At 45.1% G+C, this 115343-nt stretch carries 113 protein-coding genes and 2 pseudogenes (2 of these 115 running past the window's edge); 83 read left to right on the top strand and 32 right to left on the bottom strand.

Features of this window, described 5'->3' with window-relative positions:
- Together U9J37_RS05380 and U9J37_RS05375 are read right to left on the bottom strand one after the other, a co-directional pair.
- Positions 1-301, bottom strand: partial view of an HD-GYP domain-containing protein gene (locus U9J37_RS05380; RefSeq protein ID WP_039479646.1) — the beginning only. The gene continues 1190 nt to the left of window position 1, outside the view; only the first 301 of its 1491 coding nucleotides appear in the window; it begins with the start codon at positions 299-301; the stop codon falls past the left edge of the window.
- Positions 302-788: 487 nt separating this feature from the next.
- Positions 789-1088, bottom strand: coding sequence for a hypothetical protein (locus tag U9J37_RS05375; protein WP_038134328.1), 300 nt, complete (start codon positions 1086-1088; stop codon positions 789-791).
- 187 nt (positions 1089-1275) lie between these two features.
- Between U9J37_RS05375 and U9J37_RS05370 the strand changes: the two genes are divergently transcribed.
- On the top strand, positions 1276-2658 hold the full coding sequence (locus U9J37_RS05370) for an aminotransferase-like domain-containing protein (protein ID WP_005471976.1): 1383 nt from the start codon (positions 1276-1278) through the stop codon (positions 2656-2658).
- A 103-nt stretch (positions 2659-2761) separates the two neighbouring features.
- On the top strand, positions 2762-2971 hold the full coding sequence (locus U9J37_RS05365; protein ID WP_005471907.1) for a hypothetical protein: 210 nt from the start codon (positions 2762-2764) through the stop codon (positions 2969-2971).
- A 36-nt stretch (positions 2972-3007) separates the two neighbouring features.
- Here the strand turns inward: U9J37_RS05365 and U9J37_RS05360 are convergent, their stop codons facing one another.
- The 3 genes from U9J37_RS05360 to U9J37_RS05350 all read right to left on the bottom strand — a co-directional run bounded on the left by U9J37_RS05360 (position 3008) and on the right by U9J37_RS05350 (position 6619).
- Positions 3008-3247: a hypothetical protein gene (locus U9J37_RS05360; RefSeq protein ID WP_005472123.1), complete on the bottom strand. Its 240-nt coding sequence runs from the start codon at positions 3245-3247 to the stop codon at positions 3008-3010.
- A gap of 177 nt (positions 3248-3424) precedes the next feature.
- Entirely contained in the window at positions 3425-4825 is a 1401-nt protein-coding gene (gene asnS, locus U9J37_RS05355) for an asparagine--tRNA ligase (protein ID WP_005472038.1), read from the bottom strand.
- 180 nt (positions 4826-5005) lie between these two features.
- Positions 5006-6619 (bottom strand): methyl-accepting chemotaxis protein, encoded by a 1614-nt coding sequence (locus U9J37_RS05350; RefSeq protein ID WP_038134721.1) that lies wholly within the window; start codon positions 6617-6619, stop codon positions 5006-5008.
- Between the two features lie 591 nt (positions 6620-7210).
- On the opposite strand from U9J37_RS05350, the gene U9J37_RS05345 reads away from it, so the two are divergent.
- On the top strand, positions 7211-8365 hold the full coding sequence (locus U9J37_RS05345) for an amino acid permease (RefSeq protein WP_043886883.1): 1155 nt from the start codon (positions 7211-7213) through the stop codon (positions 8363-8365).
- A gap of 70 nt (positions 8366-8435) precedes the next feature.
- Here U9J37_RS05345 and U9J37_RS05340 read toward each other — a convergent pair whose 3' ends face one another.
- From U9J37_RS05340 to U9J37_RS05320, 5 genes are all read right to left on the bottom strand, one after another.
- Positions 8436-9428, bottom strand: coding sequence for a 2-hydroxyacid dehydrogenase (locus U9J37_RS05340; RefSeq protein ID WP_005471993.1), 993 nt, complete (start codon positions 9426-9428; stop codon positions 8436-8438).
- A 144-nt stretch (positions 9429-9572) separates the two neighbouring features.
- Entirely contained in the window at positions 9573-11180 is a 1608-nt protein-coding gene (locus tag U9J37_RS05335; RefSeq protein ID WP_005471986.1) for an endonuclease, read from the bottom strand.
- Between the two features lie 220 nt (positions 11181-11400).
- A complete protein-coding gene (locus U9J37_RS05330) occupies positions 11401-12762 on the bottom strand; it encodes an L-serine ammonia-lyase (RefSeq protein ID WP_005472109.1) in 1362 nt (453 codons plus the stop codon).
- A gap of 94 nt (positions 12763-12856) precedes the next feature.
- A complete protein-coding gene (locus U9J37_RS05325) occupies positions 12857-14110 on the bottom strand; it encodes an aromatic amino acid transport family protein (protein WP_005471902.1) in 1254 nt (417 codons plus the stop codon).
- A 290-nt stretch (positions 14111-14400) separates the two neighbouring features.
- Positions 14401-15009 carry a CoA pyrophosphatase gene (locus tag U9J37_RS05320; protein ID WP_322413930.1) on the bottom strand — a complete coding sequence of 203 codons (609 nt, stop codon included), beginning with the start codon at positions 15007-15009 and terminating at the stop codon, positions 14401-14403.
- Positions 15010-15093: 84 nt separating this feature from the next.
- On the opposite strand from U9J37_RS05320, the gene U9J37_RS05315 reads away from it, so the two are divergent.
- Both U9J37_RS05315 and U9J37_RS05310 read left to right on the top strand, forming a co-directional pair.
- The gene (locus U9J37_RS05315) at positions 15094-15636 is read left to right on the top strand and encodes a heme NO-binding domain-containing protein (RefSeq protein WP_005471937.1); all 543 of its coding nucleotides are present in this window, start codon (positions 15094-15096) and stop codon (positions 15634-15636) included.
- 7 nt (positions 15637-15643) lie between these two features.
- Positions 15644-17344: an ATP-binding protein gene (locus U9J37_RS05310; protein WP_005472134.1), complete on the top strand. Its 1701-nt coding sequence runs from the start codon at positions 15644-15646 to the stop codon at positions 17342-17344.
- A 13-nt stretch (positions 17345-17357) separates the two neighbouring features.
- Here the strand turns inward: U9J37_RS05310 and pabB are convergent, their stop codons facing one another.
- On the bottom strand, positions 17358-18761 hold the full coding sequence (gene pabB / locus U9J37_RS05305) for an aminodeoxychorismate synthase component 1 (protein WP_005472029.1): 1404 nt from the start codon (positions 18759-18761) through the stop codon (positions 17358-17360).
- A 157-nt stretch (positions 18762-18918) separates the two neighbouring features.
- Between pabB and U9J37_RS05300 the strand changes: the two genes are divergently transcribed.
- The 8 genes from U9J37_RS05300 to U9J37_RS05265 all read left to right on the top strand — a co-directional run bounded on the left by U9J37_RS05300 (position 18919) and on the right by U9J37_RS05265 (position 26590).
- Positions 18919-20436, top strand: a complete 1518-nt coding sequence (locus U9J37_RS05300) for a fumarate hydratase (RefSeq protein WP_005472113.1) — start codon at positions 18919-18921, stop codon at positions 20434-20436.
- Between the two features lie 119 nt (positions 20437-20555).
- Entirely contained in the window at positions 20556-20741 is a 186-nt protein-coding gene (locus tag U9J37_RS05295) for a hypothetical protein (protein WP_005471904.1), read from the top strand.
- Positions 20742-20858: 117 nt separating this feature from the next.
- A complete protein-coding gene (locus tag U9J37_RS05290) occupies positions 20859-22235 on the top strand; it encodes a YcjX family GTP-binding protein (protein WP_005472147.1) in 1377 nt (458 codons plus the stop codon).
- Entirely contained in the window at positions 22232-23281 is a 1050-nt protein-coding gene (locus U9J37_RS05285; RefSeq protein ID WP_005471952.1) for a YcjF family protein, read from the top strand. Before U9J37_RS05290 ends, U9J37_RS05285 begins: the two co-directional genes overlap by 4 nt.
- 100 nt (positions 23282-23381) lie before the next feature.
- Complete coding sequence (gene tyrR / locus U9J37_RS05280; protein WP_005471984.1) at positions 23382-24926, top strand: transcriptional regulator TyrR; 1545 nt, start codon at positions 23382-23384, stop codon at positions 24924-24926.
- Positions 24926-25507: a ribosomal protein S5-alanine N-acetyltransferase gene (rimJ, locus tag U9J37_RS05275; protein WP_005472118.1), complete on the top strand. Its 582-nt coding sequence runs from the start codon at positions 24926-24928 to the stop codon at positions 25505-25507. The genes tyrR and rimJ overlap by 1 nt, the downstream gene beginning before the upstream one ends.
- Complete coding sequence (locus U9J37_RS05270; RefSeq protein ID WP_005472034.1) at positions 25504-26091, top strand: HD domain-containing protein; 588 nt, start codon at positions 25504-25506, stop codon at positions 26089-26091. Before rimJ ends, U9J37_RS05270 begins: the two co-directional genes overlap by 4 nt.
- Positions 26092-26116: 25 nt before the next feature.
- Positions 26117-26590: a DUF2947 domain-containing protein gene (locus tag U9J37_RS05265; protein ID WP_043886882.1), complete on the top strand. Its 474-nt coding sequence runs from the start codon at positions 26117-26119 to the stop codon at positions 26588-26590.
- Positions 26591-26734: 144 nt separating this feature from the next.
- Here U9J37_RS05265 and U9J37_RS05260 read toward each other — a convergent pair whose 3' ends face one another.
- Positions 26735-26980 (bottom strand): BLUF domain-containing protein, encoded by a 246-nt coding sequence (locus U9J37_RS05260; protein WP_232280820.1) that lies wholly within the window; start codon positions 26978-26980, stop codon positions 26735-26737.
- A gap of 162 nt (positions 26981-27142) precedes the next feature.
- On the opposite strand from U9J37_RS05260, the gene U9J37_RS05255 reads away from it, so the two are divergent.
- The 10 genes from U9J37_RS05255 to U9J37_RS05210 all read left to right on the top strand — a co-directional run bounded on the left by U9J37_RS05255 (position 27143) and on the right by U9J37_RS05210 (position 37484).
- Positions 27143-28114 (top strand): GGDEF domain-containing protein, encoded by a 972-nt coding sequence (locus U9J37_RS05255; protein ID WP_043886881.1) that lies wholly within the window; start codon positions 27143-27145, stop codon positions 28112-28114.
- Between the two features lie 174 nt (positions 28115-28288).
- Entirely contained in the window at positions 28289-28471 is a 183-nt protein-coding gene (locus U9J37_RS05250) for a hypothetical protein (protein WP_072016669.1), read from the top strand.
- Positions 28472-28627: 156 nt separating this feature from the next.
- Entirely contained in the window at positions 28628-29266 is a 639-nt protein-coding gene (locus U9J37_RS05245; RefSeq protein WP_005471942.1) for a GTP cyclohydrolase II, read from the top strand.
- 167 nt (positions 29267-29433) lie between these two features.
- Positions 29434-30696 carry an imelysin family protein gene (locus U9J37_RS05240; protein ID WP_005471950.1) on the top strand — a complete coding sequence of 421 codons (1263 nt, stop codon included), beginning with the start codon at positions 29434-29436 and terminating at the stop codon, positions 30694-30696.
- A gap of 127 nt (positions 30697-30823) precedes the next feature.
- Entirely contained in the window at positions 30824-32209 is a 1386-nt protein-coding gene (locus U9J37_RS05235) for a di-heme oxidoreductase family protein (protein ID WP_005471954.1), read from the top strand.
- 9 nt (positions 32210-32218) lie between these two features.
- Positions 32219-33250, top strand: coding sequence for an imelysin family protein (locus U9J37_RS05230; protein ID WP_005471918.1), 1032 nt, complete (start codon positions 32219-32221; stop codon positions 33248-33250).
- Positions 33240-34319, top strand: coding sequence for a DUF1513 domain-containing protein (locus U9J37_RS05225; protein WP_005472098.1), 1080 nt, complete (start codon positions 33240-33242; stop codon positions 34317-34319). The genes U9J37_RS05230 and U9J37_RS05225 overlap by 11 nt, the downstream gene beginning before the upstream one ends.
- Positions 34320-34456: 137 nt before the next feature.
- A complete protein-coding gene (locus U9J37_RS05220) occupies positions 34457-36010 on the top strand; it encodes a L,D-transpeptidase family protein (RefSeq protein WP_005472116.1) in 1554 nt (517 codons plus the stop codon).
- Positions 36011-36195: 185 nt separating this feature from the next.
- Positions 36196-36738, top strand: a complete 543-nt coding sequence (locus tag U9J37_RS05215; RefSeq protein WP_005471928.1) for a peptidoglycan L,D-endopeptidase MepK — start codon at positions 36196-36198, stop codon at positions 36736-36738.
- Between the two features lie 89 nt (positions 36739-36827).
- Positions 36828-37484 carry an MBL fold metallo-hydrolase gene (locus tag U9J37_RS05210; protein WP_005472085.1) on the top strand — a complete coding sequence of 219 codons (657 nt, stop codon included), beginning with the start codon at positions 36828-36830 and terminating at the stop codon, positions 37482-37484.
- Positions 37485-37548: 64 nt separating this feature from the next.
- Here the strand turns inward: U9J37_RS05210 and U9J37_RS05205 are convergent, their stop codons facing one another.
- On the bottom strand, positions 37549-38214 hold the full coding sequence (locus tag U9J37_RS05205) for a DUF2982 domain-containing protein (protein WP_005472068.1): 666 nt from the start codon (positions 38212-38214) through the stop codon (positions 37549-37551).
- A 218-nt stretch (positions 38215-38432) separates the two neighbouring features.
- On the opposite strand from U9J37_RS05205, the gene U9J37_RS05200 reads away from it, so the two are divergent.
- From U9J37_RS05200 to U9J37_RS05165, 8 genes are all read left to right on the top strand, one after another.
- Positions 38433-38804 (top strand): hypothetical protein, encoded by a 372-nt coding sequence (locus U9J37_RS05200; RefSeq protein ID WP_038134371.1) that lies wholly within the window; start codon positions 38433-38435, stop codon positions 38802-38804.
- A 386-nt stretch (positions 38805-39190) separates the two neighbouring features.
- Entirely contained in the window at positions 39191-40279 is a 1089-nt protein-coding gene (locus U9J37_RS05195) for a TRAP transporter substrate-binding protein (protein WP_038191892.1), read from the top strand.
- A 126-nt stretch (positions 40280-40405) separates the two neighbouring features.
- Complete coding sequence (locus U9J37_RS05190) at positions 40406-40954, top strand: TRAP transporter small permease subunit (protein WP_005472145.1); 549 nt, start codon at positions 40406-40408, stop codon at positions 40952-40954.
- Between the two features lie 2 nt (positions 40955-40956).
- Positions 40957-42240 (top strand): TRAP transporter large permease, encoded by a 1284-nt coding sequence (locus tag U9J37_RS05185; protein ID WP_005472108.1) that lies wholly within the window; start codon positions 40957-40959, stop codon positions 42238-42240.
- Between the two features lie 88 nt (positions 42241-42328).
- The gene (locus tag U9J37_RS05180) at positions 42329-43690 is read left to right on the top strand and encodes a cache domain-containing protein (protein WP_005472162.1); all 1362 of its coding nucleotides are present in this window, start codon (positions 42329-42331) and stop codon (positions 43688-43690) included.
- Positions 43683-44321 carry a response regulator gene (locus U9J37_RS05175; RefSeq protein ID WP_005472015.1) on the top strand — a complete coding sequence of 213 codons (639 nt, stop codon included), beginning with the start codon at positions 43683-43685 and terminating at the stop codon, positions 44319-44321. The genes U9J37_RS05180 and U9J37_RS05175 overlap by 8 nt, the downstream gene beginning before the upstream one ends.
- Positions 44322-44372: 51 nt before the next feature.
- Positions 44373-44717: a DOPA 4,5-dioxygenase family protein gene (locus U9J37_RS05170; RefSeq protein ID WP_005471898.1), complete on the top strand. Its 345-nt coding sequence runs from the start codon at positions 44373-44375 to the stop codon at positions 44715-44717.
- 102 nt (positions 44718-44819) lie between these two features.
- Positions 44820-45422, top strand: coding sequence for a 2OG-Fe(II) oxygenase (locus tag U9J37_RS05165; protein ID WP_043886903.1), 603 nt, complete (start codon positions 44820-44822; stop codon positions 45420-45422).
- Positions 45423-45469: 47 nt separating this feature from the next.
- Here U9J37_RS05165 and U9J37_RS05160 read toward each other — a convergent pair whose 3' ends face one another.
- Complete coding sequence (locus U9J37_RS05160) at positions 45470-46336, bottom strand: patatin-like phospholipase family protein (protein ID WP_005471959.1); 867 nt, start codon at positions 46334-46336, stop codon at positions 45470-45472.
- 204 nt (positions 46337-46540) lie between these two features.
- Here U9J37_RS05160 and U9J37_RS05155 point away from each other — a divergent pair, with 204 nt between their 5' ends.
- Together U9J37_RS05155 and U9J37_RS05150 are read left to right on the top strand one after the other, a co-directional pair.
- A complete protein-coding gene (locus U9J37_RS05155) occupies positions 46541-46762 on the top strand; it encodes a hypothetical protein (RefSeq protein WP_038134384.1) in 222 nt (73 codons plus the stop codon).
- A gap of 518 nt (positions 46763-47280) precedes the next feature.
- Positions 47281-48699 carry a basic amino acid/polyamine antiporter gene (locus tag U9J37_RS05150; protein WP_039482179.1) on the top strand — a complete coding sequence of 473 codons (1419 nt, stop codon included), beginning with the start codon at positions 47281-47283 and terminating at the stop codon, positions 48697-48699.
- 25 nt (positions 48700-48724) lie between these two features.
- Here the strand turns inward: U9J37_RS05150 and rarD are convergent, their stop codons facing one another.
- The gene (rarD, locus tag U9J37_RS05145) at positions 48725-49615 is read right to left on the bottom strand and encodes an EamA family transporter RarD (RefSeq protein WP_005472150.1); all 891 of its coding nucleotides are present in this window, start codon (positions 49613-49615) and stop codon (positions 48725-48727) included.
- A 277-nt stretch (positions 49616-49892) separates the two neighbouring features.
- Between rarD and U9J37_RS05140 the strand changes: the two genes are divergently transcribed.
- Both U9J37_RS05140 and U9J37_RS05135 read left to right on the top strand, forming a co-directional pair.
- Complete coding sequence (locus U9J37_RS05140) at positions 49893-50249, top strand: PilZ domain-containing protein (RefSeq protein WP_038134388.1); 357 nt, start codon at positions 49893-49895, stop codon at positions 50247-50249.
- Positions 50250-50423: 174 nt separating this feature from the next.
- Positions 50424-51125, top strand: coding sequence for a substrate-binding periplasmic protein (locus U9J37_RS05135; RefSeq protein WP_043886877.1), 702 nt, complete (start codon positions 50424-50426; stop codon positions 51123-51125).
- A gap of 98 nt (positions 51126-51223) precedes the next feature.
- On the opposite strand, the gene U9J37_RS05130 is transcribed toward U9J37_RS05135, so the two are convergent.
- On the bottom strand, positions 51224-52858 hold the full coding sequence (locus tag U9J37_RS05130; protein ID WP_043886876.1) for a methyl-accepting chemotaxis protein: 1635 nt from the start codon (positions 52856-52858) through the stop codon (positions 51224-51226).
- A 348-nt stretch (positions 52859-53206) separates the two neighbouring features.
- Between U9J37_RS05130 and U9J37_RS05125 the strand changes: the two genes are divergently transcribed.
- The 5 genes from U9J37_RS05125 (at position 53207) to U9J37_RS05105 (ending at position 55926) form a co-directional block, all read left to right on the top strand.
- The gene (locus U9J37_RS05125) at positions 53207-53602 is read left to right on the top strand and encodes a nuclear transport factor 2 family protein (protein ID WP_043886875.1); all 396 of its coding nucleotides are present in this window, start codon (positions 53207-53209) and stop codon (positions 53600-53602) included.
- A gap of 50 nt (positions 53603-53652) precedes the next feature.
- The gene (locus U9J37_RS05120) at positions 53653-54057 is read left to right on the top strand and encodes a hypothetical protein (protein ID WP_043886874.1); all 405 of its coding nucleotides are present in this window, start codon (positions 53653-53655) and stop codon (positions 54055-54057) included.
- A gap of 135 nt (positions 54058-54192) precedes the next feature.
- A complete protein-coding gene (locus U9J37_RS05115; RefSeq protein ID WP_005472011.1) occupies positions 54193-55014 on the top strand; it encodes a hypothetical protein in 822 nt (273 codons plus the stop codon).
- Positions 55014-55553, top strand: a complete 540-nt coding sequence (locus tag U9J37_RS05110) for a GNAT family N-acetyltransferase (RefSeq protein ID WP_043886873.1) — start codon at positions 55014-55016, stop codon at positions 55551-55553. The genes U9J37_RS05115 and U9J37_RS05110 overlap by 1 nt, the downstream gene beginning before the upstream one ends.
- A 25-nt stretch (positions 55554-55578) precedes the next feature.
- Positions 55579-55926: a DUF2834 domain-containing protein gene (locus U9J37_RS05105; protein WP_043886872.1), complete on the top strand. Its 348-nt coding sequence runs from the start codon at positions 55579-55581 to the stop codon at positions 55924-55926.
- A 60-nt stretch (positions 55927-55986) separates the two neighbouring features.
- Here the strand turns inward: U9J37_RS05105 and U9J37_RS05100 are convergent, their stop codons facing one another.
- Positions 55987-56607 (bottom strand): LysE family translocator, encoded by a 621-nt coding sequence (locus U9J37_RS05100; protein WP_005472127.1) that lies wholly within the window; start codon positions 56605-56607, stop codon positions 55987-55989.
- Between the two features lie 227 nt (positions 56608-56834).
- Between U9J37_RS05100 and U9J37_RS05095 the strand changes: the two genes are divergently transcribed.
- From U9J37_RS05095 to U9J37_RS05080, 4 genes are all read left to right on the top strand, one after another.
- Entirely contained in the window at positions 56835-57356 is a 522-nt protein-coding gene (locus tag U9J37_RS05095; RefSeq protein WP_322413928.1) for a GNAT family N-acetyltransferase, read from the top strand.
- 21 nt (positions 57357-57377) lie between these two features.
- Positions 57378-57644 (top strand): Rho-binding antiterminator, encoded by a 267-nt coding sequence (locus U9J37_RS05090; protein ID WP_043886871.1) that lies wholly within the window; start codon positions 57378-57380, stop codon positions 57642-57644.
- 120 nt (positions 57645-57764) lie between these two features.
- Positions 57765-58406, top strand: a complete 642-nt coding sequence (locus U9J37_RS05085) for a glutathione S-transferase family protein (RefSeq protein WP_005471941.1) — start codon at positions 57765-57767, stop codon at positions 58404-58406.
- Between the two features lie 105 nt (positions 58407-58511).
- Positions 58512-58844 carry a zinc ribbon domain-containing protein YjdM gene (locus tag U9J37_RS05080; protein WP_005472149.1) on the top strand — a complete coding sequence of 111 codons (333 nt, stop codon included), beginning with the start codon at positions 58512-58514 and terminating at the stop codon, positions 58842-58844.
- A gap of 61 nt (positions 58845-58905) precedes the next feature.
- On the opposite strand, the gene U9J37_RS05075 is transcribed toward U9J37_RS05080, so the two are convergent.
- Positions 58906-59445: a histidine phosphatase family protein gene (locus U9J37_RS05075; protein ID WP_043886870.1), complete on the bottom strand. Its 540-nt coding sequence runs from the start codon at positions 59443-59445 to the stop codon at positions 58906-58908.
- 188 nt (positions 59446-59633) lie between these two features.
- On the bottom strand, positions 59634-60746 hold the full coding sequence (locus U9J37_RS05070) for a hypothetical protein (RefSeq protein ID WP_005472061.1): 1113 nt from the start codon (positions 60744-60746) through the stop codon (positions 59634-59636).
- A 211-nt stretch (positions 60747-60957) separates the two neighbouring features.
- Here U9J37_RS05070 and U9J37_RS05065 point away from each other — a divergent pair, with 211 nt between their 5' ends.
- The 8 genes and pseudogenes from U9J37_RS05065 (at position 60958) to U9J37_RS05030 (ending at position 66535) form a co-directional block, all read left to right on the top strand.
- Complete coding sequence (locus U9J37_RS05065; protein ID WP_043886901.1) at positions 60958-61668, top strand: response regulator; 711 nt, start codon at positions 60958-60960, stop codon at positions 61666-61668.
- A 23-nt stretch (positions 61669-61691) separates the two neighbouring features.
- A pseudogene (locus U9J37_RS05060) lies at positions 61692-63066 on the top strand (sensor histidine kinase).
- A 48-nt stretch (positions 63067-63114) separates the two neighbouring features.
- Positions 63115-63402, top strand: a complete 288-nt coding sequence (locus tag U9J37_RS05055; RefSeq protein WP_005472082.1) for a Bor family protein — start codon at positions 63115-63117, stop codon at positions 63400-63402.
- A 219-nt stretch (positions 63403-63621) separates the two neighbouring features.
- A complete protein-coding gene (locus U9J37_RS05050) occupies positions 63622-64329 on the top strand; it encodes a DUF1826 domain-containing protein (RefSeq protein ID WP_005472112.1) in 708 nt (235 codons plus the stop codon).
- A 172-nt stretch (positions 64330-64501) separates the two neighbouring features.
- The gene (locus tag U9J37_RS05045; RefSeq protein WP_043886900.1) at positions 64502-64969 is read left to right on the top strand and encodes a GNAT family N-acetyltransferase; all 468 of its coding nucleotides are present in this window, start codon (positions 64502-64504) and stop codon (positions 64967-64969) included.
- Between the two features lie 243 nt (positions 64970-65212).
- Complete coding sequence (locus tag U9J37_RS05040; RefSeq protein WP_005472166.1) at positions 65213-65686, top strand: hypothetical protein; 474 nt, start codon at positions 65213-65215, stop codon at positions 65684-65686.
- Positions 65687-65690: 4 nt separating this feature from the next.
- Positions 65691-66203 (top strand): RDD family protein, encoded by a 513-nt coding sequence (locus U9J37_RS05035; protein ID WP_043886868.1) that lies wholly within the window; start codon positions 65691-65693, stop codon positions 66201-66203.
- Between the two features lie 110 nt (positions 66204-66313).
- The gene (locus U9J37_RS05030) at positions 66314-66535 is read left to right on the top strand and encodes a VF530 family protein (RefSeq protein WP_005472135.1); all 222 of its coding nucleotides are present in this window, start codon (positions 66314-66316) and stop codon (positions 66533-66535) included.
- Positions 66536-66579: 44 nt separating this feature from the next.
- On the opposite strand, the gene U9J37_RS05025 is transcribed toward U9J37_RS05030, so the two are convergent.
- The gene (locus U9J37_RS05025; RefSeq protein ID WP_005472027.1) at positions 66580-67914 is read right to left on the bottom strand and encodes an MFS transporter; all 1335 of its coding nucleotides are present in this window, start codon (positions 67912-67914) and stop codon (positions 66580-66582) included.
- Between the two features lie 149 nt (positions 67915-68063).
- On the opposite strand from U9J37_RS05025, the gene U9J37_RS05020 reads away from it, so the two are divergent.
- The 6 genes from U9J37_RS05020 (at position 68064) to U9J37_RS04995 (ending at position 73121) form a co-directional block, all read left to right on the top strand.
- Positions 68064-68588 carry a hypothetical protein gene (locus tag U9J37_RS05020; protein ID WP_005472139.1) on the top strand — a complete coding sequence of 175 codons (525 nt, stop codon included), beginning with the start codon at positions 68064-68066 and terminating at the stop codon, positions 68586-68588.
- A 339-nt stretch (positions 68589-68927) separates the two neighbouring features.
- Positions 68928-69929 (top strand): metal-dependent hydrolase, encoded by a 1002-nt coding sequence (locus tag U9J37_RS05015; RefSeq protein WP_005472007.1) that lies wholly within the window; start codon positions 68928-68930, stop codon positions 69927-69929.
- A 9-nt stretch (positions 69930-69938) separates the two neighbouring features.
- Positions 69939-70478: an isochorismatase family protein gene (locus U9J37_RS05010; RefSeq protein ID WP_322413926.1), complete on the top strand. Its 540-nt coding sequence runs from the start codon at positions 69939-69941 to the stop codon at positions 70476-70478.
- Positions 70479-70811: 333 nt separating this feature from the next.
- On the top strand, positions 70812-71627 hold the full coding sequence (locus tag U9J37_RS05005) for an alpha/beta fold hydrolase (RefSeq protein WP_322413925.1): 816 nt from the start codon (positions 70812-70814) through the stop codon (positions 71625-71627).
- Between the two features lie 89 nt (positions 71628-71716).
- Positions 71717-72187: an RDD family protein gene (locus U9J37_RS05000; RefSeq protein ID WP_038134421.1), complete on the top strand. Its 471-nt coding sequence runs from the start codon at positions 71717-71719 to the stop codon at positions 72185-72187.
- Positions 72188-72317: 130 nt separating this feature from the next.
- Entirely contained in the window at positions 72318-73121 is an 804-nt protein-coding gene (locus tag U9J37_RS04995; RefSeq protein ID WP_005471958.1) for a phosphotransferase, read from the top strand.
- 313 nt (positions 73122-73434) lie between these two features.
- On the opposite strand, the gene U9J37_RS04990 is transcribed toward U9J37_RS04995, so the two are convergent.
- Positions 73435-73911, bottom strand: coding sequence for a peroxiredoxin (locus U9J37_RS04990; RefSeq protein ID WP_043886898.1), 477 nt, complete (start codon positions 73909-73911; stop codon positions 73435-73437).
- A gap of 419 nt (positions 73912-74330) precedes the next feature.
- Here U9J37_RS04990 and U9J37_RS04985 point away from each other — a divergent pair, with 419 nt between their 5' ends.
- The 6 genes from U9J37_RS04985 (at position 74331) to U9J37_RS04960 (ending at position 79286) form a co-directional block, all read left to right on the top strand.
- Positions 74331-74537: a hypothetical protein gene (locus U9J37_RS04985; protein ID WP_043886867.1), complete on the top strand. Its 207-nt coding sequence runs from the start codon at positions 74331-74333 to the stop codon at positions 74535-74537.
- Complete coding sequence (locus tag U9J37_RS04980; protein ID WP_005472025.1) at positions 74534-75520, top strand: Imm49 family immunity protein; 987 nt, start codon at positions 74534-74536, stop codon at positions 75518-75520. Before U9J37_RS04985 ends, U9J37_RS04980 begins: the two co-directional genes overlap by 4 nt.
- A 402-nt stretch (positions 75521-75922) precedes the next feature.
- Positions 75923-76129, top strand: a complete 207-nt coding sequence (locus U9J37_RS04975) for a hypothetical protein (RefSeq protein WP_043886866.1) — start codon at positions 75923-75925, stop codon at positions 76127-76129.
- A complete protein-coding gene (locus tag U9J37_RS04970) occupies positions 76126-77115 on the top strand; it encodes an Imm49 family immunity protein (RefSeq protein ID WP_005472058.1) in 990 nt (329 codons plus the stop codon). Before U9J37_RS04975 ends, U9J37_RS04970 begins: the two co-directional genes overlap by 4 nt.
- A gap of 713 nt (positions 77116-77828) precedes the next feature.
- Entirely contained in the window at positions 77829-78038 is a 210-nt protein-coding gene (locus U9J37_RS04965; RefSeq protein ID WP_043886865.1) for a MerR family transcriptional regulator, read from the top strand.
- A complete protein-coding gene (locus tag U9J37_RS04960) occupies positions 78039-79286 on the top strand; it encodes a site-specific integrase (protein WP_043886864.1) in 1248 nt (415 codons plus the stop codon).
- Between the two features lie 96 nt (positions 79287-79382).
- Here the strand turns inward: U9J37_RS04960 and U9J37_RS04955 are convergent, their stop codons facing one another.
- Positions 79383-80237 carry a hypothetical protein gene (locus tag U9J37_RS04955; protein WP_005472078.1) on the bottom strand — a complete coding sequence of 285 codons (855 nt, stop codon included), beginning with the start codon at positions 80235-80237 and terminating at the stop codon, positions 79383-79385.
- A gap of 718 nt (positions 80238-80955) precedes the next feature.
- On the opposite strand from U9J37_RS04955, the gene U9J37_RS04950 reads away from it, so the two are divergent.
- Both U9J37_RS04950 and U9J37_RS04945 read left to right on the top strand, forming a co-directional pair.
- Complete coding sequence (locus tag U9J37_RS04950; protein ID WP_005472122.1) at positions 80956-81819, top strand: phage integrase N-terminal domain-containing protein; 864 nt, start codon at positions 80956-80958, stop codon at positions 81817-81819.
- A 425-nt stretch (positions 81820-82244) separates the two neighbouring features.
- Positions 82245-84728, top strand: coding sequence for a P-loop NTPase (locus U9J37_RS04945; RefSeq protein ID WP_005472105.1), 2484 nt, complete (start codon positions 82245-82247; stop codon positions 84726-84728).
- A 51-nt stretch (positions 84729-84779) separates the two neighbouring features.
- On the opposite strand, the pseudogene U9J37_RS04940 reads toward U9J37_RS04945, so the two are convergent.
- The 3 genes and pseudogenes from U9J37_RS04940 to rplY all read right to left on the bottom strand — a co-directional run bounded on the left by U9J37_RS04940 (position 84780) and on the right by rplY (position 86212).
- Positions 84780-85098 (bottom strand): annotated as a pseudogene (locus tag U9J37_RS04940) (regulator).
- A 274-nt stretch (positions 85099-85372) separates the two neighbouring features.
- Positions 85373-85507 carry a hypothetical protein gene (locus tag U9J37_RS04935; protein ID WP_005471920.1) on the bottom strand — a complete coding sequence of 45 codons (135 nt, stop codon included), beginning with the start codon at positions 85505-85507 and terminating at the stop codon, positions 85373-85375.
- A 426-nt stretch (positions 85508-85933) separates the two neighbouring features.
- Positions 85934-86212: a 50S ribosomal protein L25 gene (rplY, locus tag U9J37_RS04930; protein ID WP_005471955.1), complete on the bottom strand. Its 279-nt coding sequence runs from the start codon at positions 86210-86212 to the stop codon at positions 85934-85936.
- A gap of 382 nt (positions 86213-86594) precedes the next feature.
- On the opposite strand from rplY, the gene U9J37_RS04925 reads away from it, so the two are divergent.
- The 8 genes from U9J37_RS04925 (at position 86595) to U9J37_RS04890 (ending at position 95389) form a co-directional block, all read left to right on the top strand.
- Positions 86595-87323: a glycosyltransferase family 2 protein gene (locus U9J37_RS04925; RefSeq protein ID WP_005472154.1), complete on the top strand. Its 729-nt coding sequence runs from the start codon at positions 86595-86597 to the stop codon at positions 87321-87323.
- A gap of 17 nt (positions 87324-87340) precedes the next feature.
- Positions 87341-88633 carry an LssY C-terminal domain-containing protein gene (locus U9J37_RS04920; RefSeq protein WP_005472035.1) on the top strand — a complete coding sequence of 431 codons (1293 nt, stop codon included), beginning with the start codon at positions 87341-87343 and terminating at the stop codon, positions 88631-88633.
- Positions 88634-88720: 87 nt separating this feature from the next.
- Complete coding sequence (locus tag U9J37_RS04915; RefSeq protein ID WP_043886863.1) at positions 88721-89386, top strand: winged helix-turn-helix domain-containing protein; 666 nt, start codon at positions 88721-88723, stop codon at positions 89384-89386.
- Positions 89379-89828 (top strand): hypothetical protein, encoded by a 450-nt coding sequence (locus U9J37_RS04910; protein WP_005472152.1) that lies wholly within the window; start codon positions 89379-89381, stop codon positions 89826-89828. The genes U9J37_RS04915 and U9J37_RS04910 overlap by 8 nt, the downstream gene beginning before the upstream one ends.
- A 183-nt stretch (positions 89829-90011) precedes the next feature.
- Positions 90012-91199, top strand: a complete 1188-nt coding sequence (locus U9J37_RS04905; RefSeq protein ID WP_005471980.1) for an efflux RND transporter periplasmic adaptor subunit — start codon at positions 90012-90014, stop codon at positions 91197-91199.
- The gene (locus U9J37_RS04900) at positions 91186-94254 is read left to right on the top strand and encodes an efflux RND transporter permease subunit (protein ID WP_005471927.1); all 3069 of its coding nucleotides are present in this window, start codon (positions 91186-91188) and stop codon (positions 94252-94254) included. Before U9J37_RS04905 ends, U9J37_RS04900 begins: the two co-directional genes overlap by 14 nt.
- A 3-nt stretch (positions 94255-94257) precedes the next feature.
- Positions 94258-94947 (top strand): winged helix-turn-helix domain-containing protein, encoded by a 690-nt coding sequence (locus U9J37_RS04895; protein WP_005471911.1) that lies wholly within the window; start codon positions 94258-94260, stop codon positions 94945-94947.
- On the top strand, positions 94937-95389 hold the full coding sequence (locus U9J37_RS04890) for a hypothetical protein (RefSeq protein ID WP_043886862.1): 453 nt from the start codon (positions 94937-94939) through the stop codon (positions 95387-95389). The genes U9J37_RS04895 and U9J37_RS04890 overlap by 11 nt, the downstream gene beginning before the upstream one ends.
- Before the next feature lie 88 nt (positions 95390-95477).
- Here U9J37_RS04890 and U9J37_RS04885 read toward each other — a convergent pair whose 3' ends face one another.
- The 3 genes from U9J37_RS04885 to U9J37_RS04875 are packed head-to-tail and all read right to left on the bottom strand — an operon-like array spanning position 95478 to position 97840.
- Positions 95478-96818, bottom strand: a complete 1341-nt coding sequence (locus U9J37_RS04885; protein ID WP_039482242.1) for an ATP-binding protein — start codon at positions 96816-96818, stop codon at positions 95478-95480.
- The gene (locus tag U9J37_RS04880) at positions 96808-97467 is read right to left on the bottom strand and encodes a response regulator transcription factor (protein ID WP_005472004.1); all 660 of its coding nucleotides are present in this window, start codon (positions 97465-97467) and stop codon (positions 96808-96810) included. The genes U9J37_RS04885 and U9J37_RS04880 overlap by 11 nt, the downstream gene beginning before the upstream one ends.
- Before the next feature lies 1 nt (position 97468).
- Positions 97469-97840, bottom strand: a complete 372-nt coding sequence (locus tag U9J37_RS04875; protein ID WP_086028704.1) for a PepSY domain-containing protein — start codon at positions 97838-97840, stop codon at positions 97469-97471.
- 208 nt (positions 97841-98048) lie between these two features.
- Between U9J37_RS04875 and U9J37_RS04870 the strand changes: the two genes are divergently transcribed.
- Positions 98049-100406 carry an EAL domain-containing protein gene (locus U9J37_RS04870; RefSeq protein WP_322413924.1) on the top strand — a complete coding sequence of 786 codons (2358 nt, stop codon included), beginning with the start codon at positions 98049-98051 and terminating at the stop codon, positions 100404-100406.
- On the opposite strand, the gene U9J37_RS04865 is transcribed toward U9J37_RS04870, so the two are convergent.
- The gene (locus U9J37_RS04865) at positions 100403-102142 is read right to left on the bottom strand and encodes a DNA repair helicase RadD (RefSeq protein WP_005472160.1); all 1740 of its coding nucleotides are present in this window, start codon (positions 102140-102142) and stop codon (positions 100403-100405) included. The genes U9J37_RS04870 and U9J37_RS04865 overlap by 4 nt on opposite strands.
- Before the next feature lie 73 nt (positions 102143-102215).
- On the opposite strand from U9J37_RS04865, the gene rsuA reads away from it, so the two are divergent.
- The 3 genes from rsuA (at position 102216) to U9J37_RS04850 (ending at position 104944) form a co-directional block, all read left to right on the top strand.
- Complete coding sequence (gene rsuA / locus U9J37_RS04860) at positions 102216-102917, top strand: 16S rRNA pseudouridine(516) synthase RsuA (RefSeq protein ID WP_005471957.1); 702 nt, start codon at positions 102216-102218, stop codon at positions 102915-102917.
- 159 nt (positions 102918-103076) lie between these two features.
- Entirely contained in the window at positions 103077-104282 is a 1206-nt protein-coding gene (locus U9J37_RS04855) for a Bcr/CflA family multidrug efflux MFS transporter (RefSeq protein ID WP_005471935.1), read from the top strand.
- Entirely contained in the window at positions 104282-104944 is a 663-nt protein-coding gene (locus tag U9J37_RS04850; protein ID WP_005472009.1) for a DUF2913 family protein, read from the top strand. Before U9J37_RS04855 ends, U9J37_RS04850 begins: the two co-directional genes overlap by 1 nt.
- Positions 104945-104965: 21 nt before the next feature.
- Here U9J37_RS04850 and U9J37_RS04845 read toward each other — a convergent pair whose 3' ends face one another.
- Positions 104966-106399: a DUF2867 domain-containing protein gene (locus U9J37_RS04845; protein WP_005471929.1), complete on the bottom strand. Its 1434-nt coding sequence runs from the start codon at positions 106397-106399 to the stop codon at positions 104966-104968.
- Positions 106400-106503: 104 nt separating this feature from the next.
- On the opposite strand from U9J37_RS04845, the gene U9J37_RS04840 reads away from it, so the two are divergent.
- The 5 genes from U9J37_RS04840 to nhaA all read left to right on the top strand — a co-directional run bounded on the left by U9J37_RS04840 (position 106504) and on the right by nhaA (position 113664).
- Positions 106504-107874 (top strand): MATE family efflux transporter, encoded by a 1371-nt coding sequence (locus U9J37_RS04840; protein WP_005471924.1) that lies wholly within the window; start codon positions 106504-106506, stop codon positions 107872-107874.
- 122 nt (positions 107875-107996) lie between these two features.
- Positions 107997-108668, top strand: coding sequence for an ABC transporter ATP-binding protein (locus tag U9J37_RS04835; protein ID WP_005471946.1), 672 nt, complete (start codon positions 107997-107999; stop codon positions 108666-108668).
- Complete coding sequence (locus U9J37_RS04830; RefSeq protein WP_043886859.1) at positions 108649-111102, top strand: ABC transporter permease; 2454 nt, start codon at positions 108649-108651, stop codon at positions 111100-111102. Before U9J37_RS04835 ends, U9J37_RS04830 begins: the two co-directional genes overlap by 20 nt.
- 1 nt (position 111103) lies before the next feature.
- Positions 111104-112219 (top strand): lipocalin-like domain-containing protein, encoded by a 1116-nt coding sequence (locus U9J37_RS04825; protein ID WP_005472101.1) that lies wholly within the window; start codon positions 111104-111106, stop codon positions 112217-112219.
- 257 nt (positions 112220-112476) lie between these two features.
- A complete protein-coding gene (gene nhaA, locus U9J37_RS04820; RefSeq protein WP_005472131.1) occupies positions 112477-113664 on the top strand; it encodes a Na+/H+ antiporter NhaA in 1188 nt (395 codons plus the stop codon).
- A gap of 63 nt (positions 113665-113727) precedes the next feature.
- Here nhaA and U9J37_RS04815 read toward each other — a convergent pair whose 3' ends face one another.
- Together U9J37_RS04815 and U9J37_RS04810 are read right to left on the bottom strand one after the other, a co-directional pair.
- Entirely contained in the window at positions 113728-114342 is a 615-nt protein-coding gene (locus U9J37_RS04815) for an OmpA family protein (RefSeq protein WP_005471990.1), read from the bottom strand.
- Positions 114343-114344: 2 nt separating this feature from the next.
- Positions 114345-115343, bottom strand: the 3' portion of a protein-coding gene (locus U9J37_RS04810; protein ID WP_005471982.1) for a TolC family outer membrane protein. 297 nt of this gene lie beyond the right edge of the window; the window shows 999 of its 1296 coding nt (coding positions 298-1296); its start codon lies beyond the right edge, outside the window; its stop codon occupies positions 114345-114347.

Genomic DNA, 115343 nt, shown 5'->3' with positions numbered 1-115343 from the left:
TGCTATCGAGGGTGAAGTCATATTGCAGGTTGTAGAAGATAGCTAAAGGAATGCTGGCAAAAAAGAATAGGGTAGCATCAAGTCGAGCAAAGCGGTTTTCTTTAACCAGTGAGTGGTCCTTGAGCAAAAAGTGTCTGATCAAGTACACACCAGTGAAAGTGACGCAAATATGAAACAGTATCTCGCTAGCGGTAAGCGATTCTAACATAGGGCACACTCTGCCCCCGTACGTGCCAAAAACCAGTGCCGCGAGCAAATACAGCTTTAGTGTGAGGGATGCGTTGTAATTCGAGTCGACCATTTTCTCGCCCTTGCGTTATCACGACTTCCTTTGTGGGGACTTTAGACTTCCATTGCCTTAATTAATAAAAGGACCGGGAATCATAACTTCAAATTTCGTAAATGAACACTCATTTACAACATTAGTACTAGGGGCTGTTGAACTTTCGCGGTTAAATTTTGTTCGAGATAAAATCGTTTTAGGCGCGGCGAGGGGTGTGTAGCCTAGTCATTCTAAGTAAATACCCCTAAACAAAGCATAAAACGATTTTAGCCGAACCCTTCGGGAAGCGTTTGTGGTTCATTTCTACTGCGTTATCGGCTTTTCATGTAGGCTAGCTACACTTCAAAGCCTCTGCCTTGTATAAATTTCCCACAAACTGCTGCAAAAATCAGCTCGAAAGATCAACAGACCCTAATACCAAAGGACTGGTTGATGATTTGCTAGGGCAGAAACAAAAAAGTTGCGTGTGTGATGCACGCAACTTTTGAGGTTATTTAAGGCTGGGTTATTTCTTCAAGTTGATTTCTGATTCTCGAGCCTGTGTTTCGATATCAGGGTTAGCGTTTAGTTTGCTTTTTGCCCATTCATTAAGATGAGAAAGGATCGCTTTCACAGCGTGCTTTTCTGTAGGTTGTTCGCCCTGAGGTAGGTCAAGCTCAGTTTTTGGGTGAGAGCCGGTCGCGTCTTCTGCGATATGTAGCCAATCTGGGTGCCAGTAATACGGTTGACCAGAAGGAGATGTCCAGCTGTGAACGCCGTTGCTTTCGCCTTTGTATTCGATGTCGGTCTCGTTATATTTTGTCATTGTATTCATCCAATCAATAAGGTTATTTAGTTCACTAATACGCAGTAAATGTAACAAAGTCGTAAATAATTAATGTGATAAACCTCTATAAATTAAGCGTACTAAGGAGAATCGATAATCGTTTCGTGGTCTAGCGCTGACTTTGTGACACGTTGTGATATGTTTGCCTGATTGATGAGAGGGAAGTATGAATCGCTATCAAGAGCTGGCTAACGAGATTAAACAGCAGATCCTAACTAATACTTGGCGTGCAGGGGAAAAAATCCCGTCGGTACGTAAAACCAGTCAAAACTACTCACTCAGTGCATCAACGGTATTGCAAGCCTATCAATTGCTTGAATCTGAGGGGTGGTTATTGGCAAAACCTCAGTCGGGCTATTTTGTGACTGCACAAATGGAACGACAAGCGTACGAAGCTCTTCCTAGTATTCGACCCGCATATAATGATGAGTTGTACGACTTTTTGCAGACCAACGTTCAAGCGGCGGTGTCGTTTGGTTCTGCTCTTCCAGACCCAAACTTATACCCTTTCGATAGCCTGACTCGGCATTTGGCGAGCGCCGGGCGTAAAGTGTCGGCTCGTGCGATCATTGAAGATATGCCTCCAGGTAATGAAGACTTGCGCCGTTTAATTGCCCAGCGCTACTTGAATCAAGGTGTGAATGTTTCTCCAGACGACATCATCATCACATCAGGGGCAATGGAAGCACTCAATCTCAGCTTACAGGTCTCTACTCAGCCTCAAGACACGGTCGCGATTGAGGCTCCTGCATTTTATGGAGCGTTGCAGGCGGCGAAGCGGCATCATCTTTCTGTTGCGACGATACCGATTGATGGCGAAAAAGGGCTCGACCTACAAAAGCTCGAAGCAGCATTTAGGCAAGGTGTGAAAGCGTGTTGGTTGATGCCCAATTTTCACAACCCAACGGGGGTGACGCTCAGTGATGAAATGAAGCGAACCATTGTCCAACTCGCTGACCAGTACAAGGTGATTCTGATCGAAGATGACGTTTACTCTGAGCTCTATTTTGGTGACATAAAGCCAAAGCCGCTCAAGTATTGGGATACCCAAGATCGTGTGATGACCTGTGGCTCATTTTCTAAATCGCTTTGCCCTGGTTACCGAATCGGTTGGGTCGTCACTCGTCAATTTAGCGAGAGAATTCAAAAGCAGCAGCTCATATCAACGCTCTCCGGAAGTTCGCCCATACAACAAGGCATCGCGCATTACCTTCAGTTTGAGAGTTATGACAACCATTTGCGCAAGCTTCGCAAACAGCTGCAAGAAAGGCAGCGGGTTTACTTGGACTATATCCACGCTCACTTTCCAGAAAACTGCCAAGTTTTTCAGCCAGCTGGCGGTTATTTCCTCTGGCTACAATTGGACAAATCGATTGACAGCTATGAGCTATATTATGCGCTCAAGAGGGAAGGTGTATCGATCGGTTATGGGCGATTGTTCAGCTCTCAACAACAGTACCAAAACTGCATTAGGTTGAACGTTTCATTTACGTTTGATGGCGAGATAGAAGCGGCGCTGAAGCGGATTAGTGAGTCGCTGAAAAAGTAACAGAATAGCTCATACTGTTTGGCTGTTTTTCGTCACAACTGTGTTGCAGTGAATCGCTTGTTTCATGTTTCAATGACTTGGTATTTGAAAGTTGAGGTTAAACATGGAAAAGCAGAGTAGTAAACACGAGTTTCGGTTAATCGGTATCGCGATTGTCTGCGCGGGTTTGTTGGTGTTTGGGCACGTTATTCTAGCCAAATCTTTTGCAGGGTTCGCTTGGACTGAGTACACCGCAGCAGCGATACCTTTTGTGATGTTAGCATTATGCTGGCTAAGCATTCGTTATGCGGCGAATGCAGATACGAGCAGTTGATGTAAATCAGCCTCCTTGACCTAGAGGCTGAATGTTCTATTGACTGTCTCGGTCATTTAAATGGTTAATAATTGCCTGTTTTGCGTGCTCTTCGGTTGCCGTCTCACCTTGGGCGAGGTCCAGTGGTTTTTGGGCATGTAATCCAGTAATGTCTTCCGCAATATGTAACCAATCTGGGTGCCAGTAATAGGGTTGGTCACTGTTTGGGTGATCCCAACTGTGAACGCCTTTTTCCACGCCATTGTAGGAAAGATCTTCGATTTTAAAGAGTGCCATTGTTATCTCCTGCCAAATTTCGCTTTCCTAATTACCTTAGTGCTATCTCAGCAAAATTTCTAATCGTAAATCTGGTAAGTAAGAACCCATTTAAAACGCGTTTGTTGCAGGAACTCTAGGTATAAAAAAACCTCCACGAATGTGGAGGTTTATCGATTCTATACGCTCTATTTTTGCTTAGAAGTTCGCAGAGCGAGGAGTACGTGGGAATGGGATAACGTCACGTACGTTGCCCATGCCAGTTACGTAAGAAACGAGGCGCTCAAAGCCTAGACCAAAGCCTGCATGTGGCACTGTGCCGTACTTACGTAGGTCACGGTACCAGTTCATGTGCTCAGGATCGATGCCTACTTCGCGCATACGCTCATCTAGGATCTCCAAACGCTCTTCACGTTGAGAACCGCCGATGATTTCACCGATGCCTGGTGCAAGTACGTCCATCGCTGCAACTGTTTTACCGTCATCGTTCGCACGCATGTAGAATGCTTTGATGTCTTTCGGGTAGTTCTTCACGATTACAGGCGCTTTGAAGTGTTCTTCCGCTAGGTAGCGCTCGTGCTCAGAAGACATGTCGATACCCCATTCAACTGGGAACTCGAATTCTTTACCTGAGTCTAGAAGGATTTGGATTGCGTCAGTGTAGTCCACTTGTGCGAAATCAGAAGAAACGAACTGTTCTAAACGCGTGATTGCTTGTTTGTCGATACGTTGAGCGAAGAACTCAAGGTCATCGCGGCACTCTTCAAGTACGGCTTTGAATACGAACTTCAACATATCTTCAGACAGTTTTGCGATGTCGTTTAGATCTGCGAATGCAACTTCAGGCTCAACCATCCAGAACTCAGCCAGGTGGCGGCTAGTGTTTGAGTTCTCAGCACGGAAAGTAGGACCAAACGTGTATACCTTGCTTAGTGCACAAGCATAAGCTTCAGCATTTAGCTGACCAGAAACCGTTAGGAACGTCTCTTTACCGAAGAAGTCTTCGTTGTAATCCACATCGCCTTTATCAGTGCGAGGTAGGTTTTCCATGTCTAGCGTAGAAACGCGGAACATTTCACCAGCACCTTCTGCATCAGAAGCTGTGATCAGCGGAGCAGAGACCCAGAAGAAACCTTGTTCGTGGTAGAAGCGGTGGATCGCTTGAGATAGGCAGTTACGGACGCGAGCAACTGCACCGATAACGTTAGTACGTGGACGCAGGTGCGCAACTTCACGTAAGTACTCGATTGAATGACGAGTTTTTGCCATTGGGTAAGTGTCAGCATCTTCAACCCAGCCTACAACTTTAACGTCAGTTGCTGCTAGCTCGAAGTCTTGACCTTTCGCAGGAGATTCAACAATCTTACCGGTTACTTCAACAGAACAGCCAGTCGTTAGCTTAAGAACTTCGTCGTCGTAATTATTAAGATTATTAGGGACCACGGCCTGAATCGGGTCGAAACAAGAGCCGTCGTAAATGGCAAGGAAAGAGATTCCAGCTTTGGAATCACGACGTGAACGGATCCAGCCACGAACAGTTACTTCACTGTCTACTGCTAGCTGACCTTTCAAAACGTCTGATACAGGCGCGTAAGTCATGTTTTAAATATTCTCCATTGAGGTAAAAATTCAACCCAATGTTAGGTGGTGTTCACTGCATGTGATAACCAAACATTGGGTTGATTAGAATTTTACAGATTCAATGGAACATATTACCTTTCAATTTGTTCGCATCAACCTTTATTCGCTTGAATAGAAGGAAAAGTTGCTTAAAAACCGCTATTTTCTCTGCGAAAGGGCGAACTGATTGATAAGTGATTCCAAATGCTCCGAAAGTTGCTCAAGATTCATACTAATATCACGAGTCTTAGCCGCTGAGTGAGACGTTTCATCCGCATGTTGGGTGATCACTTCTACCTTGCCTTGAATTTGTGTGTTGATCTCAGTGGTGCTGCTGGTTTGATCTTGGATGCTACGCGCATGGGCTAAGGCTTGTTGCATCTCAGAGACCACTTCGTTCATCGCAAGAGAGAGCGACTCCACTTGATTTGAACGCGTATGAGCCGTTTCACAGACTGCATCAACTGACGTTAATGATGTTTTGCTGTCTTTTTGGAACTGAGCAATGATGTTTTCGATACTGCCTGTTGCCTCTGCAGTTCGGCTGGCTAACTGGCGAACTTCGTCTGCAACCACAGCAAAACCTCGTCCTTGCTCTCCTGCTCGTGCCGCTTCTATCGCTGCATTTAATGCCAGCAAATTAGTTTGTTCCGCAATGCCTTTAATGACCTCAAGAATGGTGGAAACTTCGGCGGTTTGGTCGTTCAGTTCCACGATGTTGGTTTTGACTTGTTCAATATCGCTGACAAGATTTTTGATTTCTGCACTGGCCGTGTGCGCTTGGCTCGCACTTTGTTCTGCGATTGACGTGGTGTGTTTGATCAGTTTTGAAGCGTCGTTCGTGGCTTGGTCTACTTGAAGTTGTTGCGACTGCATTTGCTCAATATTGGCTTGGACGTCTGCAGTCTCTTGCTGCTGATTGCTAGCCGCCGAGTCAGTGACTTGAGCAACTTGAGTTAACTCCGCTGCGCTGCTCGCGACTTTGTGCGAGGTAGTTTGTACCTTGGTTAAGCTGCGATTTACCGTGTCCATGAAAGAGTTTATCGCGCCAGAGAGCTGACCAATTTCGTCTTTTTGCTCACTGGTTAGGCGCAAAGAGAGATCTTTCGTTTCACTGACGCTTTGCATAAACCCAGAGGTTTGTTGAATCGGTCGAACGATGATTTTGCGAATTAACGTTAGCGTAATCAAAAAGCCCACCAAGCCAAAAGCGGACATTATTGCAAGTGCAATCAAGGTACGCTGGCTTATCATCGAATTGACATGGGATAGGTTGTATTCCAATCGGATTGCACCTAGCACCTCACCTTCGGGCGTGATATGGCAGCTAACACAATTGGTTCCACGATAGTCTTCGCTGGATTTCATTGGTAGGGCGACGACGATACCTTGACCCCAATCGGCGCTGTAGGGCTCGATAACGAGTTCACCCGCCAATGCGCGGCGGTCAATGTCATCTTGTGGTGATTGATTGGGTTGCCCGGGGCCGTAAAATTTACTCACCGTGTCGGCACGCAACACCCGCACTTGTTCAATCCCATCTTGAGCGAGGGCTTTCTGGCGCAGTGTCTCTTTCTGAGACATGGTCCCCGTCAGCATCATCATATTTAAGCTGTCGAAGTAATTGCTTGCTTTATCATGAAGTTGCTCACTAAGAACAGAGTTCAACAGCTCACGTTGCTGCAAGTATTGGTAAGTTGTTGAGGCGGCAAGAACTAACCCAAACACACTGACTAATGTAATTAATAATTTTGTTGTTATAGATAGGCGCATTGCTGAGTAAACATCACTTTGATAACAATAGACTTTCATATGTTCGTCTACTCAATTCCGGAATGAAAGTATGGGAATAGAGTATTGTGATTAAAATAGATATTGTTTGATGTAAATGTGATGTAAATATCGTGTAATCAAAAAAATGACATGCTGTCAAAAAGTCGACTGGCGAGACGAATCCCTTTCTGTCAGTGGATGAAAGCGATAAACAACTAAACTGATGCATTTGTGTTCAGTTGATAAAAACGCCATTGCAATCGATGGCTAGATGGCTAAGATGATTTGACCCACGTTGGGTACGCAGCATAGGATTTGCTGTTCTCGTATAATGGATTGTCTAGCTGTAACGGACATCTTAATGATATTCAAAATAACCACACCAATCATTGAACCGACCGAGGGGTCGCCCCACAAAAAGAAGGCACTTTCAGGTTCTATCTTTTCTTTTCGCTTTGTTCGCACATCTTCGCGTCTTTTCTTCTCTGCTTTCTTCTTTAAAGCTCGCTATTCGTATTGTTTTTGATTGTTAGCCATCGCGCTAGGCACGCGCACATCCATTAAAAACTAATCAAAACAGAATACGAAAATATGAATACTAAACTTTTAGGCAGTTCCCTAATTATCTCTGGCACCGCGTTGGGCGCCGGTATGCTTGCTATCCCTATGGTTCTCGCTCAATTCGGGCTTTGGTGGGGAACCTTACTGATGATTTTTATATGCTTTGGGACGACGTACGCTGCGTTGTTGCTCTTGGAAGCGACAATTAAGTCAGGCGGCGGCTTGGGGCTAAACTCGATTGCGAGAAAAACGCTAGGTAAGGGCGGTCAACTGCTTACCAACGGTTTACTTTACGCATTGCTGATCTGTCTCCTGATGGCCTACATTCTGGGTGCCGCCGACCTTGTTGGACAATTGAGTCGCTCGATTGGGCTTGAACTCACTACGGCACAAAGTCAGATTGCCTTCACCTTGATCTCAGGGCTTGTGATCGCTGGCGGAACGGGCGTAATTGATAAACTCAATCGCGGATTGTTCTTTGTAATGATCGCTTGTTTAGCGCTCACATTGGTTTTCCTCTTGCCTGACTTTAGCCTTGATAACTTCGCTCGCGTGACGAACGACGATCATATCGAACTGATCAAAACGAGTGCGGTACTTTTCACCAGTTTTGGTTTTATGGTGGTGATTCCATCCTTGGTCTCATACAACCATGAAGCGTCCGATCGCGAACTGCGAAACATGGTGGTGATAGGTTCCTTGATTCCATTGATTTGCTACCTTTGTTGGCTTTTTGCGGTGGTCGGAAACTTGAATCCAGCTCAACTGGGCGAACTGAAAGGTGTGGGGGATTTGATTGCGGCATTCGAGCATCAATCAAGCTGGATTGGAACGCTACTCTCTTTGTTCACTGGTTTAGCACTGCTTACGTCATTCTTTGGCGTTGCGATGTCTTTGTTCAACCAAAATAGAGATATGTTCAACCAAAACCGCGTTGTGACCTACGTGCTGACTTTTGTGTTGCCATTAATGGGATCGCTATTTGCGGCGGATAAGTTCTTGGCCGTGTTGGGTTATGCTGGCATTATTTTGGTCTTCTTGGCGGTCTTTGTCCCATTAGCTATGGTATACAAACTGCGTTTGGCGAATGTGGAGTCTGAGCGATACAGCGCGGAAGGCGGGCTGGGGATGTTGATTTTCTCGCTTGCGTTCGGTGGGTTCTTGCTGATTTCACAAGTTATCTAACCTTAGCAAGTTGACCGATTAAAGCGTCGCGAAACCTTGGTTCGCGACTCTTTTTGTTTTAACGGGTGACTCAGATCAGCTCATTGCCTGATTTTTCACCGGCGAAAAACTTGTCGATGCTATCGAGCGTTGTGGTGGCAATGTTGTGTAGCGCTTCGTTGGTCAAAAAGGCTTGATGACCTGTGAACAAGACGTTGTGACAGGCGGACAAGCGACGAAATACATCGTCGACAATGATGTCGTTAGATTTGTCTTGGAAGAACAGATCTTTTTCATTGTCATACACGTCCAATCCCAGTGAGCCAATTTTCCCTTTCTTTAGCGCCTCGATGGCAGCAACTGAGTCTAACAGCTTGCCGCGACTGGTATTGATGATCATTACGCCATCTTTCATTTTGTTGAACGCTTGCTCGTTGAGAAGATGTTTGTTTTCTTCGGTAAGAGGGCAGTGTAAGGAGATGATGTCAGACTGAGAGTATAACTCATCGAGTGAGCAGTACTGCGCCCCAAGCTCAAGAGCATTCGGGTTTTCGAAAGGGTCATAGCACAGGATATTCATGCCTAAACCTTTGAAAATGCGCATCGCTGCCACACCAATTTTTCCTGAGCCAATCACACCAATGGTTTTACCATGGAAATTAAACCCCACTAAGCCATCTAAGGAGAAGTTTGCATCTCGGGTACGCTGGTACGCTTTATGTAAACGGCGGTTAAGACACATCATCATACCGACTGTATGTTCTGCGACCGCTTCAGGAGAGTAAGCAGGGACGCGAACGACTTGCAAGCCAAGCTCTTGCGCTGCTTCAAGGTCGACTTTGTCAAATCCAGCGCAACGCATCGCAATCATTTTTACACTGATTGTCGCGAGCTTTTCGAGAACCGGACGAGATAAGTTATCGTTAACAAAGGCACACACTACGTCACAACCGGCGGCCATCTGGGCTGTTTTCTCATTGAGACGGAAGTCATGAAAGTGGAACTCAACGTCGGAGTGTCTTTTGGCTTGATTGAATGATTTTTCGTCGTAGTTTTTGGTGCTGAAGAACGCAATATTAAGCATGAGAGCCTCACAAGATGATAACGAATATCGATATCTAAATGTGACACAGAACACACTAAATAAAAACGTCAAATAGCGTAGGGTTATATTTCAATAAAGAAGAGTAAGGCGCACGATTTGTGCGCCAATTTTGTTTGATGGTAATTAATTACCCCAAATTTGCGTGACAAATTCAGGATGATCGATAAATGGATTGCGATTGCCTTGGAAGTCAAACACGGCTTGATTGCGCTCGCGCTCTTTCAGCGAAACAGGATCCTCTTTGTGCCAGCGTTTGAGCATCGTTAGCAGCCAAGGTTCGAATACTGTTGTGTTGGTGCCATCAAGAACCGCATCTGAGTTGGCGTTGTTTTGCTCCCAATTAGCAATCACGTTTTCATAACGAGTCGCCATGTAAAAGTAGGCACGGGCCAAGTCACCTTTGAACTCGTCGACGGGCTCAAACACAGTGCCATTGTAACCTAGACCAGACGCCGCACTGCCGAGCTTAGAACCGTTGCTAGAGACGTACGTACTGGAGCCCACTTCACCGAAAGGCCAGCTGCTGCGTTTGGCATTAACGTAGCCATCGGTTGCAAACAGGTGGTGACCATCAGAGTTCATTGGCTCTACTTTGCCGCCAAACCAGCTTTTCGGGAATGAGTGTTCACGGTTGTAGCAGTCGCCTTCTTTGCTGTATTGACCACATTGGTCAGTCACTTTGATAAAGCGAGTCGCGTCACTAGTTTCAGGTTTTTCTGAATAAACATCGAGAATCGAGCCATCTTTGTCGTAGTAGTTATCAATGTCTGCGTCTTTCACTAGCGTCCAAATCGCACTGTAGCCTTGAGATTGGTGGTTGTTGATGATGTTGTATAGCGCAGTCTTCAACGCAAATCCCGTTTTTCCAGAGGCGTCTTGGTAGTAGCCATCGGTGACAGGCGGCGTTGTTTCACCAAGCGAAAAGGCGTGAGTCTCGTTGTAGGTAAATTCGCCGCCAGATGCCAAAGTTTGGTTATTAAACGTGAGTGCGTACGAGCCATTACCTGAGCCACAGCAGATACCATCACCGTAACTATCGTTAATGGTAAATTGGTAGTCGCCATCCGCTAAGCAAAGAGATTTGCTGTATGACGTTGAACTCTTATACCCAGATTCAGAAGCGGCAGTATTACCATTGCTGTTTTTGATCTCCCAACTGGTTTCCGAACCGTACTGATCGGTTGTGAGCGCGAGCTGAACGGTGTTGTGCTCGCAACTTGGTGCTGGTGGCTCGCTATTCTGAGTGGGTTGAAAGTTATCTAAGTAAACCACTTCTGAGCCGTCGAAGCCGGTGATGTCGTAAAAGCGCACGCCCACTTGAATCGTCTTAGTGCTGGTCGCGGTATAACTATGGGTTAACGCTTGCCATCGATTGGTCTTATTTGGATCTGAGTAGCCTTGATAGCCATCAACAAACAAGCGCGCTTTTACTTTGCCTTCGGTATGGAAAACGGAAACAGAGATAGGGTAGCTTTTTCCTTGTTCGACCGAGATGGTTTGCAGTAGGTCGGTGTTGCTCTGGGTTGCGGTATTGACCGTAACCTTGGCAGACAAACCTCCTGTTTGGATTTGATCGTTGGCAGGCGCCAAACTTATCCCTGAATCAATGGTTGACCAGCTTTCTGGGGTGTTTCCGTTCCACTGCTCGAAGTCACCGTTTTGGATTTGAGCGGTAGCAATCGGAGAGCAAAGTACCGCGAGTAAGGTTAGGTTTATTGTTTTTGTTGTCATCGTTTTTCTCATTGGATTAATAAATCGATAACAAGATAGTGATTTGATTGATGAATGAATTTGATAGAACTCTCAGTTAGCATGATCGCTACTGAGAGTTTTCATAGATTTATGCTGAAGATCTCACAATCAACAAGCGTAAGAACCAACGAAAACGTCACCGCTAGAACAAAAAAAGGAGTGCAATGCACTCCCTTGAATATCCAAATATGACGGATAATTAGCAGATAACTTTAACGGCTAAGCCGCCTTGAGACGTCTCACGGTATTTCGCGTTCATGTCTTTGCCGGTTTCTAGCATGGTTTCGATAACCTTATCTAGAGATACGGTAGGCGCAGACGAACGACGTAGTGCCATACGAGTCGAGTTGATCGCTTTTACAGCAGCAATACCGTTGCGCTCGATACATGGAACCTGAACCTGACCAGCAACTGGGTCACAGGTTAGACCTAAGTTGTGCTCCATTGCAATTTCAGCGGCCATACAAACTTGCTCTGGGCTACCACCCATAAGCTCAGCAAGGCCCGCTGCCGCCATAGAACATGCCACGCCAACTTCACCCTGACAGCCAACTTCAGCGCCAGAGATAGAAGCGTTACGCTTGTACAGACCACCGATTGCGCCTGAAGCCGCAAAGTAACGAATGTAGTCTTTCTCAGTCACGGTTTGGATGAACTTATCGTAGTAAGCCAGTACCGCAGGGATGATGCCACATGCACCGTTAGTTGGTGCTGTCACAACTCGGCCACCTGCAGCGTTCTCTTCGTTAACAGCGAAAGCGAACATGTTTACCCAGTCTACAACCGACATAGGATCGTTGGTTGTTTTCTCAGACGTTAGAAGCTGCTGACGAAGCGCTGCCGCACGACGAGGCACACGCAGTGGACCAGGCAGAATACCTTCAGTATTCATACCGCGATCCATACATTCACGCATGGTTTTCCAGATGTTAGCAAAGTAAGTACGAGACTCTTCATCAGAGTGCATCGCTGCTTGGTTTTTCATCACCAACGTACTGATAGAAAGACCGCTTTCCTTACATTGATTCACTAGCTCTTCCGCTGTTGTGAACTCGTAAGGGGCTTTCACTGGGTTCTCTTCTTCCTTACCGAAGTTTTCTTCATCAACGATGAAACCACCGCCAATAGAGTAATAGGTCTTTGAGTACACTTTTTCGTCATTGATCCAAGCGTGGATCTGCATGCCGTTTTCGTGAAGCTCAAGGTTAGTAGTATGGAAGTTCATACCACCTTCTTTCGGGAACGATACTGTGTGACAGTGCATGCCAACAGGAAGGCGCTCAGTTTCTTCTACGCGAGCGATAAAGCCCGGAATAGAGTCGATATCCACTTTCTCAGGAGTATTGCCAGCAAGACCCATGATGATTGCGATATCTGTGTGGTGACCTTTCCCTGTCAGTGATAGTGATCCATAAACGTCAACGGTAATTTTAGTGATGTCGCGCAATTTTCCCATTGAACGTAAATCATCAATAAATTCTTTACCCGCTTTCATTGGGCCTACAGTGTGTGAGCTTGAAGGACCAACGCCGATCTTATAGATGTCAAAAACACTAATCATATCGATTACCTCAAAACTAAGCCTCCCAGGGGGAGGGAGGCTTATTATTATCGTTATATTCTTGGTTTAATCAGACTTTAAAAAAGTGACTGGATTAAAGAGCGCCGTAGATTACAGAAGTAATGGCCGCAATACCACAAAGAGCTGTGAAAATCTGTACAGGTGTAGAAGTTTTGTACTTCGCCATCGCTGGTACTTTTTGCATTGCGAATACAGGCATTAGGAACAGGATAGCCGCAATCATTGGCGCGCCCATTGTTTCAATCATGCCTAGGATGCTTGGGTTAACGATAGCCACAATCCAAGTCGTTACAACGATGAAGATCAGTGATGCTTTTTCAATCTTGTTTACTGGCGTTTCAGAGCGAGATTTCACTAGACCAACTAGACCTTCGTGCGCACCTAGGAAGTGACCGAAGTAGCTTGAAGTGATTGCTGCGAAAGCAACGAGTGGACCCATGTAAGAGATCAGTGGAGATTCGTGAACGTTCGCTAGGTAAGAAAGAACAGAGATGTTTTGCTCTTTAGCCATTGCTAGCTGCTCTGGAGACAGTGAAAGTACCACAGAGAATACGAAGAACATTACAAAGCCCATTAGCATCATTGCTGCGCCACCAGTGATAGCGTCAGTTTTCTGAACTGCGTTGTCACCGTGTACACGACGTTGCTCTTTAGAGAACTGAGAGATAACTGGGCTGTGGTTGAAAGAGAACACAATGATTGGAATTGCTAGCCAAACAACAGATGGCATAGAAGACCAGTCTGGTGCAACAGACATCATTGAGCTGTTCCAATCAGGGATTAGGTAGAAAGAAAGCGCAAGTAAGATGAACACTAGTGGGTAAACCAATGCAGATGTTGCTTTCAGCATCAGCTCTTTACCAAACACAACACCGGCAGTCATCGCAGCGATCAGCGCACCAGACAGTAGCCAGCGTGGGATAGATTCCATACCCATCTGGTTAACTAGGAAAGAGTCAACTGTGTTTGTAATACCAACACCGTAGATAAGAACGATAGGATAGATAGCGAAAAAGTAAGCAAAAGTAATAAGGTTTGCGCCAGTCTTACCAAAGTGTTCTTCAACAGTATCAGTGATGTCAGCTTCAGGATTTTTTGCAGAAAGTACGAAACGAGCAAGAGATTTGTGTGCGAACCAAGTCATTGGTGCCGCGATTAGAGCAAGGATAACTAATGGCCAGAAACCGCCAGCACCTGCTTTAATTGGAAGGAAAAGTACGCCAGCACCTACCGCAGTACCGAAAAGTGACAGACACCAGGTGAAATCCTTGTAAGTAAACTTACTAGGAGATTGTGCGGAAGAAACCGCAGAAGTATTAGTATTCATTTTGTGATACTCATTTTTGGGAACAGGAAATAAGTCGGGTGCAATTTTGCATAAAAATCTTGCACAAAAAATAGATCTAAATCATGAATTGATTGGAGTTATAACATGATATGTCAAAAAGGAGTTTTTGGTCACGAAAATGCCGTGCTACTAGTGATTTATGCTAATCCGTGAAATTAGTTTTTCTAATGTTGTAGCAAAAAAGTTAGGCGTAGTTTGCAGGAAAACGTTTGCGCTATTGATAAATAATTAAACTAATATGAACAAATGTTGCTCGATATATTATTCTATTAATATTGATGCATAATGTGCTTTTGCATTGCTTGAATGATTTGCGCTGTCATCCCCCAAATAAAGTGCTGTTTGTAAGAGAGTCCAAACACACGGTGTGAATGATTGGCAAATTGGAATTGTTGGCTTTTCAGTTGTCTTCTGTCCAGAACCACCTTGGCGGGTACTTCAAAAACCTCGTCCACTTCGTTTGGATCAATGACGCTCTGGTAGTTCTCGTCTACAAACGCGAGAAATGGCGTCACACTAAACTTACTGATCGTCACGAGTTCTGGCATTTGGCCGAATATATCGATCTCGCTGTGACGAATACCAACCTCTTCGAATGTCTCTCTAAGCGCTGTGTGAGCTAAGCTATGATCGTCATTCTCATGTTTTCCGCCGGGGAAACTGACTTGTCCTGGATGATGTTTAAGATGTTTAGCCCGCTTGGTGAAAATGACATTCAACTCTTGATTGCGTTCAACGAAACCAATCAGGACAGATGCCTTGCGTAGCGGTTGATTTTGCAGGTGAGCGACGCGTTTGATCGCTTCTTGGTGATAGTTGACGGTTTGGTGTAACTGAAAGTTTTGAATCAGTTGGCTTTTGTTGAATTCCGATAACACGATAACTCCATGTCTTAATTTGATAATCCGTTTTTTTTAGCTCATGCTTTTAATTCACCATATAGTGCAAGGATAGCTCAAATTATGAAAGGAATTATCTTTACTGAGTTTATTGATTTGGTTGAAGCCAAGTTCGGTTTGGACACACTTGATGACATCTTAGAGAGTGCAGGGGATGATGGTGTCTATACTTCGGTAGGCAGTTACGATCACCGAAAGTTGGTTCAACTTGTGGTGATGCTGAGTAAGAAGACAGGGATACCTGCCGAGGACCTTCAACGGGTTTTTGGCCAAAGCGTCTTTAACAACCTCTATAGTTCGCTGCCCAAATCGAGTAGCCTCGAAAACTGTCAGTCGACGTTTCAATTCATTCGCTTGGTCGAAGATTACATTCACACTGAAGTGAAAAAATTGTATCAAGACGCCAACCCGCCCAGATTTGACTTTATTTCAGAATCTGAGACAGAGATGGAGTTTGATTATCGCAGCGCGCGATGTATGGCGCATGTTTGTTTGGGATTGTTAGAAGGGTGTGCGGCGCACTTTGAGCAATCGATAAATGTTGAAATGGTTCCTCAGGTTGAAGATGGCAGTAACGTACGCTTCAAAGTGGTGCTGGTAGAGTGACGGTTCAATGAGTAGTAATTCTGCACTGGAGCGAAAACTCGCTCGGGAGACAGCTTCGCGTAAAGCCGCGGAGCAACTATTAGAACAAAAGAGTTTAGAGCTGTTTGAAGCGAACCAACAGCTTACCTTGGCGTTGAGTCAGTTAAAAAAGCAAAATCGCGATGGACTGCAAAAGCTCGAGTTTGAACAACAGATAAGCGAGGGATTGATTCATTTTGGGCGCGCATTTTTGAGTCGCAATCTAGACGATGGGTTGGTTTCATCGTTATTGGAGCGGTTGAAACATTCATCGGCGCTCAGTCACGCAGAGCTATTTTTGTTACCTAAACTGGTGCCCACACTCGTTGCGGATAGCTTCAACGTCACCGAAGTGCGTGGGATTGACCAAGTGAAGCCTTACGCTGTTTGGGAAGCAAATCAGCTCCGGTTACCCCTTGAAGTGGATTACAAAACGGTTGGTGAACTGAGCGTGGTTCTCAATGACGTCGACGTCGACCGAGACTTTGTGGTGAGCCAAATAACGCTCGTTGCTGACTTGCTCTGCAGTGCGATAAGCCGTCAGTTGATCATTACCAGCAACCAAAAAGCCCGAGCGCGTGCAGAAGAGTCGGAGAAGGCAACCAAAGAGTTTGTTGCCATGATCAACCATGAGCTACGTACTCCTCTCAATGGCTTGCTAGGCAGCGCCGAGTTGCTTGCCGAAACGCAGCTAAACGATGAACAGTCGACCCTGTTAAACAATCTCGTCTATTCGGGGGATTTGCTTCGTTTGATCATCAACGACATCCTTGATTTCAGTAAGATCAGCGCAGGTATGATGGAGCTGATACCTAGTCGATTTGAGTGGGCCTCTGTTAAGCAGATGCTAAACGGCATTTTTCAGTCGAAGGCGGTTGAAAAAGGCGTCGACTTTCGCATCAAAGAATCGACGCCGATTCCGCCAATCCTAATTGGAGATTTTGAGCGAATATGCCAAGTTATGGTGAACTTGGTTGGCAACGCGGTTAAGTTCACGCGTCAAGGCTCTGTATCTGTTACAACGCAGTGGAAACATGATCAGTTGACGATTACTGTGGAGGATACTGGTATCGGTATTGAGCAAGAGGATTTATCGACACTGTTTGACCCTTTTGTTCAAGTTGACCGTACGGCGACGCGTCACTTCGAAGGGACTGGGCTGGGTTTAGCCATCTGTAAAAACCTTGTCGAGCTAATGAGAGGACATATTCATGTCCATAGTGTCAAAGGCAGTGGGAGTACATTTACGGTGACAATTCCGTTGGTTGTCGGAGAAGAAGAGAATGATACCGAGCATGCTCGTCAAGATGGAAATGATGCGGTGACACTACTTGAGCAGCTCTCAATCTTGGTGGTGGATGACATCCGAATGAACCAAGTGATCATCAATCAGATGCTAAAAAAACTCTCCATTCAACCCGACATTGCTACCAATGGCATTGAAGCGATCAAAGCAGCCAGTGACCATCAATACGATTTAATCTTTATGGATTGTCGAATGCCGGAAATGGATGGGTTTGAAGCAACGCGCTATTTGCGAGAGCAGAACTACACACTGCCGATCATTGCCCTGACCGCGGGCACTACGTTAGAAGAACGTGAGAAATGCATTGTCAGCGGCATGAATGATATTTTAACAAAACCATACACCGCGCAAGACTTAAGGCTGATGCTAGAAAAGTGGGTTTAGCACCCACTTTTTACTATTGTGCAAGCGTTGGCAAAATTCGACTCAGCTTATCTAATGTCTCTTGGTACTCTGACTCACATTGACTGTCGGCAACCAAGCCACCACCAGCCCACACGTGCAGCTTACCCTGTTCGGCCACCAAGGTGCGAATGGTAATGCTGGTGTCCATTCGTCCGTGACGGCTGATATAGCCAATACTGCCACAATACGCACTTCGTCGATGAGGCTCGAGCTCTTCGATGATTTCCATAGCACGAATTTTTGGAGCGCCCGTAATTGAACCGCCCGGGAAACTCGCTCTAAGCAGATCGGCTGGGGCATATTGGCTATCCAACTCTGCGCGAATCGTACTCACTAAATGGTGAACGGCAGGGAAGCTCTCAATATCGAAAAGTTTCGGCACGTGAACCGTTCCAGGTTTTGCCACGCGACCTACATCATTTCTCAGCAGATCAACAATCATCAAGTTTTCAGCTTGATCTTTTTCTGCGCTGGCTAGGTCGAGCGCAGATTGTTCGTCTTGCTGTGGGCAATCAGAGCGAGGACGCGTTCCCTTAATCGGTTTGGTTTCAATGACTCTGTCTTTGACTTCTAAGAAACGCTCAGGAGAGACACTCAAAATCGCCCCTTGCTCTGTGCGGATAAACGCAGAGAAAGGGCCTTGGTTAACCGCTTCGAGTTTCTGATACGCCTGCCACTCACTGCCTTGATACTCCGCCACAAAACGCTGAGCAAGGTTAATCTGATAACAATCGCCAGAGAGCAAATACTCCTGCACTTTGGCAAACTTTTGACTGTATTCAGATTTGGTCATGTTTGATTGCCACGATGAGTTGAGCGCGAAGTTATCCGATGGCATGGGAGTTTGGCTTAACAACCAGTGGTAATGTCTCTCAACATTGACTCCAACGATAGCGGCGCTTTGTTGGTTGTGATCAACAATCACGGCCCACTCATACAAGCCGACCGCCATATCGGGCGTATCGAGGTCTTTCTTGGCTAGCTCTGGCAGTTTCTCAACGCGTCGGCCAAGATCATAAGAAAAATACCCCAGAGCGCCGCCGACAAAGGGCAAATCACCCTCGTAGTGGATGTCGCTAAGCCAGCGAGTTTGCTCTGCTTGCAGGAGGTCAAATGGGTCACTTGACGATGTGGATTGACCGTCAGGATTTTTGACTAACGTGTGCTCGCCATTGGTGGTCAATGTCGCGATAGGTTGGGCGACCAAAATGTCGAAGCGACTGTCGATATGCGTGCGGGATGGCGACCTTAACAACATGGCCCATGGCAGGTGCTCAATGGAGTCAAAAAGCTGTTTGGCAAGATCATTTTGGTATTTAATCGGCTTGATTTCTAAGCAATTTGGCGCGTTGTTATTCATTTGTTTAATTTGTGACAAAGAGATCGTTCGCTGCATGGTAACAGAGGGAAAGCAAGAGTATCATAATGCTAACCAACGCCGCTACTCATGACGTTTAATAATAAAAAGGCGCAGTCAGCCTGAGTCAATCGCCTAATAGGCAAACGTTTGAGTAGATGGATGAAAAGGAAGCATAACGATAAAGAGGCACGCAATGACGGTTATTCGCCAGCAAGACGTGATCAGCAGTGTTGCTGATGCACTTCAGTACATTTCTTACTACCACCCTCTAGACTTTGTTCAAGCCCTGGAAAAAGCCTATCATAAAGAAGAGAGCCAAGCGGCGAAAGACGCGATTGCTCAAATTCTTATTAACTCTCGCATGTCTGCAGAAGGCCATCGCCCAATCTGTCAGGACACAGGTATCGTCACCTGTTTCGTCAATGTGGGCATGGGCGTCCAATGGGATTCTACCGATCTTACGGTGCAGCAAATGGTTGATGAAGGTGTTCGTCAAGCGTACACCAACCCAGATAACCCACTACGTGCTTCGGTATTGATGGATCCTGCGGGCAAGCGAATCAATACCAAAGACAACACTCCTGCGGTTGTTCACATCAACATGGTGCCGGGCAACAAAGTAGAAATTCAGATCGCGGCAAAAGGCGGCGGTAGCGAAAACAAAACGAAAATGGTCATGCTAAACCCGTCTGACGATATTGCGGAATGGGTAGAGAAAACACTGCCGACGATGGGCGCAGGCTGGTGTCCACCGGGCATGTTGGGAATAGGCATTGGTGGCACCGCTGAGAAAGCGGCAGTATTGGCGAAAGAATCGCTGATGGAACACATCGACATTCAAGAGCTGATCGAACGCGGCCCGCAAAACGCAGAAGAAGAACTGCGTTTAGATATCTTTAACCGTGTCAACAAGCTCGGTATCGGCGCTCAAGGTCTAGGTGGTTTAACCACGGTTGTCGACGTTAAAATCAAAACCGCTCCTACACACGCTGCGTCTAAACCCGTGTGTTTGATCCCGAACTGTGCGGCTACTCGCCATGTACACTTTACGTTAGATGGCACAGGCCCTGCGGACTTAACGCCACCAAAATTGGAAGAGTGGCCAGACATTACGTGGGAAGCGGGGGAGAACACTCGCCGAGTTAATCTTGATGAAGTGACACAAGCGGATGTGGAGCAGTGGAAGACCGGCGAAACGGTTCTGCTTTCAGGTAAGATCCTGACTGGTCGTGACGCGGCGCATAAACGCATCCAAACCATGCTACAAAATGGTGAAGGTTTGCCAGAAGGTGTCGATTTTAAAGGCAAGTTTATCTACTACGTCGGCCCTGTTGATGCAGTCGGAGATGAAGCCGTAGGTCCTGCGGGTCCAACCACCTCTACGCGTATGGATAAGTTCACCGACATGATGCTTGAAGAGACGGGCATCATGGGCATGATCGGTAAAGCGGAGCGCGGACCTGCTACCGTTGAGTCGATTAAAAAGCACAAAGCGGTCTACTTGATGGCGGTCGGCGGCGCGGCTTATTTGGTTGCTAAAGCGATTAAGAAAGCGCGCGTGGTGGCGTTCGAAGATCTCGGTATGGAAGCGATTTATGAATTTGAAGTCGAAGATATGCCAGTAACCGTAGCCGTTGACTCCAATGGCGCCAACGCTCACCAAATTGGCCCTGATACTTGGAAAGTAAAAATCCAAGAGATGGAAAGTTAAGCTTGTGAGAAATTGCTGATTTAGCAAGAGATTCTCGCAAAGATTTGACAAAGGTGTGGGTAAAACTGCACCTTTTGTCTATATACTACAAATTGTAAACAAATACGTCAGGAGCGAAAATGCCTCGTTTTATTCAAATTCTTCAGCTAGTCATCGCGGCTGTCGTCGGTTTCTTTGTCGGCTACGACATCATTTTGCACGGCATCAGCATATTCGATGAAAAATACGTGACCATCACATGCGTGTTGTTTGCCCTTCTCGAAATCGCACTGTTCGTGATTTACAAGCTCATTGAAGACGATTAGATATCACGCCCTCGTTTTTATTAAAGCCCTTGATGCATATCGAGGGCTTTTTTGTTCATCTTTGATTAAGATTGGAGCCAGTATGATGAGTGCGAATAGTTAAATAAGAGAAGTTGAATGAAGAGCATTACTCAAGAAGTGAATGATTTAATCCACCGCAGCGTTGACTCACATGTCCGTATTGCGGTGACCGGATTATCCAGAGCAGGCAAGACCGCGTTTATTAGCTCGTTGGTTAATCAGCTTCTTCATACCTCAACTCACGATAACTTGCCGCTACTCTCTGCGGCGAGAGACAAACGCCTTGTCGGAGCCAAGCGTGAGCCCCAATCTAATATGTTGGTGCCAAGGTTTGGTTACGATGAAGCCATCGAGTCCCTTCACAGTGAGCCTCCTCAGTGGCCAAAACCAACGCGAGATGTCAGCGAGATACGCTTAGCGTTAAAATACAAACCTAAGAAAAAAACCAAGAAACTGTTCAATAGCACAGCGACCTTGCACATCGATATTATTGATTACCCAGGGGAGTGGTTGCTCGACCTGCCGCTTTTGGATATGGATTTTGAGCAATGGTCTAACAGCCAATTTGATGCACTAAAAGGTGTTCGCCAGGAATTAGCGGTGCCTTGGCTAGAGAAGCTCTCTCAGTTTGATGTCGATTCGGATCTCGATGAAAAACAACTGGCGGAGATCGCTCAAACCTATACCGACTATCTATACGCGTGCAAAGAGAGCGGACTCCATTGGGTTCAACCGGGACGCTTTGTATTGCCCGGAGAACTTGACGGCGCGCCAGTGTTGCAGTTTTTCCCAGTGAAGTTTGAAGAAGGGAAAAAGGTTGAGAAAACGTCCAATTTAGCCATGCTTCAAGCGCGCTATCACGAGTATCAGCAAAAAGTAGTGAAAGCCTTCTATAAGCATCATTTTTCGACGTTTGATCGCCAAATCGTTTTGGTGGATTGCTTACAATCACTTAACGCAGGTTATGAATCGTTCCATGATATGCGAGACGCGCTAGAACAAATCATGAATAGCTTTAAGTACGGCAGGAGTAATTTATTAAAGCGCCTGTTTTCACCACGGATTGATAAAGTGCTATTCGCGGCAACAAAAGCGGATCATGTGACCCCCGAACAACACCCAAATTTGGTGTCGTTGTTGCAGCAAATGGTACATCCAGCGTGGCAAAACGCGTCGTTTGAAAACATTGAAATGAGTTGTATGACTATGGCCTCTATCCAAGCCACTCAAACGGGCTTTATTGGTCAGGGCGATCAGGCGGTGCCTGCGATTCAAGGAGTGACGCTGGAAGAGCAGCCCATGACGGTCTTCCCTGGTGAAGTACCGAAGAAGTTACCCAATAAAGTGTATTGGCAGCAGCAAGGGTTCGAGTTTACCGCCTTTCGCCCTCAAGCATCGCTCAGTGATGAGCCATTGCCGCATATTCGCATGGATAAAGCACTTGAGTATTTGATTGGAGACAAACTGAAATGAGCCAACCAGCAGACAGTAAGTTGAAACAGAAGAAGGTGTTTGAACAGCCTTTAGTGGATGAACCAGTTCAATCTCAACCAGACCTCACTGCACACATGCAATTCACCGAGCAAGAAACATTTGTCCCTGCAAAGATTGAAGAGCGTGATTCTGATACCGAAGCCGAAGCAAAATTAGAACGCATTATTCGCCCTCACTCTGGGTCGAAGTGGTTGGCGAGTGGTCTGTTGGCAACATTTGCTGGTTTAGTGGGGTGGCAGGCGATAGACAGTGTTGTCACGTCGATTCAAACCGCAGACTGGTTGTCGTTAGGATGGGCGGGATTCATATCGGTTCTTGCCAGTTTAGGTATTGGCGCAATCGGCAAAGAGTTGTGGAAATTACGTAAGCTGCGCAATCACTTTTCGGTACAAGAGCAAACGGAAGCCCTAATCGAAACCAATAGCATTGGTAAAGGGAAGGCGTTTTGTGAGGCGCTTGCCAAGCAGTCAGGCATTTCAGCAGAGTCACCCAGTTATGACCGTTGGATCCATAGCGTGAAGCCCTCGCACAGTGATGGTGAAGTGCTCGATATGTACGATGCGATGGTGGTGTCAGAGCAAGATAAGTTGGCAACTAAAGTGGTGTCTCAACATGCGACTGAGTCAGCGGCGCTTGTTGCCATAAGCCCATTGGCGATTGCCGATATGTTGCTGGTGGCTTGGCGAAACTTCAAAATGATCGACAGCTTAGCGGATATTTACGGTGTCGAGCTAGGGTATTGGTCACGGCTACAGCTGTTCAAATCGACCTTAATCAACATGGCCGCTGCAGGAGCAAGTGAGTTAGCCATAGATGCCAGCATGGATCTGATGTCGATGGACTTGGCCGGGCGCGTGTCAGCGAGAGCAGGGCAGGGACTTGGCGTCGGAATCTTAACCGCTCGTTTAGGGTTAAAAGCGATGGCACTGCTTCGACCTATGCCTTGGCATGAAGAACGACGAGTCAAACTGGGCGCGATTCGAAAACAAATCGTAGAAAAAATCGCCGCTATAACAATCAAATAGCGTGAATGTGAAGCAAGTGATGTCGCTTTGCTTGACGAGGATCTAGGCTTAAGGGAAACTACTGTCAACTTTTCGTGACACCTTAGTTAGGAACTTATCTGTGCGTCTAGAAGTTTTTTGTGAAGACAGGCTTGGCCTGACTCGTGAACTGCTCGATATTCTTGCTTCAAAGAACATCGACTTACGAGGCATTGAAATTGATATTTCAGGCATCATTTATCTCAACTGTCCCGATATCGATTTCGATACCTTTAGTGAGTTGATGGCGGAGATCCGTCGCATCTCAGGCGTCAAAGATGTCCGAAAAATCCAGTTTATGCCTATTGAGCGCCACAACACAGAGCTTATCTCCTTGCTCAATAGCCTTCCAGAACCGGTCCTTGCGATAGACCTGAAAGGCAACGTCGACATGGCTAATCACGCCGCGATGAGTCTATTCCATCAGCAAGAGAGTGAAATAATTGGCCATCCGGCTTCAACCCTGATCCCCAGCTTTAACTTTGCAAAATGGAGCGAAAGCACCAGCACTCGCCAACGTGAAAGCATTGTGATTGGTGGGTTGGATTACACGCTTGATGTGATGCCTGTATACATTACGGACGAAGCCAACGAATCCATCTTGGCGAGTGCGGTAATGATGATCCGCTCTTCTCAAGAAAAGCCTCTGTTTGATGAAAGTTTGCCGCTGCACAACAATCTCGGTTTTGAGCATTTTGTCGGCGTGTCCAATCGTCACAAAGCGCTAATTAGTCAAGCCAAAAAGCTCTCTATGCTCGATCAGCCTTTGCTCATCCAAGGTGAAACGGGCACGGGCAAAGAGATGCTTGCACGAGCTTGCCACAACCGTTCAAACCGTTCGGGTAAACCGTTTTTGGTGTTGAGCTGTGCGTCAATGCCGGATGATGTGGCTGAAACAGAACTGTTTGGCCATGCGCCAGGCTCTTTTAACCACGACCAAGGTCATAAAGGGATTTTTGAGCAGGCGAATGGTGGCACGGTGTTCTTGGATGAAATCGGTGAGATGAGTCCGCACTTGCAAATCAAACTGCTGCGATTACTCCAAGATGGCACCTTCCGCCGCGTGGGAGAAGAAGACGAAATTCATGTCGATGTCCGTGTTATTGCGTCAACTCGCCATCATCTTGCGGATCTCGCTGAGTCGGGAAGTTTCCGCGAGGATTTGTTCTATCGGCTAAACGTACTGACATTAATCATTCCTCCTCTTCGCGAACGTTCAAACGACATTGCGCCACTACTTGAATTGTTTGTCGCGAAATACGTGAAACAGTTAGGGATTGGCAAACCTGAGCTTAGTGATACGCTTATCGATCAATTGGTGACGTATCAGTGGCCTGGTAACATGCGCCAACTGGAAAACATGGTTTTGCGAGCGCTTACAGAACTTGAGTCTGACGTGCTAGATGCTGAGCTGTTCCACTTGCCACAGTTGGAATCTTCTTCTGCTCATTTGCCATCCATCAATCTTGATGGCTCCCTAGATGAGATCATGAAAGAGTACGAATCCCAAGTGCTGGAGAGATTGTATCAATCGTTTCCGTCTAGCCGTAAACTCGCTAAGCGCTTGAATGTTTCGCATACTTCGGTTGCGAACAAACTGCGTGAGTATGGGATAAGAAAAAGTTAATGGAACGTATTAGTACACCGCAGCAAGTGTTTGAACAAGATGGCGATGTGACTGTGCGTACCGCCGAGCCAACAGATGGCAAGCTCATTTCTGATTACTTTATTGCCAATCGCTCGCATCTTAAACCTTGGGAGCCCAAACGAGAGCCCGCTTTTTATACCGAGCCGGGTTGGACTCAACGATTGATCAAGTTGAACGAACTGCATCGAATGGGGCTTGGTTACTACTTGCTTATCCTCGATACAGAAAGCGGTGAAATGCTAGGGACAATCTCATTTAGTAACATCTCCCGTTTTCCATTTCATGCGTGCAACGTGGGCTATTCTCTAGGCCAAGTTGCGCAAGGGCGAGGGGTTATGTCTCGCGCGTTGAAACTTGCGGTGCGCTACATGTTCTCAATCCAAAACATTCACCGCATAATGGCGAGCTATATGCCTCGGAACCAACGCAGTGAGGCTGTGCTTAACCGCTTAGGTTTTAAACGAGAAGGGTTTGCCAAAGACTACCTACTCATCGATGGTAAGTGGGAAGACCACAATCTCACTTCGTTAATTAACCCCAATTGGAAGGCGAAGGAATGAATCGATTAGAGCAACAACTTGCGTTACTCATGGAATTGGATCAGCTCAAATCCGTGCTAAGGAGAACCCGCGTTAAAAGCGCGGAAGGTCGCCTTGAAAACAGTGCCGAACACAGTTGGCATGTCGCGTTAATGGCAATCTTGATGGAAGAGCATGCCAATGAGCCTGTTGATATCGCGCGTGTGGTAAAAATGCTCTTACTGCACGATATTGTTGAGATAGATGCTGGTGACACTTTTGTTTATGACGCCGTCGCTTCTTTAGAGCAAGAAGAGAAAGAGCTTGCCGCGGCGAAACGCATGTTTGGCATGTTGCCCACGGAGCAAGGTGCAGAGCTAATGGCTATTTGGCAAGAGTTTGAACAAGGGCAAAGTGCGGATGCAAAGTTTGCCAAAGCGCTCGATAGAATTATTCCAATGCTGCTCAACTACCACAACCAAGGGCAGAGCTGGTTAGAACACGGCGTGACTAAAGAGCAGGCTCTTACCGTCAATCGAAAGATCGGCTTTGGCTCGGAAGCGTTGTGGGACAAAGCACAACAAATGATAGAAGAAGCTACAGAAAAAGGCTGGCTAAAAGCATAATCGGCTAGCCATACGAGGATAATAAATGTCGTATCTCACTTTGGATCAATACCAAAGAAAATGGATTTTCACTCACCAATCAATGCCTGTGCCAGAGGAAGATCTCGCGGCGATTAAACCGATGGATCAAGCCCGCGCGTCACAGCTGTGGAAAGAAAACATCAGTGCTCAAAGCCCCGACGCTGATCGCCTCAGCTCCAGTGATTGGCCTATGCGAGAATCCAACTGGAAAGAGACCGTAGACTGGATGGCGGCGTGGGAGTCTGATGACGACGCGATGCCAGAAGAAGTCCTTGCGTTTTTGGATTGGCAAGATGATGTCACGGTGTACTTTTGTTATGAAAAATACAACGTGATTGAAACCAAATGGTCTACATTCAAAAAGCATTGGAAGAACTTTTTATTTTACGATGATGGTCCGATTCTAATTGGCCGCAGACGCGGTGAAGCGTTGTGGTTTGACTCAAAAGGTAATGTCAAACTGGGTCATCGAAAATGATAAAAGCAGGCTTAGCCTGCTTTTACGCAATATTGACGACTTTTCTTAGGTGAACAAGAAGCTTGTGGGCGCTTTCACCTGACATGTTGTACGGGTCAAAATGCTTACTTGACGAGTACCGCAGATTAACTGGGCTTGTCAATTCTATGTTCGGTACATATAACCCATACTCCACTCTCCAAACTCCCTCTCAGCAACTTCTGTATACTCAAGTAGTATGACTTTCTTGTGTCGCCTGTCGTTCAAAATATGTTGGTAAATCGCGTTTACTTGAGAGCGTGAGCCTTCGAGGCACTGTAAAAAATAGTCTTGGCTGAACAGTAGTAAACCAGTCACACCAACAGAAGCATTGTTTTTTTTTGGATATGCTGAGTAGCTCTTCAATATCATTTTGCGTCAAGTTGTCGCAGACGGTGCTCGCATAAATCAGTCGCACTAGAAACATGCCGTCTCCTCAGTTATTGGGCTTGTCCAATAAAGTATATGCCATAAATTACATATAAGGGTTTTCGCCCTATACTGAAGTTATCAGTAATCGATTAGAGCAGACGAATGGATGATAGGATACTGAGCTCCGTTGTAGAAATTACCGAGCAGAGAAACTCAATCTCATTAGGACACTGTCTCTTGGCGACACTTACTGAGATGATGCCAGTCCAAAGTGCTTGTTTGACGCATTTCATTGCCAATACAAGGGTGATTATTGCCAAAGTGACCAAAAGTGAAACAGAACATCATTACGATTGGGTATATGAACCGAATCTGGATAAAAACTCATATCATGACCATGCTAGGTCAACGCCTACCACCGAAACAATAAGTAAATCGCATTCTCGAATTAGTTATCCCATCCCCATTTCTGATGACAGCTCCGCTGAACTGGTTGTAGATATCGATGGTGATGCCTCTAACTATCAACTTCTTATTGATGGTTTTGCAAAAATCTACAAAAACTATTTGGTGGTATTGCATGAGAGTGAGCGTGATAAGTTAACCGGGTTACTCAATCGTCGTACACTTGAAGAGAGGTTGTCGCAAAGCTTCGATCTGGTCTCTCCTCGTGAAGGGGGAGAGCATATGTGGGTGGCAATTATTGATTTAGACCATTTCAAGTCTATCAACGACCAATTTGGTCACATGATCGGTGATGAGATTTTGCTGATGTTTTCACAGCAGATGCAGAACTACTTTTGCGACAACGAGCAGTTGTTTCGGTTTGGTGGTGAAGAATTTGTCGTTTTACTTCCTCAGCAAGACCAATCCCATGCATACGACAAGCTGGAGGGATTCAGAAAGCACATCGAAAAATACCGTTTTCCTCAAGTTCAGCAGATCACTCTAAGTTGCGGATTGTGTGCAATCTCGCGCCATGAGTATCTACCGACTATTTTAGGCCACGCCGATAAAGCGTTGTACTTAGCAAAAACAGAAGGACGAAACCAGATCCGTAGCTATGATGAACTAGCAAAAGATAACAGACAAAATCAAGATATTGATCCATTTAGTGATGTGGAGCTGTTCTAAGATCCAAAAAGATCATCTAAGCGAATGAATTGTAAAGCGTATACCCATAAATAAATTGTGATTTTAAGCCCAAATTAGGTCCTCTCTTTTGCGCAAACTATGTAATTTGTTATCATTTTTTAGACAAGTGGAATTTAGAGTGACAATTTAGTCAGTTATAGATTAAGTGCAGGGATGATTGTGGATACAAATAAAGCGCAATTAAAAAAAGATTTTTATGCTCAGATAAGCCATCTGCAGGCATATTGTCAGCCGCAGACTAAGCCCACTTTATCGCTACTGACTGAAGAAGAGTTACGCGAGTTAGAATCGCTTTGGATTGAGCACTTCATGTGGAAAACAAAGCAAAATCATTGACCCAGCCCCTGAGCCTATTTGAACAAACCCCAAACGTTGCATGTTGGGGTTTTTTATTGCCTTGAAGTTAAATTGTTATATTATAACAAAAGTGAACTAATCGTTGATTTATCCAGTATCAGTCCCCATAGTTAGAACAAATAAGAGATTTCTAGAATGATAGAAATAGAAGCAAGTGAGATTCGAGTGAGTAGGGATATGGCGGAAGTAAGAGCCAGAGTCGACTTCAAAGTCGGTGCCAAGAGTAATATTGATGCAGAACTGTTATCGTTTTCTGGACTGAAAACAGATAAAGAGCACGTTGCAGTCATTTTTAAACATGCAGACCAGACTCAAGAGGCACCGATGGTTCGTATGCACTCAGAGTGTTTAACTGGCGATGTCTTCCATTCTTCACGCTGTGATTGTGGAGAACAACTCGACGAGACGATAAACCGTATGGGTGAGTCTGGCGGGATCATCTTGTACTTAAGGCAAGAAGGTCGTGGCATCGGTTTATACAATAAAATCGATGCGTATAAATTGCAAAGTCAGGGCATGAACACCTACGAAGCTAACAATCACCTAGGCTTTGGTGATGACCTGCGTGACTTCACTGAAGCGGCGCAGATGTTAAAAGCTCTGAACGTTAACAAAATTCGCTTGGTGACCAATAACCCGAAGAAGGTTCGTGAACTTCAAGAATACGGCATTGAAATCGAGCAAGTTGTCAATACTTCAGCCCACGTTAAAGACGGCAACGAAGGGTACCTGAAAGCAAAAGTCTCTCATGGAAAGCATCATCTAAAGCTGTAAGCCCTGATTTCATCTATGTTGATAAAAGCCTCACTTCTGTGAGGCTTTTTTGTATGCCTCTTGCAATAAAATTGTAAATTTGTATGATTGCGTCCTGATAGTGTAAATGATAATAATTAGCACTAATAAATAATAACGATTATTAAGCTCAACAAGGATGCTTTTCAATGAATGTTAAATCTCTATTGGCGCAATCAGTCGCTGCTTCTTTGGTATTGGCGAGCAGCTCGGTTTTTGCTGCGAAAGTGACTAAAGAACAGGTTGTTGAACATTACGCAGACATCGCACATGCGGTTTTTGAAGATTCACTGACGACCGCCAAAAAGCTAGATAAGTCTATCGAATCTTTCCTAGCAACACCTTCAGCTGCAAAGCTAGAAGAAGTAAAACAAGCTTGGCTAGACTCTCGCGTTCCTTATCAACAATCTGAGGTGTTCCGTTTTGGCAACGCAGTTGTGGATGATTGGGAAGGGCAGCTGAATGCATGGCCGCTTGACGAAGGTCTTATCGATTATGTATCGACTGATTACCAGCACGAGCTAGGTAACGAAGGTGCAAATGCAAACATTGTCGCGAATAAGCAGCTGAAAATTGGCGCTACAACAATGGACGTTTCTCAGCTGACGCCAAAAGCGATTGCAGATTTGAATGAAATCGGCGGCTCTGAGGCAAACGTCGCTTCAGGCTACCACGCGATTGAATTCTTGCTATGGGGCCAAGACCTAAATGGTACTAATGCGGGAGCTGGTCAGCGTCCTTACACAGATTTCGTGGTGGGTGAAGGTTGTACGAACGGCAACTGTGAGCGTCGTGGCGAGTACCTAAAAGCGACAGCTCAACTGCTAATCCAAGATCTAGAATGGATGGAAAAACAGTGGTCAGCGGATGAGAAGGGTAACTACCGCGCAGAATTACTCTCTGACTCTTCAGAAAATGGCCTACGTAAAATGCTATTTGGTATGGGTTCACTATCTCTTGGTGAACTCGCCGGCGAGCGCATGAAAGTGGCATTAGAAGCGAACTCAACGGAAGACGAGCACGATTGTTTCTCTGACAATACGCATAACTCTCACTACTACAACGAGCAGGGTATTTACAACGTTTACACGGGTTTGTACAAGCGTCAGGACGGTACATTGCTCTCGGGACCAAGCATTAATGATCTCGTTGCTCAAAAAGACCAGCAAGCAGCAAAAGAGATCCAGAAGCAGTTTGATGTTACCCGTTCACAAGTCGGTCAATTGGTGACATCTGCAGAAAATAACGGTGAGTTCTTCGATCAACTTATCGCATCTGGAAACGTGAAAGGCAACGCGTTGGTGAACGAGACAATTATGTCGCTGGTTGCTCAAACGGCTTCAATTGAGCGTGCGGCAAAAATTGTTGGAATTAACAGCCTAAACCCAGATACGGCTGATCACGAATTTTAATTCGATTTCTGATCATGCAAGGGCTCCTTTGAGCCCTTTTTGTTGTTTTTATAACCTTACATTTAATGAGAATATTTCTTGTTTACATATTTAAAATGCTAAGGTTTTGCTATGAGCGCTAGGTATCATGTTTTACAAACTCTCCTTTCTTTCTGCATTACTCATTACTAGCACTGCGGTATCTGCCTACGAGGTTGCGTCTGGTGGCGGCACGTCAGTAAAAAAAGACGGCGCGAATGCCTATTCCTTGCCCGCGGGTAACTTGCCGATGTCCAAACGTTTGGATTTTAGCGTTGGTAATAGCTTCTTTCGAAATCCATGGGTTCAGGCTCCTGCGTCAACCGATGCGCGTGACGGTTTAGGTCCGCTATTTAATACCAATGGCTGTCAAAACTGTCATATCAAAGATGGTCGAGGGCACCCACCGGAAAAGGGTGATTTGCATGCAGTCTCTATGCTAGTGAGGCTAAGTATCCCTGCAATGACGCCAGAGCAGAAAGCCGCATTTATTAAAGATGGTGTTATCCCAGAACCCACTTACGGTGGTCAGCTACAAGATTTTGCGCTTCAAGACCAAACACCTGAAGGACAGATCAAAATCACCTACAGTGATCATCCTGTCACGTTCAAAGATGGCACCGTGGTTACGTTGAGAAAACCTAAGCTCGAAATTACTGAGCTTGGTTATGGAGCGATGCACCCAGACACGCAGTTTTCTGCTCGAGTAGCGCCACCCATGATTGGATTAGGTTTACTTGAGAGTATTCCCGATGAAACCTTGCAACAATGGGCTGACGAGCAAGACCGAGATGGTGACGGGATCTCCGGTAAAACCAACAAAGTGTGGGATGTGCAAGCGAATGATTTTGCGATTGGCCGATTTGGCTGGAAAGCGGGTCAGCCAAATTTAATGCAGCAAAATGCCGCTGCATTTAACGGCGATGTCGGTCTAACAAGCCATCTGTTTCCGAAAGAGAACTGCACCGCCAGTCAGACACTGTGTGACGAGTTGCCAAATGGCGGTAACCCGGAAGTCAGTGAAAAAATTCTCAACTTTGTCGAATTCTATTCACAACATTTAGCGGTGCCAATCCGTCGCAACTTAGATGATCCTTTGGTTCAAAAAGGCCAGGCGCTGTTCGCGAAAGCGGGCTGTGAGAGTTGCCATAAGACGAATGTGAAAACTGGCGAGCGTGAAGGGCTGCCTGCGCTTTCAAATCAGATAATCCACCCTTATACCGACATGTTGCTTCATGACATGGGAGAGGGGCTCGCGGATAACAGACCTGAGTATCTAGCCAATGGGCGCGAATGGCGCACGGCGCCGCTTTGGGGTATCGGTTACACTGAAGAAGTCAACGGACACACCTATTTCCTACACGATGGACGAGCGCGAAACCTAATGGAAGCGGTGCTTTGGCATGGCGGAGAAGCGGAAAACGCGAAGCAAACGGTGCTTACTTTTAGTCAAACTGAGCGTGATGCGTTAATCGCATTTCTCAACTCACTGTAAGGGTTCAACATGAATAGGTTTCAGATAACGGCAGCATCCATTGCATTGATGGGGCTCGTTGGTTGTCAGTCTCAGTCAGACAAAATCACCGAGCCTGAGCAGACGAATCATGCCAGTCAAGGCGTCTATCAAGTCGAGTATTATGCCGCTCAGAAATTTGCCCAGCAGAGTGATTTGTTGAGTCGTCAGTTTGAACAGTATTGTGCAGAATCAGTGTCGCTCGATGCTACTCGACAGCAGTGGCGCAGCACGATGGAAAGCTGGATGGCGCTGCAAGGTCAAGAGCGTGGCCCAGAGGCGGCACTTGCACAAAGCTGGAATGTCCAATTTTGGCCAGACAAAAAAAATACCACAGGGCGGAAGATGTCGAGCCTAATTGGACAGGACAAAGCGTGGTCCGCATCCGAGATAGCGCAGCAAAGCGTGACGGTTCAAGGTCTAGGCTCACTGGAATGGCTGCTCTATGATGAGAGCTCATCGCTCGCGCCTCAAAGTCGTGTCTGTCAAACGGCAATCGCGATTAGCCAGAACTTAAATAACAACGCCAATGCGATTTACGCTGCATGGCAAACGAATCCTTGGAAGCGCTTAGATGACAAAGCATGGACATCTGAGTACATCGCTTTGCTGTCTAACCAGCTCGAATACAGCATGAAGAAAATGAGTCGACCATTGGCTAAATTTGGCCAACCTCGACCTTACTTTGCTGAATCTTGGCGCTCTCAAACATCGATGATGCAATTGAAAGCGAATGTCATCGCACTGCGAGAACTCTATCTAGCAAATGGACAAGGGTTGGATGCATCGCTTCGCCAAAGAGGATATTCGGATCTGGCAAACCGTATCTTGAGGCAGTTCGATATGACGATTGAGACATGGCCTGTTGACGTCAGTTTGTTTGATTTGCTCCAATCGAAAGACGGGTATCGCGTGGCTTACTCGAACTACAACAAGTTAGAGCAGTTAAAATATTTGATTCACGAAGAAGTGGCGATTGAACTGGGTGTAGTAATAGGATTTAACGCAACTGATGGTGACTGATAAGACAAGGCGCTCATTGCTCAAAGCGGCACTTTTTGGCGCTGCCGCCCCGATACTGCCATTAGGTTGTACCTCGACACCTTCACGCCGAGAACCTGCTTTGATAGGCTGCGCGATTAAGGGACGAGGAAAGTACAGTGCGGTTGTCGCCGATGAATTTGGCTCGCCACTGTTTCACATTCCGTTGCCAGAGCGCGGTCATGGCGTGGCAACTAATAAGCGATTTCGCCATGGGGTGGCATTTGCACGTCGCCCGGGCACGTTTTTTGTTGTCTTTGACTATCAAACTGGCGAGGTCGTTAACGTTCGTTCTGCCCATGTAAAACGTCACTTTTATGGCCATGGCGTCTACTCGAATGATGGTCAATGGCTATATGCCACCGAAGGTGAGCGTGATACCAGTAAAGGAATTATTGGCGTTTATGACGTGGTCGCGGGTTACGAGAAAGTCGCGGAGTTCACCAATTTTGGTCTAGGCCCGCATGAAGTGATCATGATGCCCAATGACACCTTGGCTATTGGTGTCGGCGGTGTCCATACTGACGGTCGAACGCCGCTTAACTTGTCGACAATGACGCCAAGTTTGAGTTATTTGGATCGCAACGGCGAGTTAATTGAACAGCAGACCCTTTCCGATCGTCACTTAAGTATTCGCCACTTAGCCCATGACGGAAGCGAGACTGTGTTGTGTGGTCAACAATATCGAGGTGAGCCAGACGAATACCCTGCGTTGCTAGCGATACATAAAAAGGGAGAATCGCTGACCTCTCTTGAGGCAGAGCCTGAGCAGTGGGCTAGGTTCAATCACTACATCGCAAGCATCGCGGCGACCGAAGATTGGATCTTGGCCACATCGCCTCGAGGTAACTGTTATGGGATATGGTCGAAACAAAGTCGGCAGCTGGTGGAGTTGGCCCCATTGCCAGATGCTTCCGGTGTCGTCGCGCATGATGGGCATTTTCGAGTCAGCTCCGGAGCGGGCAGTGTGATCACTCAGTCTTCTCCGAGTGATAAAAGCACATTTCAGTCTGGAGTGCAGTGGGATAACCATTGGTCAGCAATCGCCTAGGTGCGCTGCGTTAGAACAGTAAATTATTAATAAAAGTTTGAATTACCAAGACCTTTATTAAATTCTTAAAAACAAGTCACACTATCTTCAATCTTCTCTGCCATACTTTCTTTTATCAGCGTAAAAAGGGATGTGTTATGAGGGTTTGGAAAACTTGGTTGTTGATGGTGTGGTTGTTTCCGTTACAGGTTTTTGCCTCAGATTATTTCCATCAATTAGGGTGGACAAGTGCTGATAGCAAACTGAATGAGTTGCTACAGTATCCGTCTGTGGTCGAACAAATCTACCAAGAAAACGGCGAACAGCTTATTTGGTTTGATCTTCAGCAGGGCAGCAGTCTCGAGTTCCAGTTGGAGGTGATACAACACGCAGGGTTTAGCCCGCTGTTTTCCCGACAATTAAGCTATTTGCAGTTTTATCGTAAGAGCAATCGCTGGTTTGAATATGATCTCTTGGCGACTGATACCTTACTCCTATATCTCAACTATGCGGAAAAAGCCAAAACCAATGGTGGAGAATGGTTTTTTGAGCGCAAGTTGACTGAATCGCTGCAGCCGATCCCGACAGGTGCTGTGGTCGCAGTCCGACGAGCCGTTGCCAATCAGCAGTTGTCTGCGCTGATTGAGTCCTATACGCCAGACAGCCCAGACTACCTTCGCTTGATTGATACCTACCTACATATTTCCAAACACGACAAACGCAATATTCCTTTGCTTGAGCAAGGCGGTTTGATCAAAGTCGGCGACAAGCTACTTGATAGAGAGCTGCTTTTAGAGCGCCTAAGCGTCGTTGATGTCGATTTGGCAAACGTTAGGCGTGATGTTACTTATTACGACATGAGTCTAGTCCCAGCGATTAAGCAGTTTCAGAAGTTGCATGGACTAAAAGAAGACGGTGTCATCGGTCCTGAAACAGCTAAGTGGCTCAATGTGTCGATGAAAGATCGATTAACAACATTGGCGTTGAATGCCGAACGGATTCGCTATTGGCCGAGCGATAAAGACACCATAATTGTCGTTAATGTGCCCAGTTATGAAATGACCTACTGGCATGGGGGAAAAAACGTATTTGAATCGAAAGTGGTGGTGGGTCGCCAAGCAAGACCGACCCCTCTGATGATCACCAACCTTGATACATTGATCCTCAATCCGACTTGGAATGTACCGTGGAAAATTATGGTTGAGGACATCATTCCTAAAATGAAAGAGGATCCTGAATACCTCACCAGACAACACATTGAGATTTTGCCCAAGTGGGGTTCGAAAGAACGTATTGATCCGCAGCAAATAGATTGGGACGCGATGAACCCTAAGTCGTTTCCTTATCGGATGACCCAACTCTCTGGCAACCAAAATGCACTAGGACTTTATAAGTTCAACACCCCGAACAAACGTGCTATTTACCTGCATGATACTCCGAGCAAAGGGCTTTTTAACGAGCCTCAGCGAGCGTTTAGTTCTGGGTGTATTCGAGTCGAACACGCGGATGTTTTTGCTTCTCGCCTACTTGAACATCAAGGGCTGACGAAAAGTAAACTCTCAGCGGAGGCGGATCGCTCGAACAAGAAAATCCCTCTTCGTAAACGTATCCCCGTACACATCATCTATCAAACCGCTTGGTTTGAAGAAGGCAAAACCCACTACAGAGAAGATATTTATCAGCTAGATACCTTTGGTTACACAAAAGGGTGAGATTGACCTAAAAATGACAATTCACTCATCGAACTATTTTTTGTATTTCGTTCAAAGGTTAAGCAATAAAAGCTGCGATTTTGCATATTGTGAGCACGATTTATGCATTTGCACTTCATATAAGAGTTAGGTAGTGTCATTTCGCGACACGTTTCCAATAAACCGTTATATGAAGGCATTTTGTTGTGGATTTTTCACGAAGAGATTTTATTAAATTAGCAGGGAGTGGCTTAGTCGTTGCGAGTTGTGCGCCAAGTTTGGCTTTCGCTTCACTCCCCGATGAACCGAGAGCATTAGCACTTAAAGCGCTTAATACCGGTGAAGAACTAGAAGCGTGCTACTTTGATGGTCAGAAATATGTCAAAAACGAACTTTCTCGCATTGACCATTTGTGCCGCGATTTCCGCCGTAATGAAGTTCACACCATGGATAAATACCTATTTGACCAAATCTCTCTCATTCAGTCAGAGTTGGGGGTTGAGTCTGAAGTGATTGTCATTTCTGGGTATCGCTCTCCTGCGACGAATGAAGCGCTTCGAAGCAATTCTGGTGGTGTCGCGAAGAAAAGCTATCACATGCTTGGTCAAGCCATCGATTTCCGTCTTGATGGTGTCAATCTAAAACAAGTGAGAGATGCTGCAATCAGCTTAAAAGCGGGTGGCGTTGGCTATTACCCTCGCAGTAACTTTATTCATATTGACACCGGTCCAGTACGCTATTGGTCGTAGCACGCTAAGGCAATAAGGTTGCGACTATTGTCAAATAACCAGTCAGATGTCATAGTTCAGCCAGTTTAGCTATAGATAAAGGTTCGTTTATGTCTTTGAAGTACCAAGTTGTTCCCGTTACCTCGTTTTCTCAAAATTGTTCTATCGTTTGGTGCGATGAAACAATGGAAGGGGTAGTGGTGGATCCCGGCGGTGATGTAAAACAACTTGCAATGCTTATCAAAGAGCTCGGTGTGAAGGTTGTCAAACTCGTACTGACTCATGGCCACTTAGACCACGTAGGGGGCACTGAACCGCTTGCGGCAGAGCTTGGCGGAATTGAGATCGTTGGCCCTCATAAAGATGACAACTTTTGGCTTCAAGGTCTAGAAAACCAAAGCCAGATGTTTGGTTTTCCGCTTACCGAAGCGTTTGAACCTCATCAATGGTTGGAAGAGGGTGACAAAGTCGTGTTCGGGAATCAGGTTATGGACGTGATTCATACACCAGGGCACACGCCAGGTCATGTGGTGCTGTTTAGTAACGAAGCCAAACTTGCCTTTGTCGGGGATGTACTGTTTAACGGTTCTATTGGCCGTACTGATTTTCCCAAAGGCGACTTCAATACATTGATTAGCTCTATCAAGACTAAGCTCTGGCCTTTAGGAAACGAGGTGCGCTTCGTCCCTGGTCATGGTCCAGAATCCACTTTTGGCCGCGAGCGAGCATCAAACCCGTTTGTGGCCGATGAGATGCCGTTGTACTAAATGGCCGTATAGATATTGCAAAAAGACCGCTTAGTGCGGTCTTTTTAGTTTTCTATGCAGGATCTCAATCTGCTTCTGCGGCGGCAAGGTAGCGCCGCGTCAAACCAACGAACTCTTCTATGGGTCGATCGAGATCTTGTGCCGAGATAAAAATATCGTAATCAAAATAACGTCTTTGATAAGCCATTCGGTTAGCGAGCATGGCTTGCAACCCTTTAAACTCTTCACCACGGCTGTTTTTGTAGGGCGTTGAATCAAGCACAATGTCCTCAAATCGGGTGCCTTGATTGTGTTGCCGTGCGCCAAGGTAAAGCAGTGCCCGTTGGCTCAACAGTATTTCTGTCGCAATCCGAGGACAAATGCTCTCTAGGTAGGGCGAGTAGTCTTTGAGCTTGATGCCAATCCAGGGGAGGGGTTGTTGCCACCCTTCTTGATCGCAATGACAAATACCGATTTTACTTATGTTCGTCCATTTTACGACCCAACCACCTTTGAACAGGTGTTGCTGAAAATGAGTGGCAGTTAAGGTGTAGCCGACGGTTGCTTTTTGAATCATCAGGTAGGCAAAGCCAATCACTGAGCAAACCGCCACTAGGGTTAAAAGGGCTTGTTGTAATCCCGGCGCATACATAACCAGAAACAAGACGCCGATCGTGAGCAACCATCCGACTATCTTGGCAAATGGTGAGCGAAAATCTAGCGGTTGATTGGATAAGTGCAGTGTTTCCATAGCGGCCACTCGTGACGTTTAAACCTCTGTTTATATATTCAGTAGTTAGGAAAAAGATCATAAACCCTATTGATTAAATTGTAGTCTGATAACCGGATATCACGCATTTTTGGTCTATAAAGCTGACCATACGCTGTAAATGACTGCAAAATTTTGGTATAAATCGCGCTTCAAATTTTCACCACTGCTCCGTATGCAGTGAAATGGAGAAATACTCGATGAGACTTGCTCATAAGCGCAAAGTGCAGATGAAACTGCAAAAGCGTATTAAAGCGACAGTTGCAAATGTAGCAGCAACAAAGAAAGCGAAGCCTGTAGTTGAGAAGAAAGTAGCTGCAGCGCCAGCAGCGGAGAAAGTTGTTGTAGCTAAAGCAACTGACGTTGCATTAACGCCAAAACAACAACAAGTTCTGGATATCGTTGTGGCAAATGCTGAAGGCATTAACCCTAAAGGTATCGGCCTAGAAGCAGGCCAGGAAGATGCGAAAGCAGCATCTTGGGCGACAGGTGCTCTTAAAAAACTACTAGAAGAGAATCTAGTGGTCAAAGAGCAGCTAGCGGGCAACAAGGTTATCTACAAAGCTGTTTAGTAACCGCTCTGCTTACCTAGTGATATTCATTAGGCATAATGCTTTAGAAGCCTCGACGTGTTCGAGGCTTTCTGTTTTATAAACTCAAGCGCATAAAAACGACCCGCTTGTCACACTTATTACATTTTTCCTACATTTCTAGTCAAAATTTGTTTCTACGTATATCTCGCTTGTTTTTTCCTGTCTCTTGTTTCTAACTTATTAATTCTCATAGTGCTGGATAATTTGTAGTACGTATTACTACGTACGCCATAAGTATTACGCTGTTTGTAATTGTTAATAACAGTGCGTGTTCTCGCTGATTTCATCTTTTCATGTCTTGTACGACTCTTTAACCGGAACAGAAACTACCTATGAAGGTATGTCGGCTAACAAAGGACGTGAACATGAGTCTTATCAAACAATCTTTAAAACGAGTACTAAAAGGTACAGCAGTGGCTGCGGCGCTAATGATGGCGGCGACATCGGTTAGTGCTGCAGAAAAAGTGTATCGCTTGAAACTGGCGGAAACGTGGGGACCAAATTTCCCGATTTTTGGTGACGCGACCAAAAACATGGCAAAGATGGCTGAGGAAATGTCGAACGGTCGTTTGCAAATTCGCATCGACTCTGCAAACAAGCACAAAGCGCCATTGGGTGTTTTCGATATGGTGAAATCCGGCCAGTATGATCTTGGCCACTCTGCGTCTTACTACTGGAAAGGCAAAGTACCTAACACTCTTTATTTCACTTCAATGCCTTTCGGTATGCTGCCAACAGAACAGTACGCTTGGTTCTACTACGGTGGCGGTATGGAGTTGATGGAAAAGGTTTACGCTCCTCATAACCTGCTTTCTTTCCCTGGTGGTAACACGGATACCCAGATGGGCGGCTGGTTCCAAAAAGAGATCAATTCGGTTGAAGACCTACAAGGTTTGAAAATGCGTATTCCAGGTTTTGCCGGTGAAATCCTTGCTGAGCTTGGCGCTAAACCGACGAACATTGCCCCTGGTGAGCTATACACTTCTTTAGAGCGTCGTACCATCGATGCGCTTGAGTGGGTTGGTCCATCACTCGATTTGCGTATGGGTTTCCACAAAATTGCACCTTACTACTACACAGGTTGGCATGAGCCAGGGACGGAACTTCAGTTCTTAGTCAACAAACGTGTGTGGGAACGTCTACCAGATGATCTAAAAGCGATCCTTCAAGTGGCAATGAAAACCGCTGCTTACGATATGTACACTCAATCTAAGCATGAAAGTGGCAAAAACTGGGCGTCTATCCAATCTGAGTACCCGAATGTTCAGGTTAAAGACTTCCCAGAAGAGGTCATGACGGCGCTGCGTGAAGCAAATGATCGTCTATTGAAGGCACACGCTGAGAAAGATGCAATGGCGAAAGAAATCCAACAATCGCAAGCAGACTACATCAACCAAGTTCGTCCGTGGTCTAACATTTCGCACCGTGCTTACCTAAATAGCCAAGCTCAATAACAAAAACATATAAATAAAAATGCTGACAGGGTGACACTGTCACCTTGTTGGCGAAGCCCAAGAAATCTAATCAAACTAAACGCCACCTTTAAGTGGCGTTTCATTCAAAATTCCATGGAGTAGGGAATGAGAAGCCTAATTTATATTGAGCGAGCGTTTAATCGCTTTGGTGACTTCCTTGGATGGTTATCAAGCATTTTGTTTATCTTGTTGCTTGCCAATGTCGTCTATGACGTTGTAATGCGTTACGTGTTTAACGATGTCTCTATTGCATTCCAAGAGATGGAATGGCACCTGTTTTCTGCCGTATTTTTATTAGGTGTTCCCTACGCGATCAAAGCTGGGGGCCATGTACGAGTCGACCTTTTCTATGAGCGCTTATCGAATAAAGCGCAGGCCATTATCGATGTGTTAGGCACACTTTTTTTTCTTTTCCCATTTTGCCTACTGGTTGCCTATTACGGTATCGACTTTGCGAAGGAGAGTTACGCGCTAGGAGAGACTTCGGGTGACCCTGGTGGCTTACCTTATCGCTGGATCATTAAAGCGATGATCCCTTTATCATTCTTCTTTATGGCAGTCAGTGGCGTAGGCTTGTTGCTGCATTCAATCAATAAGATTGTGAATCCTCACCTTCTTTACCAAGCAAGTCAGAACCAAAAGTCGGAGAGCTAATCATGGTCGGTATTGTAATGTTTTTCGTTGCCTTGTTCGCTCTGCTACTTGGCTTCCCTGTTGCGTTTACCTTTGGTGGTATCGCGTTAATCTTTGGTGTTTGGGCAGAAGGTTGGGAGATGTTTGCCTTCATGCCGTATCGAATTCAGTCGATCATGGAAAACACCGTCCTGATGGCTGTGCCACTGTTTGTTTTCATGGGGCTGGTGCTGCAAAAAACTCGCCTTGCGGAACAGTTACTTGAGTCAATGGGCAAGTTGTTTGGCGGTGTACGTGGGGGGATTGCGATCTCAACCGTATTAGTTGGTGCACTGCTCGCGGCATCAACGGGTGTGGTAGGGGCTTCGGTCGTTGCGATGGGGCTTATCTCATTGCCTGTGATGCTCAAGTACAACTACGATAAAGGTCTTGCCTGCGGTACGATTTGTGCCTCAGGAACGTTGGGACAGATCATCCCGCCTTCTATCGTTTTGATTCTGCTGGGTGATGTATTGGGCGTGCCTGTTGGTGATCTTTTCCAAGCGGCGGTTTGGCCGGGCCTTGTCTTAGTGGGGGCTTATGTCATCTATATCCTTATCTACGCGAAGCTAAACCCAGAGGCTGCGCAACCTATCCCTAGCGATGGCACGATGGATCGCAAGCAAGAGGTAATCACGGCATTGAAAGCGGTTATCCCGCCACTCGCACTGATTGTTGTGGTTCTCGGTTCTATCTTCGCAGGTGTTGCAACGCCAACAGAATCGGCAGCGCTAGGTGGTGCCGGTGCGATTATTCTTGCACTTCTATACGGTCAGTTTAGTTGGTCGATGGTCTATGAGGCAGCCAAAGAAACCGTCAAAGTAACGGCAATGGTGTTCGCGATTCTACTCGGTGCAACGGCTTTCTCTATGGCGTTCACCTATACGGGCGGTGACTACTTAGTCGAAGAGTGGATGTTGAATATCCCAGGTGAGAAATGGGGCTTCCTCATCATCACGATGCTTGTCATTTTGGTGCTTGGTTTCTTTATCGACTTCGTGGAAATCTGTTTCATCATTGTTCCTATTTTGGCGCCTGTTGCCGAGATCCTAGGCATCAATATGACGTGGTTTGCAATTCTTATCGCTATGAACCTTCAGACCTCATTCCTAACGCCTCCATTTGGTTTTAGCTTGTTCTATCTAAAAGGGGTAGCACCGAAAGGCGTCACAACACAAGACATCTACCGAGGGGTAATGCCATTTATCGCAATTCAGATACTGGTTCTCGCTAGTTTGTTGGTTTTCCCCGAGTTTTACGGAATGTGACCGCATAGTTACAGATAATTAACAATCATTGCTATAGTTAAGCCGCTTACTGGCCGTAAGCGGCTTTCGTTGTATTAAGGGGAATGGAATGCCTCTACAAGCTAAACTCATTTTGCTCAGCCTTGTCCCGTTATTACTCGTAACGGCGATCACCAGTTGGATCTCTATTTACCAAGCTCAAACCCTTGGCAAAAAGGAAGTCGAGTTATTTCGTGCTGGTTTGATCAAATCTAAAGAGACCGCACTTAAAGACAGTGTGGATCTCGCGTTTGACGCCATTTCTCATATTTATAATGACCCGAATCTACCGGAAGAGGTTGCGAAACAAGAAGTAAAACAGATCATCGACAAGCTGCGTTATGGCACAGAAGGGGATGGATATTTCTTCGCTTATGACGAGACGGGCGTTAATCTTGTTCATCCCATCATTCCTGAATTAGTGGGTCAGAACCTGATTGATATTCAGGATGAAAATGGTGACTTTCTGATTGCAGCCTTGTTACACCAAGCTCGAAACGGGGGAGGCTATCACGAATATCTTTGGCAAAAACCCTCCTCTGGGGAAAGTGTTCCGAAGCTAAGCTATGCCGCTTGGCTAGATAAATGGAATTGGATGATCGGAACGGGTCTCTACATTGAAGACATTTCTAAAGAAGTGGCTCGGCTTCAATCTGAAATCAACAAGAACATCGAAACCACCTTTTTTACAGTGATTGTCATCATGATTGTCACGGTTGCCGTTATCGTCGTGATTACGTTGGCGGTTAATCTACACGAGCACAAGCTAGCAGATCGAAGCTTAAAAGAGTTGGCGCACAAAACCGTGATGTTTCAAGAAGATGAGAAAAAGCATCTTGCCAGAGAGTTGCATGATGGCATCAATCAACTTTTGGTGTCGAGTAAATGCCATCTCGAACTGCTCAGCAATAAAATTGAACAGCCCGAGTTGCAGCAGCATCTCGTCAAGTCTCAGCATTCCTTGATGACAGCAATCAATGAAGTTCGTCATATCTCACACCAACTTCGCCCCAGTGCTTTGGATGACATTGGCTTACAGGCTGCCATGAACAGTCTGCTGCAAGACTTCAAAGCGCATTCCGGTGTCGAGGTGGAGTCGTCACTGACGACCGAGTCAGGCAAGTTAAAGTCCGAAGTGGCAACGACGCTTTATCGGGTGGCGCAAGAATCCTTGACCAACATCGGAAAACACGCCAATGCCAACAAAGTCAGCGTGATTTTGCAGCAAATGGGCAATATGCTACAGCTTATTATTAGAGATGATGGTGTAGGGTTTGACGTTTCTACAGCCATGCGTAAACGAGGGATTGGCTTACGTAACATGCGTGAGCGCGTCGAGTTTATCGGCGGAGATTTTGAAATTGAAAGTGAGCCGGGCTTTGGAACCGAGATCACTGTGCTCTTAGAACTGGATGGATTGGTGTATGGGTGATGTAATCAAAGTTGTTATCGCAGACGACCACCAGGTGGTACTCGATGGATTTATGGCTCGTTTACAAATGGAGCCTGAAATCGAGGTTATCGGGACAGCAAGTAATGGGTTAGAGGCGGTAGAAAGGGTGAAACAGTTGAAGCCCGATGTGGTTTTGATGGATGTCAGTATGCCAATCATGAATGGCATCGAGGCGACAAATATGATCCGCGAAGAAAACCCGCAAGCGAAAATTTTGATGTTAACCATGCATGACAACCGCGAATACATAATGAAGGTAATGCAAGTGGGCGCCGTCGGTTACATGCTTAAGGAAATCAGTGCGGATAAGATGGTTCAGGCCATCAAAACGGTTAATCAAGGTTCAACGTACTTTTGTGAGTCCGTGACTCAAACGCTGTTTTCTCAAGACGTTGTTCCCGCTAGCCAAAAGCCAAATCCACTGAGCCGACGAGAAGAGGCGGTACTCAAGCTTGTCGCACAGGGCCATAGCAGCAAAAAGGTCGCTGCAATGCTCAACATCAGCTATCGAACCGTTGAGACTCATCGACAGAACATCAAACACAAGCTCGACTTACACAGTACGGCAGAGCTCGCCAAATATGCGGTTGAACGTGGATTGGTAGACTAGTGATATCGGGTTAGTTAGTATGCGTTTGACCGAACAAATCAAGTATGCACAATGAGTTACCCTAAGAATCTTCACCAACATTATCATGCCCACGTTTATTTTGATGAGCACACAAGTGATATCGCCTATTCGCTTCGTGATTATGCTCGCGAGGAGTTAGAGCTTTCTGTTGGGCGCTTTAACCGTGGTCTTGTTGGTCCGCATCTAAGCTGGAGTTTTTCCATCGATTTTGACTCAAAGCAGTTTGACAAGGTTATTGACTGGCTTGATAAAAATCGTCAGGAGATGTCTGTGTTGGTGCACGCCGTGACCGACAACGAATACCAAGACCATACGGATTTCGCCTACTGGTTAGGTGAGCCTCTTCCTCTTAAGTTGTCAATTTTTGATGCTTAATCAACGAACTTTGTCCTTCACGACAAAGAACCTGATTTGTCACTAAAATAACCTTACCTGTATAAGGCGTCCTCTGAATCTATTCATTGGACAACTATTATGATGAACCCACTTATCGACGCTTTGTTTACTCAGGGCTACTATGTTTGGGATGATTTTCTATCCGCTCAAGAGGTTTCAGAACTCAAAGAGTGTATACCTGAGAATTGGAAGAAAGCTCGTATTGGTCGCAATGAAGAAGTGACTCGAGAATCTTCCATTCGCAGTGACAAAATTCAGTGGCTCACACCAAGTATGGGGACGCCCGTCGCCAATTACCTGAGCAAGATGGAGCAAATTCGTTTGGAAGCGAATCGCCATTTCTTCTTGGGGTTATTCGAGTACGAAGCGCACTTTGCCAAGTATGAGAAAGGTGATTTTTATCAAAAGCATCTGGACTGCTTTCAAGGCAATGAAAACCGTCGCTTGACCACGGTCTTTTATATGAACGACGAGTGGAGTAAGGAAGATGCCGGAGAGTTGGTTGTGTATGATTTAGATGACAATCCGCTGATGACCCTGCCACCAAAGTCTGGTCGCCTGTTTGTGTTCTTATCTGAGCAGTTTCCACACGAAGTATTGCCCACCAATACCGAGCGCTTTAGCATCGCAGGTTGGTTTCGCGTTAACGGCGTAAAAGATAACCAACTTGATATTGCTCGCTAGAGACCGTTTACCAAGATCGCGTTGTTTGCGATCTTGGCAATTTGATCTTAAAAGCAAAAATGGCAGTTCTCTTTGGTTAAACCAAATCGTCCTTCGCGGCTCGCGATATGTTTTGCTCCCTCTTTCTTACCCATCTCATAGCCCCGCATTAAAACGTTGTGATTCATGGTCAATCGTTTAACGTTAAATGTATCATCGGGGGCGATCACTCGTACCGTGACGCCAGTCGGTGGATTGCGGATGAACTCAAGCGATTGGTTATAACGGCTAGCTCTTTGTGCCATGGCTTTGGCGATCATTGGCTGCTTTGCCAATAGTTTATCCATCAACCATGAATGACGCATAGGTGGCATTTCATAGCTGAGTGGATGAGAGAGAATGACGGTGATCTCGTTTGCACCTTGGCGATAGGCTTCGATAACAGGAATGGAATCCGCCACTCCGCCGTCGGTATAACAGCCGCCAGAAAAGCATGGTGTTGCTTTATAAGCAATAGGCAGCGCGCTGGTGGCTTCAAGAACAGCAGTGATGTTCTCTGTATTTACTTGGTAATACTCCGCATTGCCTGTTTCAATATTGGTTGTTGTGGCAATCAGGGGTAGGTTTGAGAATAACGCCGCATCATCAAGAGGAAAGCGTTTATTCGATTCAGCAACCAGCCATTTTACATCCACTAAATTTCCGCCTTTGACGAACCGCTTTGGATTGAAAAACGCGCTATCAGTCGCTAATTCACAAATCACTTTTTGGCTTCTGCCATGCTGTTTAGACAAATAACCAACAAGATTTGATGCCCCAGCAGACACTCCGATGGCAAAGTCAAACTCATAGTAATCCTCTTCAATAAAGCGATCTAAGACGCCCGCAGCAAAAATACCACGCATCGCTCCGCCTTCAACAACCAATGCTTTCATAACTTTTTTCTATCTGGTTCAGGATAGTTGTGATCCTATGAAAGTGCGCCAAGACGGTCTAATCGGCTTTACTAATTATTGGAATAGGCAAAACCAAATGGTCGCTTCTCTGGTTTTTGATAACCTGTTTTTATACACAGTATTATTTGACGATCTACAGAACTTAACTATACTGTATGTATAAACAGATAAAGGAGGTGGCATATGATCTGGGAAACCATTGAACGAGTAAACCGCCTGCGTCAAAAGGCGCTTTCCGATCCTGAGTTTATTCAATCAGCAAAAGCGCACGAGCAAGCGATCCGTGTTCAAGAAAATTCTGATTTCACATCGGTTAAACGCAGTAAAAAAGTGAAAGAGCGTACGTTAGCCGACATATATAAACCAACTGACCTCTCGCCCGATTCAGGTGAGCGATCTCATTAATTTCAAACAAAGGGAAGCCCAGCGTTTCCCTTTCGCTTTATTGCGCGCAAAAAAAGACCGCGTGTTGTTAGTGTAATTTTTGACAATGACACCAAACAGCGGCCGCAACACAGGAAGTAATGGAGACTCAGTGGCTGTAACTGAGTGCTTCTTTCAGTTTAGACTATCTGAAACCTTGTGCTGATTAATTCAGAGTTTTTCGCATTATTTCTGTTGATTTGTGGATAATTAGTCACCTTAATGATGTCTTTTTATTCTTTTCATAATTTCAACCAATGTGTGCATGTTAGTGAAATGTTCCATATATTTCTGTTATTTGGTGTTATTCTTTTAAATTACAGTTGTAAGGCAGAGTAAAATTCATATAATGCGGCGCCGGAATTGATCAGTAACAATGAAAGTTCGGTTTTACTCCCAATCTATGCGATATCGCTCACACCTGATCTGCCTCTTAGCGTTTTTTAGGCGTAAAATGCGTCTTCCCAAAATAGAGAAACCTGTTCCCTCGGATAATAAAAATGGATAATAAACTTGGCTTGGGCTCGCTTACCGCAATCGTCATTGGTTCAATGATCGGTGCCGGTGTATTTAGCTTGCCCCAGAATATGGCGTCTGTCGCAAGCCCTGCCGCTGTGATGATTGGCTGGACAATCACAGGCATAGGTATGATTTTTTTAGCGTTATCTTTCCAGAAACTCGCGTTCCATCGACCTCATGTCGATAGCGGTGTATTTGGCTATGCAAAAGAAGGCTTTGGTGACTTTGTCGGTTTTTGTTCCGCTTGGGGTTACTGGCTCAGTGCAATGCTGGCAAACGTCTCTTATCTGGTGATTGTTTTCAGTACCTTGGGCATGCTTTTCGATACGCCAGATAACGTTATTTTCGGACAGGGCAATACCTGGGTATCGGTCGCTGGTGCTTCTTGCTTGCTGTGGTTGGTTCATGCTCTAGTCCTTCGTGGCGTTCAAACCGCTGCTTTGATCAACATGGTCACCACATACGCTAAACTGGTCCCCTTACTGATTTTTGTGTTTTGCGCGTTTGTCGCGTTCAGCTGGGATACCTTTACTTTGGACTTCACGGGCGTGCATTTTGGCGATCAGCATGATCTTCTAGCACAAGTGAAAAGTACTATGCTGGTGACTGTTTGGGTCTTTATTGGTATTGAGGGGGCGGTCGTGGTGTCGAGTCGTGCTCGAAACCGCAAAGACATTGGTCGAGCGACCATCCTTGGCTTGCTGACCGCGCTGGCGATTTATGTGTTTGTCACGTTATTGTCCATGGGCGTAGTGAAACCTACGGAGCTAGCAACATATCAAAACCCTTCCATGGCGACGGTTTTGACGCAAATATTAGGTCCTTGGGGGCAATACATTATCAGCGTCGGTTTGCTGATTTCTGTATGTGGTGCGTTTTTAAGCTGGACGGTATTGGCTTCTGAAGCACCTTACCTTTGCGCGAAAGAAAAAATGTTCCCATCAAGATATGGTGAGCTGAACCAAGCGGGAAGCCCAGTAAAACCACTCACCTTAACTAACGTATGGATTCAGATTTCGCTCATTGTGGTGATGTTTGCAGGCAGTACTTACGACACCTTGTTGATTATCGCGTCAGAGATGATCTTGGTACCGTACTTCCTAGTCGGGGCATTTGTGCTGAAAATCGCCATCGAAGAGAAAAACCGCGGCAGCTTGCTTTTAGTAGGCGCTGGAGCAACGATTTATGGATTGTGGCTTCTGTATGCCTCTGGTTTGAACTATTTACTTCTGTCCGCGGTACTCTATGTTCCTGGTCTGTATTTTTACATTCAAGCAAAGCGAGAGCAGGGGATTGACCCTTTCAATGGCAAAGAGAGAGTCGGCGCATGTATTTTGAGTGTGGCGGCATTATTGGCAGTTGGCTTGATGTGGCAGGGAATGCTCGACGTTCAGCTTTAATAAAAAATCCCCGAAAGGGGATTTTTTATATCTTGTTGAGACGGTAACGTCCTCGTATCGATTCAAGAATCGTGAACAGTAATCCAGCCCAGATAAAGCTGAAACTGACCAGCTTTACTTCGTCAAAGATCTCGCCGAACAAAAATACCGCGATCATGAATTGAATGGACGGTTCGATGTACTGCATGAGACCAACCGTCGACATGGTCGTTAAGCGAATTGCAATGGAATAGAACACTAACGGGATGAGCGTGGCTGGTGCGGCGCCAAAATAGAGAGCGAATGTTTCCCACCCCATGTGTAAGACTTGAGTGCCAACGGCCAGTTCTTTGTAAACTAAATAGCCAAATGCAAGAGGAAGCATGACAACCGCTTCCATGAATAGGCAGGTGCTCCAGTCGTAACGAATACGTTTCTTACACCAGCCGTACAAAGTGAAGAAGGTCGCCATAATAAGCGCAATGATTGGCAACTGACCATATTGAACAACTTGGTAGCTAAGTCCGATAGACGCCAACACAAGCGCGACTTTTTTACCTGTCGATAGTGTTTCTTTTAAAACGAACACACCGAGCGCACTCATCATTAATGGGCTGATAAAAAAGCCAAGACTGGCATCAATCACTCGGTCGTTAGTCATCGCCCATGTAAAAGCTGTCCATGAAATAGACATCATCAAGCTGCCAATGAAGGTTAACTTGAGTGAAAACTTGTCTGCCCAAATCGTTTTCCAGTTTGGTAACGATTTTGTGACTGCAAGCACGATAATGAAGCCGCACGGAATGGAAGCCAACAGACGAACGGCGAGTAGTTCATCCATCGCGGCCTTGGGCAAATATTGATAATAAAGAGGGAGAATCCCCCATAAAAAGAACGAGATAGCGGCCATCCAATTGCCTAAACGTTGCTCAGACATGCTCTTGCTCACAGATAAGAAAGTGAACGGAATGTACGTCCAACACACTGAAAAGTAAAGTGATTTGCTTTAGATTTAAAGCCTTTAATTTCAATGACTTATGGTTGGGTTGTTTAGGTAAGGGTTTAATATTCAACGCTTTTATCTAAAGATAAGGGAGCAATGGTCGATAATTATGAGTAGTGAATTGATTTTTAAACTCTGGTAACGTGTAGCTAACGAGTAAAGCGCTATACTAATGAGATAGCTGGAGACTTATGGTTAAAGGAGCACGATCATGAGTGACATGGAGCAAAAGCGTAAATTTTATCGCCTTAAGTACCCAAAGCGGGGCCGGCCTAGCGTTCGCTTTTCACAAGAACTGTACCACGTTACAGAAGTGTCTGAGGGTGGTATTCGTGTACTTATGCATAATTTGAGCAGCCTATATAAAGGGTTGACGATGAAAGGTGTACTTTCACTGCACAACGATTGTGAAGTGTCTATCGAAGGTGCTGTTTTGCGTTTTGACAACGATGAAGTGATTGTACAGCTCAAAAAAGGTCCTTCTTTTAAAAATATGGTCGAAGAGCAGCGACATATCAAAAATGTATTTCCTCGTCATTTTGAACGGCTAAAAATGCAAGCAGCTTAAGGTAGTGGTTTAGCCAGCTTACAGAAAAAACATTACATTGTACGCTTTACGTGTTCGCAATTTATCTTAGCCCTCTTACTCAGAGGGCTTTTTGTGTGGTTTTTCAACTCCATACTTGGGGATAGCGACAAAATCAGCCTATAGTCATTAATATGTTTCATTATTGGTGCTCTCATGTTTGCCAAGCTATTTAGACGGTATCTAGCGACGATTTTGTTTTTGTCGAGTCCGCTTGTTTATGGACAAGACGAGATCAGATTTTTCCTGCCTGACTTCCCGCCTTACACAACGATGGATCAAGATGGGCAATTGGTAGGCATCGGTATCGATAAAGTGACGGCAATTTTGGATACCATGGGCGTGAAATACAGCATCAGATTGGGTTCAAACCATGGTCGTGCGCTGGCGGAGCTGCGTAGAGGCCGTTCTGATGGATTCTTTATGGCGTCAAAAAACGCAGAGAGAGATGAGCACGCGGTCTTTTCCCTTCCTCTCATGATTAATCGTTGGGTGTGGGTTATGTTAACAGGGAGCGAGCATGATTTCTCTGCCTCTCCTGATTCCGCGTTTAGAGTGGCTAGCTTACTCAATACCAATACGGATAAGTGGCTTAAGACATCAGGATACAACCGTATCGACCCCGCAGACAATATTGTTTCATTGATTGCTAAGCTAGACGACGGAGCCGTGGATGCCGTCTTTGTCGCTGAGGAAGTGTTTAACCATCATTTTGAAGATAACCCAAGTTATGATGTGATTTTGCAGGCGGAAAAGGCTTTCGGTATTTACATCTCCAACGAATACCTCGATCGTCATCCTACATTTATGGATGAACTTAATACCACAATATTGGAGCTTAGCCCGATCGAGCCATGAGTAGTGGGGGAGAAGCGGGAGTTCTTGGCAAGGAAACAGTGACCACACGAACAATGCAGTCACTGAGGTTTATGTTATATAAGCCGATTTGCGTAGGTTTAGACTTTGAATTGAGCGACTAAGTTGTCAAGCGTTTCACATTGGGCTGAAAGCGATAAACACGCGTTTTCGGCACTGCTTACCATTTCTACCATATGATTGCTGTTGTCTAGGATACGAACGACATTGTTGTTCACATCTTCACTTACGCTATTTTGCTCGCTTGCAGCGGTGGCGATATGTGTGTTCATCTCATTCATCAACGATATTGACGCCATAATTTCTTTCAAAGAGTCCGATGCACTGCCCGCACTTGAAATTGTCTGCTGACCACTTTCTTTACTCGCTTCCATTACCGTCACCGCTTGACGTGCGCCTTCTTGAAGCTTCTCAATCATAGCTTGAATCTCACCGGTGCTTTCCTGTGTTCTACTCGCGAGTGATCGAACCTCATCCGCAACCACAGCAAACCCACGCCCTTGATCTCCTGCACGAGCGGCTTCAATCGCAGCATTCAACGCCAGCAAGTTTGTTTGTTCAGCGATGCCACGGATAACATCAAGAATCGAGGCTATGTTGCCGACATCAGCATCAAGGTTGTGGATGACTTGGCTCGCGTTGTCGATTTCACTGGCCAATGTTTCAATAGAGCCAACCGTTGTCGACAAGATCTTATCGGTGTTTGTTGCTTCGCCATTGGCTTTGGTGCTTGCTAGAGCTGCTTCCTCTGCATTCGATGCCACCGTCTGACTGGTTGCTTGCATCTCATTTACCGCAGTGGCGACCATTTCACTTTCTTGCTGTTGTTGGCCAGAGAACTCAGCGACGGATTGAGTTAACGACTTAATGTTCTCCATTTCAGCCCTAACCGCATTCGATGACACAATGACTTGCTCTACCGTTGAGTGAATTCGGCTGACAAACGAGTTGAATCCTTCGGCGAGCTTACCCAGTTCATCATTGCTGGTCACGTCGATGCGTTTCGATAAGTCGCCATCTCCGCTGGCAATGTCTTGCATCGCCACCCCGATATTCTTAATTGGTACAAGTACGAGTCGATGAGAGATCCAGAATGAAAGAACGACCAATACAACGGCGATCGCTGCACCAAACTCGAGTACAAACTTACTATAAGAGATGGAATCAGAAACTTGTGCACGCAGCTCAAGTTGAACCTCATCAATCATCGAACGGATCGAGCGTAAGTTGGTGCGTATGATTTGAAACTCTGCGTCCAGCTTAGTTTGATTCGCTTCATAGTAGTCATTTGCGCTACTTGGGGAGCTAAACATTGGTTCATACAAACTGATCCAAGTATTTGTTGCTTTGGTGAGTTGGTCTGCGACTCGAAGTTGGTTTTGAGGCAGGTAGCCTTTGCTAATAAGTTCGCGAACCTGACTTAGACGTGGCTCTGCTTTGTAGGCGTTGTCTTTAAATTCAGCAATGTTGTAGTCAACCTCTTGCTGATTTTTTGCCAACATCAACCCTTGGGCAGCGGTGATTACTTGGTAGAGATCGCGGTAGCCGTCTTCAAGGGCCTCCATGACGGGCTGAACATCCTTGTTAAGTTGCTCGTTCAACGATTCTTGTTGATTGGCTTGAAGTACGTTAACCAAGGTCGTAATCGCAATGATGACCGCCAACAGCACAATCGGTAAGGCCAACTTGTGCTTAATCGTAAGTCTGCTTCGCATAGTGTTATCCTAAATGTTTGATATCAATCAATAATACTCTGTTATTGAAATTAGTTGCGTAATAGAGGATGCAACATGAATTTTGCTAAATCAACCCAGGGCTATTTGTTTTCTCAATAAAAACAGGGAAATAGCTAGAGGTGGGTCGCAAATGGACAATCTGTGAACAATTGAGTAACAAGCCTTTTTTAATCAGATGTTTAGCCAAACGTTTGCTTTGGGTGGAGGAGATAAAAGTGTGATCCGTGACTCTGATTTTTAGCTGGTTATATTCATATGAATTATGGTTATATGTGCGGGCAATAATAAGGTTGCTGAGTCAGTTAGGGTTATCAAATGAAAAGCGAGATGGATTCGAAGGCGGTGGTACTCGCGTATTGGGCTGCGATGGAAACGAATGATTTCACAGCGGCAAGCGAATGGCTATGCGAGCATGAGTTTGAATGCTACTGGCCACAGTCGAATGAGCTGATTAAAGGTCGAGAGAACTTCGCCGCCCTAAACAGTGCATACCCCAGTGAAGGCTTGTGGCGTTTTACTCTGAATACAATCGTAGTCGAGGGTAATCAGGTCGTAACTGATGTATCCGTCACCGACGGAAGTCGCATCGACCGAGCCATTACGTTTCATACGGTTGTAGACGGAAAAATCGTCAAACAAACCGAGTTCTGGCCAGATAACTACCTAGCCCCTGAATGGCGATCTCAATGGGTCGAGTCGGTAACTTCTAAGCAGACAGTGTAGATCTTTTACTCGATTTTCTTACCGTTTTAACCAGTAAAAGGAAACACATCATGTATAAGAGTTGCGACTTTTCTATTGACGAAGGTCAGTTTAGGTTTAGGAAAGATGCTTACCCACTCAAGCGAATCAACGATATACGAGTAAAGCGATTAACCTTGATTGATAATTTGGCACAAATCGTGTTTTGGATTGCCTTATTCTCTGGAGGCTTATGGCTTGCGGTGCCGGATATAATGCTTGCTCCCTTATGGTTACAAGCAACAACCGGTGCGTTGACACTCTTCGGTTTTTTGTTTGCAGTGTTGCGTTGCTCGCGATATGCCTTGCAGGTGGAGTTTAAACACGTTGATGAAACGGGATTGCAGTGGGTGAATGTTGCCAAATCTTATGCGCATCAAGACGAAGTTTTATTTGATGCTCAAGTCTTGGTGGTAAAAAGCCTAACAGCTCACTAAACACCAAATAGCCTCAGTCAGAGGCTATTTGTTCATTTAAATCCACATCAACACACTTCTATTTGAGGCTCTATTGATTTGGATAGGAATGGGCAGACATTCAAGTCATAGCCCATAAGGCAGATATCATCTCAAATGAGTAGTAAAACGAAATGGGTATTTGTGAGCGTTTTAGCGATGCTTTTCTTGTTCGCCTACCGACCTGACAGAACTGAGCTCTTGCTTGACGAGCTCGAACTTCCCAAATGCGACATCACTGAACGATTGAATACGACCATCACTTTTTACGTTGATCGGAGTGCGTTTACTCCAAAACTTCAAAACCGCTTAACCGCCGCGATCGAGTACGCGAATCAGGTGCTCGATAATTCTTGTATTCCGATGCGTAGAACACTCGACGCAATGGTGTCGGTGGATCTCAATTTATCGGGTCAGGAAGACGAATACGGTATTTACTACCGACTGCTCGACGCGGTTGGCGCAGACAAAATGGTTCAGCACGACTTAGATATACACCATTACTATGTCATCGTCATTGGAGATGAACACACAGTATTCGATGATGGCACAACCGGAATCGCTGACTTGAACAACGACGGTAGCCGAAGTGTATTGCTGTCTGATGTTGCAAAGGTTCACGTATTAGAACATGAGTTTGGTCACCTCGCCTGGGCGCAGCACAAAGATACTTGGCCCTTCCCGAGTATGGAAGGGACGTTGAAGCTTGCGGTAGAGAAGAGGTTTCATGACAAGTTAAAACGCTATGCAAGAGCTTATACATGCACAAATGCAGGTACGGTAATGAGTTACGAGGAGAGGATTATCCCTATTTATTCCAGCCCACTCATTCACTATCGAGGAGAGCAATGCGGTGACCCAAAGGTTGCAGACAATGCGCGCGTGTTGCGAGAATACGCATGGGAACAGCTCAGCAAATTAAATATCAGGGAAGAGTAGTGTTTAGACTAGAAACGGAACATTTGATTATCAGGGATATGCAGGACACCGATGAGGCTGCATTTGTCGCTATCTCACAGGATGAGAAGTATCAGCGATTTTACAGTGAAGCGGATTGTTCTCCTTCGAAGTATCAAGAGTTAACCAAATTGTTTGTTGCCCAAGCGAAAGAGCATCCTAGAACGTCTTATCAACTTGCGATTGAACACAAGGCTGATGGACAGTTTATCGGAACGGTCTGCTTGAGAGTCGAAAATGACAACCAAGCCTCAATAGGGTGTGGTTTATCTCGTGACTATCAAGGAGCGGGGCTTATTCGAGAAGCGGCTTATGCCCTCGTTAATTTTGGTTTTTCTGAGCTGGATATTCACCGTGTTTACGCGGAAACAATCAGTCTCAATCATGGGGCGATTCGACTTTGTCGCTCGTTGGGAATGAAGCAGGAGGCTCATTTCAGAGAAAATCGCTTTTTTAAGCAGCGTTGGTGGGATACGGTTGTTTTTGCGATATTGAGAAGCGATTGGAAGCAAAATCGTTGAAAACAATTGTGAACAAGGAGTGTTGATGAGACATGTATATTTGATGTTCAGTGTGCTAGGTATAGCCATCCCATATGGGGCACTGTTGCCGTGGTTGTTGGAGAACGGCTTGAATATTGGCTTGTTGCTAGAGCAAGCGGCAGCGAACCCCATCAGTATATTTGCATGGCTAGACGTTGTGGTCGCTGCGTTGTGCTTGTTAACCTTCATCGCCACAGACAGTAAAACGAATCAAGTTAAGGGAGTGATCTATCCCATCTTGGGCACATTGGCTGTCGGTGTTTCATTAGGTTTGCCTCTTTATCTCTATATTCGGGAGCGCCAGTTTTATCTTAGAACTCACGGGCGAGAAGTGAGTGTACATGGTGGGTGATGTGACTATGCGGAGTATTATCAGAAGGCGCTCGTAAGACTCTACAGGTAGAGAAGTACGTCAACTCATTGGCGACACGTGAAGGAAAATTTCTCGTATCACTGGCAGTACAGAGACAACTAACAACGCAGACATAAACCAGTTGAATCGTTGACGTTGTTCAGCCTTGTTTAGCCATTTTTTAAGCAAAGAACCAAACGCGAGCCAAACCCCGACACAAGGGAAAGAGACGACAAAAAAAGTGGCGGCAATAAGTGTATTTTGCGCCACAAAATCTGCTCCGACACTGGTAAATGCGGCGATTGCACCAGTCGCAACAACCCATGCTTTGGCGTTGACCCATTGAAAGAGAGCCCCTTTAGTAAATGACAGAGGCTGCGCTTGTTGTTCACCTTTTATATCACCAGTAGAGCGAGCAATCAGAAAGGCTAGGTAAAGCAGGTATGCAGTGCCAGTGCACTTGATGACGAAATGTAAGCTAGGAAAGAGTTCGAATAATTGAGAAAACCCAAGTCCAACCAATAACAGCATGACTGAAAAGCCGACGCAGATACCAGTCAGCAAAGGTAAACTCTTCTTAATTCCAAAATTGACGCCCGATGCCATCACCATAATATTGTTTGGACCAGGCGTTACTGAAGAAGAGATGGCAAACAGCACGACCGCTAGAAAATAGTCCATGTGTTCCTTGCACTATTCGGGAAACATTGACATCAATATGGCGAATTATTGCTCACTGATCAATTCCATTTTTGTGAATGTGCTCGTTTTGTTTTTCTTGATGGGCAACAAGTTCTTGGCTTTGCGACTTTTTGTATTATGTTTCCCGCACTTCAATTCAAAAACAATACTAGGAACATACAAAGTTATTGATTTCCTAGTTTAACGATTAACGATTAGGAATAGATATGGACTTTATTCATGAGTTGGACGTGACACCTGAACAGCATCATCTTATCCGCCAACTGAGAAATGATTCGTTTGTTGAACACCAAGCCACATCGTCTTACTTGAAGCAGCTTCCCCATGTAAGGGTACTTGAGATGAAAGGTGGCGAGTTGATTGGCTATATGGGGTTAGATTATCGGGTTATCAGTGTTGATGGGCAGCCCTTAAAAGTTCTGGGTGTCATTGATTTTTGCGTTGAGAAAAACGCAAGGGGACAAGGAATTGGTCGTCAAATGTTGCAAAGTGTCGAGCAATTTGCGCGCACCAAACAAGTTGATTTCGTTATTCTTATCTCTGACTTAAAAGAGTTCTATTTGGCTAGTGGTTACCAACAGATTACCGCTACGCAGTCTTGGTTGAGAATTCATCAGCATCGAAACTATGGTGTGGCGGTTGAAGAACTAGATGAACTTTATGTGAAACCAATGAGAGAAAAACCATGGCCTTCCGGTCATGTAGATTGGCTAGGGTATATGTTTTAGCCTGAAATTAAGGAGGGCAGAATGATCAGTTGCAGTGATTATGATTATATCGAGATAGTTTGCATGTTTCGTTACCCTGTCGTGCTGACCTTAAAATCCGGAGACAAGGTTCAAGGCACGGCCATTGATACGGTTCGCAATGATAACAAGGAAGAATGCGTGCTGCTGGAGACGCTGAATGGAGCGAGCTACGTTTTACTCGACAGTATCGTGCAACTCGAGGTCTCGGTAGACAATCCTCATTTTAAGAAGAAAGTTTTTGTCAATGAGCCCCAAGATAAAGAGTAAAAGCAACCAATAGGATTAAGGTCAGTATTGGCAGCGTTGTACTTGATCCAGATGGCAATCGAATCGAAATAACGGTTTAACAGGTCGAGGAGACCAAAAAGACAAGGATTGATATCACCTATGTACACTCTCTATTACTATCCGAATAACGCCAGTTTGGCACCACACTTTCTACTTCACCACATGGGGGCTCAATACGAACTGGTGCTGGTGGATAAAAAGTCCAACGGGCAAAAATCGGCGGAGTATTTAAAGCTCAATCCTGCGGGAAGAATCCCGACTCTAGTTGATTCAGGGCTACCAATATTTGAAAGCCCTGCAATCTGCATCCACCTTTGTGAGCAGCACCCAGAGTCAAGGTTAATGCCTGCCATCGGTGACCCGCTTCGTCCTTTGTTCTTTCAGTGGTTAGCGTTTCTTAATAACACGCTGCAAGCTGAGCTGATGGTCCGTTACTATCCCCATCGCCACACTACGGATGAAACGGCAATCCCAAGTATCATTGAAGCTCAAGATGCACGTATTTCAGACGCGTTGGCAATTATTGATGCCCAGTTGGAAACTCATGAATATTTGCTCGGTGAGCGTTTGTCGGCATGTGACTTCTTCTTGTTTATGTTGGCTGAGTGGTCACTTCCCGCTAAACGATCACCGATGGCGTATACTCATCTCTCGGCGTATTTGAGCAAGTTATCCCATCACCCTACCGTCCAAGCCGTATGTGAAATCGAGCAGATTGATCTCACACCTTTTCAACGTTAACAACAATAGTTTGATGTTGAAAAGTATAAACGGGCAATTGATTTTGACTCGGTTACATAGCTGCCATTATCATGCCCGTACAATTCTTTGATTAAATGAAAAACGATGTCATTACCTCCTTGCCCTAATTGCCAATCTCAATATGTTTATCAAGACCAAAGTCAATTGGTTTGCCCTGAATGTGCTCATGAATGGAACCCAACAGAAGTCGATGAAAGTGTTTTCATTGCTAAAGATGCCAACGGCACAGCACTTGAGGAAGGGGACAAAGTCACTTTGGCAAAAGATCTGAAAGTAAAAGGCAGTTCACTGGTCTTAAAAATCGGCACGAAAGCTGTTGTGCGACGCATCGTTGAAGGTAAAGATCACGAGCTTGATTGCAAAGTGGATGGTGCCGGGGAAATGATGGTTACCGCGAAGTTTGTCAAGAAAGCTTAGCTTGTTAACAAGCCGCTAAATGACAGGCTGTGTGTCAGCCTGTCTTATATCATACTCGCAATTAGGTGCAGTCTCGCAGTGTCATCAATCGGTAATCAGCGCATTGCATGGAGTTTTCTTGATGACCGACCAAACTCTCGTATACGTTGAAATGAGATACGACAACCACCGTAGAGTAGTGGGCGTATCTTTCCAACACATTGAGTACCCTTGATCTTAATTCTTGGTGAGATTCATAACTCTTTTCGGGTTGACAGGCGCGCTGTTTGAGTGCGTTTCGATATTCTAGCCAGCGGCGATCTCTTTCTTCCAGTGATATGTACCCGCCCAATTTGTCCGCTTTCCATTCGCGTAAATCGTGTTCGACGAATAACTCTAAATTTAACTTTCGGTTTATGATTTCGGCCGTTTGAAGAGCACGCGTGTAAGGGGATGAGAGGATGGCGTCGGGGTTTAATTTGCTAAACTGCTCAGGTAAATCGTGAATGGGGCGCAGATGTGCTCTATCCAGTGGCGTGTAGTCTTTTTCTAGCTGGGTCATTTGCCTGGCATCACTTAATGCATAATCGGGTACGCCGTGTCTGACGAAGATAATGTCCATATTCGGGGGAGACTCCTTCTGGTTTATTATTGATTGAGGGTGTCACTATTTGGTAAGCAAAACAACCTGTTGCAGATTGAATGTAAGGTTGAACTGGCCCGTCATGGTGACTTTGAGAGGAGTGTCGATTACTGGTTAAAAAAACGTGCCGACAAGGTGCCAGCACGTTATCACAATGTGGGTGGGATTTATTGGATTTCAGTAATAAACCCGTACTTGTCTGAGTCCGCTTTCGTGATCCAGTGTTCACCAGCTGCAGGTGCTGCATCTAAAGTGAAGAGATAAAAATCAATCCCTTTATCACCCATTACTTTATTGAAGAAAGTGGCTTGTCTTCGGTGGCTTTCGTGTGTGAATGGGAACGCTTTTGCCTCTTTATCGCCTTGTGCCCAGCTGTGGACCCCCACTTGCTTGTTGCCTTCAAACGCGTCGATGGCATTCTTACGCTGTAGAACACGCTTCTTGCCCGCAGCAAAGAGGTCAGTTCCCCCCGAGAACACGGAACCAGTTTTCGTTACCATTGTGGTTATATTATTGTCGTGAATCATCAGACCAGTGTAGAGGTTAATGTCGTCGTCCGCACTTCCGCCAATGTTGTTGTTGAACTTGAATGTCATCTCTGTACCTGAGTAATTCTTCACGATATCAGAGAGTTGTAGATAGGTTGTCGCTCCAAGCGTCGAGTGAATTCGTTCTTTGTCACTGGTCATGCTAAACGCATCGCGATAAAGATCGTTAAACGCAAATGAGGTCACGATGTCCACTTTGCTGTCAGCATGCGTAGCGGTTAAAACAGTAGAGCCAATGCTTGGGAGAAACTCTGGTGCCTCAACGTTAAATTCGACTTGAATTGACGTCGATGAGCCAGTGATTGTCGACTGTATTAATGTGTTTTCTCCTGATGTTGACTGTTTGGTTTCGTCACATTTGAAGCCTTGGACCGGTTCTTTTGCACGATAAATCATACAATCCATCGCATCGTCAGATGACAGCACTAAGTCGATCGTGTTTTTGTCTGCATCAGCGAGCTTAATCACCAGTATCTCTTCACTCATGCTTTCAGCAAACAGAACGTTTTCATAGGATGTGCCCGCATAAGTGACACGTAAAGCGTCAAAAATAACTTCGCGCTCGCTCATCAAAGCATCTACATCTTTTTGCGAAAACTTATAGTCCGCGGCAGGTTTGGTGACTTTCGAGTTTTTATCGACGTTGTTATTTGTATTAGAACTTGAGCCAGAGTTGCAGCCAGCTAGAACAAGTAAAGGCGCGGCTAACAAAATAGATTTGAGATGTTTCATTGTTTTTCCCCTTAGGTTTGATGTGAGGAATTCTATTCTCAAAAATGGACACTGACTGTCGTGTTCATGTATGGAAATGTATGAGCATGCCGTTACAATACGCTCACAAAATAAATGGCGGTTGCGCTCCTCATTGCGCCAGCTAATTCAAGCAGTTCGGGATTTCACATCCCATAAAATATAGCGAGACCATTTGCTAATGAATAACTCGATAAAACAACATTCAATGCTGATCGTTGAAGATGATTTAAAACTTCAACGAATGCTTAAGGATTATTTTGTAACGCAAGGTTTTGCTGTAGATACATTGGATGATGGTGAAACGGCAACTCGCTATATCATCGACAACCAACCTGACGTCGTTCTTTTGGATTTGATGTTGCCTGTCATGGACGGGCTTACAATTTGTCGACAGACGCGTACTCATTACAAAGGTAAGATCTTAATGCTCACTGCCAGTGATGACGATTTCGATCATGTGGCAGGTTTAGAAACAGGTGCTGATGATTACGTGACCAAACCGATCAAGCCGCGAGTGTTGCTTGCTCGGATAAGGACGTTGTTACGCAGGATGGAGCAACCCGAGTTGGAAACAAACGAGAATGAGCGTCATTTCGACAACTTAGTGCTAAGAAAAACGTACAAGCGCTGCGAACTCGATGGTCAAAACATTGCCATGACAGACAGTGAGTTTGATTTGTTGTGGTTTTTGGCCACTTACCCAGATGAGGCGCTATCAAGAGACAAATTAACGCTTGAGTTGCGTGGTATTGAATACGATGGCTTAGACCGAACGATTGATAACAAAATCGTTCGCTTACGCAAGCTACTTGGCGATGATTCCAACCCAGCAGTGAAAATTCAAACTGTGAGAGGAAAAGGGTACCTATTCGTTTCAAGTGCTTGGAAGTCAATCGCTTAACTGACCTTAATAAGAGAATTTTGATGCGAAGGATGTACTTGGAATCCATACTTGGATTGATGACTTGTTTTTTCATTGGCGTTTTTGCCTATGAAATAACCATGTACGAAATCACGACGGACCACGACTATTTACTAAAGGATTATGAAGCGGCTGCGCATCAACAGCTTTTACAAACTATCGCCAACGCGCAAGGCATAGAAGCGGCGCAGCAAAGCATGAAAGAGTTTACGCAGCTGTCGAAGCTGTCTCTCTTTATTTATACGCCCAACGACAGTTTGCCAGACGAGGTAAAGCATTACTTTTCTGGCGGATTTGATATGCCTATCTTTCATGATGAAGAGCGAGAGCTGTGGTTTAAATTAGCAGGCTCAGACGCGACTTATCACTACCTCCCTGATGATGAAAACCCCATTCGACAAAATGCAGACCTGCAAAATGATATTGTCTGGATGTTTTTTATTGCCAGCTTCATCTTGTATAGCTTGTGTCACCTGCTGGTGATTTTTTGGCGGGTGAAAAAGCTCGAAACCGCAACACTTAGCTTCGCCCAAGGTGAACTTTCTGCTCGTGCAGAGACCGCATCAGGACGTGCAATTGGCTCACTAAACCAGTCATTTAACCATATGGCGGATCGCATCCAAAATCTAATCGACAGCAACAGGGCACTGACCAATGCTGTGGCTCATGAACTGCGCACGCCAGTGTTTCGGATTCAATGGCAGGCAGAGTTGCTCAAAGATACCAACTTGGATGAGGAGCAAAGGCAGACAATCGACAGTATTGTTGAAGATACTGAAGAAATGGAAACCATGGTTGATGAGTTGCTCTGTTACGCTCGGCTTGATAGCCATCGTCTTGAGCTTACTAAGACGACGGTTGATGTGGGCGAGCTGTTAAGCAAAGGTAACGTACGTTGGAATAAAGAGACGCAACTTGAACTCTCGATCCAACCCAAGCAGTTTGCGAGCAACGTATCCGTATTTGCCGATGAAAGATTGCTAAAACGCGCACTCGACAACGTTGTGCGTAATGCGATGAAGTTCGCCGATCAAAAGATCCTTATCGAGTTTGAGAAGCAAGCGCAAGCGGTCACTGTATCGGTTCATGATGATGGACCAGGTGTTGATGAAGAGCACATTGCAAACCTATTTGAACCGTTTTATGTAGGAAGCAAAGCGCGGAACAAGGCGAAAAGTGGGCATGGGCTTGGTTTGTCGATTGTTCATAAAATATGTGAACAACATGATGGCAAAGTGGAAGTTGGGCGCAGTGCGTTATTACAAGGTGCAGAGTTTAAACTAACGTTCCCTGTTTTGTAATGATTTCAATGACAAACCCATACAGTCGCTCGCAGAACAATTTGCAATAATCCTCTCCGTCGCTAAGCAGCGTTAAAAACTTTGCGGTTAGCGTTCAAGATCGATATTGAATTTGGAGAGAACAATGAAGAAAGTAATGATTATCGCAGCCTTATCTGTTTTGGCTACTGGTTGTGCGCAGCAGACATTTGTTATGTCAAAAGAAGAAACGTCTAAGCCGGCAACCACACAATCACATCACTTTTTCATTGACGGTTTAGCTCAGAAGAAAGAAGTAGACGCAGCAGGTACCTGTGGTAGTGCAGACAAAGTAGCAAAAGTTGAAGTTCAAAAAACATTCGTTAACGGACTTCTTGAGGTTGTGACACTTGGTATTTACACTCCACGCGAAGCTCGAGTTTACTGTAAGTAATCGACTTAATCGGTGAAATTAATTGGCGCGCAGACCTCTGGTTTAGCGCGCTTTTTTGATCTTATCTGATAGGCAAAGATTTCTTAATCGAAGAAATTTAAAGCTTTTCCCGACCTTGATCTACCCAAACCTCTCCTCATTAACTAAGTCTATGATGCCCATTTAATTGTATTAATTGTTATGTTATAACATTTGGTTTGTATCAAAAGGAGGTATCCTATGAGCACAAGCACAAAAGACAGACAATTCGAAGTAGAGTCACTTGGGAGCAATGCCGCCTCTAGTGATTCACTCACATTTAAAATTGCAAGTATCGGGGATAGCCCCATCACCCTCGGCCATGTCTACCAGCCAAACGTTAATATTGCCGTTTGGCGCCGTAGCATTGCCAACGAACTTCATGAGGCGGCCAATTTCGTTGTCGCTCACAAACCGAGTCTGAGAGCATCTATTGTTGTCACTCCAAGCAGCGCAAAGCAGCAAGTTTCTGACTTGTTGGATGATGTAGAAGGCCTCGAAATCATCGGTGATGATATAGCCAGTCTGGTTGATATGTTTTGCTGCTTATTTGACGTCGAACGCGCTGGTTTAAGGCTTACAACACTCAATGGCGCAATGTGTCCTCGGTTCCATGTAGATAAAGTGCCTGTCCGACTTGTTACAACCTACAATGGTGTTGCAACAGAATGGTTAGCGGATGAATGCGTCGATCGTTCGCGTCTAGCGGCGGGGAACCAAGGTATGCCGGATGATCTATCAGGGTTATATGGAGCATCGAATGACGTGCAGCAGTTGAATATTGGAGATGTGGCTTTGCTTAAAGGAGAGCTATGGCAAGGAAATGAAGGGGCTGGAATCGTGCATCGTTCGCCTACGACCTCAGAAAACACTCACCGTTTACTACTTACATTGGATTTGATTGACTAACAGTGAAAACGACGATTGTTAGGGTTAGCTTAAATATTTGAGTGACACTTTTTGATGTGGCTAGCGGTTGCGCATATTATCTCAACTCTAGGCGAATCCATGGCTGTTCGCTGTTGATCCCCAAGAATGAAGAGTCTAAATGGCTTTTAATGAAATGTATGTGGAAAACAAAATGATAAAAATCGAAAAACTCAGTTGCGACCAAAAGGAAGAGGTAAGGAAAGTAGAAATCGCGCAAGAACAGATCAAGTTTGCTGGTACCGCAGAAGAATTTCTGTTGGATGACTGCGAAACCACGCATTTACACGTGATTAAACACCAAGAACATATAGTCGGTTTCTTTAAACTAGACGTTGCCTATTCGGATAACTACGAGTTTTGTCCCAGTGGCGCGATTGGGCTTCGTGCATTTGCGGTTGATAAAAACTACCAAGGCAAAGGAATTGGAACGCAAGCTGTTGTTGCGCTACTGGCTTACTTAAAAGAAAACTACGCCAGCTATCACTCGATTTATCTCACCGTCAACTGCAAGAACCCGCGCGCGTTTTCTTGTTACCAAAAAGCTGGTTTTGAAGATACTCAGTTACAGTATCTTGGTGGAGACGCTGGGCCTCAACATATTATGTGTGCGGTTTTTTGATTATCGGAACATAGGCATATTTTACATTGCTCTTGGCGCTGCAAAGCTCTCTGTTTGGAAAGCAAAGTACCAAATGGACGTTTATTCTGAACCCAATATAAGTCTCTGTTATATAGGCACTAAATGTATTTACTTTTTTATTTGTGTGGCTTATAAATCTCGCCTTAATTATTATAAAATCGAATTAACTGGGTGATGAACACTGAATTGCTCAGTTATGTAGTTAGGTTAGGTCTATAAATAATGAAAAACGTCTCTTTTTTACTTGTAAGTCTTGCTTTAAGTGGCTGTGCCGCCAATGAAATCGAACCCAAACAACTACCAGATGTCAGTGAAGAACAATTGTTGGGAAGTTGGCTGTGTCAGGATGATTCTTTAGATGCGACTGTTACAGCGACTTACTTTTCCGATGGCCGTTTTACGATGAGTGCTGAATTTGAAGAAGTCATCGATAAGTCACAAGAACCGGTTTCGGTGACAGTGAAATCAGCAGGAGAATGGTCTATCTCAGGACATCAGCTGAAGTCGGTGTCATCAAGTAACGAGGTTGTCGCCAACAACCAGAAATCGAATTTTGTCGCGTACGCAATTAAGCGCAAGGTGCCAGACTCACATACTAGCTTAGATGATTTAGAGTTCCTCTCTGCGAATAAAATGCGAATGATATCAGTCAATGGTGGCAAGACGTTGGACTGTCAATTAACGTCGGCAGAGTAAGGCAATGGATAGCGCGCAGACAACGGATACAAATAATGAAATAGGGGCTCCCGAAACGGTCCTTGCCTCTCGTTGGTCGCGTTTTTGGGCTTGGTTGATAGATAGTTTAATTACTATTATTTTCGTCGTACCCGTTTATATCTATCCTCTCCCCGAGGATCTAGCAAACGCGAATGGGTCCCCCCTATTCTCGCTTCTAATATTAGTCTACTCGGGGGCAATCTATCTGCTTTTGCATGGCTATCTGCTCCATAAGTATGGGCAAAGCATTGGAAAAAACGTGTTCGAAATCGCCATTGTCACAATGGAAAACCAGCGAGTGGGTCTGCCAAAGCTGATATTAAAACGTTGGTTACCTTTGGCTATCATTTCTTTTTTGGGCCCTATTGGGAGTTTGTTGATTATCATCAATATTCTCTTTATTTTCAGAAAGGATCGCCGCTGTATTCATGATCTCATTGCCGGCACACAGGTTGTTTCTGTTGCTAAAAAGAAAGAGCTCGTGTTTACAGACTAAACGACCTCTTCCGTGGGGCATTGCAAAGTTCATCTGAGATAAAACGTCGAACAGAGCGGGTCTAATCTGCTACCATAGCGGTTTAGAGCCGTTCGTCAGGAGTCTCTGTTATGAGCCAAGAACAACCCAATAACCCCTTACATGGTCTGACTTTAGAAAAAATTCTTGTTCGCTTACAAGAACACTATGGTTGGGAAGGGTTAGACGCCGAAATCCAAATCAACTGTTTTTATAACAACCCTTCAATTAAGTCTTCGCTTAAGTTTCTTCGCCGAACGCAATGGGCGAGAGATAAAGTAGAAGCGCTTTATATCGATACCTTCTGCAAATAGTACCTTTCCGCTCTAAAATCTGCCCTGTGAGCGTTTTGGTGACGCTATCTGAATATCGCCTCTTTATTGTTTCTGATAACGAAAAAGACGCTCACAAGGATAAACAAAGCTGCGAAGTAATAAGTGAAAGCGGAGAGTGAATCCAAAAACGCGGTGTGTTGTTCAATCTCTTGTTCGGAATAGTTTTTTGACAATAGTTTGTAGTAGTAGGCATATAGCATACCGATTGTTCCATAGCCAATGTTGAACATGAGTCCTTTAAAGCTAAGAACCGTTGCACGATTGTGTGACTCGGTGTTTCTGTTTAAATGGTAGCTGATGAAGATATTCATCGTCATTGTCAGAAAGATCAACGCAAGTGCCGGGAGCAAGCCGAAAATTGGCCAGCCTAAACTGATCAAATAGTAAGTGGCTAGAGTCAGTAACCCCACGCCTACAAGGAAGACTCTGGGCTCACAGCGTTCTGCTAGTTTCCTGCTTTGGCCGGCAAGTAGAATTTGCAACACGCTGATCCCTGCGCCAATTAAACCAAAATAAATGATCGGGATATGAATCGCGAGATAGTACTGGCTATTCATTGTCAACAACATGCGCGACGTATGCTCGAATAAGCTGTAGTAGAGCAGTACAAATAGCACGACAGGTGTAGAGAGGACCCACTTTCCGGTATTTAGCGTTAACTTCAAACTTGCCAATGTTGAATTTGTTGAGTGATGTGTTTCCGGTGACGTTTTCGGTTCTTCTTTCATGCTATAAGCGGAATAAATCGCAACTAAAGCAACAAACAACGTGGCGTAGACAGGCGTTCGCATAATATCTTGGGTGCTTTGTGGTTGATCCCATCCCAAAAATCCATACAGAGCCGCCATAAAATTAACGTCATACATTGCTGCACCAAGCAAAGTCACAATGATCCCCACCGTAGCGGAAATACGCAATTGCAGTTGCAAGACATGCGGCCAAGCATCTTCTTTGCCTTGCTCTTTTAATGTGTCATACGCGAGGGCTTCATCTGCGCCGCTTGCCAGTGCCATCGCCAGTCCACTCAGCACTCGGTTGACCAGAAAGACATAAAACACCAGTGTAGCGTTTCCTGTCGGTACAAAGGCGATCATGGCAATTTCGATGAACATCACCAACGAAGATATGACGACAAGCTTTTTGCGCCCGAGGGTATCGGCAAACGCGCCAGAGGGAACTTCGGCGATGACGATGGTCACAGCCCAAACCACATTGAGCATAGCGAACTGAGATAGAGTGAGGCCGTAGTCCAAATAAAGGAGCGTAAATACCGGATAGTAAAAACGGGCAAAGTAACTGCTTCGAAACATCAAAAAGCAGCGAACGTTGTTAACGAGCAAAATTTCCCTAACTGTCATGTGTCGCTCCAGTCTGTCCCATAAAAGCAAAGCTCAAATCAAGTTGCGAAATAGACATCATTAGATACAAAGAGCTTTTGATTGCTTCGAGTGGATTGCCTATAATTCTCACCTTGTAATAACTATAGCCTTATTTGAATCAGTTACTTATGCCTTTCTTTCTCATTATCGCATTACTGATTGCGATGTTTTTACTTATTACGTTCTATTTTTATCACTACAACAAGAAGAAAGCTCAGGAGCAAAATGAGAAAAAATCACTCAGCTCTCGAGTTGAAAAGCTGAAAAAACGCTTCAAGGCTAGCCTCAAGCCGTTGACTCAATCGGGCTGTTTGTCCCAGAAAGAGAGCGATGCGTTATATCGTATTGCAAACTACTATTTTGTTTATCAGACGGTGACGCCAGAGAACGTTGCTCACTATGAGCAGTTAACCAGTGATCTGCTCAATGTAATAGAGGTGGATGTTTTGGCCTCATTGAGTCGCGATGAAGATGCCGCGGAGTTTACTCAAAACGTCCTGATGAGCTTAGTGCAGTCGCTGCCTCCGCGAGTGGACGGTTACACTGCTGGGTTTTATCGCAATGATTTACCAGTGCTTACTCAAAGACTCAAAGATTCATTTTCTAATTCGGCTGACGAGTCCGCCTCTCATGAACAAATGCTAACTGAGTAGCATACGCGTCTATTATTTAGTTCACAGCGCTTTAGATGACGCTGGCTTAGATTGAAACCGCACATAGAGCAGCGCAGTACCACTGCGCTGTTCTAATCATCGAGTTCGTCGCTTACTCCATCAATCCTTTCTCTTCTGTTCTTTGGCCCCCATCTTAGGTTGAGGTTTCAAGCCTTTGTATTGCTTTTTTCCTAGCTAATGCGCTCTGTTTGGGGCAAGGCTTCAGATCCCTCTATTTACCTATTCTCTGCTGCGCGTCTATGCTTTGAGAGAGAAGAGATGACGCCTGAATATGTCGCGAGATTTTTGCGTATTACGCACGATAGATGAGTAGATTTGATGGACCCACTAACACAAGGCCTAATTGGTGCTTCGTTACCCCAATCTGTGGGTAAAAAACAGCACGTAATTGTCGCTGGCGTTTTAGGAATGTTGTCTGGAATGGCGCCAGATTTAGATGTCCTGATCCGTTCTTCTCAAGACCCACTACTGTATTTGCAATACCATCGCCAGTTTACCCACTCATTACTATTCATTCCCATCGGCAGCTTGCTTTGCACACTTGTTTTGTATCCGTTATTGGCAAGAAGAGTTGGACTGTCATTTGGACGAAGTTGGTTATATTGTGCTTTAGGTTTTTCGACTCACGCTTTGCTGGATGCTTGCACAAGTTACGGCACTCAGCTGTTTTGGCCTCTGAGTCAGCAGCGTGTTGCTTGGAGCAATGTCTCTGTTGTGGATCCTATGTTTACGTTGCCTGTCTTAATCTTGGTTGCCCTTGCTGTATGGCGGCGTAGCCCAGTGTTCGCACGCGCCGCTTGCGTTTGGGCGCTGGTCTACCTCTCATTAGGGGGCATTCAGAAACAACGTGTCGAGCAAGTTGCCTGGCAGTTAGCAACCGAGCGCCAGCATTCTCCTATCCGGCTAGCAGCCAAACCCAGCTTTGCTAACCTTTTGCTTTGGAAAGTCGTGTATGAAACCGACGACGAGTTCTACATTGACGCGATAAGAGCTGGAGTGAACACAAAAGTCTATCAAGGTGAGTCCGTTCAGAAGCTCGATATCGCACGAGACTTCTCTTGGCTTGATTTGAGTTCCCAGCAGGCCATTGATATTGGTCGTTTTGATCATTTTTCGAATGGATACCTTGCTGTGGATCCTAACAATCCAATGCGAATCATGGATGTGCGCTACTCTATTGTGCCAAATCAAATTAACCCATTGTGGAGCATTCAGTTGTCGCCCAATGCAAATAAAGAAGGTCATGTCCAATATGTTGTTGAGCGAGAGAGCACGGGCGATTCGAGACGTTTGTTTTACAAGATGATACTGAATAACTAAGGATGGAATATGCTTTCAAGAGACAACGCTGGGCTTATCATTGTTGACGTACAAGGCAAACTTGCGCGCTTGGTTGAGAATAGCTCGCTGTTGATAGCGAACTGTGAAAAATTGATTTTGGGTGTGAAAGCCCTCGATATGCCTATCGTATTGCTTGAACAAAACCCCGAAAAACTGGGTCTTACGGTTGAAGAGGTTGGGCGACACCTAACTCATACCGCTGCCATCACTAAGTCCACTTTCAATGCTTGTCAGTCTCCCACGTTTTTAGAAGCCGTTCAGGCGGCGAGTGTCGATTCTTGGCTGGTCTGTGGTATTGAAGCTCACATCTGCGTATATCAAACTGCGAGAGGGTTGACGGAACTTGGGTATCATGTCGAGCTTGTTAGCGATTGTATTTCTTCACGCTCAGAGACGGATGTGCGGCTCGCCATTGAAAGATTAATGCGGTGCGGCGTTGAAGTCACTGGATTGGAAATGTGTCTTTACGAACTTGTCAAAGATTGTCGGGATCCCGCGTTTAAGCCCATCCTTAGTTTGGTGAGATAGCTCGCAGTTTTTAATTCTCGTGAATGCTCACCTTAGGTGGAATATAAAAATCACCTACGCCGAATCGAGTTAGGAGTGAACGGGCTTTAAACGAAAAGTATTGACCGCTTCACTATAAATTCACCCTGCCTATGTATTTGGTTGATTATATTTGCGCACCCAAAACCAGAATTGGATCAATATAGGTCAATCAAGAATCGGCTTAAAATGGACCGCCAACTTTTGGCAGTTTGATTTTAAGTGTCGCTTTAGTATTTTGCGGCGTTATATCTAGTCACAGCTTTACGGTACGACTTAATCACGAAGCCGTTGAGTTTATGGTGTGAGGAAGGGATGAAAAGCGTCAAGTATGATGTTCCTGAGGGAGAGGAATGGAAGGCGGCAATATTGTTAATCCACGGGACCGCTCCAATCTATTACGACGGCACAATTCCTGGTTGTTCAGCTGACTACCAATTAGGGACTACGCCTATTTATGATATGTTAACGTACGAATTAAATCAGCGTTCTTTTTCTACCGTTCGGTATTTAAGAGAGGGCGTATATAAAAACCAAGTAAATTGGGAAGAGTACATCAAGGTCGATCATTATCAAATAGTAAGTCAAATTGAAAAGATCGCGAAAGAAATGCCAAAAAACAAGCCCAAAATACTGTTTGCTTTTAGTGGTGGAAGCATACATGTTTCCCAATTAGATCTATCAAAAATAGATGGTGTCGTTATTGTGGGTGGTCTGTGTACCAACCGTTTTCACAATGCCGCCTTAAATGTGAGAAACAAAGGTGAATGGAAACGCTTCCAAGAGGAAATCGAGTGTTTTAGATTGCTGTCAGAGGAAGAGATAGACAAAATCAACAAACCGAATGGTGACGGTCCGCTGAAGCGCTTTTGGCAAGAAGCCATGCTGAAAGACAATTGGGTCTACTTCCAAAAATATGTGGATTTGCCGACTCTGATTCTTCATGGCTCTAACGATTCTGAAGTTCATAGAAGCCAAGCCAGCATGTGGAAGGCGCTGCTACCTCTGCACAATATAAAGTATGTTGAAGTTGACGGTGGTGACCACTTTTTAAATACGCCCGAGGAATCAGGAGCATCCATTATTTCTCGCGAGCTTGATGTTTGGAGTGTAGAGAACAATCTCATATAGCGAGATAGTCATAATGGTTTTTTGCGTGGCTGAGTTAGTGACACTTTAATTTGATATTTTGCCCTTTTTTAAAATAGATAGGAAAATACATGGAATTTAATAATCAGTATGAATATGCAGGTTTTTGGGTACGATTTGGTGCAACAATTATAGATTCAATTCTATTTCTTATGTTGACCATGCCACTACTTTATTGGGTATATGGCAGTTATTACTTTGAATCTGATAGTTTTATTATTGGTGGTTGGGACCTATTGCTTAATTGGGTATTTCCTTTTATCGCGACAGTACTATTTTGGATTTATCGTTCTGCGACACCAGGAAAGATGGCATTAAAACTGAGAGTTGTTGATGCAAAAACGGGTGAGCCTTTATCAACCAGTAAATCTGTTGTGAGATATTTGGCTTATTACATTAGCACCATTCCTTTGTGTTTAGGCTTTATCTGGATTGCGTTCAGCGGAAAGAAACAAGGTTGGCATGACATGATCGCAAATACAGTGGTCGTTAGACCGAGAGACCATGGTGTCGAAGCGGTCACATTTGAAAGTCGCACTTAATAAATGGCTCAGCATGACGTTCAGCGCTAGTGGTGTCTAGTTGAAGGTTGTGTCAAACGGGTATCAGCAAGGTCAATAATTCGCCTTGCTGACACCTTAATGGCGCGTTGAAAGATACATAAGGATAATAATGGAAGAACTCCAAGGTGGGCGAGAGGGGCAAATTTTTCGCTCCGATAACAAAGTTTATCGACCACGAGGTGTGTGGTCTGAAACAGTACATCGTTTACTGTCACACATCGCAGAAAATAGTTTTAATGCGGCTCCTAAGCCATGTGGTTTTGACTGCAAAGGTAATGAGATTGTGTCGTATGTCGTTGGTGATGTTTTTAATTATCCCCTGAAAGGACATATTGCTACGACGGAGGCTCTGGTTTCTGCCGCTAAGCTTCTTCGCTCGTATCATGATGCCTCTCGCACATTTTTATCAACACACTCGAATGAGTCACTAGTGTGGAAGCTGCCGAGTCGTGAACCCAGAGAGGTCATCTGCCATGGAGACTATGCTCCTTACAATGTAACGCTCGTTGGTTCAGAAACCGTCGGGATCATTGACTTTGATACCGCGCATCCAGCGCCGAGGGTTTGGGATGTCGCTTATGCTGTTTACTGTTGGGCGCCATTCAAAACCCATGAATCGGATGCAATGGGCAACCTAGAGTCGCAGTCTTTGCGAGCTAAACAGTTTTGCGATGCTTACGGGTTGCTTGAAGCAGAGCGCGAGCGGTTAGTCGAGACAATAACAGATAGGATTCAAGTGTTAGTCGATTACATGTTCAACGAAGCCGATAACGGCAACACAGCATTCATTGAAAATATTGCAGACGGACACCACTTGGCTTATCTCGCTGATATTCAATATATCAACAGCCACAAACAGTATATTGAAGATGTTTTGATTGGAGAGCGTTTTGTTAGAGAAGATGGGCGGTAAAGCTTGGATGTGAGTAAAAAGTTCAAAGATGTGGAAACAATATGGACTTTAACTTTGAACAATGGCGTTTGGAAAGCCCCCAACATTGAAAGTACTTCTATGACGATGGATTATGTTAATAAAACCAATTATTTGCCCAAAATCGAGACGACTGTCGTCAGTGATCTGAGAGCCTAACAGATCGTAGCTCGCAATGCTCAATGCTTTAGATTTCAATTCAAGTTAGGTTTTGTGTGTAGAAGTACGGTTCTTTTTCTATATTCAAAGAAAAGGGTTCAGAATGGAATATCCGGAACCCTTACAGCTCTTAAGATCACTTTAGAGCAGCTAAAATAGTTTCGGCTTTACTTGCTTCGAACTGCTTGGGTTCTTCAACATTCAATTGTGTTACCACACCATCTTCGATAATCATTGCGTATCGTTGTGAGCGAATTCCACCGAATGTAGCCGTATCCATTTCAAGGCCTAGAGCTTTAGTAAAGCTAGCGTCACCATCGGCCAACATCATAATTTCTGTGGCATTCTGCGCTTCTCCCCAAGCTTGCATCACAAAAGCATCGTTGACTGATACACACGCAATGATATCGACGCCTGCCGCTTTAATTTCGTCAGCCAGTACAACGTATCCTGGTAAATGAGCCTCAGAACATGTTGGCGTAAATGCACCTGGCACAGCGAAAAGCACCGCTCGCTTGTTTGCAAAAAGCTCATCTGTGTTGTGAGTTACCATTCCTTCCTCGCCGAGTTCGCTTAGGGCTGCAGTAGGTATTGTTTGGCCTTTTTTGATCATGTGCACCTCCATTTTTAATTTGCATGAACAGTCTAACTGCCAAAGTAAATAGGGACCACCCACAGAAAACAAGGGTATAGCGGGAAGCGTTTCTGTTTTATGGTCAATCGCTCCAACACCACGACCATTAAACCCGAAGCGTCCAATATGTGAGCCGTTGTAAAAAGGTAGCATTCAATCTTCTTGTCTTGATGCTGCTTGATATTTAGAGGGGGACTATTTTTAATGCTTCCTTGGCTTGTTTTTCATTGATCGCAACACAGTTAAAGCGCTTAACGTAATCGCATTCAGCGCTACAAGATTTGGCAAGAAAACACAACAGTAGACAGTATGAAAGGTATTATGATTTATTCACAGTATTCCTCCTTAGCGTCTAGTAGTGTCGAGACGGAGCCCCGGATAAAGGTTTGGGAAGACCTTTGGCTACTGCTCGTGCGAGGAAAGAAAAAGTAGAGCTAACTGGTGGTCCTGAATTGAGAGAAACTTTAAGTTTGATAGAAAGTGCTGCTAATAGCGGACAATTAGCGTATAAGGTTGTTCACCAGCGGATTGACGGCAATGGTAGTCTAGGTAAATTGACAATTACGGATTATAAACAAGAAAATATTAAGGTACCGACAATATGATTGATTTTAATCAAAATCATTACAAGCGACATATTGATACCAAAGGCTGGAACAAGCTAACGATGGAGGATTTGGTTGATGGTTTACACAATATAGAAGATATTTTCCACAAAATATTTACTCCCTCTTTGTATCAAAATGCCGTTATGTGCGATTGTGGGCTACATGCTTCTTGGGCAACTTCACTTGTAATAGGAATTCCTAAGCATCACAGTCAATATCTGTTGGCTTATGCCGCCGAAGCTCATCAAATGGTATTACGGATGCAACGTCATGCTGGAAATGAAGTCAAGGTAACGAGTTTGGAGCGTGAGTTAATCTTACGACCTGGAGAGTACAAGCACTTAACTTTTGAGTTTTACTTAACAGGGTTGTGCTTAAATACCTTACTTGGCTATAAAGAAGCTGAGCAAGAGATCTTAGACTTTGCGTTCTCCGACTTCAAAAATGCCATGACGTCACCCGTGCCTGATGCCTGTGAGGCTTTCTTTGATTTGTTTAAGGCATACTTCGCTAACGAACAAGATCAATGCATTCGTGATGCTCTAATGGATAACTTATATCCGTATCTGCAAATGGGTGCCATTGAAGCGAAGTCTGAACAATTTGTAGAGCGTTATTATCAGTTCCTGTTTATGCCACTCTACAGCATTGTTGCTCATTCTTGGGGTTATGATGACACAGATTTGGATACCACCATCAAAGCCGCCATGGAGGCAAATTACGAATATCATGCCTACTTTGCGCCTCAACCAGGTCAGAAGAAGGGTGATGAATCTCTAGATTTGTTTGGGGCTGAGGCATATATCCATCACCACATTATGGCGTTTTTAGCTGTACATTATCGCCATACAGGGAAAATGGTCTCTTTCCAAAGTGATTATATGCCCCAATGGGTAATTAAAGGTGAAGGTCCCACCCGAGATGAGGTACTTGCTAATCCACCTGTGTTTGATTTAGAGCACGTTCTTGAGAAAGCATAAATAAGCCGAAAGGCCTCTCGTTGTTGAGTGGCCTTTTTTATAAAATTACATTCACTGAGATCATATTATGATTTTTCGTGATTTTTATCCCACCTAAACAGGAGATAGTATCAAATGTTTGTTGCGTCTATAACTTGCTGATTGACTCTTGTGTTGCGGTGATCTTCTTATTCAATCACTACGATGTATGGTTACCACTGGCCTGAGTAAGATCCTTTTGGGGCAGGAATAAATACACCTATCGTCCACATCTAGTTCTCTCAAAAATTATTTGGTTATTGCTAGAGACAAGACTACTCCTCATAAAGGGGAAAACTACTGGTAAACCTGAAGTTCTATGCATCTCAAATTGGTGAAGCCGCAGCTGCACACGTAGCCCCGGATAAAGCTTTGGGAAGACCTTTGGCTACTGCTCGTGCGAGGAAAGAAAAAGTAGAGCTAACTGGTGATCCTGATTTGAGAGAAACTCTAAGTTTGATAGAAAGTGCTGCTAATCGCGGACAATTAGCGTATAAGGTTGTTCATCAACGTATTGACTCAAATGGCCAGTTAGGCAAACTCACTATCACCGATTATAAGCAGGAGCGCTCTGAGGTATTACCGTTATGATAAATATTAATAAAAATCATTTTAAGCAGTTGATTAAAAATCAATCTCGCCAATTAAATGATACGAAGTTTCTTTGCGAGGATATTGTTCGCATTCAACAAGACTTCAGTGAAATATTTACAGTAAGCTTGTATCAAAATGCTATCGATTTCAATACAGACAACCTGTTTAGCTATTGGTCGAATTCCTTAATACTTGAAGTACCTCGAGTGCACTCGAACTACATTCTTGCTCGTGCAGCAGAAGCTCATCAAATGGTATTACGGATGCAACGCCATGCGGGAAATGAAGTCAAGGTAACGAGCTTGGAGCATGAGTTAACCTTACGACCTGGAGAGTATAAGCACTTAACTGTTGAGTTTTACTTAACAGGGTTGTGCTTAAATACCTTACTTGGCTATACCGAAGCAGAGCAAGAGATCTTAGACTTTGCGTTCTCCGACTTCAAAAATGCCATGACGTCACCGGTACCTGATGTCTGTGAGGCTTTCTTTGATTTGTTTAAGGCATACTTCGCTAACGAACAAGATCAATGCGTTCGCGATGCCCTAATGGATAACGTATATCCGTATCTGCAAATGGGTGCCATTGAAGCGAAATCGGAACAATTTGTAGAGCGGTATTATCAGTTCCTGTTTATGCCTCTCTACAGCATTGTTGCTCACTCTTGGGGGTATGATGACACAGATTTGGATACCACCATCAAAGCCGCCATGGAGGCAAATTACGAATACCATGCCTACTTTGCACCTCAACCAGGTCAGAAAAAGGGCGATGAATCTCTAGATTTGTTTGGGGCTGAGGCTTATATCCATCACCACATTATGGCGTTTTTAGCCGTACATTATCGCCACACAGGGAAAACGGTCTCTTTCCAAAGTGACTATATTCCCCAATGGGTAATCAAAGGTGAAGGTCCCACCCGCGATGAGGTACTTGCTAATCCACCTGTGTTCGACTTAGAGAACATTCTTGAGAAAGCATAAATAATCCGAAAGGCCTCTCGTTGTTGAGTGGCCTTTTTTATAAATCACACTAACTATGGTAAAGCTTTGATTTTTAATGGTTATTATCCGGAATGGACGGAGATTATTATCAAATGCTTGCTGCGTCTATAATCTGCTGATCGACTCTTGCGTTGCGTTGCGTTGCGTTGCGTTGCGTTGAGTTTCTTATTCACATCACTACGATGTATGGTTTCCACTGACCTGAGTAAGATCCTTTTAGGGCAGGAACAATTACACCTATCGTCCACACTTAGTCCTCTCTAAAAATATTTGGTTATCGCGATTTGGGACAAAGTGGTTGAGTGGCAGTAAGTTGAATAGAGGTGAGAGTGTTTTTGAGGGCTCAAAAACGGTGAAACCCCGATGTTGGTAGTAATCTTCGCTGTCTTGTGTTTATTTGTAATAATTTCATGTGTTTATAGCTGGTGGTTAAGCTCTAGCTGGCCTAAAAAACGGTTAAAAAGGCCAATAAAATAGTGAAATTAAATCAATGCATTAGCAACTTGGTACTACTGTATTAGTCCACCTTAAAGTGGGCTTGAAATCGATTCGATGAATCATTTTACGCTTCGGGAAACATTTTTTTTAATTGCTGCGCAAATAGAATATCACTGAATAAATCGTGCATAGTTTTTCTACCAGTAGATGAAAAATCTTAATTTTCATGTAGTGAAAAAGGTAAGGAGAACGACATGGCGACACGTAAAATCAGACCTAGACAATTTATTGATGAGTTTTATCCTGATTCAGGGATATGCACTACCACCATCATAAATTGGATTAAACACGGCAAGCTTGAGGGCACTAGAACGCCAACGGGCCGATATTTAGTCTGTGTTGACGACGAAATAGGGAACCCTGCAGACAGGGTGAGTGAGCTCCTAAGATTCTTAGAGTCATAAATGGTTGGTAGAGCTAGAAGTAAAGAAACGGCTCATTATCCTCCATTCTTGGTGAAAATGAGCCATAGGGGTCAACCTCGATTTCGGTTTACTACCGTAGATGGTGTGAAGAAGCTATTTCCTCTCGGGACTGCAGAGCAAGAAGCGATACAAGCTGCGCATGTTTACAACTTGCAATATCGTCCTGAGCTAGGAAGTGCGTTTTCCCTATCCGAGATGACCCCATTTCGCAAAGCTGTTTCTAAAGGCCGAAAGGATAAATTCAATCGGCCTTTAAAAGATTGGCTTCCTGTCGTGTTGGCTCGTGTTAAAGCCGAAGAGAAACTCTCAAAAGATGTCTTTAGAAACTTAGAGCGTGACTGCGAAAGGTTGGAAGAGCACATGGGCAAGTGCTTAACAAAATCACTGAAGTTACAACATATCAATGAGCACATTTGTAAATACTATGAAGACCTTAATAATCGACAGCTAAATGGAAAAATCAGCAATCTGAAAAAGATATTTTCATATTTGGCTGATGAGAGTGCGATAGAGAGTAACTTTGTTCTCAACAAGAAACAGCGACGTTTATCCAAAGAGGATTACACCAAAGCGCGTCACAACTTAGACTACGAAAGCTATCTTCAGATCTACGAAGCAGCACCACTGTTCTTGAAAGTCGCTATGTCTTTAACCTTAGAGACGACTCATGCTGTGCGCGAAATCTACCGATTGCGGTATCGAATCAAGAAGCCCAGAGAAGGCGTATGCGGCATCCTTTGGAATGCAGAGGGTAGGGTGGATTACATTGACGGCCAAGCCATCTACGGCACGCTTTATATCCATCGCCAGAAAGTTCAAAAGTCGGAGACATCTGCAGTAGCGATTCCTGTTACTCAGGCGATTAAAGACATTGTCGATCTCTCTAAAACCTCAAGACTGCATTGCCCCTATGTGGTGCATAGAAAACCTCGACAGTTACAGCGAGGCATCTCTAAGGAAACGGATCATCTTTATCAGGTTCACCATCACAATATAAGCAAAGAGTTCAGCAAGGTGAGAGACTCTTTGGGCCTATACGGTCACCTTAAAAAAGCCCTTCGACCAACCTATCACGAGATACGAGGTTTATCGGCCAGAATGATTGAAGAGCAGGGCATAAGCGCAACTGAGCGGATGGCTCATGCGAATGCTGATACAACGAAGATATACACAAGAGAGAATGATATTCGCTGGAATCATGTGCCGGCGATTAAGGTGAAGCGCTAGATTTAAATTGATTTTGTGGGTAATTATTAGACGGAGAACCCCTGTCGGTATGTGAACAATCCACACAGGCATGTGGATTGTCTAGTGTTATTACTTCTAATAGTGTTGAGCATTCGGAACAAATTTTGTGATGCGTAATTCTGTTACGTTTTTGCCTAGCATCTTGTTGTTTCTGAAGGCCTCATAGCAGTTCAAAGCTCTACGCATTCGAATCCGTGCTTGATCTCTTCCCGTACCGTTATTTGTTTCTCTAGCGATAATTACACTTAGTCCATGGACTCCATCCCAATGTCGTCCATCTTTTTTTCCTCCATCGTCATAGTAACGGTCCCAAAAGTGGAAGGCGTTGTCTTCATCCCTATAAACAGTAGCGAGCATTGCTGCCATAAACCCTGAACACATCGGAACAGTTTTGATTTTGTTGTAATTTTTCCTATCAATAGCACCGATCGTTTCAACAATTTCTGTTGGAAGGTTGATGCCCATATCACGGACTCCATAGATGTGCTGTAAACTAGCGTAGAGGCCACCTTGCATAAGCAGTGATGATTGTAATTCTACGCCATACTTTCTTAAGGTCCCGAATAGAAGCTGATTATTCAACTCAGAGGCAGATCTATTATCAAATGTTAAGTAGTAGTTTTCAGCTTCTTCTTTTGAGTGAACGTTCCACACAACCACTAATAGTTGCTCCGGTGCTGCGAGCTGACCGCTGGCCCATAAGAAGGCTCTGGTATGGCCGTCTAGTTTTGATAAACTCCCGTCAGGCCACCTAGCTGCGTTTACTACTGCATGTGTATTGTGACTGTCTGACAAATGTCTAACTACTGCAGCTTTAGCATGCTTGGGAGTGTTTCGTTGCCTTGAGCAATCGTCGAGCTCCATCCATTCTGAGGGTGTCATGTAAATAACTTCTGGAAGTTCGGTTTTCTTAGTTGTCAGTGCTTTCATAAAGCCTCCATAACAAATTAGATAAATACTTTGCCCCAAATAGGCTTTGCTTTAATGGCTGTATTTACTATCACTGCGATAGACGAAAGAAAAATTCCCATTAAAGGTGTACAAAATTTAGACGTCAGTTAGATCTCCTGCAAGTTATCGAGTTATTGAATTTAGACAGGCTCTCGCCTTTAGAAGATGTATTCGGGTTACTAGGCCTGTCACTACAAGCATGGAGTGACAGGACGGATAGCGCCCGCCATTACTTACCTGTCGGACCGAACCTGAGCATTATCAGCGCGTGACGCCGAACTAAAACTGACGCTGAGAGCGTCACTAAATTTGAATACTCAGCACTCATCGCACACAATGAAATGGAATTAAATACGCAGCCATCGCTGCACAGATTACTCGTAGAAGAAACCACTTAATTTACCAGCGCATTCTTATCTCACCAGCCTTACGGGCTTCTGGGAATTAAAACAATTGTTCGTGGCTTACAGTCAGTCAATTGTACGGAATTTTTGCCGCGCAGTAGTCTCGCTCTAATACCTAATTACTTCACCGAAGTGATAGGCGTTCTGTCGAAATGAACGGGAGCAATAACACTAATCTGAAATCGCATTGATACTTAACTACTGTACCCGTGAAATAAGAATCGCAGCTTCAAAATGGAAAGAGCCGATGGCCTCGGCTCTTTATTTTTCATCTTCTAACGGAGAAGTAAAAGATGGCTTCAGATTTCTCTTATCAGGTATTACAAATATTGCGTCGAAATCCAGATGGTTCGAAATCGACACAAGCGGAACGCAAGAAAACGCTAAAGCTGATGGATAAGCAGTTACAAGAGATGCATGTAAGAAAGCTCCAAGTGCGAAACTTAGGTCGGCGCCATATCGATAAGCTCTTAAACCTGTGGCAATCACAAGGTTTGTCGGCAAGTACAATCAAGAATCGAATGTCCCACCTAAGATGGCTATCAGAAAAAATTGGTAAGCCTGGCCTTATACCAGCTAGCAATACATCTCTCGGTATTGAAAAGCGCCACTACGTTACAAACATCAATCGGTCCCGTCACATATCAAATGAACAATTATCTAGGCTCAATAACCGCTATTTAGAAGCGAGTTTCAGATTACAAGCCGCTTTTGGTCTTCGCCGTGAAGAATGCATGAAGATAATACTGCGCTTTTCAGATAAAGGTGATTACTTAGCTTTGACGAAAACGAAGGGCGGTAGACCCCGAACCGTACCAATCAGAACCCAAGCACAGCGTGAACTCATCGACTCAATAAAAAAGTGGGTGGGGGATGGCTCACTTATACCGAAAGAGGATAGGTATAAAACTCACCAAGGTAGATATGAACGAGCGTGTATCAAGATGGGGCTGGATCGTGCACATGGCCTGAGACATGCGTATGCGCACCAGCGATACCTTGAGTTGACGGGGAATAGCGCTCCTGCTGCGGGAGGCCCGTCAACGAAAGGGTTGAGTGGTGCAGACAAACAGCGTGACTATGAAGCCAGAATGATCATTAGCGAAGAGTTAGGGCATAGCCGAGAGGAAGTGACTGCGGTTTATTTAGGGCGTTGAATTAACGGTCAGATCCCAAAAACTGATCTAAAAGTGTTCTAGGTTAGAACACTTTTGTCGTTTTCGTAGGAGCAAAACATTCAAAGTCAGAACATTTTAGCTGCTTATCCAAGTTGTTCTAATTTGTTCTTGCCCCAAAGTAGCTTAGACCTTTACTCACTCCCATCCTGTACATGAGCTTTTGTCCGACTAAAAATTATCCATTCTTCTAATAATGTTCGTTGTGAATCCCCGTGTTGTATCACGGGGAGTAAATTCGAGAGAGATACTAGGCTCGCCCTTATATATTCAGGTAGCTAATGCTAAATTTCATGACATTCTAGAGGTTTATCAACATACTGGATGTTGTTGTTTCTAACCATACGGTGTACATTAGTGATAGATGATTTATAAGTAATTGATATAATTATAATTAAAGGTGTAAAATGAATTCTCACATTAAAACAGCTTTGTTAAATGGCCGTCTAGTGTTGTTACTAGGAGCTGGCGCATCTAGAGGTTGTAGGAATCAGCTAAACAAAGATATTCCTTTAGGTTGGGAACTAGCCAAAATACTTGCAGAAGAGATGGGTGAAGAACTAGGCGAAGAAGATCTATCTGAAGTTTATTCTGCCGCAAGAGCAAAGCTTGGTTCGCAAGTAGATACTATCTTAGAAAGACAATTTAAGCATTGTACACCTTCGATTGAATACAACGAATTAGTGAAGTTTCCATTCTTTAGGGTTTACACTCTAAATATTGACGACGCATTTGAAAAAGCAGCGTTAAATCAATCTAATAGATTTTTTAATGTTAAACAACGTGATGATGATATTACAGAAGTAGACCAATTCTACAAAACCCTTGATCTAGTGAAACTTAATGGCGACATATCACGCACAAAAGATGGCTTTATCTTTTCGCCACAAGAATATGGCGAAGGTGCTGCAAAGGAGCCGCTCTGGTATAGTGAGTTAGGTCGCGATTATCACAAATACACTTTTATTTTTATTGGAACCAAACTCAAAGAGCCATTGTTTTTTCATCAAATACAAAAGTATAAAGCGCGAACTGGAGTAAGTGATTTAAAAAGCTACCTATTGATTCCTAGCCTTTCCAGTATTCAAAAAACCAGTTTAGAATCTTCAAACATTCACCATATCCCAGGGACGCTGGGTGACTTTGTTTCTTGGCTAAAAGCTGAGTTTCCAAAAATTCCAACAAGTGAAGATATCGTTAGACACACTCGACCGGAGTTGATTGAAGAGTCCAATAGAGATAATAAAAAGCTTGAATTGTTTTCTGGGGTAACTCCTGTGAGCAGGTCTTCTCTAGCTTTAATGAACAGACCACCATCTATGTCTAAAATACGTGACTTCTATAAGGGTTTTAAACCTACGTGGTTTGACATTATGGACGCAGTTCCTGCATATCTTCAAAATACTAAGTTATTTTTTGATGATTATCTGGCCAATAAAAAAGCAAATCCGTTGGACGTCTTTCTTATGCTTGGCTTTGCGGGATGTGGTAAGACTACAGCTTTAAAACAGATAGCTTTAAAAATTGCCGATGAAGGCGACCGTAACGTCTACTATATCGATGAATATAAAGATAATTTAGTAGATTTAGTCAGAGAGTTAGATTTTCGAAACCCAAAACCATACTATCTTTTTGTTGACCGCATTTCCGACCTCGCGCCGCAAATAGCGACAATTATTAAAGGTTCTAAGTCAACTAAAGCGATCTTCGTTAGTGCCGAAAACCCTAAAATTTGGAAGTCTAGAGGTAAAGATCATTTAAGCACCTATCGACCATTTGAAGCTGACGTATCTGAGCTGCAAAACTCCGATGCTGACAGTATTCTCGAGAAGTTAGAGATTTATGGCAACTGGACTCGCTTAGCTCAAATGTCGAAAAGAGATAGGAAGAAAGAGCTCTTACAAAAGTCTAAGAAACAACTTTTAATTGGTTTAATAGAAGCTACATCAGGCGAAGGCTACAACAAAATAATTCAAAATGACTATAAGAGTATTACCTGTGATTCCGAGCAGGCATTACTATTGTTAGCTGGACTAGCGACAACACAACGTGTACCAGCAAGCGAAGCAACTTTAACGCGTGCGATGTCATATCTTGGTTTAAACTCGGACGTTCATTATTTAGCTTCTCAAATGGATGGTATAGTTAGGTACATTAATGGTTCCGTTACAACTCGCCATCGTGTTTATATTGAGCGCCTATTTAAGTTATATATATCAAGCGAAGAGCTATATAGAATCTACCATGCTTATATTAAGTCCTTTTCCGTGTACCATTTCCCAATTGTTAAAAATATAAGCCGCAATGAGTCCACTATCTATAAGCATTTGGTAAATGCGAAGGCACTTGGGAAAGCGTTTAAGGATGATAAGACAAAGGTCCTATCGATCTATGAATCGTTTGAAAAAGCATTCGAAAATGAGGGGCTTTTTCTGATGCAGTATGGATTGGCACTACGTTCTTTTGGCCTTAATGAGGCTGCCTATGAAAAGCTCCGTATTGCTAACCAAGCATTCAAGGATTCACCTCAAATTGAACATGCATTAGCGCAGCAACGCATAATACTAGCTTGTCAAGAAACAGATGAAACAATTGCTATGGCTTATCTAGAAGAAGCAGAACAAGTTCTGAATCGTTTGAATAGTAATAATATAAGATCGCAAGTAGGTGCCTCCGACCGTTATCCAATTATCACTCTGTCAGAAGGGCACGTAAAAGTGTTAGATAATTTTGGTCATGTTAACGAAGCTAAAATCGTCGCGAAGCAATATCACACTAGAATTAGCGATAATAGTGACTTGGTTGAAAACTCGAGAATCCAGACTACTCTTGCAAATCTTATGAAGTACTACCTGACCGGTAAGTGGCCTGAGAAAAATGGAACGAATTAGTTAAGTAAATATTATAAAAAGGCTTCCTTGGAAGCCTTTTTTCGGTCCAAACTACTTATAAATAATCTTCGCGATTGAACGTGCAATCATTTATCAAATGACTCGATGTGTTTATTTCTAGTTCAGGTTGAATACTAAATAGAGTAATCCCCGCTAAGATTTGTTGAGGCGAAACAGTTTTCCTTGTTGGTAATTCCATACGGTCATAGTGCATTTGAAACTGCTCCTAATCCTCACTTGCACTTAGCTCTCGTCCTTTTGCCATTCTCATGATCCTTTTACATTCTGGCGGTATCGGTTTCTACTCATCCCAACCAGTGATGGTTCTTACACTTTTAAAACACAGTTCAGCGACCTCTTCCTTGGTCATTTGGCATTCTAATTATCGAAAAATGTAATTATTACTTATTTCTCGATGTTTCACGGATAAATACAATAGGTTGAACTGAATTGACTGGATGCACGCTATAGAATATATACAGACAAAGTGCGCACTACACAAAGGCGTATTAATTGGCAAATTTTCCTTATAAAAAGTTATTCATGAATCACTAATGTTAAGGTTCATGAAACTCATTTATATCCAAAAATGAGTTAGTCCCTTAAGTCAATTTAAAGATAAGCAGCTGCCAATGATCACTTTATTAGTGGCTGCAATCTTCTTCAACTTCATCTAAATCCATCTCACCCTCAACCAGTTCCGCCAACTCATCTGCATGTGCAGTATAAGCATCTAATCCTTCGAGTAGCTCTTGCTCGGTCAAAGTCTTCTTATCCATTTCTGTAGCCTCACTAGTGAGCAATTTAATCGGAAGTATAACACTGATGTAGGATTTACTCGGAAGCCGTTTAGAGGCTCTTTCAGGCATGTTTTAGAGTAAAGAATAAAGTAGGGGAAGTAGGGCAGTGATTTGAGCCGTGGTGAAAATGGGTCTAAGATAGTTGAGAGAGAAACTACTGTATAAGTCCACTATTCGTCCACACTTAATCCACCCATAAATGATGTGGTTATTGTGGGGTTGGGTAAAGTGGCGAATTTTCAGTAAGTTGAAGAGAATTGAGAGCGTTTTTGAGGGATCAAAAACGGTGAAGCCCCGATGTTGGTAGCATCGGGGTTTCGAATTTTTAGATGTCTCGGTTGGTAAGTCCGATAATCTTTTATGCAAAAGGTTGGATTAAATCCGAATTAATTCCTTGGTAGGGAATTAGATGCGGATGAAGTCCATGTGCTCAACTTTTGGCTTGAACGCGTGACGTTGAACGTCTTGTGGCTTAACTTTAACTTCAGCGCCGTCGATTACTAGAACGATACCTTCGTAGAACTCAGGCTTGTCCATTTGGTTAACAACGTCATCGTGGTTAAGAACGATAGAAACTGCTGCTTCTTCACCGCCGTATACAACTGCAGGGAATTTACCAGCGTGACGTAGGCGGCGGCTCGCACCTTTACCTAGTTCAGTACGTACTACTGCTTCAAATTTCATAGTATTTACTCTCAAATATGAAAAAATTTAAATTCACATTCAGCGATGCGACCTCGCTCGAATGTGCTAATCGCTTAAGAGTAATTGGTAGTAACTCTATAAGCGAGCGCGGATACTAACACTGTACGGGGGTTCAAGCAATAGATAATCATGCTAACGGAACATCTTTTGGGTAAATCTATTCAATTAGTTAGCAAGAGGTTGTGGTTATTGTTCGTCGTGCTGAATTCATGAGCGCAAAGTCAGCCAATCCGCGTTATTTTGAAATTGGGCGTTGGCCTCAGAAGTGAATCGAATCTGAATGGCTTTCTCACGGGCGGTTAAGTCTACCTTGGTTAAATTGTTTATCAACAGCACAACAGTTTAATAAAAGGGTATCGCTATGGAACAGTTAAGTATTGTCATTATCACACTCAATGAAGAGAAACGCATTGGTCGTTTACTTGAAAACCTAAGTCAGCAAACGTATCAAAACTTTGAAGTCATTGTCGTTGATTCAAACAGTGATGACGCCACGTGCGATGTGGCTAAAGCTTACAGCAATGCCTTGCCGAAGCTAACCGTCCATAGAATGGCAGGTCGCGGTACCAGCTTAGGCCGTAATACGGGAGCAGAGTTGGCGCAGTATCAACGTATTCTATTCCTTGATGCCGATGTACAGCTAAGAGCTAATTTCCTGCAAGAAGCGATGATGCAACTTGAAGAGAAGAAGCTTGAGGTCGCGGGTGTGTTTATGGGGGCTAACGGCTTACCACTGATTCACAAGCTGGGTTACGGTTTGTTTAACGTTGGCTTATACCTGACTCAGTTCTTTTTTCCGACGGCAGTGGGGGCTTGTATCTTCTCGACTAAGCGCGTGCATAAAGAAATCGGAGGGTTTGATGAAGAGATTGTTTTATGCGAAGACTGCGACTACGTCAAACGTGCCAGTCAAACTTGGCGATTCCGCTTTCTAAACCTTACCTTCCGCTTTGACCCGCGCAGGTTGGATCAAGATGGTGTTTTTAAAATGGGTTACACCTATTTATCTGCCAATGTTCGTCGATTCATCTTTGGGGAAATGCGTAAAAACGAGATGAACTACCAGTTCGGCCACTATAAAGAGCAATAAGCGTTAGTGGTGATGAAATGGAAGGTGTAGGCAGCCTATTCTTTGGGGCGTTAATGGATGCTTTAATTGGCCCCAATTTATTTGTACCCGGTGAGCCATTTCTATTGGCCGCTGGGTACCAATTGCATCAAGGCATCGTTACTGGTGTGTTGGCAGTACTGTTGGGTGGGTTGATTGGAGATCAAGCCAGTTACTTTATTGGCCGTCGATTGGGCAAACCCGCCCAGAGAAAACTGATTAACTGGCAGCCTAAAACGAAAAGACCTATAGCGCGTTGCCGTCATTTAATGGCAACACAAGGTAACGCGATTTTGATGTTTGCTCGCCTTCTTGGGCCTGTTGCTTGGGTTGTTCCGTTTATGGCCGGAACACAGAAGATAGGCTGGAAGCGCTTTTCGTTTTACTCATCTATTGGGCTATTACTGGGCGTGGGTCAGTTCGTTTTCTGGGGCTACTTGTTGGCGTATGGCGTCGAGAAGTTTCCACTATTAAATGAAGCAAAGACGTTTCTGATAGAGCACAAACTGTCTCTGTACGCTTTGGCTGCAACAGGGCTGTTTTATCTCGTCGCGAGGGCGTTCAACTGGCGCTATAAAGTGAGTGCGTCTTTTGCTGTTCTCATGGGGTCAGCCCTGCTTGCGAACTACCTGCACTTTTTTCTCTACTCAGACGACTTTTTGCAGGTCGAGAAAACAGCAGAAAAATCGAATGATATTGCGTATGTTGAGCTTAGTGAGTTAGAGCTAAAAGCGTACCCCGGGCGGTCATCGGTGTTCGATGCCCAAGCGGTCAATGTTATCTACTATGGCGAGAACCCAAGGCAAATAATGCTTGATTTGGGTTGGATTGAGAACCAAACCTTCTCACGTAATGATCTAGAGTTGGAGGACTATCTATCTTTGCTCAAGCAGAATACGCCGCCAGTCTCGGATCTATTTTGGAACGGGGTGCCACAAGAGATGGCGTTTCAACTGCCAGGAAACTTGCTAAAACGTAGCCATATTCGTTGGTGGAAGGGAGGGGTTGATCCTCAATCAGAGACGCTGTTTTGGGTTGGTGCGCTGAGCTATGACAATGGCCTGCAACTTACGCCTTACTCAGGCATTGTCACTGTTTTGCACAGCATTGACCCCAATGTTGATGTCGAACGAGATAAACTGGCACTGCAAGTTATGCAGTTACCGGGTTTACGCCAAGTGTCACTTAATGCGACCGCGTTGCCGACTAGCCTTGATGAAGAGCACGATTATTACTCAGATGGTAAAGTTTTGTTCATTCGAGACAACGAACTTCAGATAGCCGAACGTTAACTGAATACTTGCCAAATACGGTCTTTATTTTTTAGCAAATTGCGCTAGGGTAAGAGGCACACTAAATCGCTTACCTAATCGATCATCATGCTCATAATTAATCAAATTTATCGTCTTAATTTGTTGGCGGGATTCATAGAGAACCTTTCCACGGGACATAAGGCGTCCCTTGGCACCAATGAAACCGCTTTGCTGCAGTACATGGTGGATAATCCTCACAGACCTTTGTCTAAATTAGAACTATTGGAATACGTATGGCACCAAAAAGGAGTGATCGTTGAAGAGAGTAGTCTGCTTCACTGTGTCTCTAACTGTCGTAAGGCGATAGGTGACAGCGGAGAAATCATCACCACGGTTCGCGGAGTTGGTTATCAATTTAATGGCCAAGTTTCAAGCGAAGAAGAACGTGAAGAAGTACCAGAGCTGGCACCCCAGCCAGCAATCCTCCAACCTCAGATTGTTGAAGCTGAAGAGTCTCAGATCAAGAAGCGTAACCTGATCTGTATTTCACTATTCACGCTTGCCGCCGTCGTCAGTTTTGCCCTTTTTTCCTTTACTCGTTCTCCTTGGGTGCAAGCTGACTATCAAGAACAACGATTTATTGGTTGTACTATCCAAGCCAATACGCAAGATAAACCCATTGTGATGACCAACGTGCGCATGTTCACGACCAATAATCAGGTGATACTGGTTGACGCAGATGGCCATTCAATCAGCTACCTTGTTGATGAAGTGGAGGTGCAATGTGAATAAGCTTCTTATTGGGTTGAGTTTAGTCTCAGGTGCGGCCGTTGGCGCAATGGCGGCGTACATCTCTTCGCCGACGGTTAGCCTTAATATCGTCAGCAAAACCTCGATTTTAGTCCCGACTAAACAGAAGACTGAACAGTTAAACATGCACGCGACCATCACACTTAAACGCTCGGGGCAGTATGAAGCGTATTTCTTTACCGACAAAAAAGTGGGCTATAACGCATCGGGCAATTATGTGTTTGATTACCACGGTTTGTCGTTAACGCCGACCTCATCGGAGAAGGTGATTCCAGAAGGTAAAAAGCTAAGCCTGATTGAGATGATGTTCTCGCAGCGAGGTATGCACTCTATGGAAGGGTTAACCATCATTCCACTCTCTGATAAGCAGATGATCATGGTCGCGCCTCGATACTCTTATCTGTTTAGCGAAGTTACCCCTTAATCATAGGGGACTTTAAGAGCCAGTTTTACTGGCTTTTTTATGGCTTTAAATTCAATAAAATCAAAGGTTTGATATTTTTTTATAATCGCTCATTATTAAAAATCCTTTCGCTGACAAAGCGTTAACTTTGTAGGAGAAATCTTAGGTATAACAACCGCAAGTTTCATCAATTAGAGACAAGCTATGACTCAGTACCTAAATTCTCCACTGTCGGTTTTCTGCGCAGTAAGTGCACTTTTTGCAACACACGTTTCTGCCGAAGAGACTCAACCTGCTATCCCTGTAACGGTAGAAGTGGTGGCGAAACAAGTCCATCAATCTTCGATTGAGGAAGTAGGGAAAGTAAAAGCAACCGATTCAGCGGCGCTAACGTTCAGTGCGGGTGAAAAACTTAAAGCCCTGAATTTTGAAGATGGCGACCAAGTTAACAAAGGCGATTTGATCGCTCAGCTAGATGATGCACAAGCACGAGCAGAATTGGATAAAGCCAAAAGCTCATTAGCGCTGGCAGAATCCAAGCTGGATCGCGTGCTCGCATTATTGAAAAAGCAACCTGATTCGATGTCTGCACAAGATGTCGAAGAGCTTAAGCAACAAGCCAATCTGGCTCGCGCCGACTTCCGTCAAAAGAAAACCGATCTGCAAAACTACCAATTGGTGGCTCCGTTTAACGGCCAACTGACTAATTTTACCCACTCAGTAGGCAGCCGAGTTGAGGCTGCGACGGCGTTGGTCAGCTTAATCAAGCTCGATCCTGTAGAAGTTCACTACTCAATCAGCCAAAACGAAGTCGGTAAAGCGCAGCTTGGCCAACCAGTATCGATTTCGGTTGACGCTTATCCTAACCAATCTTTTGTTGGCAAAGTGAACTACATTGCGCCTTTGGTCGATGAAAGCTCTGGCCGCGTTGAAATTCATGCCCATTTAGAGAATCAAAATAACCAACTGGTGCCAGGTATGTTTGCCAAGGTGTCACAAACCGTTGGTAAAGACAGTGCAGAGTTGGTGGTGTCACAGACCGCTGTTGATACTAATGGTGACCAGCGTTTTGTCTGGGTGATTGAAAATGACAAAGCAGTTAAGCGCTCGGTTGAGCTGGGCGATAATACAAATAATGGCTATGTCACGATTAAGTCGGGCTTGGAATTGGGTGAGATTGTGGTGGTCACTGGCCGTCAAAATCTAAATGAGCACTCTTCTGTAGCGGTGCAAAACTCTGTGTCAAAAGTGACGCTACCTTCGCGAACTTTACCTGCTACACCTAAACCCGCACCAAGCGAGGAAGTGAAGCAGCCGGTAAACAAAGACGTGAGTAAAGAAGTAAAACCAACCAATGAGCAATCTGAGGAGGTAACGAATGAAGCTGCCTGAGATATGCATTAAACATCCGGTGCTCGCATCCGTGCTGAGCATTGCAATTGTCCTACTGGGCATTGTCTCTTATCAAAAGTTGGCGATTCAGTATTTCCCTGAGCGTCAAACAGCATCAGCAACAGTGAACGCTTCGATTACCGGTGCGAGTGCAGAGTTTATGTCGCAGAACGTGGCTGATGAGCTGATCACCGCGGTGACGGGGCTAGATAAGATTAAAACCATGACGACGGATTGTCAGGAGGGCAGTTGCTCTCTGAAAATTCAGTTCGAAGATGGGGTCAGTGACGTTGAATACGCGAGTCTTATGAACAACTTGCGTAGCAAAGTGGACGGTATTTCCGATTTTCCACCGGCAATGACAGATAAGCCAACCGTAACGGATGACTCATCGGAAACGTCAATGCCAAGTAACATCATCACCTTTGTGAATCGCGGCGAGATGGACAAGCAGGAAATGTTTGATTTCATTAGCCAGCAATTGGCTCCTCAGTTTAAGAATGTACTGGGTGTCGGCGGTGTATGGGGGCCATATGGTGGCTCAAACCGAGCGATTCGCGTTTGGTTACAGCCTGAGCGTATGGCGGCACTGAACGTCAGTGCTTCCGATGTGGTAGGCACGTTAAGTACTTACAACGCGACCTTTACTGCAGGTACGATCAAAGGTGAAGTCCGTGATTTCTCAATCAACCCGGTTAACCAAGTCACTTCAATTGAAGACGTGCGCGACCTTGTTATTCGTGTCGACAATGGCAACATCATCCGCGTCAATGACGTAGCAGATATTCAAATGGGAGAAGAGAGCCTAGAGCCAAGTATGCTTAGCGTCGATGGTAACATGGCGATGTCTCTTCAGGTGCTACCGCTTAAATCTGAAAACCCAGTGACGGTTGCTAACCGAGTGAAAGCAACCATGGAGACCATGCAGGTGCCTGAAGGCATTGAAATGAAGATGGTCTACAACCAGGCGGACTTTATTGAAGAAGCCATCGATCAAGGTTTTATGACTCTAGTCGAAGCGATTGTGTTGGTTTCTGTGATTGTGGTGTTGTTCTTAGGCTCACTGCGTGTCGCGGCCATTCCATTGATCACTATTCCTGTGTGTATCATTGGCGTATTTGCGGTAATGGCAATGCTTGGATTTAGTATCAACGTATTGACCATACTGGCGATCATCCTAGCCATTGGCTTGGTGGTGGACGACGCAATTGTGGTAGTAGAAAACTGTTATCGTCACATCGAAGAGGGGCTATCACCGTTTGAAGCAGCACTTAAGAGCTGTAAAGAGATCGTCTTCCCAGTTATCGCGATGACATTAACTCTGGCAGTGGTCTATTTACCTATCGGTTTAATGTCTGGCTTAACGGCGGATCTGTTCCAACAATTTGCGTTTACCTTAGCGGCGTCTGTGATCATTTCTGGCTTTGTTGCGTTAACGTTGTCACCAATGATGAGTGCTTACATGTTGAAATCAGTGACAACGTCACCAAAATGGTTTCAATGGGTTGAGACAAAGCTAAATGCCATGACAGACAAGTACATGACATTCCTCAGTGCTTGGTTTAAACGCCCAATGCTGGTTATCGCAGGTACAACGTTGTTAACGGCGCTGTCTATTGTAGCAGTCTGGACCATGCCAAAAGTTTTACTGCCAACAGAAGATACTGGTTTCATCGAAGTCACGTCTCATGGCCCGGCGGGGGCAGGTCGACTGTACGACCTCGAAAACGCGGATCAGATCAACGCGGTATTTAAAGGCAACCAACAAATTGAAGCAAACTTGGCCTACATCGAAAGTGCGCCAACAAATCATGTGCTACTAAAACCTTGGGAAGAGCGTAACCAAAGTGCCGATGAGGTCATTGATGAGATGATCGCTAAGGTTAAAGAAAGTATCTCAGCGTACACGACTTCCTTCTCTGTGCGCTCTGCCGACAACCTTGATGTGGCGGACAATTTGATTTTGCAAGTTACAACGGTCAACCGTGACTTAGATGAATTGTCAGACACGGCAGCGAAAGTGGTGGAGTTGCTTGAAGGCTATGAAGGGTTAACCAATGTAGATAACTCAACTCACCGAGATCAAATGCGCTTTGACTTGTCGATTGACCGTAACGCGATTGTTTTATCGGGTGTTGATTATGGCAATGTGACCAATGCGATTTCTACTTTCCTTGGTTCAGTGAAAGCAGCTGATCTACAAGCGGATGATGGTTTTACTTATCCCATTCAGGTTCAGGTTAACCGCAAAGCATTAGGTGACTTTAAAGTACTCGATAAGCTGTACGTCAGCTCTGAATCGGGCCAGCGACTGCCGTTGTCTCAGTTTGTTTCGATCAAGCCTGTGACTGCAGAGTCGAACATCAAAACGTATGCGGGCAAAGATGCAGCAGAAATTACCGCGGACCTTGCTCCGGGTTACAGCGCAACAGATATTCAGACCTTTATTGACACTGAATTACCGGCGCTGCTGAAAGCGGGTCAAAGCTACCAATATGACGGCGTGGTGAAAGAGCTCAATGAGTCGTCGGCGGGGATGCAAATGTTGTTTGGTTTAGCCTTGATTTTCATCTTCCTAATCCTGGCGGCTCAATTTGAAAGCTTCATTGACCCTCTAGTGATCATGATTACCGTACCGTTATGTCTGGTTGGCGCGGTGCTAACGCTGAGTGTGTTTGGCCAAAGCATTAACTTGTACTCGAAGATTGGCTTGCTAACTCTGGTTGGCTTGGTGACCAAACACGGCATTTTGATGGTTGAGTTTGCCAACTTGAAGCGTAAAGAAGGCTTAGGCGTTTACGATGCGGCGGTAGAGAGTGCACGTTCTCGACTGCGTCCTATCTTGATGACGTCGTTGACCATGATAGTCGGCTCTTTGCCACTGGCACTAGCCGAAGGCCCGGGCTCGTTAGGTCGAGTGAACATCGGTTTAGTACTGGTTGGCGGGTTAACTGTGGGTACTTTCTTCTCCCTGTTCATCGTACCAATGGCGTATGTGGCTATCGCCAAAGTACGTGAAAAAATGCGAAACAAATCTCAGCTGGTGGAGGCGTAATTTATGTTGGTGATTAATGGCACCCATTTACTCAATCCAGATCAGGGTTTCATTCAGAGCCTGAACACTCATGTTCGTCATCCGATTGGGATTAACGAAATCACCCTGCTCAATTACATGATTGAGCGCAAAGGTGAAACGCTAACTAAAGATGAAATCATGCATGAAGTCTGGCTAAAGCGTGGCATTGTGGTTGAGAGCAGCAGTTTGTTGCATTGTATTTCAAACTGCCGCCGAGCGCTGGAAGACAAAGCGGCCATGGTGATACGCACGGTGCGAGGAATTGGCTATGAGTTTGACGCTTGCATTGAACCTTTCCAAGAGTTGAATGCTGCTGAGGAGACTCAAGAGGAGCAGGTCGAATCAGCCGTCGGGCAGATTGAGGAGCTGGCGATTGAGCCAGCTTCACAACGCACGTCTATGAAGCAATGGGCGCTGGTTGCTGGGGTGGTCTTAGCCAGTGCAGGGCTGAGCTATGCACTCGTCGAGAAGCTTCATTCGCCGATACAAACGACCAGCTTCGAGCAACTGCACTACAGTCAGTGTACGTTTTCACCTAAAACAGAGCAGGCAAACATCCATTATCAAGATGTGACTGTGTATAGATTTGACGACCTATCATTGTTGGTGAGTGCTGATGGGCGTTCCTTGAGTTTTGCAAGCGAGAGTAATGGGGTGCACTGTGAACAATAAGATAATCATAGGCGCGGTTGCGTTGGGCGCTGTCATTGGTGGCGCCGCTTCTTACTTAGATAGTAATAAGCTCAACCGCCACTTTAACAGCAGTACTATCGCGTATGTAGAAGCATCCAATCCCGATGATTCGTTCGCAAAGATCATTCCACTGAGGTTTGAGCTGACGTTAAAAGAGAACAGTGGCTATGACGTCTATGCGGCCATTCCTAACAGCAAAGTCGGTTACATGACTTCAGGTGACTATACATTGGACAGTGATGGCGTGTTTTTTAATATTCAAACTCACAGCCCGCTAAGGGCTGAGGATAGCCATTATGGTCCAATAGAGCAGCTGTTCTTGCGTCGAAACGCATTTGAAGGACACAGAAAAGTAGCCAAATTAGAAGATAACAAAGCAGCCTTGATAGGCCATAAAGTGGTGTTACTGCTCAATTATTAAAGCTGAAACCACTAAAAAAGCGATGCTGAGCATCGCTTTTTGTTTTTAGGAATGAGCATAACTTACACGAAGAGGGAAAGTTACCGAGTTAGCTAGAGAGTTTAAGGTGCAGTACTGCTTTTAGTCCACCCATCGAGCTTCTCTCTAGCGTGAAATTGCCGCGGTAGCTGTGGGCCATTTCACTAACAATATTCAATCCGAGCCCGGTTCCGGGGGTTGTCTCATCTAATCGCACACCGCGTTTGATGACTTGTTCGAGTTTTTCCTCGGGGATGCCACAACCATCGTCTTCGATAATGATGTCGATTTCTTGATTCGGGTGTGTCACTGAATGAACGCGAATGATTGAGCTTGACCACTTGTAAGCGTTTTCCAATAAGTTACCAACCATCTCATCAAAGTCGGTGTCTTCGACGGCAACGACTAGCTCAGAGTCGATTTCATTAATCAGTGTCACGTCTCGATGCGCGTAGACTTTATCAAACGCGAGTGAAATGGCGTCAATTCTCTCTGACGGGTTGGTTTTCACCGACAAAATGTTTTTTGAGCCGGCCATTCGAGCGCGACCAAGATGGTAATCAATTTGGTGCTGGATTTGGCTTACTGGGTCTTGCAGTCGATCGCGAATGTCTTGCTCAGATGTACTGATCTCGTTTCTTAGTACCGATAGCGGTGTTTTGAGTGCATGCGAAAGATTGCCTGCGTGGTGACGGGCACGTTCCAACAACTCTTGATAGTGGAACAGCAGTGCATTTAAGTCGAGCACGATAGGGGCGACTTCGCGTGGGTATTCTCCATCTAGGCTTGCTTTGTCTCCAGAACGTACTTGTGAGAGTTCTTTGTGCATTTTGGTAAGGGGGCTAAGAGACCATTGGACCTGAATCACGATGATCATGAGAACGCCAAAATAGAGCAGGGCGAGGATAACCCAAAGTTGGCCCATAAGTTCGGCAACGGTGTCTTCTAGCGGTTGTTCATCAATGCCGATTAACACATCAATTGGACCGTCATACTCGGGGAAGTAAAGTGACGTTTCAATGTAGATGAGACGCTCATCGCGTGCGCCTAGTGCGTGTTTTTCCCCTTTATCAAAGGTGATTTTTTTGTCCCAAAGCGAGCGTGAGCGAAGTTGATCTGCCGCGTTGTCAATAGACCAGTAGAGGCCACTGTATGGGCGATTGAATCTTGGGTCGGAAAGGGGAGTCGCTAAGGTCAGTTTGCCGCTTTCATCGACTTCGATAGAGGCGGATAACTCATCAAGGTAGAGAGAGAGCTGTTCGTTGGTCGAGTCCAACATGTAGCTGAACACCTGCTTGGGTACTGTTACGCCCGCAGCGATGACCATAGCGGTCAACCAAACAACGGCCGCCAGTACGAGGCGGCGTCTTAAGCTGAGGCGTTTCAGCGGGTAACGTATCTTATTCAGCATTCAATTGATATCCCAATCCTCTCACTGTTTTGATCACTTTAGGCGCAATTTTCTTTCGAATACGACCAATAAACACTTCGATGGTATTGGAGTCACGGTCAAAATCTTGCTTGTAGATATGTTCCACTAACTCGGTACGTGAGATGACCTTTTCAGGGTGGTGCATGAAGTAAGCGACAACCTTAAACTCAAGTGCGGTGAGGCTGATCGCTTGCCCTTGCCACATGACTTTAGACGTGCGGGTATCAAGGCTCAAGTTACCATTCTGAATAACAGGAGAGGCATTGCCCGAAGCGCGGCGAAGCTGAGCACGAATACGAGCAATCAGTTCGACCATTTCAAACGGTTTGGTTTGATAGTCGTCGGCGCCAGCATTCAACCCTTCAACGCGTTGGGTGAGTGTATCTCGCGCACTGAGGATGATGATGGGGGTGTTGATGTTTTCATCACGAATGCTTTTCAGTACCGTTAGCCCATCAAGTTTGGGTAAGCCAAGATCAAGAACGATCGCTTCCCAGTCTTCTGAGGTAGCGCGATAGAGAGCGTCAATGCCATCGGTTGAGAGTTCTGGCGTCCAACCGTTTTGCTCAAGGGCTTCAACGATCTGTTCACCTAGGCGTGGTTCATCTTCTACGACAAGTATCTTCATATTATTGGTCTTCTAGATTCTTAAGGGCTTTTTTGAAATGGCGGCCTTTTATCAGCAGCATTTCGAGAGTTTCCGCATTGTATTCAACTTTGATGATGTTGTTTTGGTGATTGATCTTCAGCTCGTAAACCCAGATGTCGTCATCTTCTTCCAACTCGACTTCTATGATGCGCCCTCGCAAGTCGCGTTCAACAGCGGCATACATTTCAGAGAAAGGACGAATAACGCCTTTTTTGACGGCGTCATACACTTCATCTTGATCTTCTTCAAACTCAATTCTGGTTCCTGGTTTGTGCACATCTTGCACTAGCTCGTGGCCGTTATGGTCAGCCGCTACACAGCTGAAACTGGATAGAGAAAGTAGGCTAAGCATCAATGGAATGGAAAGAGATTTCATTTGGCGCACTCTCAATAGGTTGAATAGTCACAGTGTAAATGAACGAAGATGAATGGTGAATGAATAGTTGCCGTGCGGTCAAAACTGCTCCGCTTACAAAGTCTTACTTACTCTTAATATTGATAAGGATATCATCGCTGGGTTTGTATATTCGGTGTTAATTTATTAAAGCGGGTTTTACTCAATGGTTAGCAGGTTACTGGTTCTGTTTACGCTGTTTTCTAGCTTAGTGTATGCGGGTGATGGTAAGACAACATACACGTTGTCAGATGTCGACTATCGTCTGTTTGCGTCCAGTGAGTCTGCCGATGTAATTGCACAATCATCGAGTGAATATTTTAGCAGTGGCGTCATGTGTCGACCCAGTGCCAACGAGTCTTGCTGGCTTGAACTCTCTACAGCGGATGATGGCTTTGGTGATTACAGCCTTATTTTGAAAAGTTTGTCCTCTCGGGAAGGGGATATCTATTTTGTCCATCATTCGAAAATTCGGCATAAACAGCGATTTGACCAATACCGCACCTTAAACTTGGAACGTAAATGGCCCTATGAACGGGTGTTGCTAAGGTTCGATACCGGAAAATCAGTCAATGTCAGTACGATATTTATGCCTAACACTGTGTTGGCGAAAAAACTCATCGTTAATAATGGTATTGCACTGGCGATTACCTTGTTTATTTTTGCTGTCAGTCTGTTCTATGTGTTGAATGTCTGGCGAGTAAAGCGCTTTCAATCCGTCTATATTCTTCTTTACTCGATTTCGCTTCTTCTGTTCTACATCTACAACTTCGGTTTTATATGGGATGGGTTGGATGAACTGGGCGTCTACATTTACCGGTTTTTTATCAGCCCTTATTGGTACGTCGCTTATACCGGCGCGCTGACAAGTTTGTACCTGATGATTGTCAGTGCAAGTGGTCTCCAAACAAATCATAGCCATTTCGCGATGTGTATAGGGATAGTGGCGCTTCAGGTTGCGATTATCTATTTTTCTCTGTTCCCCATATATCTAGTGATCAATAACACTTTGCTGGCGGCGCTTTCACTGTGTTTGTTGCTGAATGAGAAGAATATTAAGCATAAGCGCTATATTTTGTTTTGCTATCTGGTCTGTTTTCTCTCGTCGTATATGGTGGTGGAAACCTCGCTATCGCAGTCTAGGTTAACGCTTTATTTTTATGAAATTCAGTTGCTGTTTTTCATTTCTCATATGCTACTTATCTTGATCTGTATTTATGAGTTGTCAGAGCTGAGAGTGGTTAATTTCGGTGATTATAAGAAGCTAAAGTCTTCGTCCATTCAAGACTTTATGACAGGGCTGCCGAATCGAAAGGCGATCAAATATAAGTCAAAGCTGCCAAACTCAATGTGTTTTTACTATATCGATGCAGACAAGCTCAAATTCACCAATGACACACAGGGGCACCATGTCGGCGATCGTATGTTGATTGGATTGGCAAACCGGATTAAAGCGATTGCGGAAGAGTGCTTGGGTGAGGTCTATCGTGTGGGCGGCGATGAATTTGTGCTTGTGACGGCCAAATCTGCATCCGATGCGCTGATTCAATCGCAACAAGAAGTGGCACATGGAACGGGAGATGAGCAGTGTTTTCAGTTTAGCTTCGGACGTTACCGGAGCGTGCCGGGTGAATTGGTAGAGGACAGCATCTACAAGGCGGAGTACTGCTGCCGTAAAGCCAAGCAGTTAAAACGTCGTTTTCAGGATTGGTGTGACCAAGATGAGTTAATGCTTTACTCATTGCCAAGCTTGAGAATCGAAGCCATTAAACTGATAGAGTCGGACCGATTGGTCTGCTTTGCTCAGCAGATTGTTTCTCATTCATGCTCAGAGCAGCGCTACGAGCTGCTATGCCGATTGAAACGAAGCGGCCAACAAGGGGAGTTTCATTCTGCTGGTCAAGTTCTGGATATTGTGGCGTCCCATGGGCTCGAAAAAGAGCTCGATATCAAGATGCTTGAGTTTGCGCGCCAGTTTTTAACGCAGCATGATAATTTATACCTGAACTTAAACTTTTCGGTAAAAACCTTGTTTGAACCGCATGTGCTTGGATTGATCGAGCAGTTCCCATCGTCGTGCTCAAGGCGATTAACCATAGAGGTGACTGAGCAAGTATTCTATCGAGCGGATGCCAAGTTTAAGAGTGTGGTGGCAAAGCTAAAGGCACTCGGTGTCGCGATTAGCCTAGATGATTTCGGTTCGGGGTACTCTTCCTATTCCATCTTGTCAGAAGTACAGTTTGATATGATTAAGATCGATGGCTCGCTGATCAAAGATATTCATCTCTCACGCTTTAAACAGCATATGGTGAAATCTATGGTCGAGTTGGCATCGATGGACAATATACGTTTGGTTGCAGAGCGCATAGAGCTTCAATCTGAACTCGACACCCTAAAGCGACTTGGCGTCAAATATACTCAAGGGTATTTACTGCATAAGCCAGAATTGGCGTCATACCGATTCGAAAGCATTTCTCATCGAGCGCTTGAGACAACATGCGCTTCACAGTGGGTAGTGAACTAACCAGCAAGCTCATCGGTGAAAATTCTGTCTCTCAGTTTCCAGAATCTACCCACCTTACGAGCAATAATAAACTGAGGCAGACGGAATCGATGCTGGTTGTTGACTACCTTGGTCGGTGATGCGTCATCAAACGGACGGTGTTTATCCGCCAAATGAGGACGAACAAACTGGTCTTTAAAGCGTTGCTTCTGGTTCTTGGTGGTCAGGGACCAAAACTCGTGAACTTGCGCCTGATTGTCGCCAATGTACGTGACCTTTAGGCTGCTTTTGCCTTTCTCGTCCTTGTGGACGGCTAATGTCATGTCTCGGCATTCAAATACTAACGCGTCTTTTAAGTTGAGTGCCTCTTTGAGTTTCTTGTCCGGGTCAACCAGCGTGGCATCGCACTCGTGACAAATACGTGCTGCGATGTCGTTATCAGCGCCGCATTCTCCGCAATACTTGGCGCGAAAACGGTAGTTACAATGCTCTCTTTCTCCCGTCTCTTCGTCTTCAAAAAAGCCTTGGCATTTGCGCCCGAAGTGCTCGATCAGAAAGCCATTGCTGTCTAATTTTCCCCAGAAATTGTTGTTAAAACCGCAAGCAGGGCAAGGGATAGTAATGATCTCGCTGTCGGAGTCTGGCTTCGCGTCGCCAACTTCAGGCTGATACAGATCGTAGCTGTTTCCGGCGTAGTCGAGGACCAAGCACTCTTCTTTACCCGGAGATAAACGAAGCCCTCGCCCGACGATCTGCTGGTACAAACTGATGGACTCGGTAGGTCGCAAGATAGCAATCAGATCAACGTGAGGGGCGTCGAACCCTGTTGTTAACACAGAGACATTGACTAGGTATTTCGTTTTGCGGTCTTTGAAGCTTTGAATGATGCTGTCGCGTTCAATCGTCGGCGTGTCGCCAACCACGAGGGCAGTTTCACCTTCTGGAAGTAATCCGTAGATTTCTTGTGCGTGCCTAACGGTGGCGGCGAAAATCATCACGCCTTGTTTGTCTTTGGCTAGGTGGATGATTTGCTCAACAATCTGAGGCGTAGCGCGCTTGGCTTTATCAATCACCATATCCATTTCGGATTCTTTGTAACGCCCGGTTGAGGCGGGAGTTAGCTGCGAGAAATCGTAACTCAACACGGGCGCATCCATCATTCTCGCGGGCGTTAAGAACTTCTCATCGAGCAAATAGCGGATGGGCAGCTCGAAAATACAGTCGCGGAAAAACCTTGGCTCTTCGGTGCGTACCAAGCCGCGAGTATGATATTGGTATATCCACCCCATCCCAAGGCGATACGGTGTGGCGGTAAGTCCAAGTACTTTGATACCAGGGTTGAGCTCTTTGAGGTGACCAATCACTTTTTGGTAACTGGTGTTTTTGTTATCTGGGACGCGATGGCACTCATCAATCACCAGTAGAGAGAACTGGTTCTTGAACTCATCAAGATTCCTCACTACCGATTGAACGGAAGCAAACACCACCTGTTGATCGGTTTCTTTGCGTCCCAAGCCCGCCGAATATATCGCGCCTTTTAACCCATAGCCTTCATACTTTGCATGGTTTTGTTCAACCAGTTCCTTTACATGGGCAAGCACAAGAACGCGCCCTTTGGCTAAACGCGCCAACTCTGCGATCACAAGGCTCTTTCCGGCGCCGGTCGGCAACACAAGAACAGCAGGTGATGAGTGCTTACGAAAGTAATGAATAACGGCTTTGACGGAGTCGGCTTGATAGGGGCGAAGTGTATACATAAATTGTGTGAAATAGCTCAACTATTTGTGGCAGTCGCACTATAATACCCCACCTAACAAAGATGAGGTATTCATGCGTTTAGATAAATATTTGTGTGATGCACTGGGTGCGACACGTAAAGAAGCAACAAAAATCATTAAAAGTGGCGACGTAACGGTCAATGACGTTATGCAAAAAAGTGGTGCGTTTAAAGTTACCGATGCGTGTGTTGTTGAGTGGCAGGGACGCGAAATTCAAAAGCCTGGCCCGCGCTACATTATGCTGTTTAAACCGGATGGTTTTGTTTGCTCGCATGAAGATGGTTTCAACCAAACGGCGTTCGCGTTGCTTGATGAAGTGAAAATGGAAGATCTTCATTTCGCAGGTCGATTGGATGTTGATACTACGGGTTTGGTGCTCATTACCGATGATGGTCAATGGTCACACCGTATTACGTCACCTAAGCATAAGTGTGAAAAGACGTATCGTGTTTGGCTGGTGGACCCCATCGGGGACGACTACGCGGATAAACTCGCCCAAGGCGTTGAACTTCGCAATGAAAAAGAGCCAACATTGCCTGCAACAATGGAAGTGGTCAACCATGATGAAAACGAACTGCTACTGACCATCACGGAAGGCAAGTACCACCAAGTAAAACGCATGTTTGCAGCCTTGGGCAATAAAGTAGAGCATCTGCACCGTGAACGTATTGGTGCTATCGAGCTCGATTATTCGCTTGAACCGGGTGAATATCGCTACCTAACGGAAGAGGAAGTAGACTCTGTTTGGAAGTAATGCTCGTTATAGGAAATAGTTTAGTTCCAAATAGGAACTAGTTATTTTTATCAATTTGATTGAATATAGATCGGTTCAAGGCTCGCGGATGCGAGTCTTTTGTTTCTGTTTGGTTGCAGCACGGACGCTGCATATCTAACGCAACCGAGTAGGAGTCTTATGCCTAATTCTGCAGTCGAGCAAACCAGCACCCCACAAATCAATTTTCTTATCTTCGTTATTCTTGGGGCGATTGGTGCATTAACACCGCTCGCGATTGATATGTATCTACCTGCCATGCCAACGATCGCAAAAGATCTTGGGGTCGCGGAAGGTGCTGTTCAAATTACATTAACCGCTTATACCGCGGGCTTTGCTATCGGCCAGTTGATTCATGGCCCACTAGCTGACAGTTATGGACGCCGCCCAGTGCTGTTACTGGGTGTGCTGTTTTTTGGTATCGCTTCTGTGGTCAGCGCGACCACCACGGGAATCGAAGCGCTCACTTGGGTACGTACGGCTCAAGGCTTTGCAGGCGCTGCCGCTGCGGTGATCATTCAAGCGGTGGTGCGCGACATGTTTGATCGCGAAGACTTTGCCCGCGCAATGTCGTTTGTCACTCTGGTAATGACAGTCGCGCCACTGGTAGCCCCTATGGTGGGGGGACACGTTGCCGTGTGGTTTGGCTGGCGTGCTATTTTTTGGATTCTGGCTGGGTTTGCGGCAATCGTCATTTTGCTGGTGGTCTGGAAAATCCCAGAAACGCTCAGTGCGGAGAAAAGACAGCCTCTGCGCTTTAGAACGACGATGCGCAATTACTTTAGATTGTGTGCGAATCCGACAGCGATGGGACTCATTTTCTCTGGGGCATTTTCGTTCTCTGGTATGTTCGCATTCTTAACCGCGGGGTCGTTTGTCTATATTGATATCTATGGTGTCCGTCCTGACCAATTCGGCTACTTATTTGGGCTAAACATTATCGCCATGATCATCATGACAAGCATTAATGGCCGCTTGGTAAAGAAAGTCGGCTCCCACAACATGCTTCGTTTTGGTCTGGCTGTTCAGTTAATCGCCGGTTTGGGGCTTTTTGTCGGTTGGTTACTTGACCTAGGCTTATGGGGCACAGTACCTTTCGTGGTCATGTTTATTGGTACGATTTCGACCATAGGCAGTAACTCGATGGGGCTGCTACTCAGTGGCTACCCAACCATGGCGGGTACGGCGTCATCACTTGCTGGCACGTTGAGATTTGGTACGGGTTCCATTGTGGGTGCCATTGTGGCGTTTATGCCCGGTGGAGCAACTTGGCCTATGGTGACAACAATGACTGCATGTTCCGTGTTGTCTGCCGCGTTATATTGGATATTTGGAAGAAAGGCGTAATGTCTGAATACACGATTGAAATTCAAAAATTAGTCAACACCGCGCTCGCTGAACTGGCTGCCGAGCACAAATCTGGTAAAGCGGTGAATGCGCCTGCAGCAAACAACTTGTACTTGTTGCGCTGGGTAACGCGAGCGATCAAAGCTCAACGATTTCCTCGTGTTGTCAGTGGTGATCTCATCCGCTGGCAAAAGATGGGACGCTCAAAAGGTAATGATGCAGGCTTGATGATGACCTTTGAGCGTATCTCAAAATACTACGCTCAATTCTTTCCTGAAGGTCAACAAGATCGCGTGATTAAAGATCATGAGATCAATGCGTTCATTGACATGATGGAAGAGCAGGGCTGGGAAGTGACAACATCAGAAGCCTTGGTCGACTGCGGAAAGATTCAGATCTTTACTGAAGGTCCGAACTCGCTAGCGATGTGTACGGAGCAGTGTGAAAGCTGTTTTGACGGTGAAGTGATGATCAAACCGATGAACTGGTTTGTAAGAGGCCATCACGCTGACTTTATTGAAAAGGCATCGGCAGCAGGGTTTATGGTTCACAAAGTGACCGACTATAAGTCTAACGTGAAATATCATGGTGAATACTTGGTTTACCCTGATAACCGAGGCGAGCATTTAGCGGAGATTCCGCTTAGCTTCAAAGCGCAGTAAGCCTAACGTAAAGAGCTCCTATTACTGGAGCTCTTTTGCTTTACGGACAATGGCTTTAACCATCCCTTTAAAGATAAACAGATGCGCTGGCATCATGGCAAACCAATAGAGCAATCCGAGCAACCCTTGCGGGTGCCACCAAGCGGTCACGTTTAAGACTCGTTTTTCTCCTAGATCTTCAATGGTGAATTCAAGCCTTCCTAAGCCAGGTCCTTTCATGCCAAATAGCAGGGATATGAATCGATTAGGTTCACAGCGAATCACTTTCCAAGAATCAATGAAGTCACCGACTTGAAGCTCTGGACCTGGAGGAGAGCGGCGAATCGGTTTCTGTCCGCCAAAGAAAATATCCAGCCATTCTCGTGTGCGCCACAGTAAGTTAGCGAAGAAGTACCCTTCTTTTTTACTACCAATCTGGCGGACGACTTTCCACAGCTGCTCACTTGAAAGCGAGGTTTCGATGCTTGCTCCGGTTTGCTTCGGGTAATAGCCATAACCCGCTTGCCAGCGTTTTAGTGCAGCGGGGTCAAATCCCCAAACTTCGCTTCGAACAAAGGTTCCCTCTGCAGCAATGCTATTGCTCACCATTTCTCTAAACGAAATAAGGGGTTGAGGGAATCGCTGCTGAATAGCAGTGGAGTCAGCGATAAAATCGTGCTCCAGTCCTGAAAGTAACGCTGCTCCAATGCTCGAAGGTACGGAAGTAACCACGCCTAACCACTTCGAGGCCATGGATGGAGTAAGTAGAGACGTGGACCACAGCTTTATTGGCTTTTTAATGACGTCACTAATCACGTGGAACTGGTCTCGATAGGTGAGGGTGTCGGGCCCCCCGACTTCATAGAGTGTATTCTCCGTCGGCGTCTCTTCAGCAAGTGAGAGCAAATAGTGATTGAGATTTGGCAAGGCGATAGGGTTGGCTTTTGAATCTACCCACTTTGGCGTCACGAGTATCGGCATGTTATAGACAAAATCACGCATGATCTCAAAAGCGGCGGAACCGGGACCAATAATGACGCCGGCACGAAGTTCCGTAATAGGCACACCTGAACGACGAATGATGTCGCCCGTCATGCGCCGAGCTTTCAAGTGCTCAGAATTGCCCGTCTGTGGCTGAATTGCGCTTAGGTAAATGACATGCTTCACCGTACTGTTCTCCAATGCCGTTTTGAAGTTTTCGGCAAGGGAGAGTTCGTAGTCAAGAAAATCGTGGCCGTGTGCCATGCCATGGACAAGAAAATAGACTAAATCAAACTGAGGCACTAAGGCTTGCGTGGCATCGAGATCGGCAAGATCCAAATAGCAAATGTTCAAGTTTTGATGAGGGGTGATTCGTGCAGACAAATAATCAATTTGTCGAGCGGCAGCGGTGACATGGTACCCTTTTTCGCACAACTGAAATAACAGTTGCGAACCGACATAACCGGATGCTCCAAGGACAAGCACTTTTTTCATCCATTGCCTCTCTAAAATTGATGGTTTAGATATTCAACTGATCATATAATAAACAGTTAAAATTTCCCATTTATCATACTGTTGTTGTGAATCGGTAACGCCCTATGCTCTCAAATGTTTTATACCACACTAAAGGCGATTTTATTCGCCGCTTAATCGCGATCGCGTTACCCATCACGCTACAAAGTATTATGTTCTCGAGCCGTGGTTTGGTCGATGTCCTTATGCTTGGTCAGCTCGGTGAAGCAGAGATCGCGGCGGTTGGTGTGGCTGCACGGGCGACGTTTGTTACAACCATCATGCTCGTTGGTGTAACAACGGGTGGTGCACTGCTTACGGCTCAATATTGGGGAGCAGGGGATAAGCAAGGGGTTCGCGAAAGTACCGCATTGACTTGGCTAGTCTCGAGTTTGTTTGCTGCATTCACTGCTGGCTTATTTATCCTCTTCCCAACTCAAATTATGAGCTTGGCAACCAGCGATCAAAACGTTATTGCTCTCGGTGCTGAATACTTGGTGATTACGTCGGTCAGTATGTTTGCGGTTGCCTGTGTGGCAAGTATGGCGGTTGGTTTACGCGCGATGCATAAACCAGGCGTCAGTACCTTTTTTAGTGGCATCGGAATTTTGTCGAACGTATTTCTTAACTGGGTACTTATTTTCGGTAAATTTGGTGTTCCCCCAATGGGCATTAAAGGGGCGGCTATCGCGACGGTTTTAAGTGGCGCGATTGAAGTGATTACCCTATTTAGCTACCTCTACATTCGTAAGCACCTGCTTGCTTTTGGATTGGTTGACCTTCGAAATGTCATCGATTGGCCGCGAATCGTAAAATTCCTAAAGCTCTCTTTGCCGACCACTTTTAACTTCCTCGCTTGGGCTGGTGGGTTGTTTGCCTATCACGCTATTTTAGGGCAATCAGGGGTGCAAGGCTTGGCCGCGCTGTCAGTTATGACACCAGTCGAATCCATTTCTCTTGCACTGTTAATTGGCATGTCCAACGCAGCGGCGGTGCTGGTGGGGAACCAAATTGGCGCAAAAAATTATGAGCAAGTCTATTACCAAGCGTTAGGTGTCACGATTCTTAGCCTTTTAGTAGGGATTTGCGTGGCATTTTTACTCTATTTGCTGCAAGGGATAGTGCTAGATTCGTTTAGCGCCTTGACGCCAGAAACGCGCGCGCTCTCTGAAAAGTTCATGCTGGTATTGAGTCTGGGGATTGTCCTGCGCTCCGTTCCGATGATGACGATAGTGGGGGTGTTACGGGCTGGTGGCGATGTCAAATTTTGTCTATATCAAGACCTTGTCGCTCAGTGGTTGATTGGCATTCCGTTAGCAGCATTTACTGCAATAGGTCTTGGATGGTCGCCAGAGTGGATTTATCTTTTGTTTTTGACGGAAGAGCTGCTCAAATGGTTTGGCTCTGTCTATAGAATGACCACGCGCAAGTGGATTCGTAATTTGATCGAAAATTAGACATAGAGCGATAACTTATTGCATTTCGATGCATATCTTGTGATCTAGTATCCAAAATGCTTCCTAGTTACGGCGAATTAGTGTAGATTCACAGTCCGAATTTTTTGTTTTCGAGAGTTTTGATGCTTCAACTAACAGACCTAAGTAAAGGCTATGTGGATGGTGGTGAGTTTCACCCAGTTTTACAAGGTGCTGAGTTGTCTTTAACCCAAGGTGAGCAAATCGCTTTGATGGGAGAAAGTGGTTCAGGCAAGAGTACGTTACTCAACCTAATTGCAGGTTTAGACACGGTCGACTCTGGCGAGATATTGTTCCCAAATTTCACTATGCATCAAGTCTCTGAAAGCAAACGAACGGCTTATAGACGAAACAACATTGGTCTTATTTTCCAGCAGTTTAACCTTCTGCCTACACTCAATGTTGCTGACAATATTCGCTTTTGTCGTCAACTTAAAGGCTTACCTGAAGATCAAGGTTTGTGGCGTCAAATCCTTTCCGCACTTGATCTTATGCCATTGCTTGGCCGCTACCCAGAGGAAGTCTCTGGTGGGCAACAGCAACGCGCTGCGATTGCTCGCGCTTTGTATATGGAACCTAAAATTCTGCTTGCCGATGAGCCGACCGGAAGTCTCGATGAACGCAACGCCGAAGCGGTAATGCGATTGCTTACCTCGTTAACTAAGCAACTTGAATGCACGCTTTTACTGGTGACTCATAGTGAGCGAGTCGCTGCCCACATGGAAGGTAAGATTCGTCTTCAAGGAGGACAGCTTCATGTTATGGCCCGTAGTTAAAGCACTACTTGGCCATTACAGACGCTATCCTTTTCAAATCCTCCTTGTCTGGCTTGGCCTCACTTTGGGTGTTTCACTCCTTGTTGGTGTGAGCTCGATTAACAACCATGCAAAACAAAGCTATGAGCATGGCGAAAAGCTGTTTTCCAACCCTCTTCCATACCGTATTCGTCCAAAACATACGACCAACAAGATCCCTCAAGGATTTTATGTCCAGTTGCGTCGTGATGGCTTCCACCAGTGCGCACCGTTTGAAAGCTTAAGAGTTCATACCGAGCAGGGTGCCGATCTCGTGTTAGTGGGTATTGACCCCGTTGCCATGCTCAAGATGCAAGATAGTGAGATGTTGAAGGACATCGCATCGCTTAAGTTGATGCGTCCACCGTACCCAGTATTGGTTAGTCAAGATCTCGCGGATCATATGAAGTGGCGAAATGGGGATTTTATTCGCTTAGAAGATGCCAGTAAGCTAGGGCCAATCCTCGTCGACACCGAAGGTATGTTGAATGGCACGCGCATCATCGCGGATATGTCGCTGCTGCGCATGTTGGAGCGTCGTTCTGGTATATCGGTTATTGCTTGCGGTGAAATGCCAGAAGCTAAACTGGCTCGACTGAAATCCTCTTTACCAAATGGTATGGAGCTAAGCCGTAGTTCTCGTACTCAACTCGAGTCCTTGACCCAAGCGTTTCATATGAATCTGAGCGCGATGGGGATGCTAGCCTTTTTGGTTGGCCTGTTCATTTTTTATCAAGCGATGTCGTTGTCTTTGGTTCAACGTCAGCCATTGGTTGGAATTCTCCGTCAAACCGGTGTATCTGGATGGCAGCTCGCTCAAGCGCTGTTGCTTGAACTGATTTTCCTTGTGGTGGTGAGTTGGGTTTGCGGCAACGTGTTAGGACTATTCTTAGCCAATCAACTGGTTCCTGCGGTTTCAGCCAGTTTGGGCGATCTTTATAATGCTAACGTCGGATTGGCTTTGAAGTGGAGCTTAAGTTCAAGTCTTCATAGCCTCTACCTTTCATTGATTGGGGCGTTTGTGGCTTGCGCTTGGCCACTGATTCGCTTGCTTCGATCGCAACCAATTCGTTTAACAACACGCTTGTCGTTGATGCGTTTTGCGGGCACTGAGTTTACGATTCAAGCGCTACTCGCATGTGCACTATGTGTTGCTGCGATTGCGATCTATCAAGCTCCTCAGACTCAAGAGTCTGGCTTTGTCATCATTGCATTGATGTTACTTAGCGTCGCTCTATTTACCCCTTTCCTTGTGTGGAAAGTGTTTGATGGGTTCTCTTACTCATTAAGGTGGGTAAAAGCTCGTTGGTTCTTCGCGGATGCGGCTGCCAGTATGAGTTATCGCGGTGTGGCTACCATGGCGTTTATGCTTGCGATGGCGGCCAATATTGGTGTTGAAACTATGGTTGGCAGTTTCCGTGATACAACGGATAAATGGTTGAGCCAGCGTTTAGCCGCAGATCTTTATATTTATCCAAACACCAACGCTGCCGCTCGTGTAAGTACTTGGCTGAGTAAGCAGCCTGAAGTCGACAAAGTGTGGTGGCGTTGGGAAAAAGAGGTCAACACCTTAAAAGGGCCATTACAAGTGGTTAGCACTGGGGCATCAGAAGGTGAACTCGAAGCGCTGACGGTAAAATTAGGTGTGCCAAACTATTGGTACCATTTGCACCATTCGAAAGGCGTGATGATCAGTGAATCGATGGCTCTCAAGTTGGATATCAGGCCAGGTGATTATGTTGACCTTGCAGAAGGGTTAGGGCAAGGCTGGCAAGTCGTGGGTGTCTACTACGATTACGGCAACCCTTACAATCAAGTGCTTTTGTCACATCGTAATTGGCTCTACGCTTTTGCAGGCGGTGGCAGCGTTGCGCTTGGTGCGGTGTTGAATGACGGCGTCAACCCTATGGGATTGAAACGCCGGATGGAGTCTGTATTTAGAATCGACTCTGAACGCATTTTCGATAACAGCCACATCCACAAGCAAGCGATGCGGGTTTTTGATAGAACTTTCTCTATCGCAGATACGCTAGGCAACATCACATTGGTGATTGCTGTGTTCGGTATCTTTTTTGCCACGATTGCAGGGGAAGTCTCGCGTCAAAAACACATCTCAGTGTTGAGGTGCTTGGGAATGTCGGGACGGGAGCTCGTCCTAATGGGAAGCTTACAGCTCTTTGTTTTTGGTGCCGTGTCTATTTTGATTGCCATGCCTTTAGGGATAGCCTTAGCGAATTTAGTCGTCGATATTATTATCAAGCAGTCGTTTGGTTGGACGTTAGAGCTGCAATTTATTCCAAGTGCGTATTTGCAAACGGGCCTGCTAGCGATGATGTCTTTGGTTGTTGCCGGTGCAATACCAGTGTTACGAATGATCCGCGGGACCGCCATGAAGTCATTGAGGGAATCGCTATAACATGAGCAAAAAATTAATAGCGTTTCTTCTTGTTGTGCTCGCCGTTTTGTCTTTGGTAAATGTCATCTATTCTAATCATGACGAAGACAAGAACACCGTGGCTACAACCAGCGACGCCGTCAGTTCGGTTTTTCTGGCACAATCAAATCAAGTATTCGAACCCGTTCTGCCTGATGAACCCGTTATTTTGCCGCGTGACTTTGCATTCCATAATGCCTTTCAGCACGAGTGGTGGCACTACTTTGCCAATGTCACGGATCAATACGGTGAGAAGTACGGCATTCAGTGGAGCTACTTTCGAATTGCAAGCAGTGATAGCGATTGGTCGGGTTGGTTAAGCCCGCAGATTTTCGTCTCTCACATTGTGGTGACCCATGGAAAACGCGTGTGGAGAGAACAACGTATTGCTCGAGGCGGCATTGGTCAGGCTGGGATGTCTAACCGCCCATTTAGAACATGGATTGATAACTGGAACTGGCGCTCGTTAGCTCATACGCCATTCCCTGGGCAACTGACCGTATCGACCGATGGATTTGATGTTCAGTTAACCACGATTACGCGCGGCCCTTACGTATTGCCCGGTGAACGAGGTTATCGTCAAAAGCATGATCTTTTACCTGTCTCTTCTTACAACTTGTCTGCGCCGTTCTTGCGAGCCAAAGGACTCCTCAACTTGGGTGATGGCCGCTTGTTAACCGTTCAAGGAAAAGCATGGATGAGTAAAGAGTGGGGAAGTGGCTTGATGGCTGAAGGTCAACAAGGTTGGGACTGGTTTGTCCTTCATTTAGATGATGAGCAAACATTGTCTCTTAGCCGTTACCGCCATGATAAACAGCTGCCCTATTTGTTTGGCACGCTAGCAACCACAGATGGAAAGGTCGTTGACCTCACCTCAGAGGATGTGAAGATGGCACCGTTACAATCGACGATGTTACCAAATGGAAAAGTGGTACCTGTTCGGTGGTCTATTGATATTCCGAAGCATGAGATCAGTGTAACGACACAAAGTGTGAATGCTGATTCTTGGCTGCCTTTTGTCATTCCGTATTGGGAGGGGCCAGTGACAACAACGGGGACGCATGATGCGAATGGATTTATGCAGTTGACCGGTTATTAGTGATAGTGATAACCGTAGTCGGTTTGGGTGAAAGAGAGCAGTTTCTCGTGATATGGGAAGCTGCTTTTTGCATTTCTGGGGTTCTTGCTTCATCTTGCCTATAATTGGCTAAGGAAAATGGAAGGAATTGCTCGAGTTTTTATCGGAAATTCCGAAATAAAAACTCTAAACAAGCGATTATTCCTGTGGTTTCGTAAACTATACACTCGTATTCTTTGTTAATCGCTTATTAACATAATAAATATAAGGAAGATATCATGAGTGATATTATTCGCGATTTTTTTAAGATGGAGTCAGCGGGCGGCATTCTGCTTGTTATTACTGCTGCCATCGCTATGACAATTGCTAACTCGCCATTAGGGGATCTTTACCAGAGCACGCTTCATACTTATGTGTTAGGTATGTCAGTGTCGCACTGGATCAACGACGGCTTAATGGCGGTATTTTTCCTACTTATTGGCTTAGAAGTAAAACGAGAACTTCTTGAAGGTGCGCTAAAGTCTAAAGAGACCGCTATCTTCCCAGCCATTGCAGCTGTTGGCGGTATGCTAGCACCTGCACTTGTATATGTATTGTTTAACTCTGGTGATCCAGAAGCGATTCAAGGTTGGGCTATTCCAGCGGCAACGGATATCGCCTTTGCACTAGGTATCATGGCTCTGCTCGGTAAGCGTGTACCTGTGAGCTTAAAAGTGTTCCTTCTTGCATTAGCGATCATTGATGATCTTGGTGTTGTAGTAATAATCGCACTGTTCTACACGAGCGATCTGTCAACCACGGCATTGGCGATTGGTTTTGCCATGACGGCACTACTGTTCTTCTTGAACTCCAAGCATGTGACCAAGCTAACACCTTATATGATTGTCGGCTTTATCTTGTGGGTTGCGGTACTCAAATCGGGCGTACACGCGACACTTGCAGGTGTGGTTATCGGTTTTGCAATCCCACTTAAAGGGGATAACGGCTCTTACTCTCCATTGAAACACATGGAACATGCCTTGCACCCGTATGTTGCTTTCGCAATCTTGCCTATTTTCGCTTTTGCGAACGCAGGTATTTCACTAGAGGGCGTATCACTTTCAAGCTTAGGCACTGCGCTGCCACTCGGTATCGCACTGGGTCTATTAGTTGGTAAGCCTTTGGGTATTTTCTCGTTCAGCTGGGCTGCGGTAAAATTGGGTGTTGCCAAGTTGCCAGAAGGGATCAACTTTAAGCATATCTTTGCTGTATCTGTGTTGTGTGGTATTGGCTTTACTATGTCGATATTCATATCGTCACTGGCGTTTGGCCAAGCGAACGTACAGTTCGACACTTTCGCTCGATTGGGCATCCTCATGGGGTCAACGGTTTCAGCAGTGTTAGGCTATGTGTTACTTAGATTGTCTTTGCCAGTTGCAAAAGCTTCAACGGCGAACAATGCAAATGAAGTGAACTCCCACCACTAATTTTGCTAAAGTGAGAACCAAAAGCGCCTTGTCAATGACGAGGCGCTTTCGTATTTAGGTTAGCTACTTCTCTTTCGACGTAAATATCGTCCACTCTTCAACGACAACTTCGCTTAATCCTACAACGGTCGCGGTTACTTTTCGGTTAAGGGCGTGAGAGGTTTCGTCGTCACCTTCTGCTTCTAATCGAGTTTCACCATAGCCAACGATGGAAACTCGGCTTGGATCAACATCGAAAGAGATAAGTTCATCTTGCACTGCGTGAGCACGCTTTCTAGACAGCGCCAGATTGTACTCAGGAGAACCGACTTTACTAGCAAAGCCCTGAATTTGAATAGAGGCCGATTGGTATTTTTGTAGAAACTCTGCCATCGTTTTGATCTGGTCAGAAAAGATTGGATTAATCTCGTAGGAATCGTTAGCAAATAGAATTCTTAATTGCCGCTCTTCTTCGTTTTTGAGTGATTCACCGCACCCGTCATTATCGACAAGGGCACCTTCCGGTGTGTTAGGGCAGAGATCACGGGCGTTAACCACTCCATCTTTATCGTCGTCAGTTAAGTCCGCTATTTGCTCTGCAACAGGAGCGGCTATATAGTCATACTCATCTTGTGCTGTGGTTATAAAAGAACCCGTTGTAGCCAAAACAGACAGAGGAACAATGATTAAACTTTTCATATTTAGTACTCCACTCTTTCGTTCCACTCTTTCGGCGTATCAACGAGTAATGCGTCTAAAAGAACGCCTGTTGCATTCATGACGCGATATTTTGCGTACTGCTCAGCGTAATGAGCGTCGAGATAGTCTTTTCTCGCCTCAAACAATTCGTTCTCTGTGTTGAGTAAATCAAGCAATGTGCGTTGACCGATTCGATATTGTTTCTCATAGGAGATAACGGTTTCAGCGGCGGAGTCAACATGGTCTGCAAGGAAGTTTTTTTGCTGTAGGGTGAGATCTAGAGCGCTCCAAGAGAGTCGCAACCCTTCTTCAACTTGTCGATATGCCTCATCCCTGAGATCTTTGGCTTTATTCAATTGATATGCTGCTCTTTCTGAAAGATCAGAGTCTGAGCCGCCATTGAACAAGTTATATCTCATCCTGATCATCGCGAGTGTTTCTTCGCTTCTTCCTTCATCGCCTCCGGCATCGTCTCGCCAGGTTTGGCTCGCTTCAATAGAGAATGTGGGATAGAAGCTACCTTTAGATTGTTTGTATTGGAAGCGCGCTGCATCGACATCTATCATCGAGAGCTGGATCACAGGATGGTTGTCGTTGGCTTGAATGATGGCATCAGTGAGTGATAAAGGCAGTTTGCTTTCATCTGCTCTCGGGTAGATCAATCCCAATGGATCTTGACCCACCAATCGTTTGAACTGGGTGTGGGTATCAATCAAGTTGTTTTGCGCCGCGAGCAAGTTACCATGTGCTTTGGCAATTCGCGCTTCGACTTGAGAAACATCAGCCGTTGATCCAATCCCTGATTCTGCTCTGCGCTTTATGTCTCTATATATTTCTTTATGAACCGCTAAATTACTTTCAGATAGTGCGAGCACTTCGGTTGCTTTGACTGCTTCCAAGTAGACGTCAGTTACTTTTAATGCCATGTCTGACGCGTCTGATAGGAGTTGCAAACGTATGGATTCGGCTTCTGCCGCCGTTCTATCCATATCGTTAAGTGT

The sequence above is a fragment of the Vibrio sp. 16 genome, assembly GCF_963681195.1.
GTDB classification, from domain to species: domain Bacteria; phylum Pseudomonadota; class Gammaproteobacteria; order Enterobacterales; family Vibrionaceae; genus Vibrio; species Vibrio sinaloensis_D.
The sequence above is the reverse complement of the archived record's forward strand: the minus strand, read 5'-3'. Positions and strand labels throughout refer to the sequence as shown.

Coding starts and splice junctions, on each gene's coding strand:
- U9J37_RS05375 (WP_038134328.1), bottom strand. CDS start 1,088: ATGACAAAATATAACGAGACCGACATCGAATACAAAGGCGAAAGCAAC.
- U9J37_RS05370 (WP_005471976.1), top strand. CDS start 1,276: ATGAATCGCTATCAAGAGCTGGCTAACGAGATTAAACAGCAGATCCTA.
- U9J37_RS05365 (WP_005471907.1), top strand. CDS start 2,762: ATGGAAAAGCAGAGTAGTAAACACGAGTTTCGGTTAATCGGTATCGCG.
- U9J37_RS05360 (WP_005472123.1), bottom strand. CDS start 3,247: ATGGCACTCTTTAAAATCGAAGATCTTTCCTACAATGGCGTGGAAAAA.
- asnS (WP_005472038.1), bottom strand. CDS start 4,825: ATGACTTACGCGCCTGTATCAGACGTTTTGAAAGGTCAGCTAGCAGTA.
- U9J37_RS05350 (WP_038134721.1), bottom strand. CDS start 6,619: ATGCGCCTATCTATAACAACAAAATTATTAATTACATTAGTCAGTGTG.
- U9J37_RS05345 (WP_043886883.1), top strand. CDS start 7,211: ATGAATACTAAACTTTTAGGCAGTTCCCTAATTATCTCTGGCACCGCG.
- U9J37_RS05340 (WP_005471993.1), bottom strand. CDS start 9,428: ATGCTTAATATTGCGTTCTTCAGCACCAAAAACTACGACGAAAAATCA.
- U9J37_RS05335 (WP_005471986.1), bottom strand. CDS start 11,180: ATGACAACAAAAACAATAAACCTAACCTTACTCGCGGTACTTTGCTCT.
- U9J37_RS05330 (WP_005472109.1), bottom strand. CDS start 12,762: ATGATTAGTGTTTTTGACATCTATAAGATCGGCGTTGGTCCTTCAAGC.
- U9J37_RS05325 (WP_005471902.1), bottom strand. CDS start 14,110: ATGAATACTAATACTTCTGCGGTTTCTTCCGCACAATCTCCTAGTAAG.
- U9J37_RS05315 (WP_005471937.1), top strand. CDS start 15,094: ATGAAAGGAATTATCTTTACTGAGTTTATTGATTTGGTTGAAGCCAAG.
- U9J37_RS05310 (WP_005472134.1), top strand. CDS start 15,644: ATGAGTAGTAATTCTGCACTGGAGCGAAAACTCGCTCGGGAGACAGCT.
- pabB (WP_005472029.1), bottom strand. CDS start 18,761: ATGCAGCGAACGATCTCTTTGTCACAAATTAAACAAATGAATAACAAC.
- U9J37_RS05300 (WP_005472113.1), top strand. CDS start 18,919: ATGACGGTTATTCGCCAGCAAGACGTGATCAGCAGTGTTGCTGATGCA.
- U9J37_RS05295 (WP_005471904.1), top strand. CDS start 20,556: ATGCCTCGTTTTATTCAAATTCTTCAGCTAGTCATCGCGGCTGTCGTC.
- U9J37_RS05290 (WP_005472147.1), top strand. CDS start 20,859: ATGAAGAGCATTACTCAAGAAGTGAATGATTTAATCCACCGCAGCGTT.
- U9J37_RS05285 (WP_005471952.1), top strand. CDS start 22,232: ATGAGCCAACCAGCAGACAGTAAGTTGAAACAGAAGAAGGTGTTTGAA.
- rimJ (WP_005472118.1), top strand. CDS start 24,926: ATGGAACGTATTAGTACACCGCAGCAAGTGTTTGAACAAGATGGCGAT.
- U9J37_RS05270 (WP_005472034.1), top strand. CDS start 25,504: ATGAATCGATTAGAGCAACAACTTGCGTTACTCATGGAATTGGATCAG.
- U9J37_RS05265 (WP_043886882.1), top strand. CDS start 26,117: ATGTCGTATCTCACTTTGGATCAATACCAAAGAAAATGGATTTTCACT.
- U9J37_RS05260 (WP_232280820.1), bottom strand. CDS start 26,980: ATGATATTGAAGAGCTACTCAGCATATCCAAAAAAAAACAATGCTTCT.
- U9J37_RS05255 (WP_043886881.1), top strand. CDS start 27,143: ATGGATGATAGGATACTGAGCTCCGTTGTAGAAATTACCGAGCAGAGA.
- U9J37_RS05250 (WP_072016669.1), top strand. CDS start 28,289: ATGATTGTGGATACAAATAAAGCGCAATTAAAAAAAGATTTTTATGCT.
- U9J37_RS05245 (WP_005471942.1), top strand. CDS start 28,628: ATGATAGAAATAGAAGCAAGTGAGATTCGAGTGAGTAGGGATATGGCG.
- U9J37_RS05240 (WP_005471950.1), top strand. CDS start 29,434: ATGAATGTTAAATCTCTATTGGCGCAATCAGTCGCTGCTTCTTTGGTA.
- U9J37_RS05235 (WP_005471954.1), top strand. CDS start 30,824: ATGTTTTACAAACTCTCCTTTCTTTCTGCATTACTCATTACTAGCACT.
- U9J37_RS05230 (WP_005471918.1), top strand. CDS start 32,219: ATGAATAGGTTTCAGATAACGGCAGCATCCATTGCATTGATGGGGCTC.
- U9J37_RS05225 (WP_005472098.1), top strand. CDS start 33,240: ATGGTGACTGATAAGACAAGGCGCTCATTGCTCAAAGCGGCACTTTTT.
- U9J37_RS05220 (WP_005472116.1), top strand. CDS start 34,457: ATGAGGGTTTGGAAAACTTGGTTGTTGATGGTGTGGTTGTTTCCGTTA.
- U9J37_RS05210 (WP_005472085.1), top strand. CDS start 36,828: ATGTCTTTGAAGTACCAAGTTGTTCCCGTTACCTCGTTTTCTCAAAAT.
- U9J37_RS05205 (WP_005472068.1), bottom strand. CDS start 38,214: ATGGAAACACTGCACTTATCCAATCAACCGCTAGATTTTCGCTCACCA.
- U9J37_RS05200 (WP_038134371.1), top strand. CDS start 38,433: ATGAGACTTGCTCATAAGCGCAAAGTGCAGATGAAACTGCAAAAGCGT.
- U9J37_RS05195 (WP_038191892.1), top strand. CDS start 39,191: ATGAGTCTTATCAAACAATCTTTAAAACGAGTACTAAAAGGTACAGCA.
- U9J37_RS05190 (WP_005472145.1), top strand. CDS start 40,406: ATGAGAAGCCTAATTTATATTGAGCGAGCGTTTAATCGCTTTGGTGAC.
- U9J37_RS05185 (WP_005472108.1), top strand. CDS start 40,957: ATGGTCGGTATTGTAATGTTTTTCGTTGCCTTGTTCGCTCTGCTACTT.
- U9J37_RS05180 (WP_005472162.1), top strand. CDS start 42,329: ATGCCTCTACAAGCTAAACTCATTTTGCTCAGCCTTGTCCCGTTATTA.
- U9J37_RS05175 (WP_005472015.1), top strand. CDS start 43,683: ATGGGTGATGTAATCAAAGTTGTTATCGCAGACGACCACCAGGTGGTA.
- U9J37_RS05170 (WP_005471898.1), top strand. CDS start 44,373: ATGAGTTACCCTAAGAATCTTCACCAACATTATCATGCCCACGTTTAT.
- U9J37_RS05165 (WP_043886903.1), top strand. CDS start 44,820: ATGAACCCACTTATCGACGCTTTGTTTACTCAGGGCTACTATGTTTGG.
- U9J37_RS05160 (WP_005471959.1), bottom strand. CDS start 46,336: ATGAAAGCATTGGTTGTTGAAGGCGGAGCGATGCGTGGTATTTTTGCT.
- U9J37_RS05155 (WP_038134384.1), top strand. CDS start 46,541: ATGATCTGGGAAACCATTGAACGAGTAAACCGCCTGCGTCAAAAGGCG.
- U9J37_RS05150 (WP_039482179.1), top strand. CDS start 47,281: ATGGATAATAAACTTGGCTTGGGCTCGCTTACCGCAATCGTCATTGGT.
- rarD (WP_005472150.1), bottom strand. CDS start 49,615: ATGTCTGAGCAACGTTTAGGCAATTGGATGGCCGCTATCTCGTTCTTT.
- U9J37_RS05140 (WP_038134388.1), top strand. CDS start 49,893: ATGAGTGACATGGAGCAAAAGCGTAAATTTTATCGCCTTAAGTACCCA.
- U9J37_RS05135 (WP_043886877.1), top strand. CDS start 50,424: ATGTTTGCCAAGCTATTTAGACGGTATCTAGCGACGATTTTGTTTTTG.
- U9J37_RS05130 (WP_043886876.1), bottom strand. CDS start 52,858: ATGCGAAGCAGACTTACGATTAAGCACAAGTTGGCCTTACCGATTGTG.
- U9J37_RS05125 (WP_043886875.1), top strand. CDS start 53,207: ATGGATTCGAAGGCGGTGGTACTCGCGTATTGGGCTGCGATGGAAACG.
- U9J37_RS05120 (WP_043886874.1), top strand. CDS start 53,653: ATGTATAAGAGTTGCGACTTTTCTATTGACGAAGGTCAGTTTAGGTTT.
- U9J37_RS05115 (WP_005472011.1), top strand. CDS start 54,193: ATGAGTAGTAAAACGAAATGGGTATTTGTGAGCGTTTTAGCGATGCTT.
- U9J37_RS05105 (WP_043886872.1), top strand. CDS start 55,579: ATGAGACATGTATATTTGATGTTCAGTGTGCTAGGTATAGCCATCCCA.
- U9J37_RS05100 (WP_005472127.1), bottom strand. CDS start 56,607: ATGGACTATTTTCTAGCGGTCGTGCTGTTTGCCATCTCTTCTTCAGTA.
- U9J37_RS05095 (WP_322413928.1), top strand. CDS start 56,835: ATGGACTTTATTCATGAGTTGGACGTGACACCTGAACAGCATCATCTT.
- U9J37_RS05090 (WP_043886871.1), top strand. CDS start 57,378: ATGATCAGTTGCAGTGATTATGATTATATCGAGATAGTTTGCATGTTT.
- U9J37_RS05085 (WP_005471941.1), top strand. CDS start 57,765: ATGTACACTCTCTATTACTATCCGAATAACGCCAGTTTGGCACCACAC.
- U9J37_RS05080 (WP_005472149.1), top strand. CDS start 58,512: ATGTCATTACCTCCTTGCCCTAATTGCCAATCTCAATATGTTTATCAA.
- U9J37_RS05075 (WP_043886870.1), bottom strand. CDS start 59,445: ATGGACATTATCTTCGTCAGACACGGCGTACCCGATTATGCATTAAGT.
- U9J37_RS05070 (WP_005472061.1), bottom strand. CDS start 60,746: ATGAAACATCTCAAATCTATTTTGTTAGCCGCGCCTTTACTTGTTCTA.
- U9J37_RS05055 (WP_005472082.1), top strand. CDS start 63,115: ATGAAGAAAGTAATGATTATCGCAGCCTTATCTGTTTTGGCTACTGGT.
- U9J37_RS05050 (WP_005472112.1), top strand. CDS start 63,622: ATGAGCACAAGCACAAAAGACAGACAATTCGAAGTAGAGTCACTTGGG.
- U9J37_RS05045 (WP_043886900.1), top strand. CDS start 64,502: ATGATAAAAATCGAAAAACTCAGTTGCGACCAAAAGGAAGAGGTAAGG.
- U9J37_RS05040 (WP_005472166.1), top strand. CDS start 65,213: ATGAAAAACGTCTCTTTTTTACTTGTAAGTCTTGCTTTAAGTGGCTGT.
- U9J37_RS05035 (WP_043886868.1), top strand. CDS start 65,691: ATGGATAGCGCGCAGACAACGGATACAAATAATGAAATAGGGGCTCCC.
- U9J37_RS05030 (WP_005472135.1), top strand. CDS start 66,314: ATGAGCCAAGAACAACCCAATAACCCCTTACATGGTCTGACTTTAGAA.
- U9J37_RS05025 (WP_005472027.1), bottom strand. CDS start 67,914: ATGACAGTTAGGGAAATTTTGCTCGTTAACAACGTTCGCTGCTTTTTG.
- U9J37_RS05020 (WP_005472139.1), top strand. CDS start 68,064: ATGCCTTTCTTTCTCATTATCGCATTACTGATTGCGATGTTTTTACTT.
- U9J37_RS05015 (WP_005472007.1), top strand. CDS start 68,928: ATGGACCCACTAACACAAGGCCTAATTGGTGCTTCGTTACCCCAATCT.
- U9J37_RS05010 (WP_322413926.1), top strand. CDS start 69,939: ATGCTTTCAAGAGACAACGCTGGGCTTATCATTGTTGACGTACAAGGC.
- U9J37_RS05005 (WP_322413925.1), top strand. CDS start 70,812: ATGAAAAGCGTCAAGTATGATGTTCCTGAGGGAGAGGAATGGAAGGCG.
- U9J37_RS05000 (WP_038134421.1), top strand. CDS start 71,717: ATGGAATTTAATAATCAGTATGAATATGCAGGTTTTTGGGTACGATTT.
- U9J37_RS04995 (WP_005471958.1), top strand. CDS start 72,318: ATGGAAGAACTCCAAGGTGGGCGAGAGGGGCAAATTTTTCGCTCCGAT.
- U9J37_RS04990 (WP_043886898.1), bottom strand. CDS start 73,911: ATGATCAAAAAAGGCCAAACAATACCTACTGCAGCCCTAAGCGAACTC.
- U9J37_RS04980 (WP_005472025.1), top strand. CDS start 74,534: ATGATTGATTTTAATCAAAATCATTACAAGCGACATATTGATACCAAA.
- U9J37_RS04970 (WP_005472058.1), top strand. CDS start 76,126: ATGATAAATATTAATAAAAATCATTTTAAGCAGTTGATTAAAAATCAA.
- U9J37_RS04965 (WP_043886865.1), top strand. CDS start 77,829: ATGGCGACACGTAAAATCAGACCTAGACAATTTATTGATGAGTTTTAT.
- U9J37_RS04960 (WP_043886864.1), top strand. CDS start 78,039: ATGGTTGGTAGAGCTAGAAGTAAAGAAACGGCTCATTATCCTCCATTC.
- U9J37_RS04955 (WP_005472078.1), bottom strand. CDS start 80,237: ATGAAAGCACTGACAACTAAGAAAACCGAACTTCCAGAAGTTATTTAC.
- U9J37_RS04950 (WP_005472122.1), top strand. CDS start 80,956: ATGGCTTCAGATTTCTCTTATCAGGTATTACAAATATTGCGTCGAAAT.
- U9J37_RS04945 (WP_005472105.1), top strand. CDS start 82,245: ATGAATTCTCACATTAAAACAGCTTTGTTAAATGGCCGTCTAGTGTTG.
- U9J37_RS04935 (WP_005471920.1), bottom strand. CDS start 85,507: ATGGATAAGAAGACTTTGACCGAGCAAGAGCTACTCGAAGGATTAGAT.
- rplY (WP_005471955.1), bottom strand. CDS start 86,212: ATGAAATTTGAAGCAGTAGTACGTACTGAACTAGGTAAAGGTGCGAGC.
- U9J37_RS04925 (WP_005472154.1), top strand. CDS start 86,595: ATGGAACAGTTAAGTATTGTCATTATCACACTCAATGAAGAGAAACGC.
- U9J37_RS04920 (WP_005472035.1), top strand. CDS start 87,341: ATGGAAGGTGTAGGCAGCCTATTCTTTGGGGCGTTAATGGATGCTTTA.
- U9J37_RS04915 (WP_043886863.1), top strand. CDS start 88,721: ATGCTCATAATTAATCAAATTTATCGTCTTAATTTGTTGGCGGGATTC.
- U9J37_RS04905 (WP_005471980.1), top strand. CDS start 90,012: ATGACTCAGTACCTAAATTCTCCACTGTCGGTTTTCTGCGCAGTAAGT.
- U9J37_RS04900 (WP_005471927.1), top strand. CDS start 91,186: ATGAAGCTGCCTGAGATATGCATTAAACATCCGGTGCTCGCATCCGTG.
- U9J37_RS04895 (WP_005471911.1), top strand. CDS start 94,258: ATGTTGGTGATTAATGGCACCCATTTACTCAATCCAGATCAGGGTTTC.
- U9J37_RS04885 (WP_039482242.1), bottom strand. CDS start 96,818: ATGCTGAATAAGATACGTTACCCGCTGAAACGCCTCAGCTTAAGACGC.
- U9J37_RS04880 (WP_005472004.1), bottom strand. CDS start 97,467: ATGAAGATACTTGTCGTAGAAGATGAACCACGCCTAGGTGAACAGATC.
- U9J37_RS04875 (WP_086028704.1), bottom strand. CDS start 97,840: ATGCTTAGCCTACTTTCTCTATCCAGTTTCAGCTGTGTAGCGGCTGAC.
- U9J37_RS04870 (WP_322413924.1), top strand. CDS start 98,049: ATGGTTAGCAGGTTACTGGTTCTGTTTACGCTGTTTTCTAGCTTAGTG.
- U9J37_RS04865 (WP_005472160.1), bottom strand. CDS start 102,142: ATGTATACACTTCGCCCCTATCAAGCCGACTCCGTCAAAGCCGTTATT.
- rsuA (WP_005471957.1), top strand. CDS start 102,216: ATGCGTTTAGATAAATATTTGTGTGATGCACTGGGTGCGACACGTAAA.
- U9J37_RS04855 (WP_005471935.1), top strand. CDS start 103,077: ATGCCTAATTCTGCAGTCGAGCAAACCAGCACCCCACAAATCAATTTT.
- U9J37_RS04850 (WP_005472009.1), top strand. CDS start 104,282: ATGTCTGAATACACGATTGAAATTCAAAAATTAGTCAACACCGCGCTC.
- U9J37_RS04845 (WP_005471929.1), bottom strand. CDS start 106,399: ATGAAAAAAGTGCTTGTCCTTGGAGCATCCGGTTATGTCGGTTCGCAA.
- U9J37_RS04840 (WP_005471924.1), top strand. CDS start 106,504: ATGCTCTCAAATGTTTTATACCACACTAAAGGCGATTTTATTCGCCGC.
- U9J37_RS04835 (WP_005471946.1), top strand. CDS start 107,997: ATGCTTCAACTAACAGACCTAAGTAAAGGCTATGTGGATGGTGGTGAG.
- U9J37_RS04830 (WP_043886859.1), top strand. CDS start 108,649: ATGTTATGGCCCGTAGTTAAAGCACTACTTGGCCATTACAGACGCTAT.
- U9J37_RS04825 (WP_005472101.1), top strand. CDS start 111,104: ATGAGCAAAAAATTAATAGCGTTTCTTCTTGTTGTGCTCGCCGTTTTG.
- nhaA (WP_005472131.1), top strand. CDS start 112,477: ATGAGTGATATTATTCGCGATTTTTTTAAGATGGAGTCAGCGGGCGGC.
- U9J37_RS04815 (WP_005471990.1), bottom strand. CDS start 114,342: ATGAAAAGTTTAATCATTGTTCCTCTGTCTGTTTTGGCTACAACGGGT.